The sequence below is a fragment of the Vibrio sinus genome, assembly GCF_023634645.1.
Taxonomy (GTDB): domain Bacteria; phylum Pseudomonadota; class Gammaproteobacteria; order Enterobacterales; family Vibrionaceae; genus Vibrio; species Vibrio sinus.
This window is the reverse complement of record NZ_JAMKMR010000009.1, coordinates 57,672-173,014: the sequence shown is the minus strand read 5'-3', so window position 1 is coordinate 173,014 and position 115,343 is coordinate 57,672. Positions and strand designations below refer to the sequence as shown.

The following is a 115,343-nucleotide window of genomic DNA, read 5'->3' as shown; positions in this document are numbered from 1 at the left end:
AACCGCAAAAGTAATGACAAAATGGTAATTTCGGGTAAAGTAGTGCACCTCTTTTACCCTGGGTAGGGGTTAAATAGTCTGATTGAGAAGTAAGTAGGTAAAGCATGATTTTAGTGGTTGGCCATAAAAACCCAGATAGCGACAGTATTTGTAGTGCTATCGTTGCAAGTGATTTATTAAGAGCGAGAGGGTTAGAAGCCACTCCAGTTCGTCAGGGTGAAATAAACAGAGAAACACAACATATTTTAGAGACGGCTGGCGCTAAACAACCTGAGCTTCGAACGAGTGTTGCTGGTGAAAAGATATGGTTGGTTGATTATACCGATCTGTCTCAGGCTCCAGATGATGTCAAGCAAGCGGAAATATTAGGTATTGTTGATCACCATAGGCTTGGTGATGTGATGACGGTGAACCCACTTGAAGCTTGGATTTGGCCTGTCGGATGCACGTGCACTATCTTGTTCAATCTTTTCAAAATGGAGCAGGTTGAAATTAGTAAAACCAATGCACTATTGATGATGTCAGCCATATTGTCTGATACCGTTGGATTTGCCTCACCGACTTGTACTCAAAAAGATAAAGATGCCGTGATGGTACTTGCCGATATCGCACAAGTAGAAGATTTGGATGGATTTATCCGTTCACTACTGATAGCAAAAACCAATATTGAAGGGCTGACGGCTCAAGAGCTAATTGAAAAAGATCTCAAAGCTTATCCATTCAATGGACGAAATGTGGTGGTTGGCCAAGTTGAGTTGGCTACTTTCGACCAGGTTCAAGATACTGTTGATGGTATGAAAGCCGATCTTGTACGTCGCTGTGAAGAAGAGCACCTGGCGTTTGCTGCTGTGATGTTGACGGATATAACCAAAGCAACAACTCGACTAATTTATGCAGGCGAATGGGCCAACAAGCTGCTTTCATTTGAAAAAGATGGCGTGTTAACGATGGAAAACACGCTAAGCCGTAAAAAACAGGGCTGGCCTTGGCTTCAAGAGCATCTAATGTAACGCTAACTTTTCTTCCCAAAGCATGGTGATTGGTTGAAGTGGCTTTCCACCATTCTTTGGGTAATTGTGTGATGAGGTTCGGACAACACATCTAACGTGTTTCCGGACTCAACCACTTCTCCCTCGTGCATCACCATTATCTTGTCGGTAATGTGCTTGATAATACCTATATGTTGAGAAACATAGATAAACGATACCCCCATTTCTTCTTGCAGATCGAGAAACAGGTTAATGATCTGAGAACGCATCGCCATATCGAGGCCATTTAACGCTTCATCGGCAATAATGATAGAAGGTTGAAGAATTAGGGCTCGTGCTAAACAGACCCTTTGTTTTTGTCCGGCGGCCAACATCTGAGGATAGAAATAGGCGTGCTCGGGTAACAAGCCGACTCTTAGTAGAGTGTCTTTAATTCTCTTCATCCTTGCTTCAGTGGTCATACTCGTATTCCGCTTAAGGGGGCCATCCAGTATACGACCAATCTGTATTCTAGGATTCAAAGAGGTATTAGGATCTTGAAAAATCATCCTGATCAGCTTGCATCGAGTCGAATAATCTTTGTGTTTTAGTTGTTCTCCGTTAACGAATATCTCTCCGGATGTAGGTTTTACCATACCAGCCAACATTCGAGCCAAGGTTGATTTTCCCGAGCCGTTTTTGCCTATGAAGCCGATAGTTTGTCCGGCCTCTAAGCTAAAAGAAACGGGCTTGACGGCTCGTTGCGCTTGTTTACGGAACAGGCCAGAGCGTGTGTAAAAATCTTTGGCCAGATCTCTGACTTCTAACAATGAACTCATGACTTTTTCTCCATGTTAAGTGGAAAATGACAAGCGAATTTGTGGTTTTTTACTTGTCGAGTCATTGGCATTTCAACACATTGCTTTTGTGCATGGGGGCACCTTGGGCCCAATCTACATCCAATTGGTAAATGTTGCAGAGGAGGGATGGAGCCTTGCAGGGATTGGAGCTTTTGTTTTTGCGGTACATCGTCGTTAAAGTTTGGCATTGCGTTTAACAATGCTTCAGTATATGGGTGCTTGGGAGAGCATAGGATTTTATTGGTATCAGCAGATTCAACGGCTTGCCCACAGTACATAACAGTGATGCGATTAGCCCACTGTGTAATAGTCGTTAAATCATGGCCAATCAATAAGATAGAAGTATTATTAACCTGATTCATCCGGCTCAATAAACGTAAAATTTGCGATTGAGTGATGGGGTCTAGGTCATTGGTGGGCTCATCAGCGATAAGAATTTTCGGTTTTGCCGCGATGGCCATGGCGATCATGATTTTTTGGCACTCTCCGTCGGTCAGCTCGTACGGATAGCTTTTCATAATGCGATCGTGCTCCTTAATACCGACTTTATGCAGAAGCTTAATGGATTGATCTTTCGCCGACTTATTTTTTACCCAAAACCTTTTTTTAAAGCTGTGTGATGGGATGGCTTCAATAAGCTGTTTCCCCACTTCTTCAGAAGGGTCTAAACACGTTTCTGGCTCCTGAAAGATCATCGCAATATCACGAGCTACGACTCTGCGTCTTTCTTTTGAGGTTAACTGAAGAAGGTCTATGTCGCCTAGTCGCATGCGATCAGCGGTGATTTTCCAGCTAGGTTTGTTAATGCCAACGATGGCTTTTGCTATCAGGCTTTTTCCAGAGCCCGACTCACCAACCAGACCACGAATTTCCCCTTCGTTCATCGTGAAGCTCATTTTATCGACAGCTTTCACCATCCCCTGTGGCGTTTCGATTTCAATTGTTAAGTGTCGGATATCAAGTAAAGCCATTATTCAATTCCTGCGTTTAGCGATGTGCGAACGCCATCGCCAACAAGATTAATCACAATGACGACAAACATGATAGCTAATCCAGGTAAGGTAACGGTCCACGGTGCAAGGTAAATCAACTCCACAGCGTCACCGAGTATTGCTCCCCATTCCGTGCTGGGAGATTGAGCGCCAAGGCCCAGAAAGCCCAATGCAGAAATGTCTAAGATTGCGACCGACAACGCTAGCGTGGCTTCACTTGCAATAACAGCAAGAATGTTTGGCAGTATGGCATTCCACAATAAGAAGAAGTTACGTGCACCATCGAGTCGTGAGGCCATCACATAATCTTTTTCAACTTCTGCATGAACCGCAATATAAACGGAACGAACAAACCTCGGAATCAACGCAAGACCAATAGCAATGAGGATATTAAGTTCGCCGAAGCCGAAAAATGCAACAAATATAATAGCAAGCAGCATGGAAGGGATAGACATCACCGTATCCAACAGGTGATTGAGAGTACTCGATAACAGTCCCTTGGTCATCCCTGCTAGGATACCGATCGTGCAGCCAATAATTGCGGCGAAAAACGTAATAATAACCGCAGCGCCAAAGGTCAGCTGAGAGCCTAAAATAATGCGAGATAATATATCTCTACCAAGATCATCAGTGCCTAAAAAATAATCCACGGTTCCTGTGGGATCCCACGAAGGCGGAAGCAGCAAGTGAGTGGATTGGGCCTGTGGGTCGTGTGGGGTGATCCAGGGGGCTGCAAGAGTCACTAAGGTGATAATTAATAAACACCAAAAGCCAAACATTGCCATGCTATTATTGCGATAGCTACGCCAGAAACGCTCAAACTGGGTTGGAATATGCTCTTCTTGATAAACGTTACTTGTTAGCATACCACTCTTTCCTTACTAACGGGTTAACCATTGCACCAAAAAGATCAGAAAGAATATTGGCACTTAACACTAATGTTCCGACGACGATCACGCCAGCTTGAATTTCTACATAATCTTGGTTGGATAAGGCTTCTAACAGCCAGCGACCAATGCCGGGCCAGTTGAATATAGATTCAGCAATGATGGCTAAGGTTAACATGCTAGATAACTGAACGCCGAGCTTAGGTACAATGGGAGGAATGGCATTTCGCAGTACGTGTTGGAATACAATGCGATAGATGGATAGACCTCGAATTCTTGCTGCCCGAATGTAGTTTTTTGTCATCACGTCGGTAACTGCATTTCGGGTCAGTTGAATAACTTGTGTTGTCGGTGCTAAGGCAAGCACAGAACAAGGCAAAATTAAGTGTTCCACTACGCTGCGAAAGGCTTGACTACGGTATTGGTGTTCAACGAATAACGAATCAATCAGAGCAAAACCGGTGACGTGATGCACTTGGTAAAGCAAATCGTAACGTCCCGACACTGGGAACATTTGAAAGTGCAATGAGAACACCATGATAAGCAACAGCGCAATCCAGTAAATCGGCGCGGAGTAGCCTGCCATTGATATAAAGGAAATGACGGTATCAAGCCATTTTCCTTGCTTCATTCCGGCGATAGTACCAACGGGAATCCCAACAAAAATAGACATTAAAAACGCAATAAAACACAACTCGAGTGTGGCCGGAAATACAATGGCGAGTTCGTTAATAATCGGTGTTCCATCTTTGCTCACACCAAAGTTAAATTGCAGTAAGTCACCTAGATATAACATCCAGCCGTGCCAGTATCCGATTTTTAACCAAGGTGAATCGGGGTCGAGGCGCAATAAACTGAACCCTACAATGGTGAGAATAAGTAGGGTGATAATAAACAGATTAAAGCGTCGGATTGAATACCAAAGCATTTATCTAATTCTCTCAACTAAATCAAAAGGTTGTGTATTGAATGGGCTAATTCGAAAGCCGGATAAAGAGTCGTCATGTGCTTGGAAATGCATGCCATGAGCCAGAGGTATAACCGGAAACTCGTCATTGAGGATATTGAGCGCTTGTCGATATAGATTGAGCCTATAGCGAGGATTATCCACTTCTAAAGCCAAATCGAGCAGTTCGTCAAAATCTTTGTCGCACCAGCTGGACACATTTAATCCAAATTTTTTTGCACTACACGATAAAAGTGGTCGTAAAAAGCTATCTGGATCGCCTGTATTGGCTATCAAACCAGATAAGGCAAGATCGATATGAGCCATATCGTCGATGTCACTGCTGTCAAAGCGATCTTCAGTAATGATGTTCAATTCTATCCCTATATCAGCTAAATTCGCTTGAATGAGCTCCGCAGTTTTAATCGGGCTTGGATTATACGCTCTGGGATCCAAGGGTACCGACATGGTTAATTCCAACCCTTGGCTAAATCCGGCCTCTCGTAATAAAGCGAGAGCATAGTTTCTGTCATAGCGCACTTGGGTTTGATCTTTCCTATATACCCACGAGTTTGGAGGTAATATGGAGTAGGCAAGGCTGCCCGTGCCGTAGTATACCGAATCAAGAATATTTTGTCTGTTAATTGCAAAACTTAGTGCTTTCCTCACTCTAGAGTCAGTGAGAGCAGGATGAGTGGTATTCACAGCGACGAAAGACACATTCATCGCTGGCTTAGAAATGAGGTCGAGGAACTTGTGTTGCTTGATGATAGGTATCTGGCTGGATAGCGGAGAGTAAAGCACATCGCATTCTTGGCGCAAAAATTTGGCGAAAGTGCCAGTGCCACGTTGTGAAACATCAAATACGACTTGATGCATCTTCACTTTGTTTTTCCAGTAATTATTGTGTCGCTTTAAACGAATAAAGTCATTAACTTGATGTTCATCTAGATAGAAGGGTCCAGTGCCAATGGGTAGGCTGTCTATCATTTGTTTCTCGTCACTCAGCTCTAACTGATTAGCGTATTCTTTTGAATGGATAACGGCAAAACTGGTGGCGATGTTAGAGAGAAACGAATTGTCGGGGCGATTAAGTTCGAACTTAACTTTGTAGGTGGATAGAGCTTTTACATCTTTTACTAGATCAGCGAAATCAACACTGGCAAACCAAGGATATAAACCACCCCCTACTTTATGAAAGGCGTGTTTGGGATCTATGATGCGTTTAAAACTGAATACTACATCGTGGGCGTTAAGATCTCGTGTCGGGCTAAACCAATGAGTGCTTTGAAATTGAATGCCTTTCTTAAGATGAAACACATACTCAGTGCCTTTTTTATTCACGGTCCAGCTAGTGGCAATATTTTGCTTAGGTTTATAGGAAGTGGCATCTAAGTTTATAAGAGTATCAAACAACTGTGGGCTAAGTGCTTCAGAGGTAATACCGCTATCGACCAACTGAGGGTTAAAGGTATGTGAGCCCCCCAGTCCACAGTAGACAAACCCGCTTTGGCGGACTTTAGTGTGATCGGACTTTTCTCCACAGCCCGCCAACAAGCTCAAGGAGCACATTCCCAGTGTCATTTTTATCAATAAATTCATAGCGCGCTTCATGGAGTGCTCACGCACTGAACTATAGCTTCAATTCATTGAAAATTCGCCAGCCTCAACTGCCATTTCAACGACCTGAGTTAAGTGCTTCACTCACCAACATGATCCATTTATAAACACAACTTGCGAGTTAGCTATCCTGCTTGTTAGAGAGATTATACTTTCTAACCATTCCTCTTAATTGGTGATAGCTCAATCCTAATAGCTCTGCTGCCTTACGTTGACTGTATTTTGCCTCCTTCATGGTGGCGTTTAATAGCTCAATATCCATGGCTTCCTGCCACTCTTTATAATTCATTGGGAACGTCAAACGCATGTTTTCAGTATGGTTTGTAGTTCGCTGACTGTCACTACTATTCGCAGTACTTTTTTGCTTAATCCAACTTGGCTCAAATGGGCTAAACACCAACTCATCGATTGGTTCTGGTTTGTTGCCATGAATATAAACGGCACGCTCCACCACGTTTTTGAGCTCCCTCACATTGCCGGGCCAAGAATAACTCCCTAGCTCTCCTAACGCCGAGGAAGAAAAGCCAACAAAATAATCAAGATTCAATTCTCGACACATTCTTATCGCATAATGGTCGGCAAGTAACAAAATATCTTGCGGACGTTCTCTTAGAGGAGGGAGGTGAATCACATCAAAGGCTAGCCTATCTAATAAGTCGTGCCTAAATTGACCCGATTCTGCCATTTTAGGCAAGTCGGCATTGGTTGCGCAAATCAACCGTACATTGGCGTTTATGGACGCATGCCCTCCGACTCTTTCGTACTGACCATACTCAATCACCCTAAGAAGTTTTTCTTGCACGGTAAGCGGAGCTGTCGCCAACTCATCCAAAAACAAGGTGCCTTTCTCGGCACGTTCGAATCGGCCTTGATGTTTTCCTTTAGAACCTGTAAACGCGCCAGCTTCATGGCCAAATAGCTCTGAATCAATGAGGCCTTCGCTGAGAGTGGCACAGTTTAATGTGATCAAAGGCTGATTCCATCGAGATGAGAGGTAGTGCAACCTTTGAGCGATGAGTTCTTTACCTGTTCCTCTCTCACCAATCACTAGGACTGGCCGGTTAATTGCGGCGACTTTAGAAACTTTATCGAGAACTTTGAGAAAAGTGGGGGCTTCACCGATTAGATCTTGCTGCATGCTGCTCTCCAACGAAAAGGTAAATTTGACCAAAATGAGGTGAAATTCATCATATTATTATAGTTGAATACTTGTTTGTGTTTTTATCTCATTGAAAAATAACAAAATATATTTTGGCACGTAAATTGGATTATTGCCGATGATAGCAAGTACTACACGTTTTAGGAGGTATACAATGGGTATTTTTTCAAGATTTGCCGATATAGTAAATTCTAACATCAGTGCACTACTGGATAAAGCCGAAGACCCGGAGAAAATGATTCGATTAATCATTCAAGAAATGGAAGATACCTTAGTCGAAGTAAGAACCAATTCCGTTAAAGCGATGGCAGACAAGAAAGAGCTTGAACGTAAGCTGATATCTCTCCAAGACCACTGCAATGATTGGCAGGATAAGGCGACATTGGCACTCACCAAACAACGAGATGATCTAGCACGCTCTGCTCTCATGGAGAAAAAGAAGCTTGAGGATGTGATTAAAGAGCTAAAGAACGAAGACATAATTTTGGATGAAACCATAGAAAAGCTCTCGGGAGAAATCAACAAGCTAGAAAGCAAAATCACTGAGACTCGAGCAAAACAACAGTCTTTATCGATTCGTAGTCAAACGGCAAGCAACCGCCGTGATGTACAGAAGCACCTTCATACCAGCCGTACAAACGAAGCCATGGCGAAGTTTGAGCAGTATTCACGCAAAATTGATGAATTGGAAGCAGAAGCAGATTTATTTGCTCAGTCGGGCAATAGTAAGTCTCTCGACCAAGAATTTGCCGAGCTGCAAGCTCAGGATGAAGTCGAGAAAGAGTTAGAGAAACTTAAAAAGAGCATCTCAAAGAATGTCAATAAATAGGAGTGTTGAATGATGTCGTTGTTTTTAACTGGTCCTCTCATCATATTTTTGATTTTTGTTGCTCCACTTTGGCTGTTTTTGCATTACCGCAGCAAACGTAACTCCGAAGTGGGTTTATCTGAAGAAGATAATGAGCGTTTGCAGTCGTTGTCAGTGAAAGCAGAAGCCATGCAGACTCGCATTGATACTCTAGAGCGCATTCTTGATACAGAAACACCAAACTGGAGACGCCGTTATGAGTAGAGCCTTATACAGAGATACCCTTAATGGCAAAGTGTCTGGCGTGTGTGCAGGATTGGCGAATTACTTTGGCTTAGAAGTGTGGATTGTTCGGATTTTATTTATATCCGCCGCCGTGCTTGGTGGGTTATTTTTAGTCTTGTTAGCCTATGTTGCCATGACCTTTATGCTAGATAAACAGCCTAGAGAGTATGCGCAAAGCGTGAAAGAAAAGCAGGATCACGTACTTAAAAGTAAACCGTGGCAAAAGGGTCAAACACCTGCTGATCTCATTGATACGTTGGCAGGGGATTTTGACAAAATGGAGTCTCAGTTACGCAATATAGAAGCGTACGTGACTTCAGAAGCATTTAAAGTCGATAGAGAGTTTAGCAAGCTTTAAAGTCTTTGCTTCCCATCTGATATTTCGGCAGAATCTGTTGCCAAGCAACCTGCAGAATAAAGGAAGTTTATATGTGTGAACGTTGTCCTTGGGTCGATATGACCAAGCCGGATTATGTGGAATATCATGACAAGGAGTGGGGCGTGCCAGTATACGATGACACCAAGATGTTTGAATTCTTGGTGTTGGAATCGGCTCAAGCGGGATTAAGTTGGTATACGATATTGAAACGCCGAGAAGGATATCGCGCTGCCTTTGCCCAGTTTGATTACAATAAAGTCGCTCAGTTTACATCAGAAGACGTTGAAAATTTGATGCAAAACACCGCGATTATCCGCAATCGTGCCAAAATTGAAGCCGCAATAAATAACGCGAAAAGGTTTCACGATATACGACAAGAGTTTGGCAGCTTTACGCAGTATATTTGGGGCTTTGTAGACAATAAAGTGATGGTCAATGATATTCAGTCTGCTGACGATTATGTTGCTACTTCTCCTGTATCAGACGCGTTAAGTAAGGACCTAAAAAAGAGGGGCTTTAAGTTTATCGGCTCAACCATCATGTACTCCCACCTACAAGCCGCTGGTTTGATTAACGACCATGCAAATCAGTGTTTTAGAAAAAAGAAGTTGAAAAGTTAGCTCAGTAATAAGCCATCACTCCACCGCTAACGGAAAAGGGCTAATTAAAAAATGTTGGCCCAATTCATTATTTCAGTGAAGCTTTACCTTTCTCATACTGTATATAATACAATACCAACGTGAATGGAAAATGCCAATCCCATTGCTATACTCTATTGGTCAGGAGTTGAGCGGACATATAGTAGCTGCAAAACAATTGGTTAAGGGATTAATAATTATGCTTACAAAATTTTTGGTGCCCACATTGGGGTTACTATTATTGCTGGCGATAGTGCTGAGCGTATATTTACCGCATATTGAGAAACAGGCGCTAATACAAGCATCAACGAATGATGCTATTTCGACGGTAAGCCAGTTTAAAACACTACGCGGCTATTACACCAAAAATGTGATTAGTAAGGCAAAAGCTTTTGGTATGAAGCCTCATTATGAACACTCTGGTAAAGACAGCATTCCACTCCCTGCCACCCTCGTTCATGAGCTGAGCGACCTCATTTCTTCTGAAGGTCTTTCCTTTAAACTATTTAGCGCATTTCCCTTTCCAAACCGTGCTAACCGACAACTGAATGATTTTCAAAAGCGAGCATGGCAAGCACTTCAAGCTGATCCGAAAAAACCTTTCATAGAAATTGGCGATACACCAAATGGCCCGATGTTGCAAGTAGCGTTGGCTGATACCATGCAAGCTCAAGGCTGCGTAAATTGCCATAACTCTCACCCAGAATCGCCAAAAACAGATTGGAAGTTAGGAGACGTTAGGGGCGTACTGGAAGTGGTTAAGCCCCTTGCACCTATCTACGCACAAGCCAACGAAATTCGTTGGAAAATCATCATGGTGACCTTTATCGGTATATTGGCGGTTGCGGTTGTCCTTTATATTCTATTCAAGAAAGTGGTGCTTGAACGTACAAACAAACTTCAGAAGTCACTAGCTTCGCTGGCGAAAGGTGATGGTGATTTGACAGCGCATATTGAAGAGGGTGATAAAGATCAGATAGGGGAAGTGGCGGCGCAGTTTAACCAGTTCTTGACCAAATTTAGAGGCATTGTTGCTTCTGTGATTAGTAGCGCGGCGAAAGTGAATGAATCGGTTAATAACGTTGCAAACGATGCGGGTAACATTTCAGACAGCATCAACAGTCAAACGCAAAAGGCTGAGCACATCAATGCGGTCATTCATCAAATGACAGATAGTATCAAAGATATTGCCAAAGACACTGAAACCTCGTCGAATAACATCAGTGAGACGGATGCCGAAATTCAAAAAAGTAGTGAAGAGATGTTGGCAAGTGTTGAAGACATTCGCAACTTGGCGACCAGCATGCAAGAAAGTTCTGCCATCATTGAACAACTAAGTGATAACAGCAATCAAATCGGTGACGTGTTAGACATCATTAAGAACATATCCGATCAAACCAACCTATTAGCATTGAATGCTGCGATAGAGGCGGCCCGTGCTGGTGAACAAGGTCGTGGCTTTGCGGTGGTTGCCGATGAAGTACGCTCTCTCGCTCATCGGACACAAGAGTCAGTGGTATCAATCCAAGATACAGTAGAATCTCTGCAAGACTTAGCAAAACAAGCGGTTGATAGTGTCACTCGAAATATTGAAACGACCTCTCACGCTCAGCAACGCGTACTTACCGTATCAGAACGGTTGGAGCACTCTAGGCAGTTAGAGGGAGCCATTGCTACATCGATTGCAAGCATTACATCAGCAATAACACAGCAAACGAATATGTCAGTGCAGTTTGAAGAAGAGTTGGATCAGTTGCAGCATTCAACCAGAGATTCGCATCAAGAATTGCAGCGTTTAGTTGACGAGCTAGAGTCCGTGTCACACCTAGCTGATCAACTCACCACAGATTTAAGGAAATTCAAAGTATAATCATTGGTTAGGGAAGAAGGTGACATGTCAATTACGGCGATTGAAAAAAGCTTGATTCAAGAGAGTTTTGCTAAGGTAGAACCCATCGCAGAACAAGCAGCGGAAATTTTTTATAACAAACTGTTCGAATATGACCCTAAGTTGAGAGCGTTATTTAAGTCAGACTTGAAGGGGCAAGGGCAAAAGCTCATGTCTACATTGAGTGTTGCGGTAAAAGGGTTAGATGATCTCGAGTCACTTATTCCTGTTTTAGAGCAACTGGCTAAACGACATGTCGCGTATGGGGTTACGGTCGATGACTACACGCCAGTTGGGAATGCTCTGTTGTACACGTTAAAGACGGGGTTAGGTAATGATTTTGACGATAAAACACGTCAAGCTTGGGTGAAAATATATCGCACCATAGCTGAAGTGATGCGCAGTGCAGCATATCCTGACTTTGATAACACCTCATACAAAAATACTAAGAGTTATAAATGTGGCTAACTTTGATAGCCTGTTTACAACCTTAGGTGCTGTTTAGCCCAGAAAAAACATTTATTTGTCTGGGCTGACCATTAATCAGACATACCCCTTTTTATGGGGTATTAGATATGTTAGCCATTTTTAATAGCGGCGTTATAACGCTCAAAACCCGTCTCAAGATCCTGAATAAGATCTTCAACATCTTCTAAGCCAATATGCAAACGGATTAGCGTGCCAGAAAACTGAGGGTTGGCGATAGTTCGTAGTGAATTAAAGCTGCTTGGCTCGGTTGCAAGTATCAAACTTTCAAACCCTCCCCAAGAATATCCCATGCCAAAATGTGTCATGCCGTCTAAAAGTGCCGTGGTGGCTTTCGGGTGACTGTGTTTCAAAACAAAAGAAAAGAGTCCGTTGCCCCCAGAGAAATCCCGCTTGAAGAACTCGTGCCCTGGGCAGCTCGCGAGGCTAGGGTGGCGAACATGATCCACTTCAGGGCGCTTTGCTAGCCAGTTGGCGATTTTAAGCCCATTCTCATCATGTTGCTTCAATCGAATGCCAAGCGTTCGTATGCCTCTTAGTGCCATATAGACATCATCAGGAGAAACGCATTGTCCCATCAAATAGCACTGCTCACGCAGTTGATCCCAATGCTCTGCTGTCGAGGTAGCAGTGCCCAGCATGATATCAGAATGACCACCAATATATTTGGTGGCCGCTTGAATGGATATATCAACACCATAGTCAAATGGAGAGAAATTCACGCCAGCTCCCCAAGTGTTGTCCAACATCACGATAATATCGTGCTCGTGAGCAATATTGGACAACTTTGGGATATCTTGGACCTCCATAGTGATAGAGCCTGGAGATTCAGTAAAAAGCACTTTTGTGTTTGGCTGGATCAGTGAGCGGATGCCTTCTCCAATCATTGGATCGTAGTAAGTGGTCTCTACGCCCATTTTTTTCATGATGACATTACAGAAATCACGAGTTGGCTCGTAGCAGGTGTCGACCATAAGTATATGGTCACCGGTTTCGACAAAGGCCAGTATCGAATTGGCGATAGCAGCGGCGCCACTTGGAAACAGTGCGCAACCAGCGCCACCTTCAATTTCTGTCATCGCTTGTTGAAATGCGAAATGGGTGTTGGTACCCCTTCGGCCATAAAACAGCGTTTTATTGGCTCGGTTTATTGTGGCTTTCTTCTTATCGGCTACTGTGTCAAAGAGTATTGTCGATGCCCGCTGAACTGGCGGGTTAACCACGCCCTGTGTCCACTTTGGATCGCGCCCTGCCGTGACCATCTGAGTCTTTTTACCATGAGGCATAATATATCCTTGTCGAAAATAACATTTCCGTATTTAAAGCATAATGGGGCGGGCAATTGCAACTGAAAAATGGACTAACTTATGCCTAGGGCGTGCCCTAAATAATCTGCGCTTTTATGAAATAACTTTGGATACAAAACAAAATTAAAGCAACGGATTAAACAAATAAAACACTCGTTCAAAAAACTTATAATAGACTTTTCTTTTCTTCCATTCTTCTAGTTTTAACGAGTGAGAATGATCGATATAGGTTTCTTGAAGCATCAGCATCTCTTTAGTGAAATGATCATCATCAATGGCTAGCGTCAGCTCAAAGTTGAGCCACAAGCTACGCATATCAAGGTTAACAGTACCGACAAGGCTGAATTGCTCGTCAATGACAACGGATTTGGTATGTAGTAGACCACCGTAGAACTCATGGATCTCCACACCAGACTCTAAGAGTTCAGTATAGAAAGCTCGTGATGCCCACTGCACCATGAGTGAGTCGTTCTTATGAGGAATGATTAAATCGACTTTGACACCGCGTTGCGCGGTCATCTTCAAGGTTTCAAGTAAGTCAACGCTAGGGACAAAGTAAGGCGTAGTAATACGTACCGAGTGATTCGCTTGGTTAATTGCCAACGTCAGCACTTGAGAGATCAAATTTTCTGGCATACCCGGACCAGATGGCACCACCTGAATAGGGTGATGCGTACTACCTGGCTCTATTTCACACTCTGGCAGGTGTGGCAGTGTTCTTGAGCCTGTTTCTACTTCCCAATCCCAAGCGTGTATGGCCGATAACACGTTAACTGTAGGCCCGGTAATGCGGACCATCATGTCAATCCATTGCCCAACTCCAGACTCTTGTTTGAAGTAGGCGGGATCGACCAGGTTCATTGAGCCTGTGTAGGCTATCTGCTCGTCAATGACAATGATTTTTCGATGCTGCCTAAGATCTAAGCGACGCAGGAACATACGCCAAGGGCTAACCTCAAGTGCTTGAACCACTTCAATGCCAGCATTTTGCATCATTTTTCGCCAAGGGCTTTTGAAAAAATTTGCGCTACCGGCAGAATCGACAAGTAGTTTAACTTCGATTCCCCTTTTGGCCGCTTTAATGAGCGCGGATGATACGGCGTCAGCTAAGCCTCCTGGGTGCCATATATAAAAGACCAAACGAATACAAGATTGAGCTGATTCTATGTCTTGGATTATCGAGCGCAATATGTCTTGTGGCTCGTTTTTTAATGTGAGTGTGTTTCCACTTAATGATGGTAAGCCGAGCCGGTTGTTACATAATTCGTCAATACGGGATATATGGTAGCCAAAGGTCTCGCGAGAATGCGCTTGGCATTCGTTGAGTTGGGTAAACCAACTAGCATAAGGCTTGAACATCTCTTTGGCTCGCTCTGCTCGCTGGCGACCTAGATTGAGTTCTCCAAACAGAAAGTAGCAAAATACACCAACTATGGGAATGGTATAAATGACGAGCAGCCATGCTAAGGAAACGCTGACAGAGCGATGTTTGAGTACTGCACGCAAAGTGGTTCCAGCAACCAATAACCAGTAAAGAGCGATGCCAGCAAGCGTTAGAAAGTGGTAAAACTTTTCCATTGAGAAACTCGTATAAAACAACTTGTTGAATAGTAAATCGAAAGTGGTGAGCAAGGGAAGCTTTATCTATCTACGACTTTGCAACAATCTGTTTGAATATTCTTCGTTTAAAGCGCGAAGAAGGTGAGGAGAAACGTATATCAATGGCTAGTGATTTGGCCATATGTTGGAAAATTGATAATTTTATCTTTTCTTTGTACTAGTTAACTGGTTTACTTGCGCCGCACTAAGAACGGCGTACGCCCGATCATTGTGTAGACTTGAAATAATTACATTAGGAAATGGAAGACCATTTATGGCAGGAAGTTCGAGAGGCCACTTCTCTTCGAGGTTGGGCTTTATATTGGCCGCTGCGGGTTCAGCAGTGGGTTTAGGAAATATTTGGGGATTCCCAACACAAGCGGCCAGCAATGGTGGCGCGTTATTTTTGATTATCTATCTGCTGATGGTTTTTCTGTTAGCCTATCCGATTTTAGTCGCGGAGTTAACCATTGGTCGCTATGGGCAAGCGAATCCCATCCGATCTTTAAAAGCCGTTTGGCCTAGTGGCAAGGTGGCCGCTGTTATCATTGGCGTTGCGGGGATGCTCGTCGTTTCACTCATTTTGAGCTTCTATTCCATTGTTGCTGGATGGCTAGTCGGTTCATTTGCGGGTAGTGGTATAGAGTTAATTGGGGCGACAAATGCTGCGTCTTGGTTGACCGAGTTTGGCACCAGCCGAAACCTCATTCTGATGATCGTGTTTATGATCATGACCATGTATGTCGTGCAAAGTGGTGTCACTGAGGGGATTGAAAAATGGTCCAGTCGTTTAATGCCAGTCTTATTTGTACTTTTTATTTTGTTAATTGGGTACATTTTCACTCAACCAGGAGCCATGCAAGGCTTGCAGATGTATCTGATTCCTGACACTTCTCACTTCAATACTGGCGTCGTTGTAAGTGCAATGGGACAAGCTTTCTTTTCTCTCTCACTAGGGGTTTGCGCCATGATGGTTTATGGGTCGTATTTAAACAAAGATGCCAATCTGCCGAAAACAGCCGCGCAAGTTGCTTTGGTGGATACCGGTGTTGCTTTTGCCGCAGGGTTATTAATATTGCCTGCTATGTTTGTGGCGAAACATAACGGTGTAGAGATATTTTCTGATGCTGGGACGTTACTCAGCTCTGATACGCTCGTTTTCCAAGTTCTTCCTGCCATGTTTGATTCTATGGGCTCTATTGGTGGCATCATCAGCGTATTGTTTTTCGCGGTCATGTTGATCGCAGCATTGACGTCATCCATTTCTATGCTTGAAGTACCCGTGGCGGTGGCGATTGAAGAGCTAAATCAGTCGCGTAAAGTCGCAACGATTTGGATTGGTATTGTGATTATGGTGATCTCTGGGGTTATTGTGCTTAATTTCGCCGATTTGTTTGGTTTGGTGATTAAACTGACAACCGTTTATGCGCAGCCAATCATTGGTTTGATCCTGACTTTGATTGCCGGGTGGATTTGGCAAAGACATCAAGTGTTAACCGAATTGAAGCAGGGTTACCCAGAGATAGAACAAGGCTGGTTTTGGAAGGTTTGGCCGACTTACGTGAGAGTAGTGTGTCCTATCTTAATGGTGTTGGTGTTTTTCTTCTCGTAGTTCCTTAAACCTCATCGAAAAAAGCTGCGTTGTGCGGCTTTTTTCCTAGCTCGCATCTCGAAGTAATTTGGGTATATAATCCGCCTCTTAAGATAAGAGGCTATATGTTCGATTTAATTTACACTCACGACGACTTTGTGGTTATTAATAAGCACCCGAATGTATCGGTTCACAAAGATGATGGCGATACTATGCTGCTTCAAATCGTGCAAAAGCAGCTCGGGATGGATAAGTTGTACCTTGTTCATCGCTTAGACAAAATGACGTCAGGAATTCTTCTTTTAGCTCGAAATGCTTCTTCAGCGAGCCAGCTCTCAGGGCTTTTTGCCAATAGGGCCGTCGATAAGTTTTATTTGGCGATTGGAGCGAAAAAGCCTAAGAAAAAACAAGGCCTCATTATTGGTGATATGGAGCGTTCGCGTCGCTCTGCATGGAAGTTACTTGAATCAAAACAAAACCCAGCACTGACACAATTTTTTTCTTATGCTGGCGAGCCCGGTGAGCGCGTGTTTTTATGTAAGCCTGCAACAGGTAAGACGCATCAAATACGTGTTGCACTGAAATCGTTAGGCTCAGCGATAGTGGGCGACCCTATATACAACGCTAGCTCTGTTAGTGATAGAGGCTACCTTCATGCGTTTGCACTTTGTTTCCGTTATAAAGAAAAGGATCACCAGTTCGTATGTGATCCAAGAGAATTCTCCGATTTTGGAAAAAAGTGGCATTCGCAGCCAACGAGCAAAGTCATCGAAGCGTTATCATCCCCGTGGTCATTACCTTGGCCAACAATAAAAACAAACTGAGGACCCAATGCAGGTAGAAAAATTGCCCGCTTTTTTTGAGCATATTGAATCAGAGCTACAAACCATACCCAATGAATTGCGTCGGTTATTCCATGGTCGAGGGCAATGTTGGCAAGGGCTGGAACAACTCACCTGCGATTGGCTTCAGGGTCAGCTCGTCGTTAACGTATTTAAAGACGCTAACAACGAATTTATTGGCAAGCTTATCGATGGCTTAGTGTCCTTTAGCAAAACTCAGGTGTGGAAAGACAAGCAGGGCAAAAGTATTGCGTTGCAACATCGATATCTTGAAGGGGCTCCCACGGAAACGGTAGTTGGTGAATTGCAAAGCTCACCAGTGGTTGTGGAAAACGGTATTCGCTACCAACTTGATATTGGCCGAAATCAGAACTTTGGACTGTTTTTAGATATGCGTTTGGGTCGAGAATGGGTCAAGCAACATACGGCAGGTAAGCGAGTCCTTAATCTTTTTTCTTACACATGCGGCTTTTCACTGGCTGCTATTGAAGGTGGTGCAAGCCATGTCGTGAACTTGGATATGGCGAAGGCATCGCTAAGCAAAGGTAGAGAGAACCACCGACTCAACGAGCATGACTTAGCGAAAGTTACTTTTTTAGCTCATGATGTATTTAAATCATGGGGTAAATTGAGAAAATTAGGCCCATATGATTTGATCGTAATTGATCCGCCGTCTTTCCAAAAGGGAAGTTTCGCATTAACAAAAGACTATCAAAAAATCTTGCGCCGCTTACCTGATATGCTGGCACAACATGGTCAAGTGTTGGCGTGCGTGAACTCGCCTGCAGTATCGCCCCAATTCTTAATAGATGGTATGGCGAATGAAGCGCCTGAGCTAACGTTTATTGAACGTATAAATAACCCGCCAGAGTTTGTTGAAAGCGACTTGGATAAAGGGTTAAAAGTGATGTTATTTAGTAGGAGCTAGGTTTATGAAAGACATTTTGTCACACTCTTTAAAGAACGAAACAGGTTTTGCTAAGGAGTTAGCGAAACTAGAGAAAAGGCTCGAGAACTATCCTCAACATAAAAACCTATTAGATCAGCTGTGCGAGTTTGCTTTAGGGCGGTTTTTAATCGAGCACCGGGGTATTGATGGCTATTGGACTGACGTCGTTGTCAATCACCCAGAGCGCGGTCGTGCCAATGCGATCAGTGCAGAGGGTGGGCCAATTCATCCACTTGAACAACAACTTCTCGATGATGCACCGACGTTCTTGGCCACTCAGCAGCGTTATCAAATCTTTCGTCAGCAGCTACAGAAATGTCTACCTAATTGCAAGCGATTACTGTCTGTACCATCAGGACTAATGAGTGAGCTTCTTAGCCTGGATTATCAGAATCAACAAGATGTAGAGCTTATTGCTGTCGATCTCGATTCCAACATTCTTGGCAAAATTGCCGATAACGCCAAGCAGTATGACTTTCGAGGAAATGTGACACTCGTCGAAGCGGATGCGTGGAGCTTTGAACTGGATGAACCGGTTGATGTGATTACCAGCAACGGCCTTAATATTTATGTAGAAGACGATGAGAAAGTTGAGTCGTTATACAAACAATTTTATCGAGTGTTAAAACCTCAAGGGCGTTTTATTGGCAGCTTCCTAACCCCTTTAGATAGTTGGGATATGAACAAAGTCGATCAAGATGCGATGCTACTTCAAAAAGCCATTTTTGCTGATCTACTGGGTGTAAACTGGCAACAGTACCGCTCTGAGCAACTGACTCGTGAACAACTTGAGCGTGCTGGATTTACCAATATTGAGTTCATCTATGACGAAGCGGGTATTTTCCCAACGTTTGTCGCAACTCGGGGTTAACTACGTGCTCTCGGGCAATTAGTAGTTTTCCAAAGATCTACTTTTATACCTTTCTACTTCATCATGAAAGTTGTTGACAAGGAAGTCGACAATTAGCTTGTTTTTTGCTGAATCTTTATCTCCTTTTTGGTACATCAAATAGACTTTGTTCTTTTCGGGTGGAATGTCAGTTAGTACTCGGATGAGCTTTCCCGCACGAATTCTTGGTAATGCATCATAGTCCGGGAAGCTGGCCAAACCATGACCTTTTTCAACGAAGTAATTCCTACCCGCACTGCAATTGGTCGATATCTCCGCATGGTGGCGGGTTTTATTTTCTTGATAGTGTACCCATGCATGATCTTTGAGGTCTGCAAGGCTCGTTGGGTATGAGTACGTTGCGAAGTAATCTGGTGAACCACAGATATATCGTTCGAAGGTTGTGAGTTGGGTGATGTATACGTTCTGTTTAGTGGTTGGGCGATGGCGGATGGATATATCGACATTTTCTTTGCTAATGTCAGGTTCCTGATCCGTTAGGTGAATATCCAATTGGATTTTAGGGTATTGACGATGGAATCTTTCTAGCAGAGGTAGAACAATGACTTCACCCATATTGATAGGGCAATAGATACTTATCGTTCCTATCGGCTCCTTGGTTATTTTATCCATGAACATGCTCGCTTTCTCTGCTTCTTCATAGATTTTCATGCACTTGTCGTAATACAGTTTACCCGATGAGGTTAGCTTTACACTACGGGTGGTTCGGTTGAGCAAGGTAACACCAAACCTATCTTCCAGTTTTTTTATGTGGTAGGTCACTGAAGCCCGAGTGACACCGAGTTCATTTGCTGCCTTTGTGAAGCTCTCTTTCTCTGCGACTTTAGCAAATACTGCCATGCTTTTAATGGTATCGAATGAATTCTTCATCTCATTGTTTAAATTATTTAACCAATATATTTTAAATTTACCTTATTGTTTAAATTATCTCCAATACTTATGATCTTCCTTAGACCATAAATGCGCACAGACGAGGTGAATCATGAGTGTTACAACCAGAAGCTATCAAAATGGTGACTTACCAGAATTAAGCCAGCTCATTGATATATTGGGTATGAGTAATCAGTTTAACGGGGATTTTGTTCTCGAAGGGCAAGATCCGATTATTTATTCACCTCATAAACTGGGCTACGCCAGTGCTGTGGGGCAAGGGGCAAATGCCTTATTGACTTCTATGATCTGGCAATATCGTAGCGGTGAAATTAATACTGCTACGATGAAAATCCATGATGCATTGAATTCATTGCACGAAAATCACTATGTCTTGCAAAATGGTTACCCAATGACCGTTGGGGCCGAGTCCGTGCCAGTCAATTCCTATTTTAAGTGTAAGGATGGCCGCTCAATCCATATTATTGCCGGTCCTCCTTACGTGAAACTTCAAAATGGCTATTTAAACTTTTTTGATTGCGGCAACGACAGGAATAGAATTGGCGAAGAAATAGCGAAATGGAACTCTTTTGAGCTAGAAGAAGCGTTGTCAGAAATTGGCTTACCGGCCTGCGTCGCGCGTACGAAAGAAGAGTGGCTTGAGCACCCAGTCGGGAAAAGTCTCAGTCAAACACCAGTTATCGACATTGAAAAAGTGGCAGACTCGGCACCAGTGCCTTATTCGACGAATGCTAAGCAAGTTTTAGAGGGCATCAAAGTATTGGATTTCACCCACGTATTAGCGGGGCCAATGTGTGGTCAAAACTTGGGTAGACTTGGTGCTGACGTTTTGCATATTTCCTCGCCAAACCCAAATCAAAAAGACACTTTGCCGCAAAACCTAATAACCAATTTCTGCAAAAGAAATGCATATTTAGATTTAAACTTGGCAGATGATAAAGAAAAACTACAACAGCTAGTTTCCGAAGCAGATGTCATCATTAACTCATACCGACCCAATGTGCCAAAACACTTCGGCATCGATATTGATGAGGTAATAAAACATAATGCTAATGGGGTGGTTTACTTGGATATCAGTTGCTATGGCAAGAATAATATTTGGTCTGACCGAGCAGGTTTTGAAACGATAGGGCAAGCTTGCTCAGGCTTCTCGGTATCAGAAGCGCATGACAGTGTCAGTGAGCCATTATTTTCTCCAGTCTTCTATCTTAACGATCCAATGACGTCTTATTTTGCATTATCTGGAGTGCTTGCGGCGATTCAAAAAAGAGCCATTGACGGTGGTTCCTATCATGTAAACGTGTCTTTGGCGAGAAGTGGCATGTGGGTTGAAGATCTTGGATTGCTAGAGGAAGAGGCGTACAACAGTCAGCCTAAATCGGATGTGGCCGCACCTCATTTGATGACAACAAAAACCGTTTATGGAGATATCACGCGATTAGCTCATAGCTACGAGTTCGATAATCTAGAATTTGCCAAAGAGGCACCTGTTCACCCATTTGGTGCCGATAAACCAGAGTTTTTGAAATAGCAGACGATAATTGATGCAAATGGGCGACCATATTGGTTGCCCATTTGCATCATTCACGCCCTAGTGGCGTTGCTTGGCAAATATGGAGCTGCGAGTGCACTGAGCTTTATAAAAGCCTTTGCAGCAGGCAAGAGCTGAGAACAATGTGAATGCCATGGCAACCAGAGCCGCGAAAGCAAAACCATACTGGCTATAGGCTAAGCCGAAAATGCTGGTTCCTGTAAAGACGCCAAAATAGGTGACAGCGCTATATAATCCCATAATACTGCCTTTTTTATCAGGCTTGATTGCAGTTAAACGTGTGATTAGTAGATTAACAGCGAAATGGTTTGCGACTCCAAGAACAAACAAGATGGTGTATATCATGCCTAAGCTTTTGCCACTCAAGGATACAACTAAGTAAACTAATGCGATAACAACTAAGGTTATTGGTAGCAATTTCTTTGTGCTGACGCGTGAACGTAGCCCATCGAGCAGCACTGCCGCACCAAACCCCACTCCGTAGAACAAGGCAATCAAGCTATTGGCGATGATTGGAAGTTTGAGTCCATGGTGCAAATAGTCCCCTAAAATTCCATACATGCCATAAAATGCTGCCATAAATGCCCAACAACAAATGAGAAGTGACTTGATACCTTTCAGATGCAACACTGAAATGGGAGGAGGGGTAGAATGAGAAATTGGACTGTCGCTAATACGCATTCTATTCAGAACATACCAAGCAAACATGGACAATATTGTGATCGCCCCATAGACGGCTCTCCAACCCAACTGTTCCGATATTACCACCGACAAGGATACGCCAGCGATCATACTCAGTGTCCAGCCCGTCAAGACAATACTGAGAGTTTTACTCTCGCTACCCATTGGCGCAACGGAAATCGCCATTGAATAGATAGATGGTAAGGCAATGCCAGAGGCGAGGCCAACGACCAATTGTGCGAATATCAGTACTGCGATGTTAGATGATAGCGCGCTTAACAAAAGCCCGACAAGTAGGACTAGCAAACTCAACTTGAGTGCTTGGTAGGCACCCAGGCGATCGATATGATGGGCGAGAAGCAAGGCACTGGCAGCAGTCCCAAGCCCAAACGCAGAAGATGCAAACATCACTTGGGCAATACTGGCGTGTAATGTTTGGGCCACTTCAGGTGCTATCGGGCCAAGCACAAGCGAGTTTGAGCCTATCACCCCTACACATAATGTGAGTATATAAGCCGCGGTAGGAATGGAGGGCCTATTAGCTTGCTGCAATTCTAATTGTTTATCATTCATCATTGCTTTTTCCTATCTGACTCAATTAGTCTGAATTAGATTCGTTAAAAACCATAATTACACAAATTTAATTCGTTTAAATAGGTGAGAAGTTCAGATGAAAAGAAAAACAGATGAGGTTAAGCAAAGCACTCCGACAGAGCGTGCTCTCGATGCGACTGACCGAAGATTATTAGGTGTGTTGGTTGACGATGCGACGGTAAGCTATGCTGAGCTTGGCGAGCGTGCAGCGTTGTCCGCACCGGCTGCGCATGAGCGGGTAAAAAGAATGCGACGTTCTGGTGTGATAAGAAAAACCGCAGCATTGATCGATCCCGATTCAGTCAAAAAGCCACTCCTTTCCTTTGTACACATTGATACCAAAGGCTGGGGAATGACGCCAGATCTTATGGCGATTTCGTCTCATCATGAAGTCGAAGAGATTCACTCCGTCGCAGGTGATACTTCTATGTTACTGAAGATACGAACCGAGAACACACGAACTCTGGAGACATTGTTGTCGGACCTGTTTAAGATCTCAGGCGTAGAAGCTACCCGAACCTATATTGTGCTTTCCACTTATTTGGAGCGACCTGTTCAACCCGGTTAAGTGGGGGTATAACTCTGGAAAGTTGGCTGTCAAATGCCCATGGAACATGAGCCAAGTTCCATTTTTTAATGTCATTCACGGAATGTCATTAGGCACTTTGACCATTCAAAGTATGGAAACCAGAATGTATTCTAGTGACGGTTGTAAACCAACAAGCTATACCAAACACAACGGCGATAATACTAAAGTACTGAGGCCAGATACAAAAAGCGATAAAACAGGCAATGGTTTCAGTGCCTTCCGTAAGCCCACTCATATAGTAAAGTGACTTGTTTCGATAGGTTGGGTTTTCAATGCCTCTTTTTCCTGCCATCACAGCAAAGGCCAAAAAGCTGCTGCCTGTGCCAACAAAAGAGAAGAGAAGAAAGCTCCCAGCGATAGCGTTTTCGATAGGGTTTGCGACAATAAAGGCAAACGGGATCAGTGAATAAAAAAGAAAATCCAAACTGATATCCAGAAAACCACCAGCATCGGTTGTACCGTGTCTTCTTGCCAGTGCGCCATCAAGTCCATCAAAAATCCTGTTAAGAAGGATAAATATCAGAGCGATATTCAAATATCCGAAAACGATAGCAGGGAACGCGCAACACCCTAAACAAAATCCAATAACACTGATGTGGTTTGCTTTCAGGCCCAATTTGTCGGCGACGTTAGCGATGAGGGACAGTGGCCTGCGAACAATATTAGTACTATATTTATCAAGCATCTAGCGACTCCATGGCCATGATAATATTTGTCCTTGAGAAGGTTTATCTTCAATGTCGTGGGTGACTAAAATAGCGGGTATGTTGGCTGAGTGCAGCTGCTCGACCACCCATTCTCGGAACTCTTTTCGAATATCTCGATCCAACTTGCTAAATGGTTCATCCAATAGAGCGAGCTTAGGCTTAGCCAGCAGCATTCGTGTTAAGCTAATTCTTGCTCTTTGTCCTCCTGAAATTTGATCGGGGTAAGAGTCCGCAAGCGATGCGAGTTTAATACTGGATAGTGCATCATAAGCCATTTCTTTGCGCTGAACTTTTTTAATTTGGTTAGGTAAGGCAAACGCCAGGTTTTGCCACACCGTAAGGTGCGGAAACAGTAAATCGTCTTGAAACAAAATCCCGACGCCACGTTGGTGAGGAGGTAATGTTGTTATCTCTTCATTTTGTAATTTTAGGCTGCCAGAAAAGGTAAAGTCCTCATTTAAGTGTCCCGCGATCAAACTCAACAAGGTTGATTTGCCACAGCCACTAGGGCCCATCAAGGTTGCGATTTCTCCGCACTGTACCTCGAGATTGAAATTGGAAAACAAGGCTTCACCTAACCGAGTGTTTACGGTTAGGCTTTCTATGTATAGCGTCATGGCGGTGGAATTCCTTGCTTGATTTAGTGAGGGAAGGGCGTTTAGCTTTCCCTAATAAAATGACAATCGTAAAGAATATAAAAGGCAAAAGTGCTTGCCATAGAGCGAATATTGCGGTGACACGTCGATCAAATCCACTGGTCAATGTTACCGCTTGTGTCGTTATAGTGACAATTCGTCCGCTTCCCAACATGAGAGTGGGTAGGTATTGCGCTAAGCTAACACTTGCTCCAACTGCCCATGCATAAAAAATAGAGGTGCGTAAAATTGGGAATTTGACTTGAGTAAATACCTGAATGGGCGATTTCCCCAAGCTAAGCCCTGTGTGAGTGTAGTGGTTGTCGTAGCTTTTCCATGGACCATCAAGGGCAAGGTATAGATAGGGGAAAGCATAGAACGTATGCGACCATAGCACCCATGCATAGAATTGATCGCTAGCGATAAATAGTGTGCCGATCTGAATGCCAAAGAGTACCGACAATTGTGGAATTAAAATCGGTAGTACAATGACATAACTGGGGATACGGAGCTTATAGCGAAGGCGATATTCTTGCGCAATGATGGCAAGTATTAATGCACAAGTGGCGCTAATTATCGCTAATGAGACGCTATTACTTAGTGACGGCCAAACATTATTCCATTCCTCATGCCAAAAACGCAGGCTATAGTGCATTGGTAGCAAATCGGGGAATCGCCATCGTTGTGCCACACTCCAAATTAACATGATTGGAAATAGTACGATCGAAAGCAACATAAGCGTAGATAGTATCGATTTCCCAGGTAACCTTAAGCCGTATCGTCCGGAGAATTGCCAGCTTTTATAACTTGTGCTGATCACTTTCTCAATGAGAATCGTTAAACCCATCATTGCCAGTGTTAAGGCAAAAATAATTGTCGCACCTGCGGCAGCCCTCGGCATCAGGCTTAAATCGGCTTCATTAAACCACTGCCAGATTAAGACCGAGAATGTTGAAGGGCGGTTAGGCCCCATAATAACGCTGATATCGACCACGGAAACACCGTAGGCCAGTACGGCAAATAATGGGAAGCGCAGTCTGGGCAGCCATTGTGGTAGTATCACTTTCCACCAAAATTGTTTGGGTGAATAACCAAGAGAGGTACTGACTTGGCTGAGCTTGTCAATGTTCAGTTGTTGAATAATAGGCAGGCTCATCAACAGCAAAAAAGGGGTTTCTTTGAGTGCTAAAACCAAAGTTAATCCTATCGCATATGGGTCTTGCACCAAACTAAAGTAATAGGAATCAACCAACTTCACACCAAAGAGTTGGTGCAACAAGCGAAAAAACAGCCCAGATGGCGAGAATAAAAATGCAAAGCCAATAGCAAATGCGACATGTGGCATGGCTAATAATGGAGAAATGAGCGTTTCAATTTTCTTCCAAATAGGGCGATGGAAAAGGCTTTGCAAAATGGCGAAGCAAAATAATACCGCTAAATAAGTGCTAGCTATAGACGTCGCTACAGTTAACCCGATCGAGCGTTCAACTCCCTTCCATTGCATTACCTGTGAAAAGCCAGTCAGGCTAAAGTGGTGAAGCCCCAAAGGAGGAATATACCCCAAAGAGGCTACGATAACGCCTAACAGCCCTGGTAGTAAGGGTAATACGCATACGACAACAACGATAAGATAAGAGACCCGAAACAGCACACTACGGCGCTGATTCGGTTGACCAACCCTAAAACCCATAACGCTTTTGCCATGCGACTTCTAATGCAGACTGCCAGCTTTGCGCTGGCTGGCTGATGGATTTGAACAATTTGTCTTGCTTAGCTGGACCTGTGAGGTATTGGCGTTTGATTACAGCAGGTGCCCCCCAAACCTTGATATCCCCTTTTTTAGATTGTGCTTCTGGGCTCATCAAGAAATTAATGGCGACGAGTGCGCCAGCTTTGGCTGAGGCATTCCATGGTATGGCCAAAAAGTTAACATTGGTCAGTGCACCATCGCTCATGGCGTAGGCTTTGACTGTATCAGAGAGCCGCCCATCTGCTTGCATAGCTGGGACGATATTTGGGTTGAAAGCAATAGCGATATCCAGTTGGTCGTCATCTAGCAATTGAATCATTTGATTAGCGCCGGAAGGAAACTGCCGCCCACCGCGCCACATATAGGGATGCAGTTGATCCAAATACTGCCACAATGGTTTGGTTGCCGCAGAGAAACTGGCTTTCGAAACCGGCTGGTAAAGTGATGGATCGTTATGTGTCAGCTCAACTAAAGCTGCTTCAAGGAAGCTGGAACCATGAAATTCAGGAGGTTTAGGGTAGCTCACTCTACCGGGAAATGCCTTCGCGTAGCTCAACAACTCAGCAAAGGATTTCGGTGGGTTTTTCAATCGGACTGAGTCATACAGAAATACCAATTGTCCAACTCCCCACGGCGCTTCATAGCCGTCGGTTGGAACGGAAAAATCTTCCGTTACGGGTAAGGAGTGATTGACCAGCTTCCAGTTTGGTAAGCGCTCGACAAATGGGCCGTAGAGCAGATGATTCGATTTTAATGAGTAAAAGTTATTGCCGTTTATCCACACCAAATCGATACTGCCATTTTTATTCTTGCCCGCCGCTTTTTCAGCGATCAAGCGAGACACCGTGTCTACCGTATCATTGACTTTTACTTGAACTAGATTGATATCATATTTCTTTTTGAGTTGCTGCGCTGCCCATTGAATATAGTTGTTTACCTGTTGACTGCCTCCCCAAGCATTAAAGTAAACGGTTTGCCCTTGGGCTTGCTTAATCACATCTTGCCATTTTTCTTGACTTGAGGCGGTAAAAGAAAATAACAAGATAGAGAGAAAAATGAAGAGCCTTTTCATGGTGTTCCTATCACAAATGCGGTTCAAGAAGGAGACCTTACTACATAAGGAAATCTTTCAGTTTATTTTTAATCCGTTAACTTCCAATATTACTCAATATGAGGACGCGAGAGTAGTGGCATTATACTCATAACAAAGTGGCGTCGAAACAGCTCTGAATCATGATGTAAGAGCGCTTGAGTATCTTAATTATTTGTATTGTCTGTTGAGTTAACGTAACGTTAATACATATGGTATAGATTGAGGGCTAAGAATGGAACAACTAGAATTTTTTGTCGTACCTAGTCCTTGTGTTGGAATTTGTACGGTAGATGACAAAGGCTATTGCCAAGGCTGCATGAGAAAGCGTGAAGAAAGATTTAATTGGCTGCAGATGAGCCCCGCACAGCAGTTACACGTTATCAAGCTTTGTCGCCAACGGTACCGTAGAAAAATGGCTAAACAAAAGACGGATGCCCAGCAATCGATGCCTAAAGATGACGATATCCAACAAACTTTATTTTAGATAGTGAGCCTAGCTAGAAAACGCTGTCTTTTAAACTTGGTTATTTGAGCCCCCAAATATCGCTGATCCACCCGCCCGCATTTTCGTCGAAATGATTGCCCGCGAAACGATTATTGAGTTCTACATTATCGTTGTGATCTGCTTTTTCTGATAATAGCTGGTGAATGTAGTTTGCCATAGGATCATTAGAGTTTTGCTGCTTTCTTGACGCAACCTCTTTGATGAGCTGAAGACGATAACTAGAACTGGCCCTTTTCATTAGGATTCTCCGCGTTTCGAGGTGGTTATCAAACCATAGAATTTGGTGAATAAGTAGTCAAGTGAGATCTAAAGCAGATTTTTACTCGGCTATTGGCGTCAAATTCGAGCAAATAGTCTAATTGTTGTTTAATTGATTAAATTGTAAATAAAATTGAGGGGAATATTCGAAATTAATGGTGGGGCAAAATAAAAAGAAATTTGTGATCTCAATCTAAGTTCACAAATTTCTAGTTATCATTGTTAGGATATGTTCTATAGAGAAAGAGCGTTATTCACTTTTGCTCGATTCTTCTTCACATGTTTTTTTGGTAATCATTTGGTCAACCATAAGCTGTCCACGACTGTTACGCATTTTTATACGATACGTGATCCCAACGTCTAAGTTGCGAGTAATCTCAGGCGTCACGCAGTAGCTGTTGATGGTATTATGTATGACTTCTTTGAAAGGTTTAGCACCTTTTCCATCTTGGTTGTACACCATCATAATTTCTATGGTGGTTCCGTTGGCACTTGCTCTCATGATGGAGAGTGGACCATATTCTAACGGGAGCTCTGCACTAAGCACGCCAGCACGGTTACTTGCGATCAACTCTAGTTGACGTTGCTGCTGCTCTGATTTTGATGCACATCCAGAGAGCGCTAAAACGGAGGCGGCAATCAAAGCAAAGGAAAATATACGCTTTTTCATATCAAAAAACTTTCTTAAATGGTTTTACGATGACGTTTTCGTAAACACCGGCACTAATGTAAGGGTCTGCGTCCGCCCAAGATTGCGCATCAACGATGGAGTCAAATTGTGCAATAACGGTTGAGCCCGTAAAACCAGCTCCACCCGGGTTATCAGAATCGATAGCAGGCATTGGGCCAGCTGTTAGCAACCTACCTTCGTCTTGCAGTTTTTGTAGACGCTCTAAATGCTTTTCTCTGACGCCCATTCTTTTTTCTAAAGAGTCTTTAACGTCTGTTGAGAAAATTACGTACCACATATTTACTTTCCTTTTTGTATCATCTGGTCATAGGACCAGGATGTGAAGGTTAATCATGAATCGTGATTTCAAATACTGCGACGAAACCATCAATAGTTGAATATTAAGCCAGTGTAGTGTGCCCTTCTGGCTTAACAGGTTTTGGACGTCCATCTGCATCGATAGCGACATAATTGAATGTGCCCCGACAAACCTCAAAGCGTTCGCCAACCACGCCTTCTCTTACTGGCTTTACCCACAGTTCAAGGTCGATAGACATAGAGGTTCTGCCAATGCGAGTACATTCACCGTAGCAGCAAACCACATCGCCAACTTTAACTGGCTTTTCAAAGGCGATACTAGAAACTGAAACGGTAACGATTCGTCCGCCGGATATCTCTTTGGCCAAGATACCCCCAGCTAAGTCGAGCTGTGACATTATCCAGCCACCGAAAATATCGCCGTTGGCATTGGTATCCGCTGGCATTGCTAGAGTTCTAATTAATAATTGCCCTTTAGGCGAAGTGCTATCTTTACTCATTTAGTGACATCCTAAAAAGTGGCGTTGTACGCCACAATAATAAAATCGACGGATTTTGGCTATTCTTCTGTTTCACCGTTTTTCGGTAAGTGTTTATAGATATAAACGCCTGTGAGTAGAGTGAAAGCAAGTGTAGCAACGAGCAGACCAAAAACTTTAAAGTTGACCCACACATCCAGAGGCATTGCGAAAGCGACGTAGATATTGACGACAGCGCAGACAACAAAAAAAGCTACCCACGCCCAATTTATTCTTGCCCAAACCTGTTCTGGAAGGCTGATTTCGTTACCTAGCATGCTTTTTATTGCAGATTTACCCATTAAATGGCTGGCCGCTAAGAATATGGCAAATAATGCATAGACTATCGTCACTTTCCATTTGATGAAGTTGTCATCGTGAAGAAAAATGGTCATTCCACCAAACACGGCAACCATTGCGAAGGTGATGAGTTGCATCTTCTCAATTTTTTTATACAGAACATAGGTTAGGCAGATCTGAATGGCGGTTGCGACGATCAGAGCGCCAGTTGCAACGTATATGTTGTACATTTTGTACAACACGAAAAAGACAATGAGGGGAATAAAATCGATGATTTGTTTCATTCTTAAAGCATGCATATAGTATGGATTGAGCTACAGTTTACCCAAAACTCAATGAATACAAAATACCCGAAGACATCTAGATACAAAATCCGCGAGATCAATGTATTCAAATAACCAGTTGAAGTCGCCACTACTGAATACAGTTTAGAAACTCAACCGCTACCACTTCGAATCCATTAACGGCATTTTCCTACTTGTAGTGTGAAGATTCTAGGCGAGGAATAAGTGCTTTCATATCTTCCAAATAGCCCTCAGTTCTGAGGTTATCTACGGCAATCTTTAGTTCGTCATCGCTCATTGAAAAACAGCTAGATTTGCCAGTCATTAAGCTCAAATACTGGTGGTACTCCATTTCAGTGAAATGGCCGACTCTATCTACAAGTAGAGATTTTATACCATGATGGATGAGGCCGTAGTATGTGTGGCGATGAATATCCATAACTCTTACCCTTTATTGCCATTGAATATAGCGGTGACAGACAAAAATTTGTCACTGGCTATTCAAGGGTTAAGAAGCAAAATCGGTGCCACTTTCTTCTGTTGAGTGTTGCCTTTTGCATGCACCAAGTTGGGCGCGAATCACGTTCTGTAGGGCTTCTTTTGATGTGGGTTTTTCTAACCTAGCATCCATAAGTTGCTCTATTTTAGTCAATTCTACTTCACCACACTCACCTGACAACGCGATTACTGGTGTAGTCGGTGATATATCACGGATTTGCTCACATGCTTGGAATCCATTCATTTTGGGCATCTGTATATCCATCAGTACGAGATCAACAGGGTTCGAGCGGAATACGCTAACGGCGGTTAAACCATTGTTTGCCTGAATGACATTCACACCCAACTGTTCAAGGTACAATTTGACTAAAGCACGTTGTACTTCTTTGTCATCGACGACTAAAACCGTAGTTCCAGAAAAGTCATTGCTCGAACTTGCCACCTTGGCTGAGCGATTGAATGCGGGTAACTTTCCGGTTGTATCGGTTTCAACGACCTCTTCTTGAACGATATCGGTGGGCTGTTCAAGCTTCAAAGCTGATTGAGAGACGACGGGAAGGTACAAGCGAAACTCTGTAAATTGTCCCAACTCAGACTGGCAAGAAATTCTACCGCCGAAAGAAAGCATTACGCGCTGACAGTAGCCTAGACCCAAGCCGCTGCCACCATTTTTATCATGTGTGAAAAAGTCTTCGAATATCTTTGGTAGCACTCTTGGGTCTATACCTGGGCCATTGTCTCGAAATACCACACAGTTTTCGTGCTCTCCGACTTCAGTTGAGATTTGTATCCGAGCTTCAGGGTAGGAGTCGAAGTAGTAGATTGCGTTTCGTAATAAATTGAACAAAACGAAGTTGAACAGGGTGTCATTGAGTTTGGCAACAAAATCAGGCCCTGAAACAATCGTAATACGAGAGCGGACTTCGTTGTTTTCAAACCCATATCGACCAATCGCTTGGCGTATCGATTTTCTTATTGTGTAATCTGTTGCTGGCTCGTTTGTGAGTGAAGAGTCGCTTACTTCACGCAGAATGATATCGATTAGTTGTCGGCCACGTTGAATCGCGGAGTTTCCTTGGTCAATGTGAGAAAGAATGTCACTTGTCGATGCATCATTTTCAACTAACGCTTTGAGTTGTTCAAACTGGAGCTGAGCTTGTGCTAGTGGGTTTCTCATTTCATGGGCAATCGTATTGGCGAGTGCTTGAGATTGTGACACTTTTCGGTCTGCATTGATATAGCCTTGTACTTTATCAATAACTTTTTGTAATGCCCGTATTTCTTCTCTGGAAAATAAGCCACCATCTACTTTATGCGGTGACATGAGCAAATGGGATACGCTCTTGTTGCTGTCATACAGCGGAAGAACTAAGGCAGTATTATCGGAGCGCATTTTCTTTTTTAAGGAAATGAGCTGCTCTTTTGTACTAGGGTGGGAATGCTCAATTACGTTCTCTATTTCATCAACTACGAGTATGGACTTTTGTTTTTGAAGAAATTTCGAGTAAGAGGTTTCTTCAATCTTATTAGTAACAAGTTGCAGTTTTCCGTTTGGTAAATTTAGTAGCTCCCCCAATTTTTCCATAGCAAAACGTGCCGAATGCTGAAAGTCATTCTCGAGAGCTAATATTTGTTCAACCGGAGTTAATCGAGAGTTATAAAAAAATAATGAAACCAATCGATTAAAAGTGCTTCTGATGTGCTTCCAAAATACTCCAGAAAAAACAACTGCAAATGCAACTATGACTGACTCATAAAACGTATGTGTCATAAATACTAGCGGACTTAATATAATAGAGAGCGTAAGTACGGAAATTGTCGTTGTCAGAGCCTTAAAGGCAATGTACTTGGAGCTATAAAAACGAGGTGTAATTAATGCATATCCGACAAATAGAATTTCACTGATGGAAAATGCAGGAGGTAACCATGTATATGAGAAATTATTTAGAAAATAAGCGAAACCTATATGGATAGTGGCAGTAGAGGATATAAAGATCAATATGCCCATCACCATATAGTTGTTTCTGGCAATATCCAATTTAGAGTGTTTTTTTCGTCGACCAAGCAGATTGTAGAGAGTGAACAACGCGAGTACAACGACTAGTCCAAAAAAAATGGGTGTTTGGGGACCAAAATGAATGTCGAATTTACCAGACTGATGTATGATCACTTCTTGGATCGTTAGAGACTTAGAGGTGTTTACATATACGGCATATATTGCAGTCGCTAGCACTATTGTTTTGTGTATCCAACTGGTTTCGATTTGTTGTTGGGAGGCGACTAAACAACATGAGAAATAATAGGCAAAGGCAAAAGCAAAAAATGATGATAAGTTAGCTACCTTAGCCATTATGGTAGCGATATATTCACCAAAATACGGTAGAAAACCAGACTGGAAATACGCATTAGAAAAAATCCATATCATTATGCAAATAGAGTAACAAATATATGGGAGATGATATGTTTTAATGACTTTCCGTTTGGACAACTTTAAGCTCCATATGTAGCAACTTATCCACCCAAGAATGACAATGCCTACGCTTGATAGGACAATCGCTTTCGGGTAATAGATTAGGCTGAGTATGTTACTGTGCATAAAGCTTTTCTGAAACGTTCCAGTTGTTTGAATTTACAGTGTTTTTATATTCTATAAAATCACATGATCTTAAATGCTCCATAAGTACCCTAGTATTCCAGAAGCCTTTGTAGGTGATGTGATTAACGTTGTTAGCAGTATAATAACTACTTGAAAAATAAGCATTGTTACTAAGCTTGCTGTAATAATTTAACAAAAACGGCTGATCTATAATAGTGAGGCAGAAATCGTAACCTAAACTAAACACTTTTTCGACTAAATGTTTTTGTGAAAGGTACAAATAGTACATTTTTTGCTTTATTGTTCCACTAACACTTAGTCGTAGTATTTCGCATACTTTATTCGTACTTTGGAGTTTATTTTGAAAATCGCACTCAAAATCTTTTGTAGACAGGTATTTAGTTTTGAGAGGGGCCTTCAGTATCCCAGAACGATTCAATACTAGTCTGCTGTCATTGGGTAGGCAATACCGCCATTTTTTGCTTTGGAAGTACTCATTATAGCTCAACCATTGTTTTCTCTTATCCCAGCCTTGAATGAGAGCTGTCGAGACTATAATGGGAAAGTCTGCTTCTATTGTTCTTGTTGATACTACGAGATGAGTTTCCGCTCGAGAGAGGTGCGTTTGACACAGTACTTCATACCATTTAGCGTCTTTTACAAATAATTCTAAATTTATAAGGTAGATCGCATCACGTAATTTCATCGGTTGGTCGTGATGTAAAGTATAAAAAAGTCGATCTTCAGTAGCTATATCTGGTATAACTTCTGAAGTATACGCCTCATCATTATAGGGTAGTTTAGGTTTTTGGCGAAAACCCGTGTTACTAATTGTCGAATACTTATCTTTAACTTCATAAATTAAATAAGAGCACCAGAATTCCAACCAGTTTGAAAACAGCTTAAATGCAACCTGTTCAATTATGAGATATTCCTTTGTTAGATTATAGGCAGGGCGTCCGACTAATGATTTGTAAAATGGTTTGGAAAATATTTTTGATAGGTCGGCTGTTGAGAGTTCTGGATGGCCACTTAATATCTCACTTTTTCTAACGTTTAATATCCTGCAAAAAAGATGACTGTCGTGTGTAGATATATAATGTTTTACTAGCTTGAAAAAATTAAAAATTGTACTTTCTTTAGTAATATCAGCATACAAAAAGTTGCTGAACATAGATGCGTAGTTCATGAACGATAACCTGTTCTAATTATTATTTATTCTTAACATCCAGCTGGCGTATCGAATTCGTCTATATACTGAACTATCGAATATTAATTTAGTCACATTACAATTGATTCAATATTGTTTGTTCGTAATTCGATATTAAATTTAAAGCACAGCATATTATCTATATGCTTCCTGCGATGGAATGATACTAGCATCGCCAAATAGAATCAAAAGGTGAAAGATAGATATTTAAAATTAAATATGAACATAGTATCTTATTGGGTTAATCTGATATGACGTTAGACAATACTTTGAGTTGGACTTTTCGTACGTCTCTAGTTTATATTCTGGTTCAGCTTTTGGATATGAAAATGGATTTAATTCGTTGATTGTTATTGAAATTTTACGATTTCATTTATGCAGTTGAACTTTGTAGAATCACACGGTCTTTAATCCACTTTGTTAAGATGGTTAATCGTTATAATCGTGCTTTAATGGAATTTATATTTCTATAAATGGTTGTTAAACGAGTTTTAAAAAAAGCGAGGTATGAAGAGGCTAGCTTGGCATTTATAAGCCCTCAAAATCCTGAGGGCCTTAAAGAAGATTAAAGTTGAGTGGCAGACTTCATTTCGGAAACAAATTTGGCAAGCTTTTCTAGCATATTTTCTGGGTTATCCACATTCGCTTCAATGATTTTAACCACAGCAGAGCCAGATATTGCGCCTGATGCCCCTGATTCTAACGCTTGCTTCACTTGTGATGGCTCAGAGATACCAAAGCCTAATAATGATGGCGGAGCATCGTATTGGTTAAGCTTGTCTAATAGCGCTGTGACGGGCATATTAGCTTTGGTTTCAGCGCCAGTGACACCTGAACGAGAAAGCAGGTAGGTGTAGCCTCCTCCGAACTGTGCGACGTCTTTCAGTGTTTCTTCACTGGCTGATGGTGGTGCGATGAATATTGGGTGCACACCATGTTTTTTTGCTATTGCGACAAACTCTTCGCTTTCATTCGTTGGGACATCTGCAATTAACACTGAATCGATTCCAGCATCAGCACATTGTTGATAGAAGTTATCAATCCCTTTGGAATACACCAAATTGGCATACATCAGCAACCCGATAGGTAAATCAGGATACTTAGCGCGGATTTTGCCAATCAGTTCAAAACAAATGGCCGGTGTTGTGTTTGATTCTAATGCACGGATATTCGCGCCTTGAATCGTAGGGCCATCAGCAAGAGGATCAGAAAACGGAATACCTAGCTCTAATGCGTCGGCACCGGATTCTACTAGTGTTTCCATTATTCTTAAAGATAGCTCAGGGTTTGGGTCGCCTACGGTGACAAAAGGGACAAACGCGCCCTGTTTTTTATCCCCTAACTGCTTAAAAAGGTGTTGATAGCGATCCATTATATGGCTCCTTTTTCTTCAAGGATTTTGTGAACAGTGAAAATGTCTTTATCACCACGTCCAGAAAGGTTAACAACCAGCAATTGCTCTTTTTCAGGATTTTGCTTGGCCATACGCAGCGCATGCGCTAAGGCGTGAGAAGATTCTAAAGCGGGAATAATACCTTCGTTTCTAGCGAGTGCTTGAAAAGCTTCCAAAGCTTCGTCATCGGTGACGTTGTCATATTCAGCGCGTCCAATGGCGTTTAGGTGTGCGTGCTGTGGCCCAACGGATGGGAAATCTAACCCAGCAGAGACAGAGTAAGATTCTTCTATCTGCCCATTTTCATCTTGCATTAATGGCGCTTTCATGCCAAAGAAAATCCCTGTTTTACCATGTTTTAACGGTGCGCCGTGCAGATGGGTATCAATGCCTTTACCGCCTGGCTCAACGCCGATTAAGCGAACCGACTCTTCCTCGATAAAATCAGCAAACATACCAATGGCGTTTGAACCGCCACCGACACAAGCAATGACAGCATCTGGAAGGCGGCCTTCGCGAGCGAGAATTTGATGTTTGGTTTCTTCGCCAATCATGCGCTGAAACTCTCTAACAATCGTTGGGAATGGGTGAGGGCCAGCAGCTGTGCCTAGCAGGTAATGTGCTTTTTCGTAGCTGGCAGACCAGTCACGCAATGCCTCGTTACACGCATCTTTTAGGGTGGCAGAGCCTGAGTGAACGGGAATCACTTCCGCGCCCATCAGCTTCATACGAAAAACATTTGGGCTTTGACGTTCAACGTCTTTTGCTCCCATGTAGACTTTACACTTAAGGCCAAGCAAAGCACACGCGAGCGCAGTGGCGACGCCGTGTTGCCCAGCACCGGTTTCAGCGATGATTTCGTTCTTGCCCATGCGCTTAGCTAAAAGAGCTTGACCAAGTACTTGGTTGGTTTTATGCGCGCCACCATGCAGCAAATCTTCACGTTTTAGATACAGTTTAGTTTTGGTTCCCTTAGTCAGGTTACGTGTCAACGTTAACGCTGTAGGTCTGCCTGCGTACTCTTGCAGAAGAGACATAAACTCAGCGCGAAATTCAGGGTCTTCCTGAGCATCAATAAACGCTTGCTCTAATTGTTCAAGAGCAGGAACCAGAATTTGTGGTACGTATTGTCCACCGTACTCACCAAAATAGGCATCAAGTTTTGCCATGATTCATTTTTCCTTTAGTAATCTCTAACGGCTGCAAATGCTTGCTGCAGCTTTGTTTTATCTTTTTTCCCAGGCGAGGTTTCTACACCTGAATTAAAATCCAGCCCCATGCATCCTAACTGAGATGCTGTTTGGGCGTTGTCTGCGGACAGCCCACCTGCTAGCATAATGTTTTGGCTATCTTCGAGACGATGTTGCAGAAGCGACCAGTTGAATGCTTTCCCTGTGCCGCCAGATTGCTCTCCAACTTTGCTGTCCAGCAGGTGACGGGCGATACCGTTTGCTAACAAAGCGGGTGCCGTGTCACTGACCCCATAAGCTTTCCAGATTTCTATGTCGTTGTTGAGCTTGTTTCTCAGCTCGTCAACATACGCTTGATCTTCTTGCCCATGCAGTTGTACCGCTTTTAGGCCAAGTTCGTGCGCACAATCTAATATTTGTTCCACTGAGTGGTTTTGAAAGACGCCCACATAATGTAGTGGCGCACCACTCATAACAGTGCGGGCAGTGTTGATGTCAATATAGCGTTTCGACTTTTCGACAAAAATTAGACCGCCATAGACCGAGCCTGCTTGGTATACCGTGTTGGCATCTTCTGGATTGGTTAAGCCGCAGACTTTATTCTCACCCAAAGTCACTCGGCGAACTGCCAGTTCTAAGTTCTCTTCTGCCATGAGCGAACTACCAATTAAAAAGCCGTTGGCGTAGGGCACCAAATCACGTACTTGTTGATGGGTGTATATGCCTGACTCAGAGATAATGGTTGCATTCGGCGCTTTCTGTTTTAGGAGAGGTGCCAGTTCTTTGGTGCGGTTTAAATCCGTTGAAAGATCACGTAGGTTGCGATTGTTGATGCCAATCACCTTGGCTTCAAGTTGCACGGCCCTATCCAGTTCTTCTTCATTGCTAACTTCAGTCAATATTCCCATATTAAGTGAGTGAGCAACTTGTGAGAGTTGTTGGTATTCTTCATCATCAAGCACTGAAAGCATCAGCAAAATGGCATCAGCGCCATAATGTCTGGCGAGATAGACCTGATAAGGCGAAATCATAAAGTCCTTACACAAGACAGGCTGGCTTGCGATACTGCGCACCTTTGGCAAAAACTCAAAATCGCCTTGAAAGTACTTCTCGTCAGTCAGCACTGATATGGCCGAAGCATGATGGTTGTATACGCCAGCGATATAGTCCAAGTCGAAGTCTTCGCGAATGAGCCCTTTTGAAGGCGACGCTTTTTTACATTCAAGAATGAACGCCGTATTGCCCTTAGATAAGGCGTGGTAAAAGTCTCGATCAGATTTCACCAGTTCATTTTGAAACGTTTCTAATGGCTGCTTTGCTTGTCGCTCTTCAACCCAAATACGTTTATCGGCAACGATTTTGACCAGTACTTTGGCCATTTGGGTTTCTTTTACTGAAACGTGTTCAGATAGCTGTGTCATGACTGTCCTCGTTTAGCCAACTGTTGGACCAATTCAAAGGCTTTACCCGAATTCATGGCCTCAATTGCAGTTTGTGTATTTTGTTTTAAATCTTCATGCCCAAATAATTTCATCAGAAGTGCGACGTTAACCGCAACAGCGCTGACTTGTGCTTCTGTCCCTTTACCGGTGAGAATGTTACTGATAATGGCTCGATTCTCTTCAGGTAACCCACCTTTGATTGCGTTGAGTTCATGACGCTTAACACCAAAATCTTCCGGCGTAAGCACGTACTCTTCGATGACGCCGTCTTGGATTTCTGCTACTAAGGTTTCACCATGAATAGCTACTTCATCCAGCCCACTTCCATGTACCACGGCAGCCCGCTTTTTGTCCATATGTAGCATGGTTTGCGAGATGGGTTTGACGAGTTCTTTACTGTACACACCCATCAATTGAATATTTGGCCGAGCAGGGTTAATCAGTGGACCAAGAATGTTAAAAATCGTGCGGGTTTTGAGTGCTTGCCGAACCGGCATCGCATGGCGAAATCCAGCGTGGTATTGAGGCGCAAACAAAAAGGCAACACCAAGTTCATCAACCGCTTTCTTTGTGGCTTCTGGGCTCATCGCAAGATCGATACCAAACGAGGCCAACAAATCGGAAGAGCCGGATTTGCTTGAAACACTTCGATTGCCATGTTTAGCCACCTTCAAACCACACGCTGCGGCAACAAAAGCGGCAGTCGTTGAGATATTGATGGTATCGTGGCCATCGCCACCAGTACCAACAATATCAGCGAAGTCATAGTCGATAGTAGGGAAAGGCCTTGCATTGGCAACCAAGGCCTTCGCCGCGCCAGCAATTTCATCTGGCGTTTCGCCTTTTATCTTCATGGCAATGATCGCTGCGGCCATAGGGGCTGCGTCAAGCTCACCTTTGATGATAGCGCTAAAGAGTGCAGAGCTCTCGTCTTGGCTAAGCGCCTGTTGCTGATACAACTTATTTAGAATGTTTTCCATAATATTCTCCAACTGATCGTTATGCGTCCTGCTTATCCAATGCCCAGTTAATGGCATTAGACAATAATGTAGCCCCATTGGTTGTCATAATGGATTCCGGGTGGTATTGGAATCCACATACTTTATGTTCTTCATGCGTGACGGACATGACAAGTCCATCGACTTCAGCGGTTACGGTGAGGCTTTGGGGAATATCGGTTGCCACCAATGAGTGATATCTTGCGATGGCGATTTTCTCTGCTAGCCCATGGTAGATAGGGTGTGTGGCATGGGACATCATAGAGACTTTTCCATGCACAATTTCTCCCGCGCCTTCAACCTTGCCTCCGTAGGCTTCAACAATGGCTTGGTGGCCCAAACAAATGCCGATGATAGGGACTTTTCCTTTTAAGCGTTGAATTAACTCTGGCATGCAGCCAGCATCTGAAGGCTGGCCTGGTCCTGGGGACAGGAGTAATACCGGGTTGTCTAGTGATTCAACCGCTTGCTCTATCGTGGCCACGTCGATGCTATTTCGATAAATGGTGACGTCATGCTTAAGTGAACGGAACTGATCGACCAAGTTATAAGTAAAGGAGTCGAAGTTGTCGATAAAAATAATATTAGCCATGTTTCTACTCCTGATGGGCAGTTTTAATTGCGCTGATAACGGCCTGAGCTTTGCCTCTGGTTTCGTCGGCTTCAGCTTGTGGGTCTGAGTCAAATACGACCCCTGCACCTGCCTGTACTTGGGCGATACCATTTTCGACATAGGCTGAGCGAATGACAATACAAGTGTCTAACGAGCCCTCTCCAGTTAAATAGCCTACAGCGCCGCCATAACTGCCACGACGAGCTTTTTCGGTATCACGTATCAATTGCATGGCGCGAATTTTAGGTGCGCCAGTCAGTGTGCCCATGTTCATGCTCGCTTGGTAAGCGTGCAGGGCGTCTAAATCTTCACGCAGTTGGCCAACGACACGCGAAACCAAATGCATAACATGGCTGTAGCGAGCGACTTTAAGTAAGTCAGCAAGGTGGCGGGTGCCGGGTTTTGAAATTCTTGCCACGTCGTTACGAGCAAGATCAACCAGCATCATATGTTCCGCGTTTTCTTTCTTATCGGTACGAAGCTCAAGTTCGATACGGCCATCTAAGTCCAAATCAATGTCGCCATTCGCATACTTACCGCGGCGGCGCGTTCCTGCGATGGGGTAAATTTCCACTTGGTTACTTGACGTTTCATATTTCAGCGCGCTTTCTGGAGAAGCACCGAACAAGGTAAACAGCTCATCTTGCATGTAGAACATGTAAGGGCTGGGGTTTTGCTTCTTCAGTTCTTTATAGGCGACAAGTGGAGACGGACAAGGCAATAAGAATCGGCGTGAAGGCACAACTTGGAAAATGTCCCCTTTGATCACGTATTGTTTGAGATCTTGTACTGATTGGCAAAACTCTTCATCAGAGACATTGGTCGTGACATCGACACGACTTAGCTTTTGCGCTTGTGGCAAAGATTGGATTGAGGCACATTGCTGATTGATTTGCTCCATACGTTGGGTGATTTGTGAACGAATAGAGGGCTCATCAGTAAACATACTGGCTTGCAAGCGGCTAGTTTGAGTTTGGTGATCGATGATGAGAAGTGTTTCTGCTACATAAAAGACGTAGTCAGGGCAGTGGTTGTCAGCAGGGACTTGGCCAATACCTTCAAAATTTGCGACCAAATCATAGGCAAATAGCCCACCTAAGAAAACGGCGTGTTTGTCTTTTCCTTCCAGGTTGAAACTGTGCTGCACCAGTCTCAATGCATCAAAAGAAGAAGCTTGACGTAGACGAGAATCTTCATCCAGCTGGCTCGCAGGTTGGGTGAATTGCAACGCCAATTGGTTGCCCGATAGTTTGCTGGAAACAGCGTCGCCTACGTTCAACTTCAAACGCTCAATAAGCTTTTGTCCATTTTCACTCAGGGCGGAAAAGGTAACCTTTTCACCATGGCAAACAATGCGAACGGCAGAGTCGACTAGTAGTAGGCTTTGTAAGTCTTCTTTTGAGTCGACTTCGGCAGACTCAAGTAGAAGACTGTCAGTTTTGTTATGACAAATCGTGTAAAACAAGCTAGTAGGATCTTGAGAGTATGGTACTGGTGTACTGATGACTTCAATCTCACCCAAGCTTTTAATCGTAATGGCCTCGTTCACAAGACCTCCTCATCATATTTGTATCTGTTGGACATATTCGCACACTATGCTGCTGTACCAAACCGTATGGAGTAACAATTTTGTTTTATGCTGTTGTACGAATCGTATAAAAACTAAAAAGCCCGCTAAACAAAGCGGGCTAGGGGTAAATTTCTAATCAGTTAGAAGCATACGTCGACCCGCTCGGAGTGTACCCAAGTACGCCACCAAGAAGCGCTATTGGTGCCTTGAGTGCGATCAATAAGTTTCGACTTGTTGTGAGTTTCTTGTAACATATGGCGCTTGCTGCTTCGACTAAGTTTAATGTTGTACTAGTTAACTAGTACGAGGCTCAAATGTCAACTAAAAAAAGCTAATTTATGAAAATTGATTTGCACAGTCATACCACTGCATCAGATGGCCAATTGCCGCCTAGTGCTCTTATTGATAGAGCCATTGAGTTTGGTATAGAAGTTATTGCCATTACCGACCATGATACTTTCGAAGGGTTGGCTTGTGCCCATCGTCATGTTGAAAACAACCAACTGCCGATTCGTGTTATTAATGGCATCGAAATTTCGACGGTTTGGCAGAATAAAGATATCCATATTGTCGGATTGAATGTCGATCCGCAGTGCAAGCAACTTAACCAATTGATAGAAGAACAAAAAGCTCGTCGAGTTTCGAGAGCAGAGCTGATTGCTGAGCGTTTACAAAAAGCAACGGGTGAGAGCGATGTGTTATCTCAAGTGAAAAACATTGCGCAAGATGCGCCTGTTACTCGTGCTCATTTCGCTAGGTGGCTAGTGGAACAAGGGCATGCGAAAAGTATGCAGCAAGTGTTTAAAAAGTTTCTTACCAGAAATAATCCGGGTTATGTGCCGCCGAGTTGGTGTTCAATGGGGGAAGCAATCAGCGCGATACATGCAGCCGGAGGGCAGGCAGTGCTTGCTCACCCAGGGCGATATAAACTGACGACCAAATGGGTCAAGCGCTTGATTCAAGCCTTTGTTGAACAATCTGGTGACGCTATGGAAGTTGCTCAGCCCCAGCAAGCCCCACAAGAAAGGCGCAATTTGGCCGACTATGCTATACAATACAACCTATTAGCCTCTCAAGGCAGCGATTTTCATTATCCATCACCTTGGATGGAGTTAGGCAGAAATCTGTGGTTACCCTCTGGAGTGGAACCCGTTTGGAAAGATTGGGGATTAAGCTTGCAAAGCTAGTCCCAAACAACAGAGTCATTGACTCGATAACGAGGAATAATAATGAGTCAGTTTTTTTACATTCATCCTGAAAACCCTCAAGCGCGCCTGATCAGTCAAGCTGTTGCTATCGTCAGAAATGGTGGTGTGGTCGTCTACCCGACCGATTCAGGTTACGCACTGGGTTGCCAGTTGGAAAACAAACAGGCGCTAGAAAGAATCTGTCAAATTCGACGTCTAGATGACAAGCACAATTTCACCTTGTTGTGTCGCGATTTATCAGAACTTTCGTTGTATGCAAGGGTCGACAACACCGCGTTTCGATTACTTAAAAACAACACACCAGGCCCATATACCTTTATTTTTAAAGGGACAAAAGAAGTGCCACGTCGGTTGATGAACTCCCGTCGTAAGACCATCGGTATTCGTGTTCCAGACAATAAAATTGCGTTGGAGTTGCTTGAGGCTTTGGGTGAGCCATTGATGTCGACATCACTGATTCTACCGGGGAACGAGCATACTGAATCTGATCCTGAAGATATCCGCGACAAGCTAGAACATGCCGTGGATTGTATCCTAAATGGTGGCTACTTAGGTGAGCAACCAACGACCGTGGTAGATTTTAGCGAAGAAGAACCCGTCATTGCTCGGGTGGGATCAGGGGACGTCACGCCCTTCCAATAGTTTCGCTACAATAAAATGAGATGATTTTATATCAGTAATTTGACATAATGCGCGACTGCGTTTTTTTGCGCAGTTCTATTCGACGTCTGTGAAGACGACAACTATTAGGTAAGCCAATGAGCGAAAAGTTACAGAAAGTGTTAGCGCGTGCCGGATATGGCTCTCGTCGGGAGTTAGAAGCGTTAATTAAAGCAGGCCGAGTCAGTGTAAACGGCGTTGTTGCCAAACTGGGTGAGCGCCTTGAAGATGAAAATGCAAATGTAAGAATTGATGGGCACCACGTTTCCACCAAAACTTCCGAAGATGTCATTTGTCGAGTGTTGGCGTATTACAAGCCTGAAGGTGAGTTATGTACTCGTCATGATCCAGAAGGTCGACGTACAGTTTTTGACCGTTTACCTAAAATTCGTGGCTCTCGCTGGATTTCTGTTGGTCGTCTTGATGCCAATACCTCAGGATTACTTTTGTTTACCACAGACGGTGAACTGGCGAATCGACTCATGCACCCAAGTCGCCAAGTAGAGCGGGAATACCTTGTTCGAGTGTTTGGTGAAGTCACTGAGCAAAAGGTAAAAAATCTAGTTAAAGGTGTTGAGCTAGAAGATGGTATGGCTCGCTTCGAAGACGTGGTTTACGCTGGCGGTGAAGGGATGAACCATACTTTTTATGTTGCGATAAATGAAGGGCGTAACCGTGAGGTTCGTCGCCTATGGGAATCTCAAGACACGACAGTCAGCCGTCTTAAGCGAGTTCGTTACGGTGATATCTATCTAGATAAAAAGCTGCCACGAGGTGGTTGGATGGAGTTGACACTTAAAGAGGTCAACTACTTACGTGAGCTAGTTGAGCTCAAGCCTGAGAAAAATACGCTAATCGAACAATCTAAAGACAATACGTCAAGAAAAAGAGAGCGTTCTCGTAGCCAGAAAATTCGCCGAGCGGTGAAGCGTCATGAAGAGAGAGTGAGCACACCTAAAGGTAGAGGTGGAAATCAGTCGAAGCGTAAACCAGGGCGAAGTCGTTAAATTCTTTACTTCAGGATATTGAGAAGGCCATGTATCTTACTTAAGATTCATGGCCTTTTTTAATCTTTCTATAAATTGGACCACCCACATCACTCTGATTCCTGCGTCTTGAAGTCACTCGAGTATATATTTGTTTGTTATTAATGACATTTTTAATATTGTCTTTGAAAGGTTAGGCTTTTCAAATCGTTAACCAGTGATATTGTGCTACGGTTTATATAGCTATTAATAAAACTAACAGTAGTATTTTGACTTTAAAACATCGCATTATTTACTTGCCTTTAGTGGTTGTCTTTATCATCAGTGCACTGAACCTGTTTATCGTTGACCGTCAACTAGATAAAGAGCTCAATTCAAGGGTAAAAACGGAGTTAGGTTGGCTAGCTAAGTCTGCGATGGTGACGTTAAGTGAGATTACAGCCCCCTTAACAATAAAAAATATTGATCCGGTAGCAAAAAGGCTTAGTAGCGCATCGGATGCTCGGATTACTTTTATCGATGCCGCCGGTGTGGTGACGGGTGACTCTCAAGTTCCTTATGATTCTATTGCGCAGGTGGATAATCATGCTTATCGCCCCGAAATTTTAGAAGCCAAACAATCCGGAGTTGGTTTTGCTACTCGTTATAGTGACACGATAGAAAAAGAGTTCACTTACGTTGCGGTATATCAACAGTTCATGCATGGCAATGAAAGCGTCGGTTACTTTGCAAGGGCTTCTCTACCTGAAGACACGGTGAAACATGAGCTCATGCAGTTAAGGCAGGCACTGATCGTCGTTTTAGCAATGAGTACGCTTGCTCTTGTTGTGTTGAGCTTTTTCAGTTCACGTTGGATCGCAATGTCAGTGGAAGAAGACAGAACCAAGCTACGCGAGAAAATTGATTCGGGTGTTAGGGACATCGAACTCCTATACGAATTAGACTCAATTTTAGGATCGTGTTCAGAGATATCTGAGGCCTCTAATGTAGTGAAGCAAATTGTTCCCCAGCTGTTGCCTAATGCTACTGGTGCCGTGTCAGTTTACAAGTCATCGAGAAATCGTTTAGAAACCAAGATCTTTTGGGGACGAAAATGGCAAGAAAAAACAAGTTTTTTGCCCGATCAGTGCTGGGCACTACGAAAAGGCCATGCGCATCGCTCTAACCACAATGGCACACAGCTTTATTGCGATCACTTCTCGACCATTCAATCGGAATCTGCCGAGGCCTCGACAGTTTGCGTCCCCCTCGTTGCGCTTGGGGAGGCAATCGGTGTAATGCATTGTGTGAGCAAGAACTTCAATGAAAATGAACTTCTGCTGGTAGAATCAATAGCCAAACGTATTGGTCTTGCTTTAGCGAATATAAACCTAAGATATCATTTGAAACAGCAAGCCATTAGCGACGTATTGACTGGCCTCTACAACCGACGTTATTTATATGAATCTCTTGAGCAACTTGTCGCGAGGGCGAAAAGGAACCAGACCAAGATTGGTATACTGATGGGCGATATTGACCATTTTAAAAACTTTAACGATGAATACGGTCATGACGCTGGAGACACAGTGTTGCAGGCGGTATCAGAAGTGATGTTAGAAATGACCCGAGGTGGTGATATTGTTTGTCGATATGGAGGGGAAGAGTTTTGCATTGCTCTACCAGATAGCGATCTAGAAAGATCGGTACTGGTTGCCGAAAAAATTCGTAAAAGTATCGAAAGTGTGGACGTTAATATTGGCCTTAAAAATCCCGTATCCGTCAGCATGTCTATTGGTGTTTCTGTCTATTCCAGTGACAATCAATCAATAACAGAAGTGATATCTATAGCGGACAGGCAGCTTTACATAGCGAAATCTGATGGCCGAAATTGTGTACGTTAAACACAATGCACTTCTTGGTGTAGAAGTGCATGGACAATGGTTGTATCTCAGGCTACAGACAGGCTTCGAAACCTTCAAAATTTGGTGACGTTAAGTACATATCTTTGCTACTACGTGCGCCAGCGTGGGCTTTTCTAAAGGCTTCTGAGCGAGTCCAATTTTCAAAATCTTCTTTGCTTCCCCAGATCGAGTGAGACACAAAAAGTGAATACTCTTCATTGCTTGGCCCTCTAAGCATATTAAACTCTTTGAACCCTGGAACTGTATCTAAATAAGAGTCGCGATTTCTCCATACTTCGAGGAAATCCTCTTCATGACCAGGACGAATTTTGAATCGATTCATAGCGATATACATACATTTCTCCAAGCTAAATACCCATGTAGAAAGGGCGCATATAAAAAAGGCCGACAAAGTCGGCCTTAAACAGTATTAAATAGATTGCGTGAGCTGATGGTAGCGACCGCCGCGCGCAATTAACTGATCATGGGAGCCGTGTTCAACAACTTCACCTTGCTCAATTAAACATATCGCATCCATATTGGCTAGGTTTACAAGCCGGTGTGTAATGAATACCACGGTTTTATCTTGATAATGTGATTCAAGCAAACCCATGATTTGTTTTTCGGTACTCTTATCTAGCCCTTCAGTTGGCTCATCTAAGAGTAGAATCGGTGCGTTATGTAAAATGGCGCGTGCAATGCCAATACGACGTTTCTCACCACCAGAGAGCTGACGTCCACCATCTCCCAGCCAGGCATCTAGGCCCTTGTCTTCTAGCAGCTTTTCCAAACCCACTTCGGTCAGTGTTTTGGCAATTCGTTCATCAGAAGCTTCTGGATCTGCCATCAATAGGTTGTCTCGTAATGTTCCATTGAGAACATCAACACGTTGACTGACAACACTAACGCTCTGGCGTAGTTGGCTTTCGTTCCAAGCTGTCAGCGGTTTACCAGCTATAGAAACACTGCCAGATTGTGGGTCCCAGTAGCGAGAGAGCAATTGCAACAGGGTTGATTTTCCTGAACCTGTTTGGCCAAGAATGGCCACTTTTTGTTTTGCACCAATCGTGAGATCGACATTACGCAGAACTTTGTTTTCGCTATCTGGGTAGCTGAAATCTACGTTTGAAAAATCAATAGAGAAGGTGTTGTTTAGCTCGTTCTTCTCTTTTGCGAAGACGACATCTGGTTCAGCGAGAATCACGTCATTCAATCGACGTGCTGAGGTCAACGTTTGGCCCAAGTATTGGAACGCGCCAGCGATAGGCATCAGCATTTCAAAACTGGCCATGGTGGCAAATGCCATCAGCGCAATCATTGGGCCAGGAGGTTGGCCAGCGACACCATCGGCTGAGAGCCAAATCATCAGTACTAATGTCCAACCATTCGCCAGCATCAATAGCGCCTGTGCCAAACCTGCTAGGTGGGCATTGATATATTGATTGGTAAGCAGCTTGGTTTGGGCGTTAAATATCGCTTCTCTATAGCGGCTCTCTGCACCGAAAATAGTGAGCTCGCTGTAACCTTCTAACCAGTCTAGAGTCGCAATACGTAACTTCGCTTTGTTGGTCGTTAACGTTTCACCATTACGTTTACCGAGTTTGTAAAATAGAACTGGCCAAATGAGCAGTAGCACTAACAGTATTGCGCCCAGTATCAAACCTAGACGCTGGTCAAAGTAACATAGGAAGAAGGTTAGGGAGATAATACCGATAATGCCGACTACGATAGGACTGATAAGTCGCAAATAGACATGATCCATCGCATCGATATCAGCGACCAAACGGTTGAGCAGATCTCCATCACGTAGGTTAGATACTCGTCCAGGAATTAATGGTGTTAGCTTTTGAAAAAAGAAGATACGTAGATCGGTAAGAAGCTTAAAGGTGGCATTGTGGCTAACCACACGCTCTCCCCAACGGCCAGCAGTACGACCAATAGCAAAGCCACGAACAAAGCCCGCAGGCAACATATAGTTGAACGTTTTTCTTGCTATAGACAATCCGGCAATGGCAGCCGCGGATAAAAACCAACCCGATAGAGTAAGTAATCCAATTGAACAAATTAGGGTTACAAAGGCAAGAATCATCCCAAGAGACAAGCCAAACCAATGCTTCTTATACAGTTTTAAATAAGGGAGCAAATCACGCATCTAAATTCCCCTTGTTGGCTTGAGCTTGTTGAAGGTTAGATTTCAGCATGTCGCTAAACAGACCATCTTGGTTAGATAGAGCAGCATAATCGCCAGATTGAACCAGCTTGCCGTCTTGCAAAACCAAAATTTGTTCAACGTCTTTTAATGGTGCAAGTTGGTGAGTCACCATTAAGGTCGTCTTGCCTTTAATTTGATTATTGAGGCCCTCGACGACTAAGCGTTCACTTCTTGCGTCTAAGCTGGCGGTGGGTTCATCCAATAGCCAGAAGTGGCCGTTTTGAATCATTGCGCGAGCTAACGCTAAGCGCTGTGCCTGTCCGACCGATAGGCCACCAGAACGGTCAGAGATGGAATAGTCCAAACCGTGTTGCTCGACGAACTCTTCCGCGAATGAATCTTCAAGAGCTTGAGATATTGCGCTATCTTCAATGCCTTGTTTGCCTAATGTAATGTTGTCTTTGATAGAACCGTGTAACAAGAGAGGGTTTTGTCCCACCCAGCTAATTTGCTTACGCCAGCTGGCATGGTCGATATCACGTAGTTCAATACCATTCATTTTTAAGCTGCCTTTATAGGGCATAAAGCCTAAAATTGCGTTGATCAAACTTGTTTTACCCGCTCCACTTGGGCCAACCAGTGCCGACGTCTTATTGTTATCGATACTAAACGAGATAGGACCAACCAAATGTGTACCATCTGGGCTGTAAACGCTCAGATCATTGGCTTCAATGCGAATACCGGTTTCATTAGACAGGTCATGAGTACCAGATTGGACTTCACTGACATCAGTTTCAAGGAACTCCACAATACTTTCAGCCGCACCGATAGCTTGTTGTTTGGCATGATAGAAGGTACCCAAATCACGAAGCGGTTGGTAAAACTCTGGTGCCAAGATTAATACAAACAACCCAGATAGAAGCGAGATTGCTACGCCATAGTGACCAAAATTCAATTCGCCTATATAACTAAAGCCGAAGTAAACCGCGGTAATCGCAATGGACAAAGAGGTGAAAAATTCCAATACAGCAGAGGACAGGAAAGCGATTCGCAACACATCCATGGTGCGAGTACGAAATACTTCTGATGCCCCTTTCATGACTTCAGTTTCCGCGCCAGCACGATCAAACAAGCGTATAGTAGTCATGGCTTGTAGGCGGTCGTAGAAATGGCCTGATAAGCGCTGCAACGCTTTGAAGTTCTTGCGGTTTGCTTCTGCCGCTTTCATGCCGACAAGCGCCATGAATAATGGAACGAGTGGGGCAGTAATCAAGAAGATGATGCCAGCAGCCCAGTTCACTGGGAACACGACCACCAGGATGATAAATGGAATCATCACTGACAAGGACATTTGTGGCAGATAGCGAGCAAAGAAGTCTTGCATGTCTTCGACTTGCTCGAGTAACAAGGTCGCCCAAGAACCAGCCGGTTTACCTTTAATATAGGCGGGACCGAGTTCACGTAACTTTTCTAGTATTTGTTGCCTAATATAGACACGAATTTGTTCTCCACAGCGATAACCTGCTATTTCTTTACCCCATGCGCAGATCGCCCGAAGTGCGATAGTGGCGGCTAGGCCTATAAAATAGGGGATCAGATCAGACTTATCGACATGCTTGATGATGAGGTGATCGAGGATCGTCGCAAGTAGAGCAGCTTGCGCGAGTAAAAATATACTTGATACGACACCGAGTCCAACAGCAATCATAAGCCAGCGTTTTGCTAACTTACTTTGTTGCTTGAGCCAGGCATTCAAGCTACGTCTTTTAGTTTTATCCATTTCGATGGCTTAATGGTAGTTATGACATGTGACAGGCTGGGCATTATACAAAAGTTAGCCCAATGGTAATACCATTGAGCCAGCTCGATTGTAGACAAAAATGAAAAATCAATTTACCAATTGTTAGGACGTGTTGACCTCAAAAGGTCTACGCGCCCTAACAATTATTGATTTTAGAGGCTGTCTAAAAAGCGCTCTGCATCGAGTGCAGCCATACAACCTGTCCCAGCAGAGGTAATGGCTTGGCGGTAGGTATGATCCATCACATCACCTGCTGCGAATACACCTTTCACGCTAGTTTGTGTGGCGTTACCAGCAAGACCAGACTGAACAATGATGTAGCCATCTTTCATCTCGACTTGGCCTTTGAAGATATCAGTATTAGGTTGATGACCGATAGCAATAAAGACGCCCATGACATCTAGAGTTTCGGTGTTATCCGATTGCGTGTCTTTAATTCTAACCCCAGAGACGCCGACGTCATCGCCTAATACTTCATCAAGCGTTCGGTCAGTGTGCAACACGATACTTCCGCTTTCCACTTTTTCCATTAGACGTTTCATTAGGATTTTTTCTGCCCTGAACCCGTCTCTGCGGTGGATAAGGTGAACTTCAGAGGCGATATTAGATAAATACAACGCTTCTTCCACCGCGGTATTGCCTCCACCCACTACCGCTACTTTTTGGTTGCGGTAGAAAAAACCATCGCAAGTGGCGCAGGCGGAGACGCCGCGACCTTGAAACGCTTGCTCTGATTCCAGTCCTAAGTATTTAGCTGAGGCGCCGGTCGAGATAATCAAAGCATCACAAGTGTACTCTTGACTGTCACCTTTTAGCGTAAAGGGTCGCTGGGACAAGTCCACTTCATTAATATGATCAAACACGATTTCAGTTTCAAAGCGCTCGGCGTGCTCTTTCATACGTTCCATCAGAGCCGGGCCCGTAAGCCCTTCCGCGTCACCAGGCCAGTTTTCGACATCAGTTGTAGTAGTTAATTGGCCACCTTGTTGAATCCCAGTGACGAGCACAGGGTTCAAATTTGCGCGAGCTGCATATACAGCCGCCGTATAACCAGCAGGCCCTGAACCTAGGATAAGTAATTGACAATGTTTTACGTCGCTCATGCGATCTCCAATTCGTAACGGCACATTTTCTGGTTTTGATTGTAGGGAAATTCGTGGGTTAGTTAAAGAGAAATTGGTGATGTTAAGCGTCTCTAGCTTGGAGTAATTAGCGAATGGGGTTTTGTAAAATGAACTCTAACCTATTTATTCTTAAGGGGTTTTAACTTATTCCGATGTGCTGAGAGTGAATGCCGCTATATTCCGTACTTCTAAGCGAGTCAGATCCATATTGAAAGGTAGTTTTATGTCAAAGTTTAAAGAAGTAGCCCTGCAATTTGCTGGTAAAGCCATAAGCTGGAAGCAAGATAATTTTTTGGTCAGTGGCCAAGTATTTGGTAAGGGCGGTATCTGTATGCCTTTGGCTTTAAAATGGATTTCATGCCGAACGTTTGATCCAATCAAGCGATTTGGACCAGAAATGAAAACGGACGATGCTAGAGAAGAAGTGATGTTCCTGAAATCTGAGCAGCATAAAAAAACGTCGAACAATATTATGCGAGAGTACTTGTCATGCTTCGGTTTGCAACATGAAGTATCCCATGAGCTTAAGGGGAGGCTCGATTTAGTTAAGGTTTTGCAACTGTTATCGCGCAAGCCTGGGTACTATGTTTTGGGACTTACCAATAAAGGTGCAATGATAAGCAAAAGCCTACAAGGCCATGCTTTTGCCATCGATAGCTATAAATTCCGATTTTTTGACCCAAATTATGGTCAAGTCAACTTTCAAAGTAAGCAAAACATGTGTGCGTTTATTCGTGAGTGGATAATTATTGAGTATAGCGACTTGTCAGGAGAGAGTAGCCTAGATGGCTTTTTCTCACCCAATAAGAAGGGAAGTATAGGTTCTTCTGTTGGATATGGGCCTGCTGTAACAAATAGTTCAAAGAGTCGTGGGCTACCACCTCCACCACCATCTACCAGCCCTGAGCTGAGCCCAATAGCATCACATCCAGAGGGACTTCCTAAGTTCAAGCAAAGGCGTTATCCAGTAAAGATGATGTCAGCTCTGCCTGCAATAACTGACATTAATCTTAAAATGGAATATATCGATGACCTAATAAAGTTTCTTTCCCGGTTAGCCCCTTCGGCTAATAAAAAACAGAGTTCTATTTTCTCCAGACGTAGTGCTAGCTTGTCAAGCAAGAAAAACGAAACCTTGATCTCACTGATAGACTTTTTGCAGTTAATACGGCAACAAAAATATGACATTAAAATAAGCAAATTAGTTAACCTTTTTCAATGTGCCCTCAAAGTACTAACCTTAGTAAGAAACAAATCAAGGCCTAAAATGTCAGCAAAATCTGAAATGAGCGTACATATCCCTAAAAGCTTAGATTTACTTTTCGCGCTGCCACTTTCATCGCACAGAGAGTATCGTTTTGAAGATATCGATAGCATGAGTCTTGATATGATAAGAGAGGCAAAAAGCCTACCTGAGGAGAACAAAAAAAAGAAAATTAGGATTATGAAGGCAATATTAGGAACAGAAGAGCTAGGTATGGTATATGAAAAGAGCTACCATAACTCAGTATATGCCGCCATTGAATATATAATACAGAGCACTAGCAAAGAACTGAATGGAGCTAACCATAGCAAGTCTTCTATTTGTTAGGATTCTATAAATTGCCGATAATTTCCCTTATCTATCATCAAGATTATAGCTTTGGGTGCCACTAAATTCGCCCCAAAGGGAGAGTTGATAAAGCTTCACTGTGTCGTTAGGGGGCCAACCTAGAACCGCCATGCGTCGAGATGAGAGGGGCGCTGCCCAACTCATCTCAATGGTTAGAAGCCATAGCAATAGTTAATATTCGCTATACACTCACTTCCACTTCATAAGAGGTAAATTTTCGAATGTTGATAACGCCAGTATCCAAGATTAGATATTGCCCTTTAATGCCTTGAAGTGTACCTGCGACGAGAGGGTTCTTATCAAAATTATGTGAGGTGATTTTACTTGGATGCTGCTCAACTGGGTAAGAGATTTGGGTAATGTGGTCCGTGAGGTGGACGATAGAGTCATCACCAAATTGCTGTTTGATTGCTTGTACTTTATCTTCCACTAATGGCAGCAGTCGAGCAGCTTCCTTTTCGAGCGGCAGTGGGTCGCCGTCTCCTTTGAGTAGCGCTCGCCAGTTGGTTTTATCGGCAATGTGCTTGGCTATTTCTACTTCTATCAAACCTGAAATTTGACGTGTTTTCACTTTGAAAATAGGCAGGCCTTGCGTGGCGCCTTGATCAATCCAGCGTGTGGGAATTTGCGTATGCCTTGTAATACCCACTTTTAGGTTTGAGGTATTAGATAGATAGACAAAGTGATCAACCATACAATTCTCTTCGCCCCATTGCGGCTCTCGGCATGTGCCTTGATCATAATGACAAGTTTCTGGTTTCATGATGCACATGTCGCAGCTGGCGAGCTTTTTCATACAGACGAAACAGTGACCTTGAGAATAGCTTTTTTTGGTCTTTTTTCCACATGAGCAACAATAGATATTACCCGTGTGCAGCAAAGAAATAGGTTTGCCGATATATTGATTCAAGCTGACAAGCTCTTCACCGACAGGAAGCTGATATTGAACGCATTCGTCTAGGGTTGAACGCATTTTTTTAAGTGTACCGGATGCGATTTTTAACATGACATTACTCTGTAATTATTTTAATTAGTGATAAGCGCAGTATATATTATTGGAAGCGCTTTTTAGTTTGCACTGGGCTTGATGCTGGGGTGTGCTTCTTGGCTTTCAGAATGGATTATTGGCTCTTTTGGGCCAAGAAACTTGGGTTGAGTGTGAGTGATATATAAGTCTAAGAATGCCTTGGCGCGCGCGAAGAACTCTCTAATTTGAATAGATAAATCTTCACTTTTAGATGGGCCAGGCACGGCTAAACATTGAGCATTGATGTTAAAGTGTTTAGCGATATAAATGGCGCGTTCACAGTGGAATTTTTGCGAGATAATCAAAAAATGGTCGGTTTCAAAGATCTTTTTGGCGCGGACGATGGAATCTAGGGTACGAAACCCTGCGTAGTCTAGAAAAATATGACTATCTGGCACACCCGCTTTCAATAAATCACGCTTCATTGTCCACGGTTCGTTGTATGAACGATGAGCATTATCACCGCTGAGAAGAAAGTTGCTTACTTTTCCTTCTTTATATAAACGAATAGCGGCTGAAATTCGATGTGTGTAATAGTCATTTAATGTGCGCCCTAAATATTTGCTCGTTCCAAGCACCACAGCCACGTTATAGTGTGGCACTTGGCTATCTTTGGTCATGATGGAGTTTTGCGCTTGGAAAGAAACCCATCGGTCTAAGGTAAAAATGGCGAGAAGGCCAATCATGGCTGCCAGAACAAGGTAGCCTAGTAATTCGGCACACTTTTTTAAAGGTGTGTCTTTGACTGTCAATTTACCTATCAAGCGTCTCACTAGATTTGACGATTCCTTTGCGCCCAGACTCCAACAGCGATAAAGCACAGCATAATCACACTAAACATGACACCGGCCTGCATTTGTCTGAAGGTATGGGCTAAATATGGTGTGGCTTTCACAATGATTAAACCGTAACCAAAAGCGTTAATCAATACAAAGACTAATGTTCTAAATATGAAATGTTGGCTGCGCATTGCTTTGCGGAAAAATCCGTTAATTTCGTTACCGAGTAAGACAAGAATGCAAGCGATAAGTGCGGTTGAAATTTCAAATAGATACGGGCTAAGGGCTTTCCCCATAGGGGCTAATAAATCGAACATATGGAATGAGTTACATTTTAATAACTAAGCGAGTAAATTGGGCCAATCAATACTGGCCCAAATGAATGACAGAGTTCAATGAGCCTTAGAACGCTGTTCGCTTATAGCGACGATAAACGGGTTGCCAGAAATGACGCTCAATCGCGGACTCTAAAGCTTCGTCAGTAATTTCCAAAGCAACACCTTGTTCGATGGCTTTTTTGGCAACGGCAAACGCAATTTTCTTCGATACTGAGTGGATAGATTCGAGTGGCGGCAGCAGAGAACCGTGTCCGTCGATGGCTAATGGAGAACATTCTGCCAAAGCTCGGCTCGATTCCATTAACATTTCATCGGTGACTCGCTTTGCATTGACGGCTAGAACGCCGAGCCCGATTCCTGGGAAAATATAGCTGTTGTTACACTGTGCAATTGGGTAGGTTTTACCTTCATGTGATACAGGATCAAACGGGCTACCTGTCGCTACTAATGCTTCGCCATTGGTCCAACGAATGATGTCATGCGGCGTCGCTTCTACTCGGCTCGTCGGGTTTGAAAGAGGGAAGATGATCGGGCGAGGGCAATGCTTGTGCATTTCCTGAATGATCTCTTTGCTAAATAGCCCAGGCGCACCGGATACACCAATCAAGATCGTTGGCTTGGCGTTTGTCATGACGTCTTGTAACGAATACCCATTGCCGTCGCTTTGCCAATCCTTTGTATCAGAGTGTTTTTGCACAAGCTTTTGCTGGAATTCCAGAAGGTTTGGCATGCCTTCTTGGAGCAAGCCCCAACGATCGACCATGTAAACTTGTGAACGTGCTTGTTCGTCTGAGATTCCTTCTGCAACCATTTGTGCGATGATGGCTTCGGCGATGCCGCAACCAGCAGAGCCAGCGCCTAAGAACGCAATGCGTTGCTCAGATAATTGGCTACCCGCGGCCTTACAAGCTGCAAGTAGTGAGCCTACAGTGACCGCCGCTGTGCCTTGGATATCGTCGTTAAAGCAGCATACTCTGTCTTTATAGCGCTCTAGCAGAGGCATGGCGTTTTTCTGTGCGAAGTCTTCAAACTGGATAAGTACGTCAGGCCAGCGTCTGAGTACCGCCTGAATAAACTCTTCGACAAAATCGTTGTATTCTTCCCCAGTAATACGAGCGTGTCTCGAACCCATGTACATAGGGTCGGCGAGTCTTTGCGGGTTGTTTGTTCCTACATCAAGCACGACTGGCAGGGTATAAGCTGGACTGATACCACCACAGGCAGTGTAAAGTGCCAACTTACCAATAGGAATGCCCATACCGCCAATTCCTTGGTCACCAAGGCCAAGGATTCGCTCACCATCAGTCACTACGATCACTTTTACTTGTTGGTTCGTAGAGTTGTTGATCAGATCGTCTATACGGTCCCGGTTTGAGTAAGAGATGAAAAGCCCACGCCCACGACGGTAAATATTTGAGAAATTCTCACAGGCAGCACCAACAGTTGGCGTATAGATAATCGGCATCATTTCAGAAATATGGTTTTGAACCAGCCGATAAAACAGAGTTTCGTTTGTATCTTGGATGTTGCGTAGATAAACGTGCTTATCCATATCATTTTCAAAATTTTGATATTGCAGGTAAGCGCGTTCAGCTTGCTCTTCGATCGTTTCGGTCGTTTCTGGGAGTAAACCTTCAAGGTTAAACTCCATACGCTCTGAAGCAGTGAAGCCGCTGCCTTTGTTTAATAGCGGGGAGCTGAGGAGAGCTGGGCCAGCAAAAGGTAAATATAGAGGGCGTTTATCGTTGTTCATCTCTAGCCTATTGTAGGGGTGGAAGGAATCTCGCAAATAATAGGGATTACTTAGTTTGATGTAAATAGTTATTCAAGCTTTATAACCGTATACCGACATTAAGCTGAATAAGCGTTCGTCACTACATAGTATATACGCGTATACTAGGATTCAAATTATATTCATTTCAAATTGTCTCATGCTTTCTCTACCTATTGACTCGCTCGAAACGTGCTTTAAAACCGCTATAAAATCTGATCATCTCGTTGTTGAAGCGGAAACGGGATCCGGGAAATCGACGCGGCTTCCAGTTTGGGCTTCACAATATGGTCGGGTATTGGTGATTGAGCCGCGTAGAATCGCGTGCACTTCGCTTGCAGAATTTATTGCTGCTAGCCTGCAGCAGCAATTGGGAAAGGATGTGGGCTATGCCATTAAGCTAGAAAACCGATTCAATGACCAGAGCAATATAGTGTTCGTGACCCCTGGAGTGGCGTTACGCTGGTTTTCAGAGAATCAATTGCAAGACTTTGACGTGATAATGATTGATGAATTCCATGAACGTCGCTGGGATACAGATCTCTTAATGGCGATGTTGAAGCGCCATGATCAACATCGTGTCATCGTCACATCCGCGACAATGGAAAGCGAGAAGCTGCAGAATTATGTCGGAGCTAAGCGCCTCGCTAGTCAAGGGCGCAATTTCTTTGTCGATATTCAATACCGTTGCAATGAAACTCATCAATTGCCTTCCAGTTTCCGATTGGAGCAAAACGTAAAATCTGCCATCGAATCCGTACAAACTGACGGAGATCTATTGGTCTTTTTACCCGGAAGAAAGGAGATTACGCAATGTCTTTCGGTGTTGAAAGGTTTGCAAGACACGATTGTGGTTCCTCTTCATGCTTCGGTAAGCGAAAAACACAAGCAAATTGCGCTGAATCAACAGAGCCAAAAGAAAGTTGTGCTCGCAACCAATGTTGCGGAAACCTCTTTAACCATTCCAAACATCACCGCAGTTATTGACAGTGGTTTAGAGCGACGCACGATACAACGAAATGGTCGCACGACTTTAGTGTTAACCCATATATCTAAGGCCAGTGCTAAGCAGAGAGCTGGCCGAGCAGGCCGTGTGGCGGATGGTGTATGTATTCGTCTTTATGGGCAGTACGCAGCACTAGAGGCGATGACGCCACCTCAATTGCAACGAGAAGATTTAACGGAACCCATGCTCAACGCAGCAGCGTGTGGCTATATTTTAGCGAAGCTGGATTGGCTAGATCTTATACCAGAGAAATCACTGTTAATTGCACAAGAGAAGCTGGCCCTTATGGAGGCCATAGATGAACACGGCCAGATAACCAATCATGGAAAGACGCTGGCTCAACTTCCTATTGACTCTCTCTATGCTGATCTTGTTACTCGAATTAAGAAGCGCTCACTTAAAGAGGCCATGATTGATCTAACCGCTGCGATATCTGTTCCTGCATCATTGTATCGTTTGTCTGGTGATGTGGACTCCGTTGAAGCGCTTAAGTTAAGTGAGCCGTTAGGTTGTGACGCTGCGTTATTGATCAAATTAGTGAGAGGCCAATCCATTGCAGGGGTAGAAGTTGACAAAGAGGTATTAAGAGAAGCTAAGGGCTTAGCCAAGCAAATGCGAGAGTTATTCGAACTTCCAGAGTTAGAGGTCGCGTCTGCGTTTGATAGAGCATCTTTGATCGAAGAAATCGCGTGTCTTCACCCTGAATTGGTTTATGTAAGGCGGGAAAAGCGCAGAGAGTCACTGGCCAACGGAATGGGTGAGATTAACCTCGGTCGCCACTCTAGGGTATTGTCCGATACTGAGGCTGTTTTAGTGCTGGATTTTCATAGTTTACCCGGCAGGGGAGTCAAGCAGACGTTAAGCATTGCAACCGTCATTATGCCCGTTGAGTTAACCCTGTTAGAAAAGTTAGGGTTGGGAGAATGGCGACAAGGAGAAAGTGTTGTTCAAGATCATGTGAGCTATAGCCAATTAGAATTGGTGTACGCTGGTCGAGTTATCGCGTCTAGACAAGTGGAAGCGAAGGGCAGTTACGCGTTAAAGCCGATGCTTGATGCTGTCGTATCGGAAGAGCTGTTGCCTGGATTGGCTAAGGAAATCTCCACTCAGATTGCGTATTGGAAGTTGTACGTTGAACTTGGACTAAGTGACGTTAAAGATCACGGCAATATAACCTTTGAAAGTTGGTTTGTTGAACAACTGTCTTCGTTAGGATTAGAGTCGATTGATGATTTGCAATTATTTTCTGTGGACGACTTTCAATTTGATGGCATTCCGTATTGGGAATACACACAGTTTGCCCAATTGTATCCTTTTAGTTTGTCGTTAGGTGATATCAACCTTGATGTAGAATACAGGACAGGTAAAAAGCTGGTATACGTTGTATATCGTGATGGTTTACGAAAAACTCCACCAAAACGTTGGGAACTACCCAGATGGCAGGGCTGGAGAGTTCAGTTTAAAAAAGCCAGCCGTATACTTGATATTCGGTAATCCACGTCGATGCCAAGATTGAGTCTAATTGTCAATTTGTTACCTTTTCAATGAAAAGGTAAAGGGGAATGTTTACATCTTGTTAAAACATGGGCTTTTATATACCGAGACGACACGCATTAACCATTATAAAATAACCTTTTTTTATAACCTATTGATATATGCCTTCTGTTAGACAATAGTGACTTTTGATATTTTCTATTTGTCGGGAGGCTAAATGGCTCAAAATGAACTCAATTGTGTGGAGTTTGACTATGCTTCATTCCTTGGGGCCTCGTGTGACAAAGAATGGACTTTTTTAGAAGCAGTCAATGTGAGTGTTTCCAACTTTCGCAATGTGGGCATGGGAAACAAGGACGTGGTGGATATTTCACCTCAAGAAAGGCTCTGGAAAGCTGCGTTAAATGCGTTGTCTACTGGGTATAGTGATGAGTCGAACTTGATTGCACTTTGCTCGATAGCAAAATCGGAAAACATCGCTGTTTTTAAGCTCATCATGCCGTATCCACTCAACTCCGCTCAAATTCAATCTATAACGCAGTCCAGTGGTGCTGAGATCTGTGTGCTTGAAAATGATATACAAGACGAGTTTTTGATCAACGTTCACTAGGACGTGGGTATAATTACTTAATTTTCATAGTACTTTGGTCAACATATCCAGCGAATGTTGTAGTGTTTTCCATTGCATTTGATACTCTACAAATAAAGGGACCCTTTATTTAATGTTAGAGGTATGCAATGGAGAAGCTGCTCAAAATTGGAAGCGCGGTAGTCGCTATGTGGATGTCTTTTTCTTCATCCGTTTACGCTGAAGAGAACGCATCAACTTCATCGATTAACTATAACTATTTGTATGCCGATGCAAGCTCTGGCTCCCTGAATGAAGACATTGGCGGAAATAGCAATGTTACCGCAGTCGGAGTGGGTGGCAGTATGTTGTATAAGAACAGTTGGCTGCTGGTCACGGACTATGCCGCTCGGTTTGTCCATCCGGAAAACTTGACCAATGAATATTATTCGTTGCGCCCGGGGGTTGGTTATAAATACAGCATCACAGATAAACTGGATGTTTCGTCCAGAGTCCGCTACGGAATACTCTGGTCTTCGGTAACGGATGACCGAACCAATGCCACACTTTCTAGTGATACCAACTCCATCTATGGGGTGGATCTGATGTTTACCTATAAAGCAATGGAAAACTTAGAAGTGACCCTTGGCGGTGAGTTAAGCAGAAGCAGCCCCATTGATGAAGATATCTTTATACTGCGCGGCGATTACTATATCGACGAACATGTAGCAATAGGGGGCTTTTACACTTATCGTGATGCACAAACCAGCCGAACCAATGAAGGAGGGATTTCCGTCCGATATGCATATTGATATCAGCAAGTTATCGCTTATTTCCCCATCTACTGACTTTCATTCGGCTTTTCAGCAGTTCTATTTTGATTTTGTCCATAATGATCCTTCAAATGCTGATTTCTATTCTGCTGGTAATGAAGACTTCACCGGGTATGTGGGGCAACTTATCAATGAATCAAAGGGAAAGAACTTGCTCCCTGGTTATGTGCCATGTAGCCACTTTTGGTTAATTGACGGCAGGAAAGAAATTCATGGTGCACTTAGGGTACGTCATAATTTGAATTCTAAATGGTTACAAAATGAAGGTGGCCACATTGGCTACGACATTAAGCCGAGTTCTAGACGAAAAGGCTTTGGTAGCCAAATGCTTAGGCTTGGGTTGTATAAGGCACAATCTTTAGGTATCGACAGTATTATGGTGACGGCAGATGATGATAACGTCGGGTCAAGAAAAGTAATAGAAGCCAACGGCGGTCGGCTAGAAAACATTGTAAAATCGCTTGATGGTGATGTGCAGGTCGCTCGCTACTGGATAGATATGTAGTTTCTGGAGAAATTTGTGAAATCATACGACGCCTATTTGTTTGATATGGACGGTACTTTGGTTAATTCAGAGCCGCTTAAAGGAAAAGCCTTGGCGCTTGCATGTGAGACGTTTGGCGCGCGGATAGATTATAAAATTTATAAAGATGTGATGGGGCTGGATTGGATGCAGGTAACCTCCCATTTCTTTAAAAATGCGAACATTTCTCCAAATATTGATGAATTTAATCAAGAGTTTCGTAAGCACTATCAGCAATTGTTGTCATCTGAGCTCACCCTAAACTCGGGTGCAATCGAATTACTTCGTGAATTACAATCCAATGGCAATCCATGTGCGCTGGTGAGCTCTGCTGCAAGGTGGATGATAGATTCCATTACCAGTCAACTTGGTATTGAAAAGTTGTTTGATACTATCGTTTCTAAGGAAGACGTCATAGAGCATAAACCTGCACCTGAAGCTTATCACCTTGTCATTAAAAAGCTTGGTACGACACCAGGGCAGTCACTAATTTTTGAAGATTCCTGTGCCGGAGTACAGGCTGGAATAGCAAGTGGCAATGACGTGATTGCTGTTACGCACTCGTTTAACAAAAATCACGATTTCACTGGCGTTATCCAAACGATAACCAATTTTAGAGACTTTAAATATACCTAAGTGATGAAATCAGCCGCAGCGAACTGCGGCTGTTTCAGCTCTACTACACTAGCTCGGCCAGCATCTCTTCAGAGTATTCCACCATTTGCTTGCCTAGTTTTACTTTTTCTACATAGTCTGGGTTTGCAATCAGTGGACGACCTATGGCAAGCAAATCAAATTGATTTTTTTCTATTGCTTTACTGCCCGATTCAGCGTCGTAGCTACCCACACCAATTAAAATTTTACTTGAGTGTGAACGCAAATAGTTGGAAATCGTGCCACCTAAGTAATCGAACTCCATGCTGTCATCAAAAATCCCACCGTGAATATACGCGATATCTCGTTTATCAAGCTCTGACAAGAAAAGATCAAATACGGCCCTATCTCTTGGATCAGTGTCGATGTGAACATAAGCCCCCGGAGAAAGGCGTAGTGCAGTTCGATGTCCACCTATTTTTTCTATAATTGCATCAATAACTTGAAGTGGAAAGCGAGTCATATTTTCAGGAGTCGATCCATATTCATCCGTACGTATATTACTGTTATAGTGAAGAAATTGGTCAATCAAATAACCGTTTGCACCATGAATTTCAACCCCATCAAAGCCCGCTTCTATTGCATTAGACGCCGCTTGAGCATAATCAAGGACAAGTTGTTCAATTTCTTGTTTATTAAGTGCTTTGGGTACAACGTAGGTGAGCTCGCGCATCCTTGGCACAGAACCTTCAAAGGCGATAGCAGAAGGGGCAACGGTTTCACCGCCAAAAAAATGAGGGTGCGCAACGCGACCAGTGTGCCATAGCTGGGCAAAAATTTTACCGCCATTACGATGAACCGCTTGGGTTACGGCTTTCCAACCCTCGACTTGTTTGGCAGTAAACAGGCCTGGAGTGTTCGGATAACCTTGGCCGTCAGGGCGGATAATAACGGCCTCAGAAATGATAAGGCCTGTCTCAGCTCTGCGTGCGTAATAATCTGCCATTTGTTGGGTTGGAACTAAGTTTTCATCGGCCATACACCGTGTCAGTGGTGCCATGACAATTCTATTTTTTAGCGTGATAGTGTCGTTGAGAGTGACGGGTTCAAACAGGTTATCCATGACGTTCTCCGAATGTTATTTGAATGACCGTTCAAGAAAATAAATCAATTTGAACGATCATTCAAGTATTAATTTTGAATGTTTGTTCAAAATTAATTACACTCGCCATAGAGATGCTAAGGAGTTACACGCTATGCGAAATGCTGAATTTGATCGCGAACACGTACTGCGATCTGCAATGGAAGCATTTATTGCTAAAGGATACAGCCAAACGAGTATGCAGGATTTAAAGAAAGCAACTGGGTTGCATCCAGGCTCAATTTATTGTGCGTTCGACAATAAAAGAGGTCTTCTGCTGGCTGCTTTGGAGCAGTACAGAAGTGAGAGAAGCGAGCAATTTCATGAACTATTTTTAGAGTCAACGTCTGTGTTGAGTGGTATTGAAGCTTGTCTTGATCATGTTGTTGAAGAGTGCGAAAGTGAAAATATCAAAGATTGCTTATTACAAAAAGCTCTGAGTGAGCTATCGCAACAAGATGAAGAAGTCGAAGCGGTAATCAGTAGTATGTTAAAAGAGTGGCAAGATGCCTTTGAGGCAAAATTAACGGTCGCTCAAAAGAATCAAGAAATCTCGTCAACGAAAAACTGTGCTGAACTTGCCCAGTATTTGGTAATGAGTATCTATGGGTTACGTACTTTGTCGCACACTAAACCTGCCCCTGGAACACTTAAAAACCTGACTCAGATGATCATGTGCTCAATAAAAAACTAAACAAATAGCCCCGACTATATTGAGAATATAATCGGGGCTAGGATGCGTTGAATTCACTGTTAAGTTAAGACTTGAGTTTTCTTCTTCGCTTGAGCGATGCCATTTAGAGAGTAGGCAATCACGCTAGCAATCGTGCAGTAGGCGACAACGCGGACAACCGTTGTCATCGTGCCGTCGTACATATCACTGCTGATATCAATAATAATGGCCACTAGCGCCAATCGAATGGCGGTGACTAAAGATGCGCTAACACCAGTTTGCCCAGGGCATGCTTCCATTGAGCGAGTAAAGAAAATACCAATACAGATTCCCGCGCCAAATGAGTAGATCACCATAGCTAAGGTCACGAGCAATGGGTTTTGCTGCCAAGCTGTTGGCATTGTCCACATGATTAATGAAGAAACGATCAAAATGACGTAGCCGATGTTCTTCATTTTGTTGAGCCCAAACCAAGTGATCAATCGACCACTATTCACACTGGCAATAACAAACGCGACAAGCAGACTGAATTGATAGAATGGGAACGTTTCCTTGCTCACCCCAAGCTTGTTAACAAAAATGACCGACATATTGGATACAAACACCATGTAGCCTGCGAAAATCATCGAAGTCACGATGGTATTGGCCCAAAACTCTCCATTTTTAAGTACGAGTAAGTAGTTTTTGCCTATTTCGTTGACCGAAAATACTTTTCGTTTTTCTACAGGCAAAGATTCGGGCAGTTTTGTAAAACAGATTCCACCGGTTATTAAGGCTAAGCCTGCAATAAACAGAAAATTATAATGATAGCCAAATTGATAGTTTATCCAGCCACCTATCATAGGAGCAAACGCAATTAAGCTCACGACTAAGCTATTTAGATCGCCTACTAATTTCGCCGCTTTCTCTGCTTTGTATAAATCAAAAACAACCGCAGAACCAATAATCATACATGCTGCACTACCAAAGCCTTGAATAAAACGCCAAAAGATAAGTGTCTCTATCGTTTGTGAAAAAACACAGCCAAAGCTTGCAATGATAAATAAAGCGTAACCAATATTTAGAACACGTTTTCGGCCAAAGGAATCAGAGGCAGGACCATGTATTAAAGCGGCTAAGCAAACACCAAGGAAATTGAAGCTGAGCACTCGCTGAATCATAAGCTCATTGGTTGCATAAGCATGCATCATATCTGGAAATGCAGGCAAATAGATATCCGTTTCCATAGCAGCAGCTAGAAAAATCAATAAGATCAAAAAGCGAATAGACCGTTCGCTGTATTGATGTTGTGACATGATGGATCCCCATAAAATATGTCTGTTTACAAACCAAAAGATGCAAAACGACATGTGGTTTGTATACGAACAAAAGATAAGTAATGAAGTACAACTGTCTAGAATCTAAAAGCGGCAAATAGTGATTAAAGCTTGTAAAAGCCTATAGATAGTAGGTTGGTTGTAAGGTCAGATTATCGAGTCCAGCTCCAAAAATACTTATTTAATAAGTATTCCCACAGTTTTACCTGACTAATAAAGCTATGTTTGACTTGTCGTAAGTCTTTTTGATGATGAAGAGAGGATAGATTTCATCGCGAGCCATTCTACCGAAATTTTCCTAAGTTACAAGTATTACATTTAAATTTATTTATTATAGCAATATGAAAGCTTATAGGAATAAGTTCAAAATTAATTGAAAGATTAATATTCAACTAGTTTTAATGAGCTGAGACCTTACAACCCGTAGGTTTTATTTGTATATTCTATAAGTTTTAGGGCTGGAAGTGAGATATATCTCATTGCTTTTTATAGGGAAAGTGTTTCTGTCCTGAGAATAAACAGCACGGTAAATGATCCAAGACTTTAGTCTTAGAGAAATTTTGTCAATTTTTTATTAGCATTTTCTGGATCTTAATCCTTCGAAGTGATAAAAGATGCGGTTCATTTGACTAATACATTGTATAGCGAGTATTAGTTGCGACGTTTTGTCTGTAGTGATCCAAAAAAGTAAAACGATATCAATAATCCCTAGATCGACGGATCGTAGTGGAACTGGTTAATTAACAACCTATTAGCCAGCCTATTTTAATAAACAACGGAACACAACATGTTATTAAGAAATTTAAAAGCAAGGCATCTGAATATGATTGCGCTTGGTGGCTCAATCGGGACGGGAATTTTTCTCGCGAGCGGTTATGCTATCTCAGTCGCTGGCCCCGGTGGTGCAATCGCTGCGTACACACTCATCGCTATCATGGTGTACTTTTTAATTACTAGTCTTGGGGAGATGGCAACTCACAAACCGACGACGGGTTCATTTTGCGAGTATTCTACTGAGTACGTCAACTCGTCGTTTGGCTTTGCGATGGGGTATAACTATTGGTTCAATTGGGCAATCACCATCGCAGCAGAAATATCAGCAGCAACCATCATTGTGAAGTTCTGGTTTCCCGATGTTTCTCCTTTGCTGGTGTCCGGACTATTCTTTGTTTTAATTCTTGGTGTTAACCTCTTTTCAGTTAAAGTTTTCGGTGAGACTGAGTACATCATGTCTTTTCTAAAAGTCGCTGTTATCATCATATTCATCGTGTTAGGGACATGTTTGGTATTTACTCAGCCTCATTTTGGCGCCACTAACTTTACCATTGCTGACGGTCCATTCCATCATGGTTGGGCAGGTTTTATTAGTGTCTTTCTAGTGGCTGGTTTTTCTTTTCAGGGTTGTGAGCTGATTGGGATCAGTGCTGGTGAGACGAAAGATCCAGAGAAAAACATACCTAAAGCAGTAAAAAGCGTGTTTTGGCGCTTGCTGCTATTTTATATCCTTTCTACTTTGTTGATCAGTCTACTAGTACCTTTTAATGACCCAAGTTTGGCTCATGGCGACAGCGTAGAATCGAGCCCATTTACACTCGTGTTTAAACATTACTTTGACATGGGCATAGCGACAAATATGCTCAACTTCATTGTGCTAATTGCGGTAATTTCTGCGGCGAATGCGAGTATGTACTCATCCACACGTACTTTATGGTACATGGGTGAGAATGGACAAGCACCAAAGATTTTCAGTAAAACTACTTCTTTTGGCCTTCCAATATATGCGTTGTTAGCGACAGCCGTTGTCGGTTCAGCAGTGTTTTTATCGTCTTTTACAGGTAATGGTCAGCTATTCACGATTCTGGTGAATATTTCAGCGTTATGCGGTTTTATTGCGTGGTTTGGTATTGCGTTAAGTCACTATTGCTTCCGCAAAAAGGTTCTAAAGGGTGACACGTCTAAGTTGAAATATACGGCCAAGATGTTCCCTTATGCGCCAGTCATCTCAATGATTTTCATTGCCGTGATTATTGCCGGGCAAGCCTTTGAGATGAAGCTTACGGTTTTCAATGTGGCGACCAACTATGGTGCATTGATCGCGTTTGTTGCCATCATGCTAGGACATAGACTTTTCCGCACTAAAGCCCAGCCACAAGTACAGCTTAACAAGAGCTAATATCTCATTCCTTAGATTTAAGGGGCCTAGTTTACTAGGCCCATTTTTTACCTTTCATCAAGATAATCGGGTTAGTGTATGACAGTATTTGCTTGATTTATAAGCTCAACTTTCTCCTTTTCCTACTATTTTGTTTGTGCTGCCTGGTCTTTCAACGGTATAGTCCACGTAAAGTAAGTCAAAAACGAAGAGCAATACATAAAGAACAAGTTTAACCAGTTGAATAAAAAGGATAAGTAGGATGTATAAGCTGGACAAAAACAATAAATTGAATACAGAAGTGGATAATTCAGCAGTAAAGAAAGCCGTGATTTATTCCATTGTGAGTTTGGTGATACTCATAATTGTCTTTAACTCTTTTACGTCCGTAAAAGCCGGTCATGTAAAAGTCGCAACAATTTTTGGCAAGGTGCAGCCGAAAGTTTTTTACAATGGATTTCATTTGGTGAACCCATTTGAAAAATTCACCACATTTGACGTTCGAAATAAGTCATTACTGTTCGCTGGTGTACCAGTGCCGACTCAGGATCAGTTGACATCTGAAATTGATGTCAGGATCCAATATAGAATTAATGCTGCTTTGACGCCAAAAATTTTAGAGAATACGGGTACTGCTGAGCAGCTAGTGGACGTCAAATTAAAAAGTCAGGTCTACTCCGTATTAAGGGATGTGGCGAAAACAGTTCCGAAAGCAGAGGATTTCTTCGACAGCAGCACCCAAAATAGAATGCAAGATAACATGTTGATTGTTCTACGAGATCGTCTTGCGAAATTTGGCATTGAAGTACAACAGGTTCTTTTGAGTAATACCAAGCTTCCTGAATATATTATTCAAGCCATCAAATCGAAAAAGGTACGAGAGCAACAAGTACAGCAGGAAAAAGCTGAGTTGCAACGTATTGAAATAGCATCACAACAGAAAGTCGCTCAAGCCAAGGCAGATGCAGAAGCGGCGGCGCAAACAGCCAGAAAGACAGAAATCATTGCTCAAGCAGAAGCGGCAAAAACCAAAACGTTGGCAGACGCTGAAGCGTATAAGATCGAAAAGGTTGAGAACGCTTTGAGTAAAGCGGGCAAAGGCTATATTCAATTGCAATCTTTAAATACATTAGCGGCAATGGCAAAGGATCCGTCCAGCAAGTTTTATTTTCTTGACGGAAAAAGCAGTCAGCCATTTCCGTTACTTAACTTAAACAAATAACTAGGATGTAGTCGGGGCCTTCTAGCATAGAAGGCTTCTTTCTATCAAGCATCGCTTACAAAGTTATCCAACCTCAGGCAGTTGAGCAGTTCGAATGTGTCGCTTGAGACAAATTGTTCGGTGATGTTCTTGAAGGCACGCTGAGAGTTGTAGCCCCAAGACACGGGGTAGCATCTTATTTTTGCCTTTTTAGCGGCTCTGTAATCTCGTGTTTCGTCTCCCACAAACACTAAGTCTGAAGAAGAGATCTTTTTCTCTTTCATAAAAAGTCGAATATCGAAAGATTTACCAAACAGCGAGCTGGCGCAGTTAATGGAAGAAAAGTAGTGCTCCAAATTGTTTAACGTCAATAGCTCGGAAATGTTCTCGTACGAGTTGGACGACAAAATATGCAGCTCGATGTTTTTTCTATGCAACTCTATAATCAACTCAGAGATCCCCTTCTGTATCTCAATACTTTCAAGGTTGTTATGAATCTCTGATGTGATTGATTTTTTGATGCTAGGGAGTTTGAAAATGGGAATTTGTAAAGTCTTGAGTACCTGCCATGACGATAGATCTCGCAATTGATCCCAATTTGGTGTTTCAGCTTGGGTTGTGGTGATATCCAGTAGCTTGTGATAAACAATGGTGGATGTGTCAAACAGGGTGCCGTCAAAGTCGAAAAGAATATGCTTCATGTTTTATGCCAACTGGTAAGCTATTGAAATGGCAGCTTACCATACATTGCGTTTGTATCAATGTGGATGTTGACGGGGTTATTCACCCACATATTTCTTTAGTATTGCGTTCGCTTCACCACTGCTCTTTAGATCATTTACAATGCTTTTTAGCTGATTAATGGTCGACTCATCAGAGAGCTTGTTAGAGACCTGTAAATACATGTGTTGAGTGTCAAAATACAATGGTGGTGCGAACTCACTTCTCTCTAAACCTTCATTTTTGAGTAAAAAGTAGAATGACTGGTCGATGGCGAGCAACGCATTGATCCGGCCATGTTTGAGCATTTTTATTCCTTGCCGATAATTTTTTACTTCATAGAGATCAAGCTGTTCGTGGTTCGGTATTTTTCGGTAGAAAGTAGCATTTCTCAACATACCTACTTTCTTCCCACTTAATTCTGTCAGCTCTTTAATTGGTTCGTTTGGCATTGATACAATCATTGACTTCAGTTCGTACACGGGTGCAACGAGTACCACCTGACCATCTAACGCGCTATTTGGTAACAGCATCGACATATCAGCGTCACCATTAGCGAGCTCTTGTACCACTCGAGCAAATGGTTTTAATTTGGTGTCGTATTTGAAGTTGGCCCTGTCAGCAATTTGATTGATTAACTCATAGGTGGTGCCTTGCGTGCGTCCCTGGTGTTGAAATCCAGCAGGTACAACATCGATGATCACGATATTAATAGACTTAGCGTATGTGGAGAATCCAATAAGCCAAGACAACAAGGTGAATATCATGATTAAGTACTTCACTCGACGCCTCCATATCTCACAGTACTTAATCGAATATAGACCATTTTGGCAAAGTGCTATTTTTTGCGGCGATCATCCATTCCTTTCATTGGTCAGCTCATTACTCTCGTAATCATCAATTTTTTCTCTAGCTTACGAGACAGCATGATAATCACACAAATGAGCACAAAATAGACTGCGACCGCTACCAAGTAGGTTCTGAAAAATAAGAAGTTTGAGGCCGCAACTTCTTGAATTTGGTTAAAGAAATCGCTATATCCAATTAGAAATACAATGGTTGAGTCCTTTAAATTATTAATTACTTGGTTGGTCAGTGAAGGTAAAGCAGCGATGAAGGCTTGAGGAAGAATGATGAACCTGAATCGTTGGAATGACGTGAAACCTTGCACGATGGATGCAGTAATTTCATCGGCTTCCATGCCGTTGTAGCCTGACAATAAATAAGAGCAGTTATATGCGCCAACGTTTAAAGTAAAACCAATGATAGCAACAGCATTGGCGCTAAGGTGTATTCCTTGTTGAGGCAAGCCGTAGTAAGCCACGAACAACCAAATGAGTAATGGGGTACCGACAAAAAAGCTGACGTAAGATTTCACCACTTTTCGGACAATGCCATTTGAGTTGATAAACAAAAAGAACAATAGCAACCCCATGACAAAACCAGTAATGCTGACGACGGTCGTTAGCTCAATGGTTTTGTAAAGAGAGATGAGAATGGTCTCTTTTCGTTGTAGTAAGTCGTTGAATAAATTAATCCACCTTTCCATATACTCACCCCTAGGTAAAGAAATTATTGATTTCTTCGCATTGATTATGATTGGCAAGCTGGTGTATTTTTCCTTGAGCTTTCACTTCGCCGTTGGATAGAAAAACGATGTCGCTATCTAAATACTTCGCTAAGTTTAAATCATGAGTCACACAAATAATCGTGATGTGGTATTCGTTGAGCTGTTTGATCAGATCGCCAATTTTTCTAGACATCAATGGATCGAGTGCTGAGGTAGGTTCGTCCAACAGAATCACTTTCGGATTCATGGCTAGCGTTCTCGCGATAGCCACGCGCTGCTTCTGTCCACCTGATAGTTGGGCTGGATACTTGTGCTTGTGTTCTTCCATATGCATTTTTTCAAGAACTGATGTCGCTATCTCGTTGGCTTGAGCTTTTTCCATTTTCTTAATTTTTCTCAGTGCCAAAGTGACGTTGTCTATAACAGATAGGTGTTTATATAAGCCAAAACTTTGGAATACCACACCGATATCTTGGTGTAAGCTAGACTTGTCTTCGAGCAAGTTTTTTTGATTGAAGACAATTTTCCCAGAGGTAGGGGAGAGAAGGTCGATAATGCAGTTAATTAGCGTTGATTTTCCGGAGCCAGAAGGCCCCATTACCAACTTTATTTCGTTTTCTTTCACATCGAAGCTGACATCTTTTAATATCTTCGCACTTTCGATATCAGCATGTAAATTCTTAATACTCAATATGGGCATGGTTGATACTCTAAAACTCGTTGATACCAGGAATTTGATATTTCTTTTCTAAAAACAGTGTGATGGAATGGAAAAGCTTGTAGATCAAGTAATACAGAATTCCTGCCGTTGTATAGATCAATATGGCGTGGTTAGAGGTTGTAGAAAGAATCGAGGCATTTCTTGTAATTTCAGGAATACCCACCACGTATGAGAACGGGGAATATTTAAGAATAACCGTAAATTCATTAATAATTCCTGGGGTGGAAAATCGCAGTGCTTGAGGTAGTTCGATATTCAAAAATATTTGTTTCTTAGTTAAGCCAAACATTCTTGCTGCGAGTAGCTGTGTAGGCTCTATTGTGGTCAACATGCCTCTCATGAGCTCATATATATATGAACCTGATATTGCCCCGATAACAATACACATGGTTTCTAAAGGCGACAAACTGATGTCTATGGCGGGTAAGCCAAAATAGACCAGAAAGATCAGCGGAAGTATGGGGATTGCACGAAAAATAAAGCTAAAGGTATCACAAGCTTTGAGAACAATGGGTTGGTTAAGTCTATTTAAAATGGTGAGTATAAAACCCACCATAAACGCGGAAAGTGCACATGAAAATGTCACTAAGATAGTATAAGCAGCACTCATCGAGAGCTGCTCAACAATATTTAAAAACGCCATATGAACGAAGTTATCCTTTCAGCCATTTATCTAGCGTTTGTTTGACGTCTTCTTTGCCTTGTTTCGATTCGATGAACGCATTGAATTTCGCTCTAATTGGTGAACCTTTTTTGAAAGCGAATCCAAGCTTATCGATACCGTTAAAGGAGTACGCAATTTCAATTGGGAAGTGACGCTTGAACTTGTAGTCGTTGTAAACCGGCAGCTCAATAAACGCCAAATCTAAATTGCCATTCATAAGATCAGACACGGTTTCGTTGTAAGAAGGATACAATTTCACATCTTTCAACGAGTAGTAGTGCTTAGGTTCGAGTTTGTTTTTGATAAGCCCACTGTACGCCATTCCACGAGGATAACCGATGGAGTATTTCTTAAGCTGGTCCAAGTTGGTGATATGGATATCTTTCTTCTGCGTGCTGACTAAGTACCATGAGTTGATGAAGTATGGGTGGGAGAATTCCATCACTTTCTCGCGCTTCGGCGTGATAGAAATACCGGAGAAGGCCATATCGGCTTTTCCACTTGCTACTGCTCCAAGCATGCCCTGCCAGTCATAAGAAGTGAGTTTGTATTTGTAGCCATACTTTTTCGCGAACTCTTTAAATAGATCTAAGTCAGCACCAACAATATGGTTGTCTTTTTGGAAAAGCATTGGTGGAGAACTTGGAGAAACCGCCACTTGAATGACTTTTTCTTGCGTATCTTTTTTGTCTGCATTTTTCTGGTTATCGCATCCTGCCAGAGTTAAAGAGACAGCAATAAGTCCAGCAACCAGTGCCGGTACTTTTATTTTACGGAACGATGTCATTTTAATTTCCTATAAAAATAAATGTTATTTTATTACGTTGTGTTTAGAGGCATTTATATAGTTAACATAAACAAATTTCACGATAAATACATATGTGATGAAAAGTATGTTTATTGGCAAGAAAGTGACTTATTGCGTTTATTTATGTGATCTTAATTGAAAATAATACCGATTTAATTGATTTAATTATCACTATTTATTCGTGAGAAGCTATGATATTGATATTTTGAAAATTACTTAGAATAATAAATAATATTAATAGGCTGTTTATTTTGTTAATTTGTGGAAATTTAAAAAAATATAAGCACTCTGTAATTTATTAGTGGAGTCGATTAATACTTATGTAATTGGAGATTGAAGCTTTCTTTACTTGATCTAAATCATTTACCTGGACATAACTTAGGTATATACCACTCATCATTCGGTCAAACAATAAGCTAAACACAATACTGTATACCCAAGTCACTTCAAGCTTGATCACTGATGGTTCACCTAACCAACCGAGATCCCATTTAATAAGAAATTTATCAAATGCTGCTCTAGTATTAATAGATTATGTGAATGTAATGATGAGGCGTGGAAACGCAATGTATATATCCCGATCTGGCAGACAACATAAAGGTGAACAGCCAATCTTATGGTGTGTCATTCGCTTGTTTTTTGTGTTGATTCTGAGCTTGGCACTATCGGGATGCAGAGAAGGGTCGTCGGATCAAGAAAGCAAAAAACTGGTTGATATTCAAATTGCCACCAAATCAGGTGGTTCTATCGACGTTATAGCAAAAGGTCAAAGTGATCAGTTGGTCGCAACCGGTGTTTTTAGCGACGGTACAACCGTCGATCTTACTCAAGTTGTCAGTTGGAAAAGTAGTAATTCGTCAATCGCGACGGTGAGTGATTCTGGCCTAGTGACGGGATTGAAAGACGGACAAGTAAAAATTAGTTCTAGTGATGACGATGTGAAAAGTGCAAATACATTGACCATAGACGTGGGTCAGGCTTCCTTGAAAGAGATTCAAATTACGCCACCGCTTAATGTGCTACCTTTGGGTTTTTCGCAACAGCTGGTCGCAACAGGCATTTACACCAACAATTCCACAAAAGATTTGTCGAAAGAAGTGCTGTGGTCCAGCAGCAGTAAAAATGTCAAAGTGAAAAAACATGGGCGAGTGGTCGCTGTGGCTGAAGGCAGAGCGGATGTGACGGCTTACTACAAAAAGCGCAAGTTGCGAAGCAATAATGCGGCTAAATTTAAAGTCGCCAAAGATAGACTGGAGTCGATTGAAATTGTACCTGACCAGCTCTCTATAGCGCTAGGAACTACGGGAAAAGTAGAAGCATTTGCGCACTTTTCTAGTGGAGAGAGGCTAAATATTACTCATTTGGCTCACTGGGTCAGTGCTGGGACAGCAGAAATAGTTAAAGTACGTAAGTTAGGTCATGTTAAAGGGAAACTCACTGGCAGCACGTCGTTGGTTGCAAAATATCACCATGTGAAAAGTCAAAATTCAGTACACATTAAGGTTACGCCTGCTGTACTTCAGGATATTGAAATTGTCCCGCCGAGCCTAAGCATGCCAATCGGGTATTCAAGAGACTTGACTGCGATTGGTTTGTTTAACGATAAATCCTCCCAAGAGATAAGCCAACATGTTCGTTGGCACGTTGAAGATTCCAACGTTGCCCTAGTTAAACACCATGGTAAGCTTTCTGCCCTTGCACAGGGAGCAACGCATATTTCAGCACGCTCAGGCAATGTTGCAAGCTCCGCTACGCTGGATCTCGAAGTCACAGGTGCGGCATTGAGTGAAATCCAGATAACACCAAACTATAATCAGTTACCTGCAGGCTCAGCCAAACAGCTGAAAGCGATCGGCGTATTCAATGATGGCTCGACAAAAGACTTAACCTCTACAGTTTCATGGGTTAGCGACAATATTAATATTGCAACGGTTAATTCATCGGGTTTAGTGACTGGCGTCTTAGCAGGTAAAGCTCATGTTAAAGCGTTTGACAAGCACTCAGGCTTGTCTGGCAGCGTTGCGGCCAATATTTATGTTACTGCGGCAAAACTTAAATCTATCGAGATTTTTCCACCTAGTGTGGTGATGTCTGCAGGAGAAACCTATCCAGTAACCGCTGTTGCTAGCTATAGCAATTTGTTTACCGAGGATGTCACGGCTCGTGTATCGTGGAAAAGCAGTAACACTCGTGTGGCGAGCGTGGACGACAGTGGCCTATTGCATGCAGGTATGTCGGGAAACACCCGAATATCAGCGTACGATGAATATTCCAACGTCGCTAGTATATCCAATAGTGAGGTACAAATTAGCAGCGCCGAATTACGTTCGATACAGATTGCGCCACAAGGTGCTTCTGTCGCTCAAGGATATCCGATTCAGCTCAGTGCGATTGGTCATTTTGCCGACGGCACTTCGCGTGACATTACTCAAGCTGTGTCTTGGCACAGTGATAACCTCAGCGTAGTAGAAGTGGAGCTGGATGGTATCGCGATCGGCAGTGCATTGGGCACAGCCAATCTGGCTGCAAAGTATCGAGGAAGCAGAACATTAGTGTCAAAGCCCATTCCTTTGACGGTGACAGGTTCCGTCCTATCGAAACTGGTTGTTCAACCCAATAGTATAAATATACCAAAAGGCTATGACGCGCAATTGCACGTTGAGGGGACCTTTTCTAGTACCAGCAAGCCTGTCGCTATGATCGATGTGTCTTGGTCTTCATCTGATATTGGCGTTGCATCTGTTAGTGAGGATGGAGTCATCACGGGTAATGCGGCTGGTTCTACCACAGTAGCAGCGTACGATTCCCGCTCTGGTATCTCGAGTGAGCCGATTGCGGTTGCAGTGAACGACTCAGACCTTGCCGAGCTCAATGTCACCCCGAATGAGCCACAGCTGGCGTTAGGCGCTAAGTTACAGCTGTCTGCTGTGGCTACGTTTAATGACGGGACGATAAAAAATGTGACAAACTCTTTATCTTGGATAAGCGATAACCCAGATATCACCATGATTGACACAGTAGGTGTTGCTTATGCGGTAGGAAAAGGAATCACCAACATATACGCGTTTGATCCTATCTCAGAAGTGAAAAGCGATACGATAACGTTCACCGTTACCGACGCGACCTTTTATTGTCCCGCAGCAGAGCTTATCAACAGAGAACAAGTTCTGGCACCAATGATGGTGCAGCCCAATGACAGTGACTTGCAAGACCAATACCAAAGTAAAGGACAAGATAAACGTTGGCAGTATCAGCTTAAGTTAACAGATGCGCCAGTCACTAACCTCGATGTGGCGTACATGCCTGTATCGTCAATGGATGGGGAGCGGGCGTATTGCCAATATAGAACCCAAGCAGGGCAGTATATTAAATATATCTCTGGAGGCACTTATTCTAGTTGTTCATCCGTTGAGTTAGGTGGTTTTAGTGGACGTTGTATAGCCACCAATGACTCACCTTAAAATAAATTTACTGTCAATTTAAAATTAGTTGATAATATTTTTATTATTAAAGACAAGGTGTTAATTAGCCACTCCTCTCGTTTCCTTCATAAACAATATTTTTGTTTTTCTACCTTAAGTTTCTCTTAAGTTTTATCCCGTAAATTTTAACGTAATTGTTAATTGAGGGCTTGATAGTGAGAAAAGACTTAAGCAAACACAGCCAAAGATTGGAAATCGTTGAGCCAAGTCACCCTCTATGGAAAGAAGTGACTTATCAAATTCGGACTCGATATAAACACGCATTTGGAGCGGTACTCTGTTCTTTTATGCCCACCTTTTTGGTCATGATGAAAGGACAAAGAATTATATCTATATGCGGTTTTCAGAGCGCAAAATATAAGCCTTTGTTTTCCGAGCAATATTTATCTAATTCGGCAAATGCTATTTTGAGCGGAATATACGGTGAAACGGTTGATCGTTCTAAGCTGGTCGAGTTTGGACAATTGTCGTTATTTACTAAGGGTACATCTCCACTGCATTTCTACATGATAGCGGAGTTTTTGGTAGAGCAAGGTTATGAGTGGGCTATTTTTACCGCGACGGATCCCCTTCATGCCCTAATGTCAAAACTCGGCTTGAAGCTAGAAGTTATTGATCGTGCAGATAAAAGCCAAATCCCCAACGCAGATAAAATTTGGGGCTCTTATTACCAAACAAGCCCCAGAATCGTGGCAGGAAACATCAGAGAAGGCCTTGAACATCTTCATGCCATTTTTGCTGAAAAGAAATGCTGTTTAGGCAGGAGTTAACCATGAACCAGATCTTAGAAGCGCTTGATCGACAAGCGATGAATAACCCACAGCAACTCGCTTTTGTTGGCCAAAGTCACCAAGGCAGTTACTGCTCGATTAGCTACCAAGACCTAAAAAACGAGGTAGAAGCGATAGCGAACGTGTTTCGCTCAATGAAGATGCGCTGTATTGCATTAAGAGCGGAAAACAGTGTCGATTGGGTGGTCATTGATTTGGCGGCAATGAAAGCACAAGTATCGATTGTGCCTGTGCCCACTTTTTTTTCAGAGCAGCAAGTGGCGCATACTCTGAAGGAAACGCAAGCCGATTATCTTATCGGTGACTGGGAAAGTGACAATCATGAATTGACACGTTTACGCGGTATGCCAGTTTATTCATCCAGAACAAAGGCTACAGATTATTCCGCTGAGCCATTTTTAGCTGTCGATAAGGTGTTGCCTGGAACATGCAAAATCACCTTTACATCCGGATCAACCGGTCAGCCTAAAGGGGTGTGTCTAAGTGAGCAGAACTTGGTTACTGTCGCGGTGGCTTTAGCTAAGTCTATGCAATCCGGAGGTAATGTTCCGGCAGGTAGCCATCTAGCATTTATACCGCTTTCAACGCTACTAGAAAATATCACCAGTGTTTACGTGCCTCTATTGTTGGGCAAGACATCTCTTGTGTATCAAGGGCAACGCTTGGGCTTAATCGGCTCCAGTCATTTGGATTTCATTCAGTTTGCTAAAGCTCTCGCAGAGTTTTATCCAAGTAGCATGGTGATCACGCCAGCCATATTGATGGCATTGATTCAAATCGTCGCTGAAACCCCTTCTTTAGCCCAGTCGTTTTCCTTTATCGCGGTCGGTGGTGCTCGTGTGGCACCAGAGCTAATAGAGAAGGCACATCAGTTAAATCTGCCTGTCTATGAAGGTTATGGCTTATCTGAGATGGCTTCTGTTGTTGCACTTAATACAGCAGCAGGCTCAAAGCCGGAAACAAGCGGCCAATTGCTTGAGCACCTAGAGGCGAAAGTAACGGAAGACAACGAGTTGCTAGTCCGTGGCAATGTTGCATTGGGATATTTAGGGGAGCCGTTTGAGTCGACTTGGTTCAAAACTGGCGATCTCGCCTCGATTGATGACGATGGATATATCACCGTCGTTGGACGAAAGAAAAACCAAATTATTACCGGGTTTGGCCGCAATGTGTCACCAGAGTGGGTGGAATCACAAGCTCAGGTTTATGCGCCAGGGTATTCCGTGATTGTGACAGGAGACGAGCAAATGGGTCTCACAGCAATTATTGAGGAAGACGAAGGCATTGAAGACAGAATGAACGCATTAAACCGTTCTCTTCCTGACTATGCACGTATCGCCAACCTGTTGGTGGTGTCCGATTTATTTTCTAGAACGACATGGTTTACCTCGAATGGTCGTCCTAAGCGTACAACCATTGAATCTTGGGCTAGATGCGTACTCGACCAAACCATTATCGATCCTTCTGTGTCACTTAAAACACTCAAGACACAGTTTGGCACCGAAGAACTTAGGAGCACGTTATGAGCACTTTCTTTGCAGATCTCAAGCAAAATACATCGCTAGCCCAACAAGAAATGTTGGATGCGCCAATTTTTGAAGCCTGTTTGCGCGGTGAAGTAAACATGGACACTTACCTCAGTTTTTTGACCCAAGCATATCACCATGTGAAGCATACAGTGCCTTTACTGATGGCTTGTGGTAGTCGCTTACCACAAGAGTATGAGTGGGTAAGAGAAGCACTAGCTGAATACATCGAAGAGGAATATGGTCATCAAGAATGGATATTAAATGACATTAAAGCATGCGGTGGTAATGCAGAGGCGGTTAGGGCGAATCTTGACAACGGCAAAGCCAGCCAAGCTATTGAGTTGATGGTGTCTTATTTGTATCACCAGATAGATAGAAATAACCCTATGGCGCTGTTTGGTATGGTTTGGGTGTTAGAAGGGACAAGTGTCGGTATTGGTGGTCAGATCGCAAACCGCCTTAAAGAGTCGCTCAATCTGCCCAATAGTGCGTTGAGCTATCTGCTATCCCACAGCGTGTTAGACCAAGACCATATTTCATTTTTTGAAAACCTAATGAACAAGGTAACGGACCCCGCTGATCAGCAAGCAGTCATTGACTCGGCCAACATGGTCTTTTCACTCTACGGTGAAATGCTGAAAGGACTTCCGTCAACTACAACGATTAAGGCTGCCTAGGAGATAGACAATGGATCTGAACAATAAACATGTATTACTGACAGGCGCTTCTGGAGGGATAGGTCAGGAAATTGCGTTAGCCTTAGAAGAAAGTGGTGCCCAGGTAACATTAGTTGCGCGCAATGAGGAAAAACTCGAGCAGATCCGCTATTCGATGGCGAATCCAGATTTGCACAGTATTCTCGCTGCTGACTTGCTAACGCCAGAGGGCAGGGAATCGGTCGTTATTCACGCCAAGCATCAAGTCCGAATCAATAAAGCGTACAGTGTGGTGATAAACAATGCGGGCAGTAATCAGTTTCAGTTTCTAGCTCAAAGAACCACAGAGTCGATTGAAAGAGAAGTTCAACTCAACCTCATGACGCCGATTGCTTTGAGCCAAAGCGCGTTAGGCTGGCTTAGAAGACCGGGCATCATTCTCAATATTGGTTCTACGTTTGGTTCCATCGGTTATCCAGGCTACGCCACCTATTGTGCCTCAAAAGGGGGATTACATCGCTTTACTGAGGCCTTAGACCGAGAGCTAGATGGCTCCGGTATTCGAGTGCTGTATTTAGCTCCTCGAGCAACGGATACCGAGCTTAACTCGAAGCAAGTGGTGGATCTTAACAAAAAATTGGGCAATCGAAGCGACGCGCCTCAGGCTGTGGCAAAACATGTCACCGAAATGCTTGAAAAGGAAAAAACTGCTCGATGGATTGGCTGGCCGGAAAAGTTGTTTGCCCGTGTGAATCAAATATTTCCCAATGTAGTGAGCCGATCGATTAGAAAGCAGCAGGAGACCATTCACTACTTTATTAACCACACAAACAAATAAAAGGCAAAGAGAAATGGGGAGCGAAAATCATATGAAATTCATACTCGTTGTGTCGACTTTAGTCGTCGCCTTAGTTGTTCTTGGTTATGTAGCACTGCAGCTGTCCTGGCATGGAGACACCCCAGGGCACTATTACGGTGCTTCCATCGTCGAGCATTTCAAGCATAAAAGTGAAGTGTTGAAATGCAGCCGATTTTTTAGCCACTAATTATTCATTTATACCCAAGTTACCTCGCACTCCGAGGTTATTTGGCAGAACACTCTAGGTTTATCAGAACTTAGCGTAAATGAAACCATCATGGAGTTACTATGAAATTACCTTTACACATACCCGTATTATTAGCCGTGGTTGCTATATATAGCTCAGCCGCTTTTGCAAAAGATGATAACCTTTTGAAAGTGCAAAAAGATTGGGCAGTATGCCAATACAAAACGAAAGACAATGATAAGCAGGTCAAATGTTTTGAACAGGTGATTGCGCTGAACAAAACTGATTTAAAGCAAAGCCCCAATAACCCTAACTTTATGGTGTGGCTAGCTATCAACAAAGCCTCACTGGCTGGTGCGGAGGGCGGACTCAGTGGATTGTCTCAAGCCAAACAAGCGAAAAAAATTCTAGAGCAAGTTATTGAAAAAGCACCTGATACTTTGCAAGGTTCGGCGTATACTAGTTTAGGTTCTCTATACTATAAAGTACCGGGCTGGCCAATCGGATTTGGTAACGATAAGAAAGCGGAAGTACTGCTTAAGAAGGCGTTAGAGTTGAATCCTAATGGTATTGATTCAAACTATTTTTATGGTGACTTCTTGGTGGAACAAGGTAAAAAGCAAGAGGCGGTGAAATATCTAACTCGTGCGAAGAATGCAGCACCAAGACCGGATCGTCCTGTCGCTGATGCTGGCCGCCAGCAAGAAATCAATTCACTGCTGAAGAAACTAAAATAAACTATGCGACTATTGCTTGTTGAAGATGATGTGTTACTAGGGCAATCCATGATGGAGTCACTGACTCGTCATGGATATACCGTAGATTGGGTTGAGAAAGGTGGTGGTGTAATAAGTGCGATGAAAGCCGAGCAGTTCACCGCCATCATCCTGGATTTGACCTTGCCGGATATTGACGGATTGCAGGTGCTCAAAAAAGTTCGGCAAGCAGGTTATGATCTGCCCATTATGATTTTGACCGCTCGTGATGATATCAATGACAGAGTCAAAGGGCTGGATTTGGGAGCCGATGAGTACATTGGTAAACCCTTTGCCCTCGAGGAACTATTAGCTCGACTTCGAGTATTGATACGTCGCCAATCTGGTAGCGCCAACGAATTGATACAAGTTGGAGAGCTATCACTGTGCCTCTCTGAACAAAGCGTCACATATCAAAATCAGCCACTCAAGCTCACGCGTAATGAATTCAAAATACTTGCTCACCTAATCACCAATGCTGGCAGAGTCATCAGTAAAGACCAACTGCAACAATCTTTGCATGGTTGGGATATGGGCAGCAGTGACAACGCGATTGAAGTGCATATCCACAATTTGCGCAAGAAACTACCCAACAAGGTTGTTAAAAATATTCGTGGTGTAGGATATATCATTGAAAAATAACAAACCATTTTCAATAAAGCGTCGTTTAACGCTTTCTGTCATCGCATTTTCATTTGTATTGATCGCGACGTCACTTTTGTTAAATATATACTCTGCCAAACATGAGGTAGAAGAAGTCTACGATGCCAGGCTGGGCCAGTCTGCCAAGTTACTGTTAATTAGCATTGCGTTTGAGCCGAGTGATAAAACCTTTGCCAAGCATCAAAAAGTCTTTGAATCTTGGATGAGAGATCTTAAAAAAGTATCACCAGGTGATGACGATACGCCTACTTCTTACGGCCATCCCTATGAAGAAAGCATGCTGTTTCAGTTTTATCATGATGGTAAATTACTATGGAGCTCGAACCCATCAGTGGGTGCGTTTGACCATGATAAAAAATACTCAGGTTATGGAAACGTCGTGAAAAATGGCGTTAAGTGGCGCTACTTTCAACTTCCCATGCCAGATAAAGGAGCGGCTTCTAGTAAATACCCAGAGTACGTTATCGTGGCAGAAAAGCAAAGCATCCGCCAGGAAATGGTGGATGAGATGACCATGTCCAACGCGATTCCACAGCTTTTGATCATTCCTTGCTTGGTGATTTTAATTATTCTGCTCATCAACAAAAACTTTAAGCCAGTAAAGGAGCTGAAGCTTGCGATTGCCCAGCGCAGCGCAAACAAACTCGATCACATCTATGTTGCTAACCAAACGGTAGAGTTGTCTCCTTTGGTGGAAGCGCTAAATGAATTGCTCAGTCAACTTGATTTAGCATGGCAAAGAGAAAAACGATTTACCCGCATGGCGGCGCATGAGTTGAAAACCCCATTGACGATACTTCGTCTGAACGCCGAAAATGCCATCAACAGCCAAAGCCAAGATGAGTTAGCAAGCGACCTCAATAATATTCTTAAAGGCATCGATCGCACAGATCGTTTACTGCACCAATTATTGACCTTAGCAAAAGTTGAAAGCCTGACCGAGATTGACAAGCAGCAAGTCGACATTTCTGCGACTATTCGTCGAATAGTGGCAGATCTTGCTCCACTCGCATTACGTAACAATCAGGAAATTGAATTTGAAGGCGACAAAAATGTGGTGGATGGAGACGAGACATTGCTTAGTATCTTATTTAGCAATTTAATTGATAATGCCATTCGATACTCTGGACAGAATAGCCACATTGGTGTCCATGTTGTTGAATCGGTGAAATGGATTGAAGTTCACGTGTTCGACAATGGTGAAGATATCAGTGACGAAGCAAGAGAAAAGTTGTTTGATAATTTCTATCGAGCAAATTCAGAAAAAGGCGACGGCGCAGGGCTTGGAATGTCAATTACCCGAGATATTGCAAATCTACACAAAGCTACCGTGTCACTAATGCCTCGTAACGAGGAAAAGAATACCTTTGTTGTCAGGTTTTCGAAATAATCACTTCGATATCACGCCGTGCTCACCGCAGTTCTGTACAGGCTTTGTCAATTCAGCCGAGCGGTGTCATTGTTCGGTAAATCAGTGTAAAAACGATTTTTAGTTCAATGAATTAGTTATAAGCTCTGGCCTAGTATTCCAACGTATCACATCTGTCGCCATTAACTCTTGAGCGGCAGATTTTAGGAGCTCAACTAGGAGTTGATATGAAAAGTTTCAAGCTAGGACTAGGTGCGACGGTTGTCGCGTTAGCACTTGCAGGGTGTCAGACTGACTTACTCAACCATAATTCATCGACAAGCGGTAAAGTGATATATGTCGACCAGCATGCTACTTCTGGTACGCATAATGGGAGTAGCTGGAATGATGCCTATGTCAATTTGCAAAATGCATTAGCTAATGCAAAAGCGGGCGACCAAATTTGGGTATCTGAAGGGACGTATTACCCAACTAATGGCACCGATCGTAATGACAGTTTCAAAATGGTTAAAGGCGTAGAGCTGCTAGGTGGCTTTGCTGGTACCGAAACCTTAGTTACTCAACGCAATTGGCAAAAGAATAAAACCATATTAAGCGGCAATATTGGCGACAAGAATAATCAGCAGGACAACAGCTATCATGTTGTGATTGGTGCTAACAATGCCGTCTTAGATGGCTTTGTTATCGAAGACGGCTACGCTGTTGGCGGTTTACCCATGATGCCGCCACCAAAAGCCAACCAACCAGCTCCAGGAAAAGGCCCGATAAATCATACATCCCCTAACGCTATCCTTTCTGGGCCATCCAATGGCGTAGGAGCGGGGTTACTGAACTATCAAGTAGCGCCTGTGGTAAGAAATACCATCTTTGAAAACAACTACGCAATGAAAGGCGGAGCGGTCTACAACATGACCAGTACAAACCCGCAACCATCTGATAGTAATCCTAGCCCTGTGTTTATTAACACCACCTTTAGTCATAATTTCGCTAAGCTTCGAGGTGGTGCGGTCTCTAATGATTTGTGGACCGATCCTATCTTTATTAATAGCCAATTTATTTCCAACTCCACGTCTGATAAAGGTGGAGCGATGTATAACGATTTTGGTAGCTCACCAGTTATCATTAATAGCCAATTCAGCAAAAACCAAGCCATGCGGGCAGGGGCGTTTGGTGTGGATGGGTCATCTAGGCCCGTGTTGGTCAACGTATCGATAGAAAACAACCAAGTCTCCGATCTTGGGGCGGGAATCTACCAAGGATCTTATAATGCTGGTGATAAAAATACGCAAAATATTACCTACTTAATTGATTCAAAATTGACGAATAACCACTCCGCAACCAATGGTTCTGGAAACTGGATGAACTGGGGTGATGATACTATCAAAAACTGGGGTTCAGAAATCGGTAACTGGCACTATGGCGATACAATGAGTGTGCAAAAACAAAAGGAGTTTGCGCCGTTAGTTGAGTTAAGTAAAACTCTGCAAAAATTGCCAGCCGATGCCATCGCCAAAGGGCAAATTGACTCAATTAAAAGATTTGTACAACATATCCCGGTGCCACAAGGGCCACACAAAGCCGATGAAACACATACTTTTGGCATTGATAATCCAGTGATCACTCAGGTGAATGTGTCGTCCAATGTCATTTACGTCAATGGCAAGGCTACTAATACCACTCAAGATGGTAAAACGTGGAATACTGCTTTTCATACTTTGCAGGCCGGGATAGATGCTGCGTCGAAAGACGGTGGGCAAATTTGGCTCGCTGAAGGGACATACTATCCAGCAAAAACAGATCGTGCTAAGTCATTCGTCATTCCATCGGGCGTGGCAGTCTACGGCGGATTTAAAGGCGATGAGACTCAGTGGAATCAGCGAAACTGGCGAGATTACCATTCAATACTAAGCGGAAACATTGGCAATACAAAGTCCAATAAGGACAACAGCTATCACGTTGTCATTGGCGGTAAAGGTGCATTAATTGATGGTGTGACCATTCAAGATGGCTATGCAGATGGGCCAGCGCGTCAAGGCTATGGAGGCGGATTACTTTCATGGGGTTACGATCAGTCACTGCTGGTAAAAAACACGACCTTTAAAGACAATTACGCTCGTGAAGGTGGCGCCGCTTTCTTTTTCCAAAATAGTCGCAGTGATTTAAATAATGTGATTTTTGAAAACAATAAAGCGGAGTTTGGTGGTGCAGTTGCTGCTCGATTTGGGTCAAGTATTGAGATCGACAATTCAACCTTTAAGGACAACTCCAGCACTGATAGAGCCGGAGCACTGCTCATTAACTATGGCTCTAACGTTAAGGTGAAAGATTCGCTGTTTACTGGCAACGTAACCAGTGGCAATGGCGGTGCGATTTGGGTTGATGATCAGGCGTCTCAATACGGAGGCACGTATCCTGTTATTACGGGTACCGCGTTCGTTAAGAACCACGCTGACTATTACGGCGGTGCTATTCACAACTTCAACAAGAGCACACTGACGGTAGAAGAATCGTTCTTTGATGGCAACACTAGTCAGTTTGGGTCGTCGATAGCGAATACCGCTGGAAGTGTACTGAGTATTAAGAATACACAAATACCAAGTGGCACCGTGTATAAAGCTGCTGATACGCAGAGCTAATCCTTTTTTGGTAACTTGATACGCAGGCCTAGAATAGGCCTGCGCTTTATTAAGTACACCGACCTGAAAATCCTTATGCCATATCACATTTTATTGTGGTAGAGCGGCTATCCCATCATACTAAAGAGACAAAAGGTCTCAGTTCTCCTATCAAGTGGTTGAGAAAGGATTTAATCACTTAGCAGAACTTATATAGTTTTACACTGCTTTTAGACATTCAATAAAACAATGGATTGCAAATGAATAACACTGCCCGATATCTTGTTTTCAGCAAGGCTTGGCTCATCGTATCCGTATTTTTAATGCTCACTTTTTCAAGCTTTGTGAATGCCGACCATGCTGTAGAGCCAGTTTCGCCTTCAATAATCAATGTTTGTGACGATATGTCCGAGTGGCCACCATACACGTATTGGGAGCGTGTAAACGGTAAAGTAAACAAAAACAAGTTAACAGGAGCGATGATCGATCTGCTAGATGAAATTTCCGTGCTAACCGGATTTAAATTTCATGTCGAAATGCGTCCTTGGAAGCGCTGCCTTTTGGAGGTCGATAAGTTCTCAACCAGCAAACGTTTTGAAATGTTTATTAATGGCACTTTCAACAGTGATAGAGCCGAAAAATACTTTTTAACCGCGCCAATTTACTTCAATCGTCCAGGGGTTTGGTATTCAAAAAAGCGTTTTCCCGATGGCTTTACAATCAAAACGTTTGAGCAGTTAAAAAATTATAAACTGTGTGGTGTACAAGGGTACAACTACGAACGTTATAAGATATTGGATCCTAATCAAATTGATACCGGAGCAACAACCGTCGACAATGCGTTAAGAAAAGTCGAAGTCGGTCGGTGCGACTTGTTGCTTGAATCGGCGGCAATACCATACGGATTTCAAGCCATTGGGCAGAATTTCATTCCAGAAGGTGTGGCATACACACCAATCACTGAATCGCCCGAAACCGGGTTCCATGTATTTATCGCTAAATCTTCCCCAAGGGCTTACGAACTACTTGCCAAGATTAACCAAGCTATTGTGATATTAAACTCAGAGGGGGTGATAGACGATATTATGAAGTCATATCTACCCACATGTGGGCGTCATTGCTAACTCGGCTATAAACCTAGTATTGTGACCTAGGGTTTAAACAAATTTTCTGTGTTTGACTACCATGATCAATATGCAATCTCTGATAGTTAAAGTTAATTATATCAATAAACTACAAATGAAGAGGTGATCATGATAAGTCAGAAAATGGTGTATAGAATTCTTGCTGATGTTAGGCGAAGTATGGGTGTGCAATTAGGCGAAAGATTAAAAATGAACATCTCCTCTAACATCGTCAGAAAATACAACCCAGGTAATTCAAAGCAAGGTGTTGAAATGACGCCGAAAGATATGGAAATCAAGCTCAAAAATGATCAAATTACCATCCAGAGAAACGTAAAAATTGACACCAATATGCGTTACAGCGTTGCTCAGCAAAAATATGACCTTAACGATGGAGATGCGGATAAATCAAATATATTGGAATACGGTAAATACGTCCTTACCCAAAGGATCGGCAACTGCTTTGAGTTAAGCTGTGCTTCAGCGTATAAGCTATGCACCCATCCGTATTGGAGTATGGGAACCATTAAAGACATTAAAACCAGGCAGCATACGAAGGTACAACTTCCCGTATGGGATCTGGTTAAGTTTGACGCGATTGATCACATTTATTTGGTCATTGGGCAAGAGCCAACAGGTAACTCAGGAGATTACGAGAATAACTTCTCCAACTGGGATGCGAATGCCTACATTATTGACGCATGGGCAAACATAGGCTGTAAAGCCAGAGAGTTTCCGGTCAAGTGGCGTGAGAGAATGACAGAGCTGGATAGACAAGGGTACATGTTTATTGGTGATGGTATAAAGCATTTCACCTCTGAAGCATTTTTGACCGCGCCCGTTCAAGCAAAAGTGTCATACACCCATAGAGAGTCTCAAGCATTGGTGTAAAGAGTCACTGGTTGTTTTGTCAAAAAACATAAAACCATCAATAAATCAGTAAGATACGGAATTTCATTAAGTACAGGCCCAATAGCTATGCTAGCGGGTCATTTTTAGTCGCTTGAGTACAAAATCTGGGTAAACTAAAAAATACAGTCACTTATACTGTTAACATGAATGATAGCTCGTGTTAATGTTTTACCCTAATTACATTTAGAAATATTAATATAATGTTTTATAGCAGTACGACTCATCAATCAGCGAAAAGAAGTGCTGGTGTAGCTTCAGTGACCATGCTGAAAATCACCTTAGCGCTCTTGCTAGTCGTGCTGTTTATCATCACTGTGAGCTTGGCTCACAAAATCATGCACCGAAATAAAATTGATCACAAGCACGTATATGGCTTGTGGATTGAAGTCGGTACCCCCTCATACGACACTGAAGTCATTAAAATTAACGAAGTCGGTGTCTATAAGAATTCTCACCTAATCACCACTCACTTTGATTTTAATGGTACTGAGCTAGAAATAAACACCGGAAAAGGCCGTACCGTTTACGCATTAGATAAAGATGATCCCAATATCCTTAAGCGAACCCAACCTAGGCTTCCTCAACAACAATTAGTCAGAAAAGGTTACGAAGATACCGCAGAACTTGACGTAAGCAGTTATGTACGCAAGAAAAAAGTCGTGCGTTACATTGAAGAAGATGAACCTCATCCCGTGGATAGCCAAATGAAAAAGCTGGAGCAAGTTAAACTGCAACAGCAAGACGTGCCTGTGAGTGGTTATCGAGGGAAATAAGTTCTCAATAACCTCTCTTTTTCCAAAATTGCCCTTCATCTCTCGCAACAACATTAAATTTCTTCTCTGCGATAACCTTACCATTGAGCTGAATGCTCATATGCCATTCACCGAAGTTGCTTTCCAAACCATCGGGGTGAAGCAGTTGAATGGTATCGCCCAAATAGAAATCCCAATTGTTACTATTGATGTGCTCTTCGCCATCAAAAGGTGAGAGCACTTGGCCTTTTTTACCGACAACACCGGGGTGATTGATGCAGTAATAGATTCGCTGCCCCTTGGCTTTCTTGATATTGACGACAAAGCCAAATTCGATGTCTTCATTGGCGGGGACGGTAAGAGTAAACTCCTGGATCTTGGGTAACTCTTTCGATTTAGAATCCCACGTGGAATAGATGCCGTAAGACAAAATTTCAACATTCGGTGAGCGTTTAGCCATGAAGTGGATCTCGATGTAGAGGTTGATGCCCAACCAATCTGGGCATCAATAATGCTAAAAATTGGTTTCGTCGAGTGTCAAGATTCCCGATGTGGCATCGTATTCGACGATTTCTGCATAACGTGCCCACTCGATAAAGGTTTCAAAGACACGTTTGGCTTCATCATCACTGAAGTGATCTTCCAGCTCGGTTAAAAATCTGGCTTCATGTACGCTGTGATTTGGTCGCTCTTTAAGGATACGAATCACATGACGTGCTAGAGGGATATTCTTCACCAATAGGCGTGAGAAGGTGACTTTCCGGTCGGTAATTTCGGCCTCAACGAACTGTTTACCTAAGCTTGTCATGGTGATGTCACCGTCCGAGACTTTAGCGAGACCAAGTACTGACAAGATCTCCAGAATTGGGAAGAGATCGTCGACATCCAAGCGAATATGATCAGCCAGCTCCGGTAAGTCGAGCGCAGTGCCTTGCTCTTGAATTTCAAGTGCTTCTGCAAGTAGGCCTGTTAACTCTTCAATGTCTGCATCAGGTAGGCGATAGGCAATGGTCAATGCTTTGCGGCGGTTCATTCGCTCACGAAGCTCGTTGGTTTCTGCGGTGGTCATCATTCGATAAACTTCGTCAATCAGCTCAGTGACAGCAGGATCTTGACTATTACGCGGATGAGGCAAATTCACAGACAGCTCTCCACGAATAAAGCCCGGGTTGCTACCAAATATGATGATGCGATCGGCGGTAAGTACCGCTTCCTCGATGTTGTGCGTGACATACAAGATGCCTTTCATTGCACTGTTCTTTTCCCACAGCTCCAGCAAATCATCGCGCAGGTTTTCAGAGGTGAGGACATCTAATGCTGAGAATGGCTCATCCATAAGTAGCAAGTCTGGTTTTAGGACTAACGCACGGGCAAAACCCACACGCTGCCTCATGCCGCCTGATAGCTCTCTTGGGTAGGCATTTTCAAACCCGTCCAAGCCAATCATATCTACCGCTTCAAGTGCAAGCCTACGGCGTTCGGCACGGGATATATCGCGTGCTTCCAATCCAAGTTCCACGTTTTGCAGAACCGTTAACCAAGGCATCAGAGCAAAGCTTTGGAATACCATAGAGATATCACGAACTGGGCTACGAACAGGCTGGTCGCGATACAACACCTCACCGCCACTAGGTGCAGTAAGGCCAGCAATGATTCGCAGTAAGGTTGATTTCCCCGAGCCAGATTTTCCAAGCAGGGCAACAATTTCACCTTCTTTCATGGTGAAGTTTACGTTTTCTAGTACCAGTAGCTCTTGCTTGTCTGGCTTTTTGAATGCCTTTGAGATTTGTTTGACATCAACAATGATGTTGCTTTTTGACATCGTTAATTCCTTACAATTAGTGAGAGCTAGGTTTAGTAACGGAAACGCGTTTCTGCGTAGCGGTATAATCTGCGCCAGAACAGGCGGTTAAACAAGGTGACCCAAACACACATAACCAATACCCCCAAGGCGATTTTTGGCAAGTTGCCTGCGCTGGTGTTTTCGGCGATGTAAGAGCCTAATCCGGTTGCGACAAGTTTGGTATTACCCCATACCATGACTTCAGCGACGATACTGGCGTTCCATGAACCACCTGCTGCGGCAATAGCACCTGTGACATAAAATGGGAAGACGGCCGGAATCAGATATTTAAACCATTTACTCCAACCGCTGACTTGCAAGTTTTGCGCAGCAAATTTCAGCTCTTGCGGAATCGCAGATGCGCCAGCAATTACGTTAAACAGGATATACCATTGAGTGCCTAACACCATCAGTGGGGCTGACCAAATCTGTACATTCAGATTAAAGTGAATGATAAAAATGATAAATATTGGAAAGAATAGGTTTGCAGGGAACGCCGCCAAAATCTGCGCTACAGGCTGAATTTTTTGTGCGAGGCGAGGGCGAAGGCCTATCCATATACCAACTGGTAGCCAGATAAAAGAGCACAACAGAATGAGTGAGAAGACTCGTAGGGCAGTGTACAAACCGAGCAGTAAAACGTGTAATGTCTCGTTTAAACCAATACCATTGCTTTTGTAGATAAAGCTCCAGGTAAAGTAGACGAACACTGCTCCCATCACGAATAGCGCGCCATACCATAAACTTTTGTTCAATTTGCCATATTCGACCTTGGCCATTCGGTGGCTACTTTTCTTGTATTCCTTTTGTTTAAAGTAACGGATATTGACGAACGCATTGGCTTGATTAACGCACACGTTGGAGAACGCTTGCATCCAGTGCGCCCGTTTAAGCAGGCTTAAAAACCAAGAGTTAGATCCTTCAGATGGAAGATCGGAAACGACAAATTTTTCTGACCAAGTGACGAGAGGGCGAAATAAAAGCTGATCATACATAAGAATGACAGCCAGCATGGCTAAGATAGCATAAGCCATAGCGGGTACATCGCTGGTGTTGATCGCTTGTTGGATATAAGAGCCAATGCCAGGCAGCATCACTTCTTTATTACCCACCGAGATGGCTTCGGATGCCACCACAAAGAACCAACCCCCAGACATGGACATCATTGCGTTCCATAACAGGCCCGGCATGGCAAAGGGCACTTCCATCTTCCAGAACTTTTGCCATCCAGAAAGTTGGTACATATCAGCGGCTTCGCGCAGTTCTTTTGGCACCGTGCGCAGTGACTGATAGAAGCTCAGTGTCATATTCCACACTTGAGAGGTGAATACGGCAAAGATGGCTGCAAATTGAGGGCCTAATAATGATCCTGGAAAAAGGGAGACGAAAAAGATGATCAAAATAGACAGGTAGCCAAGAATTGGCACGGATTGCAGAATATCAATAATTGGGATGATAATTTTACCAGCACGCTCACTTTTGGCGGCAATGACGCCAACAATAAAGCTAAAGACGAAAGAGAGCGCAAGTGCAATAAACATGCGTAATACGGTTTCTAACGCATAGCCAGGTAATGCCCAAGGACTAAGTGATATCTTAATTTGATCGCCGATGTTAAAAGGGCCTGCAAGGTTTGCACCTGCCCAACATAATGCGATGAGTGAACTAAATATTAATAACAATGCGAACAAGTCCCATTGACTTGGTAGCAATCTGGTTGATGGTTGGCTATACAATGTACGCATGGCTGAAAGCTCCGGGATGCCTGTCGTCAATGCGGTGGATAAGGTTAAACTACTGCTTTTCTTTCAACACAGCTCATTCAAGCGGGTAGATGTACGCATGCCTAAGTGACTGATATTTTATGATATAACAAGTAATTCGTGTAAATTAGTATTGCCCTTTCAGTCAAATATGAGTGTTACTTCAAGACGTTGCAGTATAAAGCGCATTCCACTCACCATTCGAGAAAGAGCGGATCAACTCGGAGGGTTTAGAGGTTGTACGTTATGGTAATAGCACTCAATTCGGGTATCTATACTCGGTGCGGTTTGAATAGTACGTTTGTTTTGTGAAATTTTAATGGCAATGGAGAGCTTCTCTCCTAGACAGGAAAGTCTTTTATTCGACAATGAATTGTTAAATAAATGCATACCCATGACTTCTTTTTTGGCCAGTGGCTGGCCCCTGTGATTTGAGGCCGAAATGTAGCACTATTTTTTCATGTTGTATAGGGAAAGTTCAGTTAACCTAATCGGTTAACTGAACTTAGTGTCAATGGGTTATTTGTTTAATGCTAGATAAGCACCAGCTAACACCATAATACCGCCAGCACTCTTATTGAGTTTGCGATGTGCGGATGGAGATTTAAGCAATTTTGCGGCCCTACCTGCGCAATAGGCCACGAACATCAGGCCGAGTATCAATGCCATCGCAGCTAACACTGATACCAGGACGATATCTTTCGCATGCAATGTTGTTAGATCGATGAATGTCGGCAAAAAAGCGATATAAAAGAGAATGACTTTCGGGTTAGATGCAGAAATTAGAAAGCCCTGCAAAAAACTAGCAGTGTGAGATTTTCCTTTTACTTGGATACCTTCACTTTGTGCTTCATTTTTAATATCGGGTAGTGTTTTGAACATCTTATAGCCTAGATAGATAAGATACACAGCTCCGATATATCGAATGACCGTAAACACCTCAGTAAAATGTTCTGCCATCGTCGCCAAACCTAAGCATGCCAAGATGAGATAAATGAGGTCGGAGCACACCATACCAATCGCTAAGGTAAAGCAGTTCCTCGCACCGGATACCAGCGCTCGTGCCAGCATGGCAAACACGCCAGGCCCCGGAGTAATACTAAAAATCACCATGACGACAAAGAAGGTTAAGGCACTTTCAAATGACATTTCACTATCCTCACAATATGAAAAACCATATCGCGAGTTTTAACACGACTAATTGCATGGAAGCAATGAGTTTTGGTTGAGTTTTATACTTTAATTTCATCGAACAGCTGGTGTTTTCTAAATAGTCTTTAATGCGATCACCACATTATTAGTCACTTGGGTATATAAAAGAATCAATAATGAAAATGGCTAGACCATTCATTGTCTATACTTACACCGTCATTGGACTGACTAACTAGGAATTAAGGATGCAAAAATTTACATTCGTTGCTGGTATTTTATTCTTGCTCGTTTCAGCGACAATTAAAGCAGAGACACTAACGTTGACTTCGTTAGATTGGCCCCCGTATTCAGGAAAATCACTGCCTGAGCAGGGCGCATCTGTGGCGGTTGTAAAAGCCGCGGTTGAAGCAATGGGGCATTCGTTGAAAGTTGAATTCTATCCATGGTCTCGAACGGTTCATCTTGCCAAAACGGACAAGAAAATTGCAGGGTACTTTCCGGAATACAAATTCGATTCTACCGACATTGTGTTTTCCGACAAAATAGGAACTGGTCCTTTAGGGTTTGTTGAAAACGTATCAGCTCCAGTGACTTGGTCAAACCTAAACGATCTTAAGTCATACAAAATTGGTGTCGTTCGAGGGTATGTGAATACGACCGAATTTGATGCCATGGTAGCATCGGGGAAGATCCAAGCCGATGCAGCCAAATCGGATGAATTGAACCTGAAAAAAGTGGCGACAAAACGTGTTCAATTAGCGGTGATAGATAGCAACGTTCTTAAATATCTTGTCTCACATACCCCTAGCCTTAAACAATATGACAAAACGTTAGTCATGAACCCCAAGCTTCTTGCAGAAAAAGGTTTATACATTGCGTTCACTAACGATGCTGAAGGTAAACGTTGGAAAGCCATTGTCGACGAAGGCTTGAGCAAAATTGATGTGAATAAGGTGATGAATGAGCACCTTAACAAGTAGGTGCAATCTGTTTCGGTGAAAAATACAAAGCCACCAGGTGAATGTTTGGTGGCTTTGCTTACTGTAGGTTTTCAGGCGATTAATTGAGTTTAATTTGATGCCAGATGGGCTTCATAACCTGCTTGTTCAACGGCATTAATCACAACGGCCGCCTCCACATTACCTGCAACCGACGCTTGTTTCTTGTCAAAATCTACTTCAACAAAATCCACTTCGGGCAGATTGTTGAGTGCTTCCTCGATGCTTTTCACGCATCCACCGCAAGACACTTTACCTAGGTCGAATACTTGCTTTGACTCATTACGTACATTCATGGTTTTAGTCCTCGTATTTGCTTGAGCTCTTGGGCTTTATCATGAACCTTACCCCTACGGGAGAGTCAATCGTTTTTGTACGTCGAGCTATACTTCAGCCACGGACGTTTTTTGATGGCTAAGCAACACTTGGCGGATACCATCGTCTATAGGCTTCGAGTGGTTGGTTTTATAATCGAAGTGAATCAATATGGCTAATCCTTTCGCGACTCGATTGCCTTCTTGCCATGCTTCGTGGCGAAGGTGGCACGATGAATTGCCTACTTTTTCAACATAAGTGCGTATTTCAACGTCTTTACCCCAATAAGTTTGGGCTAAGAGGTCAATCTCGATACGGGCAATAATAAGAGGCCAACTTTTTACTTCCAACGTAGGGTGAAAGATTTTGAAAATAGGCAGTCTTGCTTCTTCAAACCAAATCGCAAACGCAGTGTTGTTAATGTGACCTAATGCATCTGTATCAGAAAATCGTGGGAAAATTGTGGTTTTAAACATGTTATCCAACCTTATCAATTTAAGACATAAGTGCTAATGACACCTTGGAGCTAGGGCGTTTGTTCAAATTTCTGCAAATTGCCCAGCCTGCTTGAGCCACTTTTTCTAGATCGACACCAGTTTCGATCCCTAAACCTTGGCATAGATACAATACGTCTTCGGTCGCGACATTACCAGAGGCACCATTGGCATACGGGCATCCACCTAAGCCTGCAACGCTGCTATCGACCACAGAGATCCCCATACTCAAAGCTTGATGGATATTGGCAAGTGCCTGTCCCCATGTGTCGTGAAAATGCACCGCTAGGTTGGCAATGGGTACATGCTGTGCGACCAATTCAATCATATTTGCAATGCGCGTTGGGGTGCCTGTCCCTATAGTGTCACCTAGAGATATTTCATAGCAACCCAGTTCAAATAGCTCTTTAGCGATAGCAGCGACTTGTTGGGGGCTGGTAGGTCCGTCATATGGGCAATCGACTACGCAGGATAAATAACCACGCACGCGAATATTTTTTTGCTTAGCTTGTTCAAGGATAGGCACAAAGCGCTCGATACTTTCTGCTATAGAACAATTGATATTCTTCTTACAGAAACCTTCGGAGGCGGACGAAAATATCGCGACTTGATCGACGCCAGCTTCCATCGCATTGTCAAAGCCTTTTAGGTTGGGTGTTAACGCTGAATAAATCACATTGGGGTTGCGAATCATTCGCTCTAAGATGGCCTTAGAATCGGCCATCTGTGGAACCCATTTGGGGGAGACAAAAGAGCCAGCTTCGATGTGTGACAGCCCAGTTTCCGACAGTTGCTCAATGAGCGTAATTTTGGCATTGGTAGCCACAACTCGCTCATTCTGCAGTCCATCTCGTGCACCCATCTCCACTATGGTCACTTTATCCGGATAATTAGCTGCAATCTTCATTGCTCAACTCTCTTTTTCTAAAGTTACCCAATTGGGTGAACGCTTTTCAAAAAAAGCTTGTAACCCTTCTTGGCCTTGTTCTGACACCCTGGCATCCGCGATAAGTTGACTGGTGTACTGAATTAAAGGCTCATTCAGCGGCTCGTTATCACAACGTAAACACAAAGATTTGGTTTGTTTTACCGCCCCGGGGCTATTGTTCAGAATCAGCTTTAGCAACTGAGCATGCTTGTCTTCCAGTTCATGTTCCGACTCAACCACTTCGTGAACGACGCCGAGTTTTAACGCTTCAGCACTATTAAATCGTTCACTCGTTAACATAAACCGACGTGCTTGCCGCGTGCCCATCGCACGGCAAGCGTACGGACCAATCGTGGCCGGGATGAGGCCAAGCTTGACTTCACTAAAACAGAATATAGCTTCGCCAGTGGTGAGAGCGATATCTGAGCAACAAATTAGGCCAAGCGCTCCTCCAAATGCACATCCATGCACGAGAGCAATTGTGGGATGAGGAAAGGTGTCGAGTTCGTGCATGAGCTTTGCAAGCTGCTGAGCGTCTTGCACGTTTTCGGCGTGGCTTTTCGTTGCCATCGATTTCATCCACGACAAGTCCGCGCCAGCGGAAAAGTGTTTGCCTTTTGCGCGTAGTGTGAGACAGCGCACCTGTGGGTTATTTCTCAGTGAGCTAAGATGATTGAGCAAAAGCTCAATCATTTCATCACCAAACGCGTTACTCTTGTCTGCTCGGTTCAGTGTAAGGGTTGCCACACCAAATTTATCGACATCACATATTACATGGGCAGAATCAGGATTTTGCTTATCGTTCATATCGCCAACCTACATTCGGAATATGCCAAATTGGCTATCAGGTATTGGAGCACGTAGTGACGCTTTGAGTGCCTGTCCCAATACCGTACGTGTCGATCTAGGGTCGATGATCCCGTCATCCCATAAGCGTGCGCTGGCGTAGTAGGGGTGCCCTTGAGCATCGTAACTTTCCACAATAGATTGCTTGAATTTCGCTTGCTCATCTTCCGGCCAAGTGTCGCCTTTACGAGCTTTAATATCTCTTTTGACTTGACTGAGAACGCCAGCGGCTTGTTCACCACCCATGACGGAAATTCGTGCATTTGGCCACATCCACATCATGGTGGGATCGTAGGCACGGCCACACATTCCATAGTTTCCAGCACCATATGAGCCACCGATGATAACAGTAAACTTGGGCACATCGGCACAGGCGACCGCCATGACGAGCTTGGCCCCGTGTTTAGCGATGCCTTCTTCTTCGTATTTTTTACCCACCATAAAGCCGGTGATGTTTTGCAAAAAGAGCAGAGGGATCTTTCTTTTGGCACATAGCTCTATAAAATGTGCGCCTTTTTGTGACGATTCGGAAAATAGGATGCCGTTATTGGCGACAATACCAATTTGTTGACCATATATTCGCGCAAAACCGCAAACTAGCGTCGGGCCATACATGGCTTTGAACTCATCAAAGTCGGAATCGTCTACAATGCGAGCAATGATCTCACGGACGTCAAACGATAATCTAAGATCGGCATTGACGATGCCATAGATTTCTTCTGAGTTATATCTTGGCTCAGGTGCCGACGTGTTCAGCGGCGCATGCTCTTGCTGATTGATATTTGAAATGGCTTGTCTTGCTAACGTAAAAGCGTGCGATTCGTTGTTGGCATAGTAATCGGCAACGCCGGACTTTTTGCAGTGGACATCAGCGCCGCCTAGCTCTTCCTCTGTGACCACTTCGCCTGTCGCCGCTTTTACTAAAGGGGGGCCAGCTAGGAAAATGGTCCCCTGCTGCTTAACGATAATGGACACATCCGCCATGGCGGGAATGTAAGCGCCACCAGCAGTACATGGGCCCAGTACCACAGCGATTTGCGGAATGCCTTTGGCCGACATTCTTGCTTGATTGAAAAAGATTCGACCAAAGTGGTCTTTATCTGGAAATACCTCGGCTTGATGAGGGAGGTTAGCACCACCAGAGTCCACCAAGTATACGCACGGCAGATGGCAACGCTCAGCGATTTCTTGTGCCCGAAGGTGTTTTTTTACCGTGAGAGGGTAGTAGGTTCCGCCTTTTACCGAAGGGTCATTGGCCAGCACCATACACTCGATGCCTTCGATTTTTCCTATCCCAGCGACCACACCAGCACAAGGTATGGATTCTTCGTAGACGTTCCAAGCAGCAAACTGGCCCACTTCTAGAAATTCTGAATCTCGGTCTAACACTCTGGCGATCCGCTCGCGAACAGGTAGTTTGCCTTTTTTGCGTTGGCGCTCAATGGCTGCGTGACCACCACCTTGTTTGATCATTTCTACATCAGACTGAAGTGTACGAACGAGAGATTGCATGATCTCTCGGTTTCGCAGATACAGTGGTGTGTCTTTTTTCACTTTCGATTGAAGAACTGTCATGATTTATCCTAAAACTAACGTGTTATCGCGATTCATTAAACAGCTCGCGTCCAATAAGCATGCGCCTGATTTCTGACGTGCCTGCTCCAATTTCATACAATTTGGCGTCGCGCAATAAACGTCCTGCTGGGAATTCGTTGATATAGCCGTTACCACCAAGAAGTTGAATAGTGTCTAACGCGACTTTGGTGGCTAGCTCAGCGCTGTATAGAATGGCACCTGCGGCGTCTTTGCGAGTGGTTTCGCCGCGATCACATGCCGCTGCAACGGTATAAACATAAGCACGCGCTGCATTGCTCTGGGTATACATGTCTGCCAGTTTGGCCTGAACAAGTTGGAACTCCCCAATGGATTGGCCAAATTGCTTGCGGTCATGAATATAGGGTACGACAAGGTCGAGACAAGCTTGCATAATGCCAAGTGGTCCAGCAGCGAGCACAACGCGCTCGTAATCAAGCCCACTCATCAACACTTTTACACCCTGGTTGATTTCACCTAACACGTTGGCTTTAGGCACTCGGCAGTTTTCAAACACGAGTTCACAGGTGTTGGAGCCGCGCATACCGAGCTTGTCCAGTTTCTGTGCGTGGCTAAAACCTGCAAATTCGCGTTCAATAATAAAGGCTGTGATGCCATGAGCATGTTTGCTTGGGTCCGTTTTCGCATACACGACAAGTACGTCAGCATCAGGGCCATTCGTGATCCACATCTTATTGCCATTTAGGATAAAATGGTCGCCATCGAGCTCGGCTTTAAGCTGCATGCTAACAACATCGGAGCCTGCGTTCGGCTCGCTCATCGCTAATGCGCCAATGTGGCTACCTTCAATCAGCCGTGGAAGATATTTTTCTCTTTGTTCGGCGTTGCCGTTACGAAAGATCTGGTTGACACAAAGGTTGGAGTGGGCTCCGTAGCTAAGCGCGACGGAAGCCGAGGCTCGGCTGATTTCTTCCATTGCTACCACGTGTGCTAGGTATCCCATACCTGCACCGCCGTACTGTTCGTCTACTGTCACACCAAGTAAGCCCATTTCACCTAATAGTGGCCAAAGCTGGTTGGGAAACTGGTTATTGCTGTCGATGTCAGCAGCAATAGGCGCAATATGTTCACTAGCAAAACCGTTGACATGCTCGCGCAGCATTTTAACGGTTTCATCGAGTCCAAAATTCAAAGGGGTGTAGCAATCTTTCATAACGTCTCCCAAGAGAAGAGTGTGTATTTATGATGCGTTGGTTTTGTTTGCGACCTTTTCGGAGCTAGAGCGATTGAGCGCCTGTAGGCATCGCTCCTTAGCGTTATCCAGCTCATGCATCACCACATCAATATCCTTGAGTTGGCGGCGCAAAGTCGCCTGCTTTTCGTCGATGATATCCAGCATTTTCATTAGCTGAGTATCACACTGATTTGTATCGTAAAGTTCAAATAGTTCACGAATTTCATCGAGCGAGAAGCCAAGGCGTTTACCTCTCAATATGAGCTTTAAACGCACTTTATCTCGGCGTTGATAGACGCGGACGGTGCCATTCCGGGTTGGGTGAAGTAACCCTTGTTCCTCATAAAAGCGAATGCTTCTTGTTGTGACGTCAAACTCATTCGCGAGCTCGCTGATTTTAAATGTTTCCAAATGATGTTCTCCAAAGGTTCTGTGTCATCCCTGAAAAATGAGTCACTGTAAAAAGATGATTACATTCACAAATAAAAAGAAATTAATGTAATTAATTTGTTTCTTTACGTTTACGTTAATGTTAGTGCTATGCTTACGTAAACGTCAAGAAACAAAGTGACATATTGAAGCACTTTTTTAACTGAGGGCAGAAAAATGGACAAGGCCATTTGGGTAGTATCCGCAAAGCGTACACCTTTAGGTTGTTTTCAAGGCAAATTACAATCTCTCTCCGCACCTGAGCTAGGCTCATCGGCCATCAAAGCATCGCTCGAGAGTGCATCCGTCTCTCCCGAACATATTGATGAAGTTATCATGGGCTGTGTGTTACCTGCGGGCTGCGGGCAAGCGCCAGCAAGGCAAGCGGCTTTAGGGGCAGGGCTCCCTAACTCAGTGCCATGCACCACAATCAATAAAGTCTGCGGTTCGGGGATGAAGTCAGTGATGTTAGCTCATGACTTGATTCAAGCAGGGTCCATCTCTACCGCAGTAGCGGGCGGTATGGAAAGCATGACCAACGCACCGTATCTACTAAAAGAAGCACGTAGCGGTATGCGTTTAGGGCACAAATCCAGCTATGACCATATGTTTCTAGATGGGCTGCAAGATGCCTATGAAGGTGAGCTAATGGGTGTGTACGCTCAGCAGATTGCCGATAAGCTTGAGTTTAGCCGAGAGCAAATGGATGAATGGGCAGCGTTGTCTGCGCAAAGATCCATTGAGGCTCAGAAACAACGCCTGTTTGATGATGAAATCGAGCCGATGACATTGGTCGGAAAAAAGAAAGGCCAAGAAGAAACGCTCGACTTTGATGAACTTCCTCCTTCCATCAACACAGACAAGATTCCCAAGTTAAAACCTGCGTTTGCCAAAGATGGCACGGTGACCGCTGCGAACTCAAGCGCCATATCAGATGGTGCCGCTTCGTTGCTCTTGATGGACGCTGAAACCGCTAAAACACAAGGTCTAAAGCCGCTTGCGATCATCAAAGGCCATATGACTCATGCGAGAACGCCTTCAGAGTTTACCATTGCCCCTGTCTATGCCATTGAGCATTTGCTTTCCAAACTAGATTGGGCAATAGAAGACGTTGATTTATGGGAAATTAACGAGGCTTTTGCCGTGGTAACCCAAATTGCTGTCAGTCAGTTAGGGCTAAACACAGACAAGGTTAACGTGAAGGGCGGTGCTTGCGCGCTGGGTCATCCCATTGGCGCGAGTGGCGCTCGTATTTTGGTCACCCTTATCCATAGCTTACGTCAGCTTCAAGCGCTTGGCGTTGATGGAGACAGTGACAAGAAAAAAGTACTACGCGGGATAGCGTCACTGTGTATCGGTGGCGGAGAAGCAACCGCGGTTGGCATTGAAATACCTGTAGAAGAGTAAAGGACAAAGTCATGACAAAGCTAGTTTCACTGTTTACTGATGGAGAGTTCCATCATTCTGAAACGCAAGAGTGGGTAGAAGTTACCAACCCTGCAGATAACGAAGTAATTGCCAAAGTACCCTGTGCTACAGAAGATGAAATGGAAAAGGCTATTGCAAGTGCAAGCGTGGCTTTCAGAACTTGGAAAGAAGTCGCCGTTCCTGAAAAAGCGCGGTTGATGCTTAAATATCAACACCTTCTGAAAGAGCATCATGATGAACTGGCGCAAATTTTGTCTCAAGAGACAGGCAAAACCCTTGCGGATGCGAAAGGGGATGTATGGCGCGGTATTGAAGTGGTAGAGCAGGCGGCCAATATTTCTAGCAATATGATGGGAGAAATGGTCGAGAACGTCGCGACCAATATCGATACCTACTCAATGATTCAGCCTCTTGGAGTGTGTTGTGGTATCACGCCTTTCAACTTCCCTGCAATGATCCCACTGTGGATGTTCCCCATTGCTATCGCAAGCGGCAATACATTTGTATTAAAGCCTTCAGAGCAAGTACCTTTGACGGCAATGCGATTGGCTGAGCTGTTTAAAGAAGCAGGTGCTCCAAAAGGTGTTCTGCAAATCGTGCATGGAAAGAAAGAGCAAGTTGATTACCTACTGGCGCACCCAGAGATTAAAACCATTTCTTTTGTTGGCTCTGTCCCTGTCGCTCAATATATCTATGAGCAAGGCACCAAGCACTTTAAACGCGTGCAAGCGTTTGCGGGAGCAAAGAACCACATGGTTGTCATGCCCGATGCTAATAAAGATCAAGTGGTTAGTAACTTGGTGGGTTCATCAGTGGGCGCAGCTGGTCAGCGCTGTATGGCGATTTCTGTTGCTGTATTTGTTGGAAGCTCGAAAGAGTGGATCTCAGATCTAAAAACTGAGATGGCGAAAATTCACCCAGGAAAATGGGACGATAACTCAGCCGCGTACGGCCCTTTGATTAGCCAACAAGCGAAACAACGAGTACTTCGCCTGATTCAAGAAGGTAAAGATCAGGGCGCGATTTGTGAGTTGGATGGCAGCGAATGCCATGTCGATGGGCTGCCAAATGGCAACTGGGTAGGGCCAACCATCTTTAGTAACGTGTCTACAGAAATGACCATCTACAAAGAAGAAATCTTTGGCCCGGTACTGCTGTGCGTGGAAGTCGATACTTTGGAAGAGGCGATTGAGCTAATCAACCGTAACCCATATGGCAACGGTACTTCTATTTTCACTGCCAACGGTGCCGCGGCTCGCAAATATCAGCATGAGATTTTAGTCGGTCAAGTAGGTGTGAACGTGCCGATTCCTGTTCCACTGCCATTTTTCTCATTCACGGGTTGGCGTGGCAGTTTTTATGGTGATTTACATGCTTATGGCAAACAGGCTGTACGTTTTTACACTGAAACCAAAACGGTGACATCCCGTTGGTTTGATGATGATATCCCAACAGGACCAAACTTAACCATTCAATTGCGATAGTTCGCGTAAATACACATTGATGAAATTGGATGTGAATTATGGATTTTGAGTTAAACGAAGATCAACGCGCTTTCGCAGATACGGCTAGCCAGTTTGCCCTAGAGCGTTTGAGCCCGATGGCAGCAGAGTGGGATGAAAAACAATACTTCCCCAAAGAAGTATTACGAGAGGCGGGTGAGCTTGGATTTCTAAGCTTGTATACGCCAGAAGAGCAAGGCGGCTTAGGTTTAAGCCGCTTGGATTCATCCATCATATTTGAACAGCTAGCGATGGGCTGCACCTCGACCACCGCTTTTATGACGATTCACAATATGGTGACTTGGATGGTCGCGAGTTTCGCCACCGAGCAAGTGAAAAGTGACTATTGTCCCAAATTGGTGACGGGTGAGTGGCTAGGCTCGTATTGCTTAACTGAGCCTAACGCAGGCTCAGATGCGGCTTCATTGAAGACCACGGCCAAAAAGCAAGGCGGTCACTACATTTTGAATGGCGGCAAATGCTTTATCTCTGGTGCAGGTGATACTGATGTGCTGGTGGTGATGGCTCGTACAGGACAAGACAATGCAAAAGGGGTATCAGCGTTTGTTGTCCCTACCAGCGCTGAAGGCATCAGCTATGGGCGAAAAGAGCCCAAGATGGGGTGGAACAGCCAGCCCACACGTACCGTGAGTTTTGATAATGTGGAAATACCCGAAAACCATCTTTTAGGTAGCGAAGGTGAAGGTTTTACTTTTGCGATGAAAGGGTTAGATGGCGGTAGGATCAATATTGCCACTTGTTCAATTGGTACCGCTCAGCAAGCACTGAATCAAGCGACTCAATACATGCAAGAGCGAAAACAATTTGGCCAATTTTTGGCTCAGTTTCAAGGATTGCAGTTTAAGCTCGCCGATATCGCAACGGAGCTAGTCGCGGCCAGACAGCTTGTTCGTTACGCAGCCAGTAAGCTTGATCGTCAAGATCCACAAGCAACGGCCTACTGCGCAATGGCCAAGCGTTTTGCGACCGATGTGGGGTTCAAAGTCTGTGATCAGGCCCTGCAATTGTATGGCGGTTACGGCTATATCAAAGAGTATCCGATGGAGCGCTATTTCCGTGATGTGCGTGTACATCAAATCCTGGAAGGTACTAATGAAATCATGCGATTGATCGTCGCTCGTCACTTACTTAAGGAAGGCGCGGAAATATTGTAGCCACCACAAAAATTGTTGAGGAGTCCAGCAATGGAATACGAACAAGATAGTGCGATTCAGGTTGATATTAAAAACCACGTCGCGATTCTCACCATGAACAACCCTCCTGCCAATACTTGGACGGAATCGAGTTTAAAACTGCTCACCAAGTTGGTGGGCCAGTTAAACAAGGATAAAGAAATTTATGCCTTAGTGATAACCGGTAGTGGCGAGAAGTTTTTCTCTGCTGGTGCTGATCTCAATCTGTTTGCCAGTGGCGATAAAGCGGTTGCGATGGATATGGCGCATATTTTCGGTGAAGCGTTTGAAGCGTTATCAGCATTTCGTGGCGTGTCGATCGCTGCGATTAACGGATATGCGATGGGAGGTGGATTAGAGGTGGCATTAGCCTGTGATATACGCATTGCCGAGCAACAAGCGCTTATGGCTTTGCCTGAAGCAAAAGTAGGGCTCTTACCTTGCGCAGGTGGCACGCAGAACTTGACGGCATTGGTCGGCGAAGGGTGGGCGAAAAGAGTGATTTTATGCGGTGAGCAGCTTTCCGCGGACAAGGCGTTGTCAATTGGGTTAGTTGAAGAAGTAGTTGAAAAAGGGCAAGCACGGGAGGTGGCTATCAACCTAGCTGAGTCGGTTTCCAATCAATCGCCTTCGTCTGTCGCAGCCTGTAAAACACTGATTCAAAATCACCGTGTTGAACCTCTCCATGTTGGGTTAACCAAAGAAAGAGAGCTGTTCCTTAAACTGTTCAATACAGAAGATCAGGTGGAAGGCGTGAATGCGTTTCTTGAGAAACGTAAGCCAAATTGGAAGAACTGATAAACAGGAGCGGGTATGACTGACAACGTGAGATTTGAGCGACTCCCTTGCGAAAATCGTCAATATTCGATCGGAGTAGTGACTTTAGACAATCCGTCCTCTCTTAATGCGCTGACTTATAACATGCTGGATAAGTTAAACACCCAGCTAGAGGCGTGGCAAACGGATGACTCAATTGTCTGCGTTTTCTTACAGGGAGAGGGAGAAAAAGCGTTTTGTGCGGGTGGCGATGTACGAACCATGTATCGCGTCATGAAAGAAGAAACTGCCGCTGACACTCAGAAGTTCTGTACTGAATACTTCACTTTGGAATACCAATGTGACTATCTTATCCATACCTACGCTAAACCTGTAATCGCTTGGGGTGATGGGATTGTCATGGGAGGTGGAATGGGGCTGTTTATGGGGGCTAGCCATAAAGTGGTCACAGAAAAATCTCGTTTAGCCATGCCAGAAGTATCAATTGGGCTTTATCCAGATGTTGGCGGCACTTGGTTCTTAAATCAACTAGAGCCTGGGGTTGGCTTGTTTTTAGGTTTAACCGGAGCGAGCATCAATGCCAAAGATGCCATTGAGATAGAAATGGCCGACTACTTTGTTCATTCAGAGCAAAAGCAAAGGCTGTTAGATGCGTTAATGCGCACGAACTGGCAGCCCAATGCAAGTGCAACATCTTCTATTAACTCCGCATTATTAGAGTTATCCCAGCAGGCGATCAGACAAATTCCACAAGCGAAGCTACTGCCCTATCTAAGCCAAATATGCTCGGCTTGCAGCGGCAACGACCTCGACACCATAGTGGAAAAAGTCTTAGCGATGGAAACCGTTGGTACAACCGACGACAAATGGTTGCAAGGGGTTAAGTCCACGTTAAAAGATGGCAGCCCAATTACGGCGCACATTTGTTACCGGCAAGTAACCCAATATCAATCTTTGTCGTTGGAAGACTGCTTCCGATTAGAACTGAACTTGTCAGTTAAGGGCAGCACCTTTGGCGAATTTCAAGAAGGCGTGCGAGCTCGATTGATTGACAAAGACGGCAAGCCAAATTGGAAGTTTTCGTCGGTAATGGATGTGGATACTGGCGTGATTGACTCGCTGTTTGACTCGTTGTGGTCAGTGGAAGAGCACCCACTTAAATCACTAGGAGCCTAAGGTAACCAGCCTTAGGCCAAATTTTTTAACGCATTGATTAGAATGAAAGGAGAAAGTGATATGAGTACTATCGCTTTTATCGGGCTAGGGAATATGGGTAGCCCAATGGCTATGAATTTAGTAACCGCAGATTATTCCCTGCGCGTATTTGACTTAGATCCATCGACAACGCAACCTTTCGAGCAGAAAGGGGCGAAGGTCGCAGACTCAATCGAAGATGCGATAAAAGGCGCGCAAGTTGTTATTACCATGCTGCCTGCTGGGCAGCATGTACGTTCTGTGTACTTAGGCGACACCGGACTGTTAAATCTCGTCAATAACGAGACACTACTCATTGACTCATCAACGATTGACCCTGAATCAGCCAAAGTTGTTGCCGATGAAGCAAGCAAAAAGGGCATCGATTTTGTTGATGCTCCAGTATCGGGTGGAGTGGCAGGCGCTAAAGCTGGAACGTTAACCTTTATTGTTGGCGGTACGGATATGGGATTTGAAAGAGCCCAATCTGTGTTAAAGCATATGGGCAAAAACGTTTTTCATGCAGGCCAAGCCGGTGCCGGACAAATGGCGAAGATTTGCAATAACATGATGCTAGGCATCCTGATGTCGGGTACGTGTGAAGCGCTCAATCTTGGCATTGAAAATGGGCTCGATCCTAAAGTGCTTTCCGACATCATGCTGCAAAGCTCGGGTCGAAACTGGGCGTTGGAGCTCTACAACCCTTGCCCAGGCGTCATGGATACCGCTCCCGCGAGCAATCAATATCAGCCCGGATTTATGACCAAACTGATGTTAAAAGATCTCGGTTTGGGTATGGACGCAGCAGCACAAAGCCAATCTGCTACTCCAATGGGTGCATTAGCAAGAAACTTGTACGCGTTGCACAATGCTAATGGTAACGGAGAGTTAGATTTCTCCAGCATGTTCGAGTTTTATCAACGTCAGTCAAACCGTTAATCGGTTAGCTTTAGGGTAATTCAATATGGATTTATTACACAGTGTGATCGCAGTGACGGGGGCAGGGCAAGGCTTAGGGCAAAGCATGGCGTTGACCCTTGCAGAATCGGGTGCAAACCTCGCGTTACTTGATTTGAACTTAGAAACACTGAAACAAACTCAGGAGCTTTGCTATCAGTATGGTGTCAAAGCGGAAGTGTATCCGCTTAACGTTACCAATGAATCAGAAGTCGAATCCACCTTTAGCCAGATTGTCGGTGATTTTTCAAAGCTTAACGGCTTGATAAACAGCGCTGGTATCTTGAAAGATGGTATGTTGGTAAAAGCGAAAGATGGCGAGTTGTCGAAAATGTCGCTGGAGCAATTTACAACGGTAATGGATGTGAATACCACGGGGACTTTCTTATGTTCGAGGGAAGCTGCCGCGAGTATGATCAAAACCGAAAGTAAAGGCGTCATTATTAACATCTCTAGCGTGGCGAGAGCGGGTAACATAGGACAAACCAACTACGCGGCATCAAAAGCAGCGGTTGCCACCATGGCTGTTGGCTGGGGGAAAGAGCTAGCTCGATATGGTATTCGCGCTGCGGCTATCGCCCCCGGGGTTGTTCAAACCGCAATGGCAAACCAACTTAAGTCAGAAGCCATAGAGCGACTAGAAAAAATGATTCCAGTTGGCCGAATCGCGCAAGCGAACGAGATGGCACATGCGGCGAAGTTTATATTTGAAAACGATTACTACACTGGTCGAGTGTTAGAGCTCGATGGTGGTTTACGAATGTAATCAGACGCGCAGGTACATTAAGCCCGAGCTGTAAATAGCTCGGGCTTTTTGCATTTTGGTGGCTTCTGGTTTAATCCAAAGGATAATTAGAAGCGCTGAGTGTGCCACTTTGTTTGGTGACTTCAACATTATTTTGGATTTGAGTGGTCGTAATAATTTCACTTCCTTCAATGCCGAACTTGGTCATGAGCAATGACTTGATACTTTTCGATGTTTTGTTTGAAAGGCTGTAGTTGTGGAAGAAGGCCTTGCTCATCCAATTTTCAATATTTCCAGCGATGAGAACGTGAAGGATGTTACCCGAACAGTTTGCAGATTCTCGTCTTAGTTGCTCAACAGCATCTTCCAGTGTTGACTCCATGGTGTTCCTAAACAAATGTAAACCGACAATGCCGACCTCATAGGCGATGGTGATACTGATACAGGTATCGATTCCTGGGTATCGTATGGTATTTAAATGAAAACCGACGGCTTGTTTTAAACATGAATTGCTCATACCGTTAGACATTAGTTCCGGTACGCTACTGATTTGAACTTGGCTTTCTAATACTGCAGTCATCTTTAATTCCCTTTAGTTGTTGCCTATAGACATTTTACTTGCGGCATGATTTGTCTTGCTAGTCTTGGTTTGGAAAACTGAGATCGTATCCCAGTAAGGTGATGGGTTTATGGATAAATGAGAAATAAATCAGTATTTTGCTCGCGGGTTTCTACCAAAGAATATTAGAGATAAAGATAGATCCAAACGTTCTAAGCAATTTAAGGTAATACCGTTTTAATTTTAGGATTTAGGCCTTATATCTGATTATAAAAGCCAACTAAGGAACGACAATGACAAGCGAATACATCCCTCCAAAAGTGTGGACCATGGAACAAGAAAATGGTGGTGAATGGGCGAGTATTAATAGGCCAGATTCGGGGGCTCGATACCAACAAGAGCTACCAGTAGGCGAACATCCAATACAGCTATACTCTTTGGCCACTCCCAATGGGCAGAAAGTCACAATCATGCTTGAAGAGCTGTTGGCCTTGGGCATCAAAGAAGCAGAGTATGATGCATTTTTAATTCGTATCGGAGAGAGTGAACAATTTTCTTCTGGGTTTGTAGATGTTAACCCTAACTCAAAAATCCCTGCCATGGTAGATCGTTCAGAAGGTGAACCGATCAAGGTGTTTGAATCAGGCTCGATTTTGCTTTATTTAGCCGAAAAATTTGGTCACTTCTTGCCAGAAGACAGAGAGCAAAAGACGCAAGTGATGAACTGGCTGTTTTGGCTACAAGGCTCTGCTCCCTATCTGGGTGGAGGCTTTGGACACTTCTATGCCTACGCTCCAGAAAAGTTTGAATATCCCATCAACCGTTTTGCAATGGAAGCCAAGCGCCAATTGGATGTTCTGGATAAGCGATTGGCAGATAACGCCTACTTGGGCGGAGAAGAGTATAGCATCGCTGATATCGCCACTTGGCCTTGGTATGGAAATCTTGTGTTAAATAACGCGTATGAGGCTGGGGAGTTTTTGGATGTCAAAAGCTACAAAAACGTTCTACGCTGGGCGACCATGATTTCACAAAGAGAAGCCGTACAACGCGGCCGCATTGTCAATAGGCCAATGGGTGAAGAATGGGAGCAGTTATTAGAGCGACACAGTTCGGCAGATATTGATAAAGTGTTGGCTAAAAAGTCTGACTATTAGACGCAACATAGACAATCTATGTCTGGATAATCAGGAGAGCGTTCACGCTCTCTTATTTTTTGCCACAAAAGAAATAAGTTTCATATGTATCAATTGTTTCTTAACAAAAAGATATACAAAGCATAGATTTTATAATCGCTGCTTTTTAAATGAGAACAAAATACAGTTTATAAAATAAACATATTATTGAAAAACTAGGTATTTGCTAGGCTTTATCTAAGGGAAGAGAAAAACTCAAGCCTTTTAGCACGGAATTAAGCCTATGTTATCTAAGCTCGCGATTGCACATAAAGTCTATCTACTAGCGGCTTCTCAACTATTGCTCATGATTATCATGGGTTGTTTTGCATTATATCAAATGAACAAAATTGGTAATGAACTGATTGATATTGCTGAAGAAGACATCCCATTAACCAAAAAAATGACCGTTGTTACGGAGCATCAACTCGAACAGGCGATATTGTTTGAACGCGCTATAGTGAAAGCGATTCGTGTATCCCAAGGGATGGAGGAAATGAGCAAGTACCAGGCTGCGAGTAAAAAAGTACATGATTTGACCGTAAAAACGGAAAAAGAAATCATTGAAATTGAACACTTCATTGAAAAAGCCATTCCTCTCCTGCATTCAGAGTCTGCAAAGAAAGAATTTAAGATGCTGCATGGGCAGCTAAAAGATGTGGAAAAGTCATACGCGGGTCTAATTACTGAGGTTGACGCAGTACTCGCACTTGGCGCATCAGGGCAGATAGAAGAGATGCTCGAAAAGTCAGTCAAAGTTGAGGCATTGGAAGATAAGCTCGATCATGCCTTGATAGATATCCTTGATGAAGTGCAAAACTTTACCCTTAAAAGTGCTTTGCAGGCAGAAGAAGATGAGAAATTTGCATTAAAGTGGATGGCTATTATTGCCACTGTTGCCATTGTCATTGGTATTCTATTACCGTTACTGGTCGTAAGAGCGATTCGAAATCCTTTGCTGGACCTTATTGAGCGGGTTCGTCAGGTATCCCATGGTGATGGAGACTTAACCATACGACTTGATGCACCTACAAAAGATGAAGTTGGTAAAGTGGCACGATCATTTAATCGGTTGCTGGATGTACTATCCGGCACCATCGGTGAAGTTAACATTCAAGCTAAAGAACTCGGCCAGTCCTCAAATGCCGCGTATACCTCTATGCAACGGACATTAGAAAGTGTCGAAAAGCAAAGAAATGACATTGAACAAGTGGCGACCGCCATCAATGAAATGAATGCGACAACTCAAGAAGTGGCCAGCAGTACGACGAATGCTTCGTCGGTCACCGACGAAGTTAAGCAGCGAGTTCTCGAAGGGCAAAATGAATCTGTAGCAACACAAAAAGTGATTCAGGAGCTGGCTGAAGAAGTGACTAATTCTTCTAATGTCATCGAGAACTTAGTGACCGAAACGAATAAAATTGGGCAAGTGTTAGCATCTATCCAAGGTATTGCAGAGCAAACCAATTTGCTCGCCTTGAATGCGGCTATTGAGGCTGCACGAGCTGGAGATACCGGGCGAGGCTTTGCGGTGGTCGCGGACGAAGTGCGCTCGCTGGCCCAACGAACTCAAGATGCGACAGTGGATATTCAGCAACTTGTAGAGCGCTTGCAGTCTGAAGCCCAAAATGCAGTAGAAAGCATGGGCAGAGGAACGGAAGCGGCAGAAGTGTGTTTGACTCGAAGCTCTGAGTCAGCGGAGACATTCTCGAAGGCAGCCGAATCAGTCAGTCAAATTGCTGGACTAAACATGCAAATTGCGGCGGCGGCGGAACAGCAATCTATTGTTGCTCAAGAGATCAACAATAGCCTTGAAAGTATCAAAGCGATTGCGGAAGAAACCGCATCAGAAACAAAAATTACCGCAGGAAGTAGCGAACAGATAAAAACCAGTGTAGCTAGCTTACAAGACAACCTTAACAAGTTTCAGGTGTGAGCTTTTGGTATCTCGTGGTGAGGAATATCACAAAGCCTACTGTAATAATAATGTATTAAGAGGACATATTAAACCTCTATAACTAAATACTCTAGTCTAAAAATATGTATATAAATTAAACGTTAAAAGGGGTAGGTATGTTACTTGTACAGCTTATATATGTTAGCTCTATTGCCGAAAGGCTATCGGAAGCCAGTATTAATCAGATCATCGAATCAGCAAAAAAAAATAACGCCGAAAAAGATATCACTGGTCTTTTGTGTTTCAATCGAAAATATTTTCTCCAATGTTTGGAAGGCTCAAGAGCTCGAGTAAATGAGGTATATCATAAGATTTTGAACGATAAGCGCCACAATAAAATTATTCTTTTAGACTATAAGGAAATAAGTCATCGTACTTTCTCTAGTTGGAGTATGGGGTATGTTGGGGATACGACTATCAATGCGGTAACCAATAAAATGTACTCGATTAGTTCTGAGTTCGACCCCTACGGAATTTCAGGAGAAAGTGCTTACTTGCTATTGAAACACTTGAGCGAAAACGTCGGTGTAGTATAAATCATGCACCATGGAGGGTGAATTGCGTGTCTTTAAAAATAAGAATGATGTTGGTCATTGTCGCTGGGATTGCGTTTTCCCTGATTGCTAGCACAGCTATTAACACTTACCTTTCAACTGATGAAATGCGCGGGGTTTTGCTTGATGAATCCAAAAAGAAGCTGACTTCTTCTAGAGACTTAGTAAGAGCACAAGTTGAAAAATACTTTTCTCAGATAGAAAAGCAGATTACCTCTCTTGCCAATAACGTTGTAACAAGAGAAGCCATGACGAAATTTGATAAGGCTTTCTCGTCGTATGATTTCGATCGAACAAAACCTCCATCTGATTATAAAAATAGTGTACAAAGCTATTATCAGAAAAATTTTTTAAACCAGTACAATACGGTTAACAGTGATTCGGTTAATGTATCAGAAATGCTATCTGGGCTGTCTCCACTAACTTATCTCTTTCAATATGATTTTATTTCTAATAATTCTAATCCTCTTGGAAATAAAGATAAGCTGTATTCACTGAAAAATAATACAGCCTACAACAATACCCATCAGCGTTACCATGATACATTTCGACACTTTCTTAACTCGTTCGGCTATTACGATATTTTCTTAGTAGAGCCCCAAAATGGACATATTGTTTATAGCGTTTTTAAAGAATTAGACTTTGCAACCAGTTTGAAAAATGGGCCATATGCCAACACAGGTATTGGCGTCGCATATAAAAATGCTTTAACGCTTTCTAAAGGGCAGATCTCGCTGACCGATTTTGCATCCTACCTTCCTTCCTATAACGCGCCCGCTAGCTTTATGTCCACACCAATATTTAACGGAAGCACGCTAATTGGAGTGTTAATATTTCAAATGCCGATTGATGCACTGAACAATATTATGACCCAAGATGGCAATTGGAAAGAGCGTGGGTTTGGTGATTCCGGGGAAGTGTACTTGGTTGGTCCGGATAATACGTTGCGGAATGAAAGTCGATTCTGGGTAGAGGACTCTTCTGGCTATCTATCTATTCTTACCGAAAAAGGCATTCAAGCTGCGAAGGAAATTGAGCTCAAAGGAACAAGCATTTCGTTGCAACCTGTTTATACTCCCGGAGTAAAACAAGCCTTAAGTGGTCAAAATGGATTTGATATGTTTGAGGACTATCGTGGCGTGCCTGTATTGTCTGCGTTTGGTCCGGTTTCAGTCGCGGGACAGACTTGGGCCATATTATCAGAAATAGATGTTGAGGAGGCCTTGGCACCAACGGCTAAGCTTAGCGGCAATATTATTTACTCTGGTAGCGTTGTCACGATCATTATGATGCTTTTGGGTGCTGCTCTTTCCGTGTTGGTTATTAAATATCTTCTAAGACCGTTAGATGAACTAAAACAACAATTTATTGAACTGAATTCTAGTGAAGCGAACTTAAATCGACGCTTGACCATGCACAATATCGTTGAATTTGATACGGTGGCGCAAAACTTTAATATTTTCATAGAGCAAATACAAAATATTATTGATTCAGTAAAAGCCAGTACTGATATGATTACCAGCTCAACCAAAGATCTTCATGGTATCACGGATAGTTCTTACGACGCTGCAACTCAACAAAGTAGCCAGGCACGTAACATTACAGAATCGATGACACAATTTAATTTAGCCTTACAAGAAGTTTCAGAAAGCAGTGCTTCTGCTTCTGAATACACCCATAGTTGCCGAGAAAGTGCGATTGAGAATGCAACTCGAGCAAAGGAAGCCGCTACTCATGTAGGGCAGCTAGGGAATGATGTAAAAGAAGCGGCTGATACGTTAGAGCAATTAAGGGATGAAGTAGATAGAATTAATAGCGTGCTAAGTGTTATTACGAGCATTGCTGAACAAACAAACTTACTGGCTTTGAACGCGGCTATAGAAGCTGCACGAGCTGGAGAAAGTGGCCGAGGGTTCGCCGTCGTAGCCGACGAAGTACGCCAGTTGGCGTCCAAAACACAAAATAGTACTATCGAAATACAAACGAATATCACCCGACTAGAAGAGGTCACTATTTCTAGTGTTAATTCAATGGAAAGAAGTAATCTCTCCGCTCAGAAAGGGGTGACCTTAGTCCAAAATGTTAGTGAAGACTTGACGGTATTAAGCCAAAAAATTGATGAACTTTCTACGATAAATGCAACAGTGGCTTCTGCTACAGAAGAGCAAAAAGTGAGTTGTGATGGTATTAATGATAATGTTTCTAATATGAAAGATTCTTCAAAAGACTTGAGAGATGCGTCTGAAAAAATCGACTGCGCTGCATTAGGGCTATCCGAGGTATCAAAAAGCCTTCAAGCTTTGGTCAACAAATTCAATGTGTAGCAGCTGGTTTGAGTAATGTTTTAGGCTCCTTTATCAGGAGCCTATTTTATACAAACTACATATTCTGGTAGTTTGGCCCGCCGCCGCCTTCCGGTGAGACCCAGTTTATATTTTGCGATGGGTCTTTGATATCGCAGGTTTTACAATGGACACAGTTGGCGGCATTGATTTGAAGTTGTGGCTCACTGTCCGTTTGAATAATTTCATAAACACCTGCCGGGCAGTAGCGCTGACTGGGTTCATCGAATCTAGGTAAATGGTTTTTAATCGGTGTGCAGGTGTTTTTAACGATTAAATGGCAAGGCTGGTTTTCTTCATGCTGAGTGCCTGACAGGTACACCGACGAAAGTTTGTCAAAGCTGAGCTCATTATCTGGTTTAGGGTAAATTATGGGCTCACTTTGGCTGATCTCTAGGAGGCTTTCATGATCTGGGCAT

110 protein-coding genes (1 of these 110 only partly in view) are annotated in these 115,343 nt (G+C 43.4%); 52 read left to right on the top strand and 58 right to left on the bottom strand.

Annotated elements, in window-relative coordinates:
• Nucleotides 1–104: 104 nt before the first annotated feature.
• Nucleotides 105–1,010: a manganese-dependent inorganic pyrophosphatase gene (locus M9194_RS11565; RefSeq protein ID WP_250612800.1), complete on the top strand. Its 906-nt coding sequence runs from the start codon at nucleotides 105–107 to the stop codon at nucleotides 1,008–1,010.
• Between the two features lie 2 nt (nucleotides 1,011–1,012).
• On the opposite strand, the gene M9194_RS11560 is transcribed toward M9194_RS11565, so the two are convergent.
• The 6 genes from M9194_RS11560 to pspF all read right to left on the bottom strand — a co-directional run bounded on the left by M9194_RS11560 (nucleotide 1,013) and on the right by pspF (nucleotide 7,411).
• Nucleotides 1,013–1,807: a peptide ABC transporter ATP-binding protein gene (locus M9194_RS11560; RefSeq protein WP_250612799.1), complete on the bottom strand. Its 795-nt coding sequence runs from the start codon at nucleotides 1,805–1,807 to the stop codon at nucleotides 1,013–1,015.
• Nucleotides 1,804–2,799 carry a peptide ABC transporter ATP-binding protein gene (locus M9194_RS11555; protein WP_250612798.1) on the bottom strand — a complete coding sequence of 332 codons (996 nt, stop codon included), beginning with the start codon at nucleotides 2,797–2,799 and terminating at the stop codon, nucleotides 1,804–1,806. The genes M9194_RS11560 and M9194_RS11555 overlap by 4 nt, the downstream gene beginning before the upstream one ends.
• Complete coding sequence (locus tag M9194_RS11550; RefSeq protein WP_250612797.1) at nucleotides 2,799–3,686, bottom strand: ABC transporter permease subunit; 888 nt, start codon at nucleotides 3,684–3,686, stop codon at nucleotides 2,799–2,801. Before M9194_RS11550 ends, M9194_RS11555 begins: the two co-directional genes overlap by 1 nt.
• Entirely contained in the window at nucleotides 3,673–4,635 is a 963-nt protein-coding gene (locus tag M9194_RS11545; protein ID WP_250612796.1) for an ABC transporter permease, read from the bottom strand. The genes M9194_RS11550 and M9194_RS11545 overlap by 14 nt, the downstream gene beginning before the upstream one ends.
• The gene (locus tag M9194_RS11540; RefSeq protein ID WP_250612795.1) at nucleotides 4,636–6,255 is read right to left on the bottom strand and encodes an ABC transporter substrate-binding protein; all 1,620 of its coding nucleotides are present in this window, start codon (nucleotides 6,253–6,255) and stop codon (nucleotides 4,636–4,638) included.
• A 139-nt stretch (nucleotides 6,256–6,394) separates the two neighbouring features.
• The gene (gene pspF / locus M9194_RS11535) at nucleotides 6,395–7,411 is read right to left on the bottom strand and encodes a phage shock protein operon transcriptional activator (protein ID WP_250612794.1); all 1,017 of its coding nucleotides are present in this window, start codon (nucleotides 7,409–7,411) and stop codon (nucleotides 6,395–6,397) included.
• A 175-nt stretch (nucleotides 7,412–7,586) separates the two neighbouring features.
• Here pspF and pspA point away from each other — a divergent pair, with 175 nt between their 5' ends.
• The 6 genes from pspA to M9194_RS11505 all read left to right on the top strand — a co-directional run bounded on the left by pspA (nucleotide 7,587) and on the right by M9194_RS11505 (nucleotide 11,898).
• On the top strand, nucleotides 7,587–8,261 hold the full coding sequence (pspA, locus tag M9194_RS11530) for a phage shock protein PspA (RefSeq protein ID WP_250612793.1): 675 nt from the start codon (nucleotides 7,587–7,589) through the stop codon (nucleotides 8,259–8,261).
• A gap of 9 nt (nucleotides 8,262–8,270) precedes the next feature.
• A complete protein-coding gene (gene pspB, locus M9194_RS11525; protein ID WP_250612792.1) occupies nucleotides 8,271–8,504 on the top strand; it encodes an envelope stress response membrane protein PspB in 234 nt (77 codons plus the stop codon).
• The gene (pspC, locus tag M9194_RS11520) at nucleotides 8,497–8,883 is read left to right on the top strand and encodes an envelope stress response membrane protein PspC (protein ID WP_250612791.1); all 387 of its coding nucleotides are present in this window, start codon (nucleotides 8,497–8,499) and stop codon (nucleotides 8,881–8,883) included. Before pspB ends, pspC begins: the two co-directional genes overlap by 8 nt.
• Nucleotides 8,884–8,954: 71 nt before the next feature.
• Nucleotides 8,955–9,524, top strand: coding sequence for a DNA-3-methyladenine glycosylase I (locus M9194_RS11515; RefSeq protein ID WP_250612790.1), 570 nt, complete (start codon nucleotides 8,955–8,957; stop codon nucleotides 9,522–9,524).
• Nucleotides 9,525–9,741: 217 nt separating this feature from the next.
• Nucleotides 9,742–11,412, top strand: coding sequence for a methyl-accepting chemotaxis protein (locus tag M9194_RS11510; protein WP_250612789.1), 1,671 nt, complete (start codon nucleotides 9,742–9,744; stop codon nucleotides 11,410–11,412).
• A gap of 24 nt (nucleotides 11,413–11,436) precedes the next feature.
• The gene (locus tag M9194_RS11505; RefSeq protein WP_250612788.1) at nucleotides 11,437–11,898 is read left to right on the top strand and encodes a globin family protein; all 462 of its coding nucleotides are present in this window, start codon (nucleotides 11,437–11,439) and stop codon (nucleotides 11,896–11,898) included.
• A 110-nt stretch (nucleotides 11,899–12,008) separates the two neighbouring features.
• Here the strand turns inward: M9194_RS11505 and M9194_RS11500 are convergent, their stop codons facing one another.
• Nucleotides 12,009–13,202: a cystathionine beta-lyase gene (locus tag M9194_RS11500; RefSeq protein ID WP_250612787.1), complete on the bottom strand. Its 1,194-nt coding sequence runs from the start codon at nucleotides 13,200–13,202 to the stop codon at nucleotides 12,009–12,011.
• Nucleotides 13,203–13,346: 144 nt separating this feature from the next.
• Nucleotides 13,347–14,801, bottom strand: coding sequence for a cardiolipin synthase (cls, locus tag M9194_RS11495; protein WP_250612786.1), 1,455 nt, complete (start codon nucleotides 14,799–14,801; stop codon nucleotides 13,347–13,349).
• 295 nt (nucleotides 14,802–15,096) lie between these two features.
• On the opposite strand from cls, the gene M9194_RS11490 reads away from it, so the two are divergent.
• From M9194_RS11490 to M9194_RS11475, 4 genes are all read left to right on the top strand, one after another.
• Nucleotides 15,097–16,434 carry a sodium-dependent transporter gene (locus tag M9194_RS11490; protein ID WP_250612785.1) on the top strand — a complete coding sequence of 446 codons (1,338 nt, stop codon included), beginning with the start codon at nucleotides 15,097–15,099 and terminating at the stop codon, nucleotides 16,432–16,434.
• Nucleotides 16,435–16,538: 104 nt separating this feature from the next.
• Complete coding sequence (locus M9194_RS11485; protein ID WP_250612784.1) at nucleotides 16,539–17,237, top strand: TIGR01621 family pseudouridine synthase; 699 nt, start codon at nucleotides 16,539–16,541, stop codon at nucleotides 17,235–17,237.
• A gap of 7 nt (nucleotides 17,238–17,244) precedes the next feature.
• Complete coding sequence (locus tag M9194_RS11480) at nucleotides 17,245–18,183, top strand: class I SAM-dependent methyltransferase (protein ID WP_250612783.1); 939 nt, start codon at nucleotides 17,245–17,247, stop codon at nucleotides 18,181–18,183.
• A 4-nt stretch (nucleotides 18,184–18,187) separates the two neighbouring features.
• Nucleotides 18,188–19,075 (top strand): class I SAM-dependent methyltransferase, encoded by an 888-nt coding sequence (locus M9194_RS11475; RefSeq protein WP_250612782.1) that lies wholly within the window; start codon nucleotides 18,188–18,190, stop codon nucleotides 19,073–19,075.
• An 18-nt stretch (nucleotides 19,076–19,093) separates the two neighbouring features.
• Here M9194_RS11475 and M9194_RS11470 read toward each other — a convergent pair whose 3' ends face one another.
• The gene (locus M9194_RS11470; RefSeq protein WP_250612781.1) at nucleotides 19,094–19,984 is read right to left on the bottom strand and encodes a LysR family transcriptional regulator; all 891 of its coding nucleotides are present in this window, start codon (nucleotides 19,982–19,984) and stop codon (nucleotides 19,094–19,096) included.
• Between the two features lie 112 nt (nucleotides 19,985–20,096).
• Here M9194_RS11470 and M9194_RS11465 point away from each other — a divergent pair, with 112 nt between their 5' ends.
• On the top strand, nucleotides 20,097–21,536 hold the full coding sequence (locus tag M9194_RS11465; RefSeq protein ID WP_250612780.1) for a CoA transferase: 1,440 nt from the start codon (nucleotides 20,097–20,099) through the stop codon (nucleotides 21,534–21,536).
• Nucleotides 21,537–21,596: 60 nt separating this feature from the next.
• On the opposite strand, the gene M9194_RS11460 is transcribed toward M9194_RS11465, so the two are convergent.
• The gene (locus M9194_RS11460) at nucleotides 21,597–22,814 is read right to left on the bottom strand and encodes an MFS transporter (protein WP_250612779.1); all 1,218 of its coding nucleotides are present in this window, start codon (nucleotides 22,812–22,814) and stop codon (nucleotides 21,597–21,599) included.
• A gap of 94 nt (nucleotides 22,815–22,908) precedes the next feature.
• Between M9194_RS11460 and M9194_RS11455 the strand changes: the two genes are divergently transcribed.
• Nucleotides 22,909–23,400, top strand: a complete 492-nt coding sequence (locus M9194_RS11455; protein ID WP_250612778.1) for an Lrp/AsnC family transcriptional regulator — start codon at nucleotides 22,909–22,911, stop codon at nucleotides 23,398–23,400.
• Nucleotides 23,401–23,488: 88 nt separating this feature from the next.
• Here the strand turns inward: M9194_RS11455 and M9194_RS11450 are convergent, their stop codons facing one another.
• From M9194_RS11450 to M9194_RS11435, 4 genes are read right to left on the bottom strand one after another with little or no spacing between them, the layout of a single operon-like run.
• Entirely contained in the window at nucleotides 23,489–24,106 is a 618-nt protein-coding gene (locus M9194_RS11450) for a CDP-alcohol phosphatidyltransferase family protein (protein WP_250612777.1), read from the bottom strand.
• Nucleotides 24,107–24,745 carry an ATP-binding cassette domain-containing protein gene (locus tag M9194_RS11445; RefSeq protein WP_250612776.1) on the bottom strand — a complete coding sequence of 213 codons (639 nt, stop codon included), beginning with the start codon at nucleotides 24,743–24,745 and terminating at the stop codon, nucleotides 24,107–24,109. It abuts the gene before it with no gap.
• Nucleotides 24,699–26,411, bottom strand: a complete 1,713-nt coding sequence (locus tag M9194_RS11440; protein ID WP_348772051.1) for an ABC transporter permease — start codon at nucleotides 26,409–26,411, stop codon at nucleotides 24,699–24,701. Before M9194_RS11440 ends, M9194_RS11445 begins: the two co-directional genes overlap by 47 nt.
• 31 nt (nucleotides 26,412–26,442) lie before the next feature.
• Nucleotides 26,443–27,585, bottom strand: coding sequence for an ABC transporter substrate-binding protein (locus tag M9194_RS11435; protein ID WP_250612774.1), 1,143 nt, complete (start codon nucleotides 27,583–27,585; stop codon nucleotides 26,443–26,445).
• A gap of 253 nt (nucleotides 27,586–27,838) precedes the next feature.
• On the opposite strand from M9194_RS11435, the gene M9194_RS11430 reads away from it, so the two are divergent.
• Nucleotides 27,839–28,090, top strand: a complete 252-nt coding sequence (locus tag M9194_RS11430) for a DUF1289 domain-containing protein (protein WP_250612773.1) — start codon at nucleotides 27,839–27,841, stop codon at nucleotides 28,088–28,090.
• Nucleotides 28,091–28,130: 40 nt separating this feature from the next.
• Here the strand turns inward: M9194_RS11430 and M9194_RS11425 are convergent, their stop codons facing one another.
• The 15 genes from M9194_RS11425 to trpL2 all read right to left on the bottom strand — a co-directional run bounded on the left by M9194_RS11425 (nucleotide 28,131) and on the right by trpL2 (nucleotide 42,223).
• The gene (locus M9194_RS11425) at nucleotides 28,131–28,349 is read right to left on the bottom strand and encodes a hypothetical protein (protein WP_250612772.1); all 219 of its coding nucleotides are present in this window, start codon (nucleotides 28,347–28,349) and stop codon (nucleotides 28,131–28,133) included.
• A gap of 270 nt (nucleotides 28,350–28,619) precedes the next feature.
• Nucleotides 28,620–29,039 carry a GspS/AspS pilotin family protein gene (locus M9194_RS11420; RefSeq protein ID WP_250612771.1) on the bottom strand — a complete coding sequence of 140 codons (420 nt, stop codon included), beginning with the start codon at nucleotides 29,037–29,039 and terminating at the stop codon, nucleotides 28,620–28,622.
• Between the two features lies 1 nt (nucleotide 29,040).
• The gene (locus M9194_RS11415) at nucleotides 29,041–29,337 is read right to left on the bottom strand and encodes a YciI family protein (protein ID WP_250612770.1); all 297 of its coding nucleotides are present in this window, start codon (nucleotides 29,335–29,337) and stop codon (nucleotides 29,041–29,043) included.
• A 103-nt stretch (nucleotides 29,338–29,440) separates the two neighbouring features.
• On the bottom strand, nucleotides 29,441–29,857 hold the full coding sequence (gene yciA / locus M9194_RS11410) for an acyl-CoA thioester hydrolase YciA (RefSeq protein WP_250612769.1): 417 nt from the start codon (nucleotides 29,855–29,857) through the stop codon (nucleotides 29,441–29,443).
• Between the two features lie 59 nt (nucleotides 29,858–29,916).
• Nucleotides 29,917–30,459, bottom strand: coding sequence for a septation protein A (locus M9194_RS11405; RefSeq protein WP_250612768.1), 543 nt, complete (start codon nucleotides 30,457–30,459; stop codon nucleotides 29,917–29,919).
• 190 nt (nucleotides 30,460–30,649) lie between these two features.
• Nucleotides 30,650–30,898, bottom strand: coding sequence for a hypothetical protein (locus M9194_RS11400; protein ID WP_250612767.1), 249 nt, complete (start codon nucleotides 30,896–30,898; stop codon nucleotides 30,650–30,652).
• Between the two features lie 69 nt (nucleotides 30,899–30,967).
• On the bottom strand, nucleotides 30,968–33,553 hold the full coding sequence (locus tag M9194_RS11395; protein WP_250612766.1) for a hybrid sensor histidine kinase/response regulator: 2,586 nt from the start codon (nucleotides 33,551–33,553) through the stop codon (nucleotides 30,968–30,970).
• The gene (locus tag M9194_RS11390) at nucleotides 33,543–34,742 is read right to left on the bottom strand and encodes an acyl-homoserine-lactone synthase (RefSeq protein ID WP_250612765.1); all 1,200 of its coding nucleotides are present in this window, start codon (nucleotides 34,740–34,742) and stop codon (nucleotides 33,543–33,545) included. Before M9194_RS11390 ends, M9194_RS11395 begins: the two co-directional genes overlap by 11 nt.
• Before the next feature lie 586 nt (nucleotides 34,743–35,328).
• Nucleotides 35,329–36,135, bottom strand: a complete 807-nt coding sequence (trpA, locus tag M9194_RS11385) for a tryptophan synthase subunit alpha (protein ID WP_250612764.1) — start codon at nucleotides 36,133–36,135, stop codon at nucleotides 35,329–35,331.
• The gene (gene trpB, locus M9194_RS11380; protein ID WP_250612763.1) at nucleotides 36,135–37,325 is read right to left on the bottom strand and encodes a tryptophan synthase subunit beta; all 1,191 of its coding nucleotides are present in this window, start codon (nucleotides 37,323–37,325) and stop codon (nucleotides 36,135–36,137) included. Before trpB ends, trpA begins: the two co-directional genes overlap by 1 nt.
• A gap of 14 nt (nucleotides 37,326–37,339) precedes the next feature.
• Nucleotides 37,340–38,767 (bottom strand): bifunctional indole-3-glycerol-phosphate synthase TrpC/phosphoribosylanthranilate isomerase TrpF, encoded by a 1,428-nt coding sequence (gene trpCF, locus M9194_RS11375; RefSeq protein WP_250612762.1) that lies wholly within the window; start codon nucleotides 38,765–38,767, stop codon nucleotides 37,340–37,342.
• Nucleotides 38,764–39,768, bottom strand: a complete 1,005-nt coding sequence (gene trpD / locus M9194_RS11370; RefSeq protein WP_250612761.1) for an anthranilate phosphoribosyltransferase — start codon at nucleotides 39,766–39,768, stop codon at nucleotides 38,764–38,766. Before trpD ends, trpCF begins: the two co-directional genes overlap by 4 nt.
• 19 nt (nucleotides 39,769–39,787) lie before the next feature.
• Nucleotides 39,788–40,378 (bottom strand): aminodeoxychorismate/anthranilate synthase component II, encoded by a 591-nt coding sequence (locus tag M9194_RS11365; protein ID WP_250612760.1) that lies wholly within the window; start codon nucleotides 40,376–40,378, stop codon nucleotides 39,788–39,790.
• Between the two features lie 4 nt (nucleotides 40,379–40,382).
• Complete coding sequence (locus M9194_RS11360) at nucleotides 40,383–41,948, bottom strand: anthranilate synthase component 1 (protein WP_250612759.1); 1,566 nt, start codon at nucleotides 41,946–41,948, stop codon at nucleotides 40,383–40,385.
• Nucleotides 41,949–42,109: 161 nt separating this feature from the next.
• A complete protein-coding gene (gene trpL2 / locus M9194_RS21875) occupies nucleotides 42,110–42,223 on the bottom strand; it encodes a tryptophan operon leader peptide (protein ID WP_489686867.1) in 114 nt (37 codons plus the stop codon).
• 84 nt (nucleotides 42,224–42,307) lie between these two features.
• Between trpL2 and rnm the strand changes: the two genes are divergently transcribed.
• The 4 genes from rnm (at nucleotide 42,308) to M9194_RS11340 (ending at nucleotide 46,703) form a co-directional block, all read left to right on the top strand.
• Nucleotides 42,308–43,156 carry an RNase RNM gene (gene rnm / locus M9194_RS11355; protein ID WP_250612758.1) on the top strand — a complete coding sequence of 283 codons (849 nt, stop codon included), beginning with the start codon at nucleotides 42,308–42,310 and terminating at the stop codon, nucleotides 43,154–43,156.
• A 42-nt stretch (nucleotides 43,157–43,198) separates the two neighbouring features.
• Nucleotides 43,199–43,819 (top strand): L-threonylcarbamoyladenylate synthase, encoded by a 621-nt coding sequence (locus M9194_RS11350; RefSeq protein WP_250612757.1) that lies wholly within the window; start codon nucleotides 43,199–43,201, stop codon nucleotides 43,817–43,819.
• Between the two features lie 116 nt (nucleotides 43,820–43,935).
• Complete coding sequence (gene rluB / locus M9194_RS11345; protein ID WP_250612756.1) at nucleotides 43,936–44,844, top strand: 23S rRNA pseudouridine(2605) synthase RluB; 909 nt, start codon at nucleotides 43,936–43,938, stop codon at nucleotides 44,842–44,844.
• A gap of 248 nt (nucleotides 44,845–45,092) precedes the next feature.
• Nucleotides 45,093–46,703: a sensor domain-containing diguanylate cyclase gene (locus tag M9194_RS11340; protein ID WP_250612755.1), complete on the top strand. Its 1,611-nt coding sequence runs from the start codon at nucleotides 45,093–45,095 to the stop codon at nucleotides 46,701–46,703.
• Nucleotides 46,704–46,755: 52 nt separating this feature from the next.
• Here the strand turns inward: M9194_RS11340 and hmuQ are convergent, their stop codons facing one another.
• From hmuQ to trxB, 4 genes are all read right to left on the bottom strand, one after another.
• The gene (gene hmuQ, locus M9194_RS11335) at nucleotides 46,756–47,058 is read right to left on the bottom strand and encodes a heme-degrading protein HmuQ (protein ID WP_250612754.1); all 303 of its coding nucleotides are present in this window, start codon (nucleotides 47,056–47,058) and stop codon (nucleotides 46,756–46,758) included.
• A gap of 75 nt (nucleotides 47,059–47,133) precedes the next feature.
• On the bottom strand, nucleotides 47,134–48,855 hold the full coding sequence (gene cydC / locus M9194_RS11330) for a heme ABC transporter ATP-binding protein/permease CydC (RefSeq protein ID WP_250612753.1): 1,722 nt from the start codon (nucleotides 48,853–48,855) through the stop codon (nucleotides 47,134–47,136).
• Nucleotides 48,848–50,635, bottom strand: coding sequence for a heme ABC transporter permease/ATP-binding protein CydD (gene cydD, locus M9194_RS11325; protein WP_250612752.1), 1,788 nt, complete (start codon nucleotides 50,633–50,635; stop codon nucleotides 48,848–48,850). Before cydD ends, cydC begins: the two co-directional genes overlap by 8 nt.
• Before the next feature lie 173 nt (nucleotides 50,636–50,808).
• Nucleotides 50,809–51,759, bottom strand: a complete 951-nt coding sequence (gene trxB / locus M9194_RS11320; protein ID WP_250612751.1) for a thioredoxin-disulfide reductase — start codon at nucleotides 51,757–51,759, stop codon at nucleotides 50,809–50,811.
• Between the two features lie 244 nt (nucleotides 51,760–52,003).
• Here trxB and M9194_RS11315 point away from each other — a divergent pair, with 244 nt between their 5' ends.
• A complete protein-coding gene (locus tag M9194_RS11315) occupies nucleotides 52,004–53,371 on the top strand; it encodes a YopT-type cysteine protease domain-containing protein (protein WP_250612750.1) in 1,368 nt (455 codons plus the stop codon).
• A gap of 202 nt (nucleotides 53,372–53,573) precedes the next feature.
• Here the strand turns inward: M9194_RS11315 and M9194_RS11310 are convergent, their stop codons facing one another.
• The 4 genes from M9194_RS11310 to M9194_RS11295 form a co-directional block, all read right to left on the bottom strand.
• Complete coding sequence (locus tag M9194_RS11310) at nucleotides 53,574–54,398, bottom strand: DUF2797 domain-containing protein (protein WP_250612749.1); 825 nt, start codon at nucleotides 54,396–54,398, stop codon at nucleotides 53,574–53,576.
• Nucleotides 54,399–54,460: 62 nt separating this feature from the next.
• A complete protein-coding gene (locus tag M9194_RS11305) occupies nucleotides 54,461–55,219 on the bottom strand; it encodes a SanA/YdcF family protein (protein ID WP_431769405.1) in 759 nt (252 codons plus the stop codon).
• The gene (locus tag M9194_RS11300; protein ID WP_250612748.1) at nucleotides 55,192–55,515 is read right to left on the bottom strand and encodes a DUF3392 domain-containing protein; all 324 of its coding nucleotides are present in this window, start codon (nucleotides 55,513–55,515) and stop codon (nucleotides 55,192–55,194) included. The genes M9194_RS11305 and M9194_RS11300 overlap by 28 nt, the downstream gene beginning before the upstream one ends.
• A gap of 85 nt (nucleotides 55,516–55,600) precedes the next feature.
• Nucleotides 55,601–57,289, bottom strand: a complete 1,689-nt coding sequence (locus tag M9194_RS11295) for an NAD-dependent malic enzyme (protein ID WP_250612747.1) — start codon at nucleotides 57,287–57,289, stop codon at nucleotides 55,601–55,603.
• Nucleotides 57,290–57,467: 178 nt separating this feature from the next.
• Here M9194_RS11295 and M9194_RS11290 point away from each other — a divergent pair, with 178 nt between their 5' ends.
• The 5 genes from M9194_RS11290 to M9194_RS11270 all read left to right on the top strand — a co-directional run bounded on the left by M9194_RS11290 (nucleotide 57,468) and on the right by M9194_RS11270 (nucleotide 62,367).
• The gene (locus tag M9194_RS11290) at nucleotides 57,468–59,807 is read left to right on the top strand and encodes a DEAD/DEAH box helicase (RefSeq protein ID WP_250612746.1); all 2,340 of its coding nucleotides are present in this window, start codon (nucleotides 57,468–57,470) and stop codon (nucleotides 59,805–59,807) included.
• A gap of 217 nt (nucleotides 59,808–60,024) precedes the next feature.
• A complete protein-coding gene (locus tag M9194_RS11285; RefSeq protein ID WP_250612745.1) occupies nucleotides 60,025–60,417 on the top strand; it encodes a transporter in 393 nt (130 codons plus the stop codon).
• A gap of 128 nt (nucleotides 60,418–60,545) precedes the next feature.
• Nucleotides 60,546–61,187 carry a transporter gene (locus tag M9194_RS11280; protein WP_250612744.1) on the top strand — a complete coding sequence of 214 codons (642 nt, stop codon included), beginning with the start codon at nucleotides 60,546–60,548 and terminating at the stop codon, nucleotides 61,185–61,187.
• A complete protein-coding gene (locus M9194_RS11275) occupies nucleotides 61,177–61,713 on the top strand; it encodes a GNAT family N-acetyltransferase (protein ID WP_250612743.1) in 537 nt (178 codons plus the stop codon). Before M9194_RS11280 ends, M9194_RS11275 begins: the two co-directional genes overlap by 11 nt.
• A 15-nt stretch (nucleotides 61,714–61,728) precedes the next feature.
• The gene (locus M9194_RS11270; protein ID WP_250612742.1) at nucleotides 61,729–62,367 is read left to right on the top strand and encodes an HAD family hydrolase; all 639 of its coding nucleotides are present in this window, start codon (nucleotides 61,729–61,731) and stop codon (nucleotides 62,365–62,367) included.
• Between the two features lie 43 nt (nucleotides 62,368–62,410).
• On the opposite strand, the gene M9194_RS11265 is transcribed toward M9194_RS11270, so the two are convergent.
• On the bottom strand, nucleotides 62,411–63,448 hold the full coding sequence (locus M9194_RS11265; protein WP_250612741.1) for an alkene reductase: 1,038 nt from the start codon (nucleotides 63,446–63,448) through the stop codon (nucleotides 62,411–62,413).
• 133 nt (nucleotides 63,449–63,581) lie between these two features.
• On the opposite strand from M9194_RS11265, the gene M9194_RS11260 reads away from it, so the two are divergent.
• Nucleotides 63,582–64,160, top strand: a complete 579-nt coding sequence (locus M9194_RS11260) for a TetR/AcrR family transcriptional regulator (protein WP_250612740.1) — start codon at nucleotides 63,582–63,584, stop codon at nucleotides 64,158–64,160.
• Nucleotides 64,161–64,219: 59 nt separating this feature from the next.
• Here the strand turns inward: M9194_RS11260 and M9194_RS11255 are convergent, their stop codons facing one another.
• Complete coding sequence (locus M9194_RS11255; protein ID WP_250612739.1) at nucleotides 64,220–65,434, bottom strand: multidrug effflux MFS transporter; 1,215 nt, start codon at nucleotides 65,432–65,434, stop codon at nucleotides 64,220–64,222.
• A gap of 808 nt (nucleotides 65,435–66,242) precedes the next feature.
• On the opposite strand from M9194_RS11255, the gene M9194_RS11250 reads away from it, so the two are divergent.
• Nucleotides 66,243–67,628, top strand: coding sequence for an amino acid permease (locus M9194_RS11250; RefSeq protein WP_250612738.1), 1,386 nt, complete (start codon nucleotides 66,243–66,245; stop codon nucleotides 67,626–67,628).
• 241 nt (nucleotides 67,629–67,869) lie between these two features.
• Complete coding sequence (locus M9194_RS11245; RefSeq protein ID WP_250612737.1) at nucleotides 67,870–68,829, top strand: SPFH domain-containing protein; 960 nt, start codon at nucleotides 67,870–67,872, stop codon at nucleotides 68,827–68,829.
• 44 nt (nucleotides 68,830–68,873) lie between these two features.
• Here the strand turns inward: M9194_RS11245 and M9194_RS11240 are convergent, their stop codons facing one another.
• From M9194_RS11240 to M9194_RS11215, 6 genes are all read right to left on the bottom strand, one after another.
• A complete protein-coding gene (locus M9194_RS11240) occupies nucleotides 68,874–69,509 on the bottom strand; it encodes an HAD-IA family hydrolase (RefSeq protein WP_250612736.1) in 636 nt (211 codons plus the stop codon).
• A 78-nt stretch (nucleotides 69,510–69,587) separates the two neighbouring features.
• Nucleotides 69,588–70,310, bottom strand: a complete 723-nt coding sequence (locus tag M9194_RS11235; RefSeq protein ID WP_250612735.1) for a substrate-binding periplasmic protein — start codon at nucleotides 70,308–70,310, stop codon at nucleotides 69,588–69,590.
• A 92-nt stretch (nucleotides 70,311–70,402) separates the two neighbouring features.
• Nucleotides 70,403–71,077, bottom strand: coding sequence for an amino acid ABC transporter permease (locus tag M9194_RS11230; RefSeq protein ID WP_250612734.1), 675 nt, complete (start codon nucleotides 71,075–71,077; stop codon nucleotides 70,403–70,405).
• Between the two features lie 10 nt (nucleotides 71,078–71,087).
• The gene (locus M9194_RS11225; protein WP_250612733.1) at nucleotides 71,088–71,798 is read right to left on the bottom strand and encodes an amino acid ABC transporter ATP-binding protein; all 711 of its coding nucleotides are present in this window, start codon (nucleotides 71,796–71,798) and stop codon (nucleotides 71,088–71,090) included.
• Between the two features lie 10 nt (nucleotides 71,799–71,808).
• Nucleotides 71,809–72,462 (bottom strand): ABC transporter permease subunit, encoded by a 654-nt coding sequence (locus M9194_RS11220; protein WP_250612732.1) that lies wholly within the window; start codon nucleotides 72,460–72,462, stop codon nucleotides 71,809–71,811.
• Between the two features lie 10 nt (nucleotides 72,463–72,472).
• The gene (locus tag M9194_RS11215) at nucleotides 72,473–73,270 is read right to left on the bottom strand and encodes a transporter substrate-binding domain-containing protein (protein ID WP_250612731.1); all 798 of its coding nucleotides are present in this window, start codon (nucleotides 73,268–73,270) and stop codon (nucleotides 72,473–72,475) included.
• 587 nt (nucleotides 73,271–73,857) lie between these two features.
• Here M9194_RS11215 and M9194_RS11210 point away from each other — a divergent pair.
• The 13 genes from M9194_RS11210 (at nucleotide 73,858) to M9194_RS11150 (ending at nucleotide 89,006) form a co-directional block, all read left to right on the top strand.
• Nucleotides 73,858–76,752, top strand: a complete 2,895-nt coding sequence (locus M9194_RS11210; protein WP_250612730.1) for an Ig-like domain-containing protein — start codon at nucleotides 73,858–73,860, stop codon at nucleotides 76,750–76,752.
• 176 nt (nucleotides 76,753–76,928) lie between these two features.
• Entirely contained in the window at nucleotides 76,929–77,543 is a 615-nt protein-coding gene (locus M9194_RS11205) for a thermostable hemolysin (protein ID WP_250612729.1), read from the top strand.
• 2 nt (nucleotides 77,544–77,545) lie between these two features.
• Nucleotides 77,546–79,090, top strand: coding sequence for an AMP-binding protein (locus tag M9194_RS11200; RefSeq protein WP_250612728.1), 1,545 nt, complete (start codon nucleotides 77,546–77,548; stop codon nucleotides 79,088–79,090).
• Nucleotides 79,087–79,770: an iron-containing redox enzyme family protein gene (locus M9194_RS11195; protein WP_250612727.1), complete on the top strand. Its 684-nt coding sequence runs from the start codon at nucleotides 79,087–79,089 to the stop codon at nucleotides 79,768–79,770. The genes M9194_RS11200 and M9194_RS11195 overlap by 4 nt, the downstream gene beginning before the upstream one ends.
• Before the next feature lie 10 nt (nucleotides 79,771–79,780).
• On the top strand, nucleotides 79,781–80,587 hold the full coding sequence (locus tag M9194_RS11190; RefSeq protein WP_250612726.1) for an SDR family oxidoreductase: 807 nt from the start codon (nucleotides 79,781–79,783) through the stop codon (nucleotides 80,585–80,587).
• 31 nt (nucleotides 80,588–80,618) lie between these two features.
• On the top strand, nucleotides 80,619–80,795 hold the full coding sequence (locus tag M9194_RS11185) for a hypothetical protein (RefSeq protein WP_250612725.1): 177 nt from the start codon (nucleotides 80,619–80,621) through the stop codon (nucleotides 80,793–80,795).
• A 101-nt stretch (nucleotides 80,796–80,896) separates the two neighbouring features.
• Nucleotides 80,897–81,532, top strand: coding sequence for a tetratricopeptide repeat protein (locus M9194_RS11180; protein ID WP_250612724.1), 636 nt, complete (start codon nucleotides 80,897–80,899; stop codon nucleotides 81,530–81,532).
• A gap of 3 nt (nucleotides 81,533–81,535) precedes the next feature.
• Complete coding sequence (locus M9194_RS11175; RefSeq protein ID WP_250612723.1) at nucleotides 81,536–82,192, top strand: response regulator; 657 nt, start codon at nucleotides 81,536–81,538, stop codon at nucleotides 82,190–82,192.
• Nucleotides 82,182–83,603, top strand: a complete 1,422-nt coding sequence (locus M9194_RS11170; protein ID WP_250612722.1) for an ATP-binding protein — start codon at nucleotides 82,182–82,184, stop codon at nucleotides 83,601–83,603. Before M9194_RS11175 ends, M9194_RS11170 begins: the two co-directional genes overlap by 11 nt.
• A 206-nt stretch (nucleotides 83,604–83,809) precedes the next feature.
• Nucleotides 83,810–86,218 carry a hypothetical protein gene (locus M9194_RS11165; RefSeq protein WP_250612721.1) on the top strand — a complete coding sequence of 803 codons (2,409 nt, stop codon included), beginning with the start codon at nucleotides 83,810–83,812 and terminating at the stop codon, nucleotides 86,216–86,218.
• A gap of 239 nt (nucleotides 86,219–86,457) precedes the next feature.
• On the top strand, nucleotides 86,458–87,321 hold the full coding sequence (locus M9194_RS11160) for a substrate-binding periplasmic protein (RefSeq protein ID WP_250612720.1): 864 nt from the start codon (nucleotides 86,458–86,460) through the stop codon (nucleotides 87,319–87,321).
• Nucleotides 87,322–87,450: 129 nt separating this feature from the next.
• Nucleotides 87,451–88,212: a hypothetical protein gene (locus M9194_RS11155; protein ID WP_250612719.1), complete on the top strand. Its 762-nt coding sequence runs from the start codon at nucleotides 87,451–87,453 to the stop codon at nucleotides 88,210–88,212.
• 221 nt (nucleotides 88,213–88,433) lie between these two features.
• Nucleotides 88,434–89,006, top strand: a complete 573-nt coding sequence (locus tag M9194_RS11150; RefSeq protein WP_250612718.1) for a DUF2850 domain-containing protein — start codon at nucleotides 88,434–88,436, stop codon at nucleotides 89,004–89,006.
• Nucleotides 89,007–89,010: 4 nt separating this feature from the next.
• On the opposite strand, the gene M9194_RS11145 is transcribed toward M9194_RS11150, so the two are convergent.
• From M9194_RS11145 to M9194_RS11130, 4 genes are all read right to left on the bottom strand, one after another.
• Nucleotides 89,011–89,445, bottom strand: a complete 435-nt coding sequence (locus M9194_RS11145; protein ID WP_250612717.1) for a DUF3859 domain-containing protein — start codon at nucleotides 89,443–89,445, stop codon at nucleotides 89,011–89,013.
• Between the two features lie 54 nt (nucleotides 89,446–89,499).
• Nucleotides 89,500–90,807 (bottom strand): ABC transporter ATP-binding protein, encoded by a 1,308-nt coding sequence (locus M9194_RS11140; RefSeq protein ID WP_250612716.1) that lies wholly within the window; start codon nucleotides 90,805–90,807, stop codon nucleotides 89,500–89,502.
• A gap of 32 nt (nucleotides 90,808–90,839) precedes the next feature.
• Entirely contained in the window at nucleotides 90,840–92,573 is a 1,734-nt protein-coding gene (locus M9194_RS11135; RefSeq protein WP_250612715.1) for an ABC transporter permease, read from the bottom strand.
• A gap of 537 nt (nucleotides 92,574–93,110) precedes the next feature.
• Nucleotides 93,111–93,740 carry a LysE family translocator gene (locus M9194_RS11130; protein WP_250612714.1) on the bottom strand — a complete coding sequence of 210 codons (630 nt, stop codon included), beginning with the start codon at nucleotides 93,738–93,740 and terminating at the stop codon, nucleotides 93,111–93,113.
• 248 nt (nucleotides 93,741–93,988) lie between these two features.
• Between M9194_RS11130 and M9194_RS11125 the strand changes: the two genes are divergently transcribed.
• A complete protein-coding gene (locus M9194_RS11125; protein WP_250612713.1) occupies nucleotides 93,989–94,723 on the top strand; it encodes a substrate-binding periplasmic protein in 735 nt (244 codons plus the stop codon).
• A gap of 89 nt (nucleotides 94,724–94,812) precedes the next feature.
• On the opposite strand, the gene M9194_RS11120 is transcribed toward M9194_RS11125, so the two are convergent.
• The 7 genes from M9194_RS11120 to M9194_RS11090 all read right to left on the bottom strand — a co-directional run bounded on the left by M9194_RS11120 (nucleotide 94,813) and on the right by M9194_RS11090 (nucleotide 100,523).
• Nucleotides 94,813–95,037: a heavy-metal-associated domain-containing protein gene (locus M9194_RS11120; protein WP_250612712.1), complete on the bottom strand. Its 225-nt coding sequence runs from the start codon at nucleotides 95,035–95,037 to the stop codon at nucleotides 94,813–94,815.
• Nucleotides 95,038–95,124: 87 nt separating this feature from the next.
• Nucleotides 95,125–95,532: an acyl-CoA thioesterase gene (locus tag M9194_RS11115; RefSeq protein ID WP_250612711.1), complete on the bottom strand. Its 408-nt coding sequence runs from the start codon at nucleotides 95,530–95,532 to the stop codon at nucleotides 95,125–95,127.
• Nucleotides 95,533–95,551: 19 nt separating this feature from the next.
• Nucleotides 95,552–96,457 carry a hydroxymethylglutaryl-CoA lyase gene (locus M9194_RS11110; RefSeq protein ID WP_250612710.1) on the bottom strand — a complete coding sequence of 302 codons (906 nt, stop codon included), beginning with the start codon at nucleotides 96,455–96,457 and terminating at the stop codon, nucleotides 95,552–95,554.
• 3 nt (nucleotides 96,458–96,460) lie between these two features.
• On the bottom strand, nucleotides 96,461–97,285 hold the full coding sequence (locus M9194_RS11105; protein WP_250612709.1) for an enoyl-CoA hydratase-related protein: 825 nt from the start codon (nucleotides 97,283–97,285) through the stop codon (nucleotides 96,461–96,463).
• A 9-nt stretch (nucleotides 97,286–97,294) separates the two neighbouring features.
• Nucleotides 97,295–98,899 (bottom strand): carboxyl transferase domain-containing protein, encoded by a 1,605-nt coding sequence (locus M9194_RS11100; RefSeq protein ID WP_250612708.1) that lies wholly within the window; start codon nucleotides 98,897–98,899, stop codon nucleotides 97,295–97,297.
• A 22-nt stretch (nucleotides 98,900–98,921) separates the two neighbouring features.
• Nucleotides 98,922–100,091, bottom strand: a complete 1,170-nt coding sequence (locus M9194_RS11095) for an isovaleryl-CoA dehydrogenase (protein WP_250612707.1) — start codon at nucleotides 100,089–100,091, stop codon at nucleotides 98,922–98,924.
• Nucleotides 100,092–100,118: 27 nt separating this feature from the next.
• Entirely contained in the window at nucleotides 100,119–100,523 is a 405-nt protein-coding gene (locus M9194_RS11090; protein WP_250612706.1) for a MerR family transcriptional regulator, read from the bottom strand.
• A gap of 195 nt (nucleotides 100,524–100,718) precedes the next feature.
• Here M9194_RS11090 and M9194_RS11085 point away from each other — a divergent pair, with 195 nt between their 5' ends.
• Genes M9194_RS11085 through M9194_RS11055 form a run of 7 tightly spaced genes read left to right on the top strand, consistent with a single transcriptional unit; the run spans nucleotide 100,719 to nucleotide 108,358 of the window.
• Nucleotides 100,719–101,948 (top strand): acetyl-CoA C-acyltransferase, encoded by a 1,230-nt coding sequence (locus tag M9194_RS11085; protein WP_250612705.1) that lies wholly within the window; start codon nucleotides 100,719–100,721, stop codon nucleotides 101,946–101,948.
• An 11-nt stretch (nucleotides 101,949–101,959) separates the two neighbouring features.
• Complete coding sequence (locus M9194_RS11080) at nucleotides 101,960–103,453, top strand: CoA-acylating methylmalonate-semialdehyde dehydrogenase (RefSeq protein ID WP_250612704.1); 1,494 nt, start codon at nucleotides 101,960–101,962, stop codon at nucleotides 103,451–103,453.
• A 38-nt stretch (nucleotides 103,454–103,491) separates the two neighbouring features.
• Nucleotides 103,492–104,646 (top strand): acyl-CoA dehydrogenase family protein, encoded by a 1,155-nt coding sequence (locus M9194_RS11075; RefSeq protein ID WP_250612703.1) that lies wholly within the window; start codon nucleotides 103,492–103,494, stop codon nucleotides 104,644–104,646.
• 30 nt (nucleotides 104,647–104,676) lie between these two features.
• Complete coding sequence (locus tag M9194_RS11070; protein WP_250612702.1) at nucleotides 104,677–105,462, top strand: enoyl-CoA hydratase; 786 nt, start codon at nucleotides 104,677–104,679, stop codon at nucleotides 105,460–105,462.
• Between the two features lie 15 nt (nucleotides 105,463–105,477).
• Nucleotides 105,478–106,617, top strand: a complete 1,140-nt coding sequence (locus tag M9194_RS11065; protein WP_250612701.1) for an enoyl-CoA hydratase/isomerase family protein — start codon at nucleotides 105,478–105,480, stop codon at nucleotides 106,615–106,617.
• Between the two features lie 60 nt (nucleotides 106,618–106,677).
• Complete coding sequence (gene mmsB, locus M9194_RS11060; RefSeq protein ID WP_250612700.1) at nucleotides 106,678–107,574, top strand: 3-hydroxyisobutyrate dehydrogenase; 897 nt, start codon at nucleotides 106,678–106,680, stop codon at nucleotides 107,572–107,574.
• Nucleotides 107,575–107,599: 25 nt separating this feature from the next.
• Nucleotides 107,600–108,358, top strand: a complete 759-nt coding sequence (locus M9194_RS11055) for an SDR family oxidoreductase (RefSeq protein ID WP_250612699.1) — start codon at nucleotides 107,600–107,602, stop codon at nucleotides 108,356–108,358.
• A 70-nt stretch (nucleotides 108,359–108,428) separates the two neighbouring features.
• Here M9194_RS11055 and M9194_RS11050 read toward each other — a convergent pair whose 3' ends face one another.
• Complete coding sequence (locus M9194_RS11050) at nucleotides 108,429–108,917, bottom strand: hypothetical protein (protein WP_250612698.1); 489 nt, start codon at nucleotides 108,915–108,917, stop codon at nucleotides 108,429–108,431.
• Nucleotides 108,918–109,189: 272 nt separating this feature from the next.
• Between M9194_RS11050 and yghU the strand changes: the two genes are divergently transcribed.
• The 4 genes from yghU to M9194_RS21770 all read left to right on the top strand — a co-directional run bounded on the left by yghU (nucleotide 109,190) and on the right by M9194_RS21770 (nucleotide 114,906).
• Entirely contained in the window at nucleotides 109,190–110,053 is an 864-nt protein-coding gene (yghU, locus tag M9194_RS11045) for a glutathione-dependent disulfide-bond oxidoreductase (protein ID WP_250612697.1), read from the top strand.
• A gap of 262 nt (nucleotides 110,054–110,315) precedes the next feature.
• A complete protein-coding gene (locus tag M9194_RS11040; RefSeq protein WP_250612696.1) occupies nucleotides 110,316–112,007 on the top strand; it encodes a methyl-accepting chemotaxis protein in 1,692 nt (563 codons plus the stop codon).
• A gap of 137 nt (nucleotides 112,008–112,144) precedes the next feature.
• Nucleotides 112,145–112,564, top strand: a complete 420-nt coding sequence (locus M9194_RS11035) for a BLUF domain-containing protein (RefSeq protein ID WP_250612695.1) — start codon at nucleotides 112,145–112,147, stop codon at nucleotides 112,562–112,564.
• Between the two features lie 26 nt (nucleotides 112,565–112,590).
• Nucleotides 112,591–114,906 carry a methyl-accepting chemotaxis protein gene (locus M9194_RS21770; RefSeq protein ID WP_250612694.1) on the top strand — a complete coding sequence of 772 codons (2,316 nt, stop codon included), beginning with the start codon at nucleotides 112,591–112,593 and terminating at the stop codon, nucleotides 114,904–114,906.
• Nucleotides 114,907–114,961: 55 nt separating this feature from the next.
• Here M9194_RS21770 and M9194_RS11025 read toward each other — a convergent pair whose 3' ends face one another.
• Nucleotides 114,962–115,343 carry the 3' end of an electron transfer flavoprotein-ubiquinone oxidoreductase gene (locus M9194_RS11025; RefSeq protein WP_250612693.1) on the bottom strand. 1,286 nt of this gene lie beyond the right edge of the window, so the window shows 382 of its 1,668 coding nt (coding positions 1,287–1,668); its start codon lies beyond the right edge, outside the window — the gene reads right to left on this strand; the stop codon is at nucleotides 114,962–114,964.

Excerpts from the sequence above, each read along its gene's own strand:
- M9194_RS11210 (WP_250612730.1), top strand. The coding sequence starts at position 73,858 with ATGTATATATCCCGATCTGGCAGACAACATAAAGGTGAACAGCCAATC.
- M9194_RS11555 (WP_250612798.1), bottom strand. The coding sequence starts at position 2,799 with ATGGCTTTACTTGATATCCGACACTTAACAATTGAAATCGAAACGCCA.
- M9194_RS11140 (WP_250612716.1), bottom strand. The coding sequence starts at position 90,807 with ATGTCAAAAAGCAACATCATTGTTGATGTCAAACAAATCTCAAAGGCA.
- M9194_RS11475 (WP_250612782.1), top strand. The coding sequence starts at position 18,188 with ATGAAAGACATTTTGTCACACTCTTTAAAGAACGAAACAGGTTTTGCT.
- M9194_RS11365 (WP_250612760.1), bottom strand. The coding sequence starts at position 40,378 with ATGGCTAATATTATTTTTATCGACAACTTCGACTCCTTTACTTATAAC.
- hmuQ (WP_250612754.1), bottom strand. The coding sequence starts at position 47,058 with ATGTATATCGCTATGAATCGATTCAAAATTCGTCCTGGTCATGAAGAG.
- M9194_RS11250 (WP_250612738.1), top strand. The coding sequence starts at position 66,243 with ATGTTATTAAGAAATTTAAAAGCAAGGCATCTGAATATGATTGCGCTT.
- M9194_RS11415 (WP_250612770.1), bottom strand. The coding sequence starts at position 29,337 with ATGTGGTACGTAATTTTCTCAACAGACGTTAAAGACTCTTTAGAAAAA.
- M9194_RS11390 (WP_250612765.1), bottom strand. The coding sequence starts at position 34,742 with ATGAACTACGCATCTATGTTCAGCAACTTTTTGTATGCTGATATTACT.
- M9194_RS11190 (WP_250612726.1), top strand. The coding sequence starts at position 79,781 with ATGGATCTGAACAATAAACATGTATTACTGACAGGCGCTTCTGGAGGG.
- cls (WP_250612786.1), bottom strand. The coding sequence starts at position 14,801 with ATGGAAAAGTTTTACCACTTTCTAACGCTTGCTGGCATCGCTCTTTAC.
- M9194_RS11115 (WP_250612711.1), bottom strand. The coding sequence starts at position 95,532 with ATGTTTAAAACCACAATTTTCCCACGATTTTCTGATACAGATGCATTA.
- pspF (WP_250612794.1), bottom strand. The coding sequence starts at position 7,411 with ATGCAGCAAGATCTAATCGGTGAAGCCCCCACTTTTCTCAAAGTTCTC.
- M9194_RS11120 (WP_250612712.1), bottom strand. The coding sequence starts at position 95,037 with ATGAATGTACGTAATGAGTCAAAGCAAGTATTCGACCTAGGTAAAGTG.
- M9194_RS11050 (WP_250612698.1), bottom strand. The coding sequence starts at position 108,917 with ATGACTGCAGTATTAGAAAGCCAAGTTCAAATCAGTAGCGTACCGGAA.
- M9194_RS11545 (WP_250612796.1), bottom strand. The coding sequence starts at position 4,635 with ATGCTTTGGTATTCAATCCGACGCTTTAATCTGTTTATTATCACCCTA.
- M9194_RS11125 (WP_250612713.1), top strand. The coding sequence starts at position 93,989 with ATGCAAAAATTTACATTCGTTGCTGGTATTTTATTCTTGCTCGTTTCA.
- M9194_RS11290 (WP_250612746.1), top strand. The coding sequence starts at position 57,468 with ATGCTTTCTCTACCTATTGACTCGCTCGAAACGTGCTTTAAAACCGCT.
- M9194_RS11085 (WP_250612705.1), top strand. The coding sequence starts at position 100,719 with ATGGACAAGGCCATTTGGGTAGTATCCGCAAAGCGTACACCTTTAGGT.
- M9194_RS11310 (WP_250612749.1), bottom strand. The coding sequence starts at position 54,398 with ATGTTAAAAATCGCATCCGGTACACTTAAAAAAATGCGTTCAACCCTA.
- M9194_RS11315 (WP_250612750.1), top strand. The coding sequence starts at position 52,004 with ATGTCAAAGTTTAAAGAAGTAGCCCTGCAATTTGCTGGTAAAGCCATA.
- M9194_RS11435 (WP_250612774.1), bottom strand. The coding sequence starts at position 27,585 with ATGAAAAGGCTCTTCATTTTTCTCTCTATCTTGTTATTTTCTTTTACC.
- M9194_RS11035 (WP_250612695.1), top strand. The coding sequence starts at position 112,145 with ATGTTACTTGTACAGCTTATATATGTTAGCTCTATTGCCGAAAGGCTA.
- M9194_RS11110 (WP_250612710.1), bottom strand. The coding sequence starts at position 96,457 with ATGAAGATTGCAGCTAATTATCCGGATAAAGTGACCATAGTGGAGATG.
- cydC (WP_250612753.1), bottom strand. The coding sequence starts at position 48,855 with ATGCGTGATTTGCTCCCTTATTTAAAACTGTATAAGAAGCATTGGTTT.
- M9194_RS11275 (WP_250612743.1), top strand. The coding sequence starts at position 61,177 with ATGCATATTGATATCAGCAAGTTATCGCTTATTTCCCCATCTACTGAC.
- M9194_RS11540 (WP_250612795.1), bottom strand. The coding sequence starts at position 6,255 with ATGAATTTATTGATAAAAATGACACTGGGAATGTGCTCCTTGAGCTTG.
- pspC (WP_250612791.1), top strand. The coding sequence starts at position 8,497 with ATGAGTAGAGCCTTATACAGAGATACCCTTAATGGCAAAGTGTCTGGC.
- M9194_RS11095 (WP_250612707.1), bottom strand. The coding sequence starts at position 100,091 with ATGAAAGATTGCTACACCCCTTTGAATTTTGGACTCGATGAAACCGTT.
- M9194_RS11245 (WP_250612737.1), top strand. The coding sequence starts at position 67,870 with ATGTATAAGCTGGACAAAAACAATAAATTGAATACAGAAGTGGATAAT.
- M9194_RS11500 (WP_250612787.1), bottom strand. The coding sequence starts at position 13,202 with ATGCCTCATGGTAAAAAGACTCAGATGGTCACGGCAGGGCGCGATCCA.
- trpD (WP_250612761.1), bottom strand. The coding sequence starts at position 39,768 with ATGGAAAACATTCTAAATAAGTTGTATCAGCAACAGGCGCTTAGCCAA.
- M9194_RS11165 (WP_250612721.1), top strand. The coding sequence starts at position 83,810 with ATGAAAAGTTTCAAGCTAGGACTAGGTGCGACGGTTGTCGCGTTAGCA.
- yghU (WP_250612697.1), top strand. The coding sequence starts at position 109,190 with ATGACAAGCGAATACATCCCTCCAAAAGTGTGGACCATGGAACAAGAA.
- M9194_RS11405 (WP_250612768.1), bottom strand. The coding sequence starts at position 30,459 with ATGAAACAAATCATCGATTTTATTCCCCTCATTGTCTTTTTCGTGTTG.
- M9194_RS11160 (WP_250612720.1), top strand. The coding sequence starts at position 86,458 with ATGAATAACACTGCCCGATATCTTGTTTTCAGCAAGGCTTGGCTCATC.
- M9194_RS11195 (WP_250612727.1), top strand. The coding sequence starts at position 79,087 with ATGAGCACTTTCTTTGCAGATCTCAAGCAAAATACATCGCTAGCCCAA.
- M9194_RS11490 (WP_250612785.1), top strand. The coding sequence starts at position 15,097 with ATGGCAGGAAGTTCGAGAGGCCACTTCTCTTCGAGGTTGGGCTTTATA.
- M9194_RS11145 (WP_250612717.1), bottom strand. The coding sequence starts at position 89,445 with ATGGCTAAACGCTCACCGAATGTTGAAATTTTGTCTTACGGCATCTAT.
- trpL2 (WP_489686867.1), bottom strand. The coding sequence starts at position 42,223 with ATGTTACAAGAAACTCACAACAAGTCGAAACTTATTGATCGCACTCAA.
- M9194_RS11400 (WP_250612767.1), bottom strand. The coding sequence starts at position 30,898 with ATGGATATTCATCGCCACACATACTACGGCCTCATCCATCATGGTATA.
- M9194_RS11510 (WP_250612789.1), top strand. The coding sequence starts at position 9,742 with ATGCTTACAAAATTTTTGGTGCCCACATTGGGGTTACTATTATTGCTG.
- rnm (WP_250612758.1), top strand. The coding sequence starts at position 42,308 with ATGAAAATTGATTTGCACAGTCATACCACTGCATCAGATGGCCAATTG.
- M9194_RS11130 (WP_250612714.1), bottom strand. The coding sequence starts at position 93,740 with ATGTCATTTGAAAGTGCCTTAACCTTCTTTGTCGTCATGGTGATTTTT.
- M9194_RS11430 (WP_250612773.1), top strand. The coding sequence starts at position 27,839 with ATGGAACAACTAGAATTTTTTGTCGTACCTAGTCCTTGTGTTGGAATT.
- M9194_RS11395 (WP_250612766.1), bottom strand. The coding sequence starts at position 33,553 with ATGCACAGTAACATACTCAGCCTAATCTATTACCCGAAAGCGATTGTC.
- M9194_RS11070 (WP_250612702.1), top strand. The coding sequence starts at position 104,677 with ATGGAATACGAACAAGATAGTGCGATTCAGGTTGATATTAAAAACCAC.
- M9194_RS11505 (WP_250612788.1), top strand. The coding sequence starts at position 11,437 with ATGTCAATTACGGCGATTGAAAAAAGCTTGATTCAAGAGAGTTTTGCT.
- M9194_RS11055 (WP_250612699.1), top strand. The coding sequence starts at position 107,600 with ATGGATTTATTACACAGTGTGATCGCAGTGACGGGGGCAGGGCAAGGC.
- pspB (WP_250612792.1), top strand. The coding sequence starts at position 8,271 with ATGATGTCGTTGTTTTTAACTGGTCCTCTCATCATATTTTTGATTTTT.
- M9194_RS11425 (WP_250612772.1), bottom strand. The coding sequence starts at position 28,349 with ATGAAAAGGGCCAGTTCTAGTTATCGTCTTCAGCTCATCAAAGAGGTT.
- M9194_RS11215 (WP_250612731.1), bottom strand. The coding sequence starts at position 73,270 with ATGACATCGTTCCGTAAAATAAAAGTACCGGCACTGGTTGCTGGACTT.
- M9194_RS11560 (WP_250612799.1), bottom strand. The coding sequence starts at position 1,807 with ATGAGTTCATTGTTAGAAGTCAGAGATCTGGCCAAAGATTTTTACACA.
- M9194_RS11565 (WP_250612800.1), top strand. The coding sequence starts at position 105 with ATGATTTTAGTGGTTGGCCATAAAAACCCAGATAGCGACAGTATTTGT.
- M9194_RS11255 (WP_250612739.1), bottom strand. The coding sequence starts at position 65,434 with ATGTCACAACATCAATACAGCGAACGGTCTATTCGCTTTTTGATCTTA.
- M9194_RS11225 (WP_250612733.1), bottom strand. The coding sequence starts at position 71,798 with ATGCCCATATTGAGTATTAAGAATTTACATGCTGATATCGAAAGTGCG.
- M9194_RS11485 (WP_250612784.1), top strand. The coding sequence starts at position 16,539 with ATGTTCGATTTAATTTACACTCACGACGACTTTGTGGTTATTAATAAG.
- trpCF (WP_250612762.1), bottom strand. The coding sequence starts at position 38,767 with ATGACACAGCTATCTGAACACGTTTCAGTAAAAGAAACCCAAATGGCC.
- M9194_RS11280 (WP_250612744.1), top strand. The coding sequence starts at position 60,546 with ATGGAGAAGCTGCTCAAAATTGGAAGCGCGGTAGTCGCTATGTGGATG.
- M9194_RS11155 (WP_250612719.1), top strand. The coding sequence starts at position 87,451 with ATGATAAGTCAGAAAATGGTGTATAGAATTCTTGCTGATGTTAGGCGA.
- trxB (WP_250612751.1), bottom strand. The coding sequence starts at position 51,759 with ATGAGCGACGTAAAACATTGTCAATTACTTATCCTAGGTTCAGGGCCT.
- M9194_RS11175 (WP_250612723.1), top strand. The coding sequence starts at position 81,536 with ATGCGACTATTGCTTGTTGAAGATGATGTGTTACTAGGGCAATCCATG.
- pspA (WP_250612793.1), top strand. The coding sequence starts at position 7,587 with ATGGGTATTTTTTCAAGATTTGCCGATATAGTAAATTCTAACATCAGT.
- M9194_RS11445 (WP_250612776.1), bottom strand. The coding sequence starts at position 24,745 with ATGACGCTATACATAGAAAGCCTAACCGTAAACACTCGGTTAGGTGAA.
- M9194_RS11455 (WP_250612778.1), top strand. The coding sequence starts at position 22,909 with ATGAAAAGAAAAACAGATGAGGTTAAGCAAAGCACTCCGACAGAGCGT.
- trpB (WP_250612763.1), bottom strand. The coding sequence starts at position 37,325 with ATGGCAAAACTTGATGCCTATTTTGGTGAGTACGGTGGACAATACGTA.
- M9194_RS11080 (WP_250612704.1), top strand. The coding sequence starts at position 101,960 with ATGACAAAGCTAGTTTCACTGTTTACTGATGGAGAGTTCCATCATTCT.
- M9194_RS11200 (WP_250612728.1), top strand. The coding sequence starts at position 77,546 with ATGAACCAGATCTTAGAAGCGCTTGATCGACAAGCGATGAATAACCCA.
- M9194_RS11550 (WP_250612797.1), bottom strand. The coding sequence starts at position 3,686 with ATGCTAACAAGTAACGTTTATCAAGAAGAGCATATTCCAACCCAGTTT.
- M9194_RS11180 (WP_250612724.1), top strand. The coding sequence starts at position 80,897 with ATGAAATTACCTTTACACATACCCGTATTATTAGCCGTGGTTGCTATA.
- M9194_RS11100 (WP_250612708.1), bottom strand. The coding sequence starts at position 98,899 with ATGACAGTTCTTCAATCGAAAGTGAAAAAAGACACACCACTGTATCTG.
- M9194_RS11150 (WP_250612718.1), top strand. The coding sequence starts at position 88,434 with ATGTTTTATAGCAGTACGACTCATCAATCAGCGAAAAGAAGTGCTGGT.
- M9194_RS11295 (WP_250612747.1), bottom strand. The coding sequence starts at position 57,289 with ATGAACAACGATAAACGCCCTCTATATTTACCTTTTGCTGGCCCAGCT.
- M9194_RS11075 (WP_250612703.1), top strand. The coding sequence starts at position 103,492 with ATGGATTTTGAGTTAAACGAAGATCAACGCGCTTTCGCAGATACGGCT.
- M9194_RS11480 (WP_250612783.1), top strand. The coding sequence starts at position 17,245 with ATGCAGGTAGAAAAATTGCCCGCTTTTTTTGAGCATATTGAATCAGAG.
- trpA (WP_250612764.1), bottom strand. The coding sequence starts at position 36,135 with ATGGATCGCTATCAACACCTTTTTAAGCAGTTAGGGGATAAAAAACAG.
- M9194_RS11285 (WP_250612745.1), top strand. The coding sequence starts at position 60,025 with ATGGCTCAAAATGAACTCAATTGTGTGGAGTTTGACTATGCTTCATTC.
- M9194_RS11260 (WP_250612740.1), top strand. The coding sequence starts at position 63,582 with ATGCGAAATGCTGAATTTGATCGCGAACACGTACTGCGATCTGCAATG.
- M9194_RS11240 (WP_250612736.1), bottom strand. The coding sequence starts at position 69,509 with ATGAAGCATATTCTTTTCGACTTTGACGGCACCCTGTTTGACACATCC.
- M9194_RS11465 (WP_250612780.1), top strand. The coding sequence starts at position 20,097 with ATGAGTGTTACAACCAGAAGCTATCAAAATGGTGACTTACCAGAATTA.
- M9194_RS11350 (WP_250612757.1), top strand. The coding sequence starts at position 43,199 with ATGAGTCAGTTTTTTTACATTCATCCTGAAAACCCTCAAGCGCGCCTG.
- M9194_RS11040 (WP_250612696.1), top strand. The coding sequence starts at position 110,316 with ATGTTATCTAAGCTCGCGATTGCACATAAAGTCTATCTACTAGCGGCT.
- M9194_RS11230 (WP_250612734.1), bottom strand. The coding sequence starts at position 71,077 with ATGGAAAGGTGGATTAATTTATTCAACGACTTACTACAACGAAAAGAG.
- M9194_RS11420 (WP_250612771.1), bottom strand. The coding sequence starts at position 29,039 with ATGAAAAAGCGTATATTTTCCTTTGCTTTGATTGCCGCCTCCGTTTTA.
- M9194_RS11470 (WP_250612781.1), bottom strand. The coding sequence starts at position 19,984 with ATGAAGAATTCATTCGATACCATTAAAAGCATGGCAGTATTTGCTAAA.
- yciA (WP_250612769.1), bottom strand. The coding sequence starts at position 29,857 with ATGAGTAAAGATAGCACTTCGCCTAAAGGGCAATTATTAATTAGAACT.
- M9194_RS11265 (WP_250612741.1), bottom strand. The coding sequence starts at position 63,448 with ATGGATAACCTGTTTGAACCCGTCACTCTCAACGACACTATCACGCTA.
- M9194_RS11515 (WP_250612790.1), top strand. The coding sequence starts at position 8,955 with ATGTGTGAACGTTGTCCTTGGGTCGATATGACCAAGCCGGATTATGTG.
- M9194_RS11460 (WP_250612779.1), bottom strand. The coding sequence starts at position 22,814 with ATGATGAATGATAAACAATTAGAATTGCAGCAAGCTAATAGGCCCTCC.
- cydD (WP_250612752.1), bottom strand. The coding sequence starts at position 50,635 with ATGGATAAAACTAAAAGACGTAGCTTGAATGCCTGGCTCAAGCAACAA.
- M9194_RS11220 (WP_250612732.1), bottom strand. The coding sequence starts at position 72,462 with ATGGCGTTTTTAAATATTGTTGAGCAGCTCTCGATGAGTGCTGCTTAT.
- rluB (WP_250612756.1), top strand. The coding sequence starts at position 43,936 with ATGAGCGAAAAGTTACAGAAAGTGTTAGCGCGTGCCGGATATGGCTCT.
- M9194_RS11300 (WP_250612748.1), bottom strand. The coding sequence starts at position 55,515 with ATGTTCGATTTATTAGCCCCTATGGGGAAAGCCCTTAGCCCGTATCTA.
- M9194_RS11105 (WP_250612709.1), bottom strand. The coding sequence starts at position 97,285 with ATGAACGATAAGCAAAATCCTGATTCTGCCCATGTAATATGTGATGTC.
- mmsB (WP_250612700.1), top strand. The coding sequence starts at position 106,678 with ATGAGTACTATCGCTTTTATCGGGCTAGGGAATATGGGTAGCCCAATG.
- M9194_RS11185 (WP_250612725.1), top strand. The coding sequence starts at position 80,619 with ATGAAATTCATACTCGTTGTGTCGACTTTAGTCGTCGCCTTAGTTGTT.
- M9194_RS11065 (WP_250612701.1), top strand. The coding sequence starts at position 105,478 with ATGACTGACAACGTGAGATTTGAGCGACTCCCTTGCGAAAATCGTCAA.
- M9194_RS11450 (WP_250612777.1), bottom strand. The coding sequence starts at position 24,106 with ATGCTTGATAAATATAGTACTAATATTGTTCGCAGGCCACTGTCCCTC.
- M9194_RS11135 (WP_250612715.1), bottom strand. The coding sequence starts at position 92,573 with ATGCGTACATTGTATAGCCAACCATCAACCAGATTGCTACCAAGTCAA.